This window comes from Rhodovulum sp. P5, from assembly GCF_002079305.1.
GTDB lineage: Bacteria > Pseudomonadota > Alphaproteobacteria > Rhodobacterales > Rhodobacteraceae > Rhodovulum.
In genome coordinates, this window is the sequence record NZ_CP015039.1 from 2,928,906 (window position 1) to 3,044,248 (window position 115,343).

The 115,343-nt window shown below is 66.1% G+C and carries 76 protein-coding genes (2 of these 76 cut by a window edge); 50 read left to right on the forward strand and 26 right to left on the reverse strand.

The genetic code is table 11. From position 1 onward, the window contains the following. From RGUI_RS14195 to RGUI_RS14250, 12 genes are all read left to right on the forward strand, one after another. Positions 1–958, forward strand: partial view of a branched-chain amino acid ABC transporter permease gene (locus RGUI_RS14195; RefSeq protein ID WP_081536100.1) — the 3' portion only. Its footprint begins 311 nt before the window's first position; the window shows 958 of its 1,269 coding nt (coding positions 312–1,269); its start codon lies beyond the left edge, outside the window; the stop codon is at positions 956–958. A gap of 1 nt (position 959) precedes the next feature. Continuing rightward, the gene (locus RGUI_RS14200) at positions 960–2,192 is read left to right on the forward strand and encodes a branched-chain amino acid ABC transporter permease (protein WP_081534043.1); all 1,233 of its coding nucleotides are present in this window, start codon (positions 960–962) and stop codon (positions 2,190–2,192) included. Beyond that, complete coding sequence (locus tag RGUI_RS14205) at positions 2,189–2,923, forward strand: ABC transporter ATP-binding protein (RefSeq protein ID WP_081534046.1); 735 nt, start codon at positions 2,189–2,191, stop codon at positions 2,921–2,923. Before RGUI_RS14200 ends, RGUI_RS14205 begins: the two co-directional genes overlap by 4 nt. Next, positions 2,920–3,642, forward strand: a complete 723-nt coding sequence (locus RGUI_RS14210) for an ABC transporter ATP-binding protein (protein ID WP_081534049.1) — start codon at positions 2,920–2,922, stop codon at positions 3,640–3,642. Before RGUI_RS14205 ends, RGUI_RS14210 begins: the two co-directional genes overlap by 4 nt. After that, on the forward strand, positions 3,642–4,979 hold the full coding sequence (locus RGUI_RS14215) for an aspartate aminotransferase family protein (RefSeq protein WP_081534052.1): 1,338 nt from the start codon (positions 3,642–3,644) through the stop codon (positions 4,977–4,979). Before RGUI_RS14210 ends, RGUI_RS14215 begins: the two co-directional genes overlap by 1 nt. Then, on the forward strand, positions 4,979–5,905 hold the full coding sequence (locus RGUI_RS14220) for a 3-keto-5-aminohexanoate cleavage protein (protein ID WP_081534055.1): 927 nt from the start codon (positions 4,979–4,981) through the stop codon (positions 5,903–5,905). Before RGUI_RS14215 ends, RGUI_RS14220 begins: the two co-directional genes overlap by 1 nt. After that, positions 5,895–6,377, forward strand: a complete 483-nt coding sequence (locus RGUI_RS14225; protein WP_216640075.1) for a GNAT family N-acetyltransferase — start codon at positions 5,895–5,897, stop codon at positions 6,375–6,377. The genes RGUI_RS14220 and RGUI_RS14225 overlap by 11 nt, the downstream gene beginning before the upstream one ends. Then, the gene (locus tag RGUI_RS14230; RefSeq protein WP_081534060.1) at positions 6,374–7,396 is read left to right on the forward strand and encodes a histone deacetylase family protein; all 1,023 of its coding nucleotides are present in this window, start codon (positions 6,374–6,376) and stop codon (positions 7,394–7,396) included. Before RGUI_RS14225 ends, RGUI_RS14230 begins: the two co-directional genes overlap by 4 nt. Before the next feature lie 16 nt (positions 7,397–7,412). Then, positions 7,413–8,453: a dipeptide epimerase gene (locus RGUI_RS14235; protein WP_081534062.1), complete on the forward strand. Its 1,041-nt coding sequence runs from the start codon at positions 7,413–7,415 to the stop codon at positions 8,451–8,453. Further along, positions 8,446–9,483 carry a DUF1611 domain-containing protein gene (locus RGUI_RS14240; RefSeq protein WP_081534065.1) on the forward strand — a complete coding sequence of 346 codons (1,038 nt, stop codon included), beginning with the start codon at positions 8,446–8,448 and terminating at the stop codon, positions 9,481–9,483. Before RGUI_RS14235 ends, RGUI_RS14240 begins: the two co-directional genes overlap by 8 nt. Positions 9,484–9,772: 289 nt before the next feature. Next, positions 9,773–30,889, forward strand: coding sequence for a PA14 domain-containing protein (locus RGUI_RS22435; RefSeq protein WP_081534067.1), 21,117 nt, complete (start codon positions 9,773–9,775; stop codon positions 30,887–30,889). Between the two features lie 175 nt (positions 30,890–31,064). Then, a complete protein-coding gene (locus RGUI_RS14250; RefSeq protein ID WP_081534070.1) occupies positions 31,065–33,434 on the forward strand; it encodes a methyl-accepting chemotaxis protein in 2,370 nt (789 codons plus the stop codon). Between the two features lie 19 nt (positions 33,435–33,453). Here the strand turns inward: RGUI_RS14250 and serB are convergent, their stop codons facing one another. The 4 genes from serB to RGUI_RS14270 all read right to left on the reverse strand — a co-directional run bounded on the left by serB (position 33,454) and on the right by RGUI_RS14270 (position 41,361). Continuing rightward, positions 33,454–34,323 carry a phosphoserine phosphatase SerB gene (serB, locus tag RGUI_RS14255; protein WP_081534073.1) on the reverse strand — a complete coding sequence of 290 codons (870 nt, stop codon included), beginning with the start codon at positions 34,321–34,323 and terminating at the stop codon, positions 33,454–33,456. 147 nt (positions 34,324–34,470) lie between these two features. Further along, positions 34,471–35,232: a VPLPA-CTERM sorting domain-containing protein gene (locus RGUI_RS14260; protein WP_081534076.1), complete on the reverse strand. Its 762-nt coding sequence runs from the start codon at positions 35,230–35,232 to the stop codon at positions 34,471–34,473. A gap of 48 nt (positions 35,233–35,280) precedes the next feature. Then, positions 35,281–39,711 carry an ExeM/NucH family extracellular endonuclease gene (locus RGUI_RS14265; protein ID WP_081534079.1) on the reverse strand — a complete coding sequence of 1,477 codons (4,431 nt, stop codon included), beginning with the start codon at positions 39,709–39,711 and terminating at the stop codon, positions 35,281–35,283. A gap of 480 nt (positions 39,712–40,191) precedes the next feature. Then, positions 40,192–41,361 carry a class I SAM-dependent methyltransferase gene (locus RGUI_RS14270; protein ID WP_172841153.1) on the reverse strand — a complete coding sequence of 390 codons (1,170 nt, stop codon included), beginning with the start codon at positions 41,359–41,361 and terminating at the stop codon, positions 40,192–40,194. 191 nt (positions 41,362–41,552) lie between these two features. On the opposite strand from RGUI_RS14270, the gene tssA reads away from it, so the two are divergent. The 19 genes from tssA to RGUI_RS14365 all read left to right on the forward strand — a co-directional run bounded on the left by tssA (position 41,553) and on the right by RGUI_RS14365 (position 65,526). Then, on the forward strand, positions 41,553–42,572 hold the full coding sequence (gene tssA, locus RGUI_RS14275; RefSeq protein WP_081534085.1) for a type VI secretion system protein TssA: 1,020 nt from the start codon (positions 41,553–41,555) through the stop codon (positions 42,570–42,572). A gap of 57 nt (positions 42,573–42,629) precedes the next feature. Then, positions 42,630–43,139, forward strand: coding sequence for a type VI secretion system contractile sheath small subunit (gene tssB / locus RGUI_RS14280; protein ID WP_081536101.1), 510 nt, complete (start codon positions 42,630–42,632; stop codon positions 43,137–43,139). A 4-nt stretch (positions 43,140–43,143) separates the two neighbouring features. Then, entirely contained in the window at positions 43,144–44,637 is a 1,494-nt protein-coding gene (gene tssC / locus RGUI_RS14285; protein WP_081534088.1) for a type VI secretion system contractile sheath large subunit, read from the forward strand. A gap of 89 nt (positions 44,638–44,726) precedes the next feature. After that, the gene (locus RGUI_RS14290) at positions 44,727–45,212 is read left to right on the forward strand and encodes a type VI secretion system tube protein Hcp (protein ID WP_081534091.1); all 486 of its coding nucleotides are present in this window, start codon (positions 44,727–44,729) and stop codon (positions 45,210–45,212) included. Positions 45,213–45,316: 104 nt separating this feature from the next. Further along, entirely contained in the window at positions 45,317–46,168 is an 852-nt protein-coding gene (locus tag RGUI_RS14295) for a type VI secretion system accessory protein TagJ (protein WP_081534094.1), read from the forward strand. Next, entirely contained in the window at positions 46,161–46,658 is a 498-nt protein-coding gene (tssE, locus tag RGUI_RS14300) for a type VI secretion system baseplate subunit TssE (protein WP_081534097.1), read from the forward strand. The genes RGUI_RS14295 and tssE overlap by 8 nt, the downstream gene beginning before the upstream one ends. A gap of 5 nt (positions 46,659–46,663) precedes the next feature. Next, the gene (gene tssF, locus RGUI_RS14305) at positions 46,664–48,541 is read left to right on the forward strand and encodes a type VI secretion system baseplate subunit TssF (RefSeq protein ID WP_081534100.1); all 1,878 of its coding nucleotides are present in this window, start codon (positions 46,664–46,666) and stop codon (positions 48,539–48,541) included. Continuing rightward, complete coding sequence (tssG, locus tag RGUI_RS14310; protein WP_081534102.1) at positions 48,505–49,557, forward strand: type VI secretion system baseplate subunit TssG; 1,053 nt, start codon at positions 48,505–48,507, stop codon at positions 49,555–49,557. The genes tssF and tssG overlap by 37 nt, the downstream gene beginning before the upstream one ends. A 12-nt stretch (positions 49,558–49,569) precedes the next feature. Continuing rightward, entirely contained in the window at positions 49,570–52,281 is a 2,712-nt protein-coding gene (tssH, locus tag RGUI_RS14315) for a type VI secretion system ATPase TssH (RefSeq protein WP_081534104.1), read from the forward strand. A 63-nt stretch (positions 52,282–52,344) separates the two neighbouring features. After that, positions 52,345–54,453, forward strand: coding sequence for a type VI secretion system Vgr family protein (locus tag RGUI_RS14320; RefSeq protein WP_081534106.1), 2,109 nt, complete (start codon positions 52,345–52,347; stop codon positions 54,451–54,453). Positions 54,454–54,463: 10 nt separating this feature from the next. Continuing rightward, complete coding sequence (locus RGUI_RS14325; protein ID WP_081534108.1) at positions 54,464–55,069, forward strand: hypothetical protein; 606 nt, start codon at positions 54,464–54,466, stop codon at positions 55,067–55,069. 21 nt (positions 55,070–55,090) lie between these two features. After that, positions 55,091–55,366, forward strand: a complete 276-nt coding sequence (locus tag RGUI_RS14330; RefSeq protein ID WP_253798435.1) for a PAAR domain-containing protein — start codon at positions 55,091–55,093, stop codon at positions 55,364–55,366. A gap of 6 nt (positions 55,367–55,372) precedes the next feature. Next, positions 55,373–56,788, forward strand: a complete 1,416-nt coding sequence (gene tagH, locus RGUI_RS14335; protein WP_081534114.1) for a type VI secretion system-associated FHA domain protein TagH — start codon at positions 55,373–55,375, stop codon at positions 56,786–56,788. A 3-nt stretch (positions 56,789–56,791) separates the two neighbouring features. Continuing rightward, entirely contained in the window at positions 56,792–58,132 is a 1,341-nt protein-coding gene (gene tssK / locus RGUI_RS14340; RefSeq protein WP_081534117.1) for a type VI secretion system baseplate subunit TssK, read from the forward strand. 36 nt (positions 58,133–58,168) lie between these two features. Next, on the forward strand, positions 58,169–59,563 hold the full coding sequence (gene icmH, locus RGUI_RS14345) for a type IVB secretion system protein IcmH/DotU (RefSeq protein ID WP_081534120.1): 1,395 nt from the start codon (positions 58,169–58,171) through the stop codon (positions 59,561–59,563). Next, the gene (gene tssM / locus RGUI_RS14350; protein WP_081534123.1) at positions 59,563–63,261 is read left to right on the forward strand and encodes a type VI secretion system membrane subunit TssM; all 3,699 of its coding nucleotides are present in this window, start codon (positions 59,563–59,565) and stop codon (positions 63,259–63,261) included. Before icmH (RGUI_RS14345) ends, tssM (RGUI_RS14350) begins: the two co-directional genes overlap by 1 nt. After that, positions 63,261–63,962 carry a type VI secretion system-associated protein TagF gene (gene tagF, locus RGUI_RS14355; protein WP_081534126.1) on the forward strand — a complete coding sequence of 234 codons (702 nt, stop codon included), beginning with the start codon at positions 63,261–63,263 and terminating at the stop codon, positions 63,960–63,962. Before tssM (RGUI_RS14350) ends, tagF begins: the two co-directional genes overlap by 1 nt. Continuing rightward, positions 63,959–64,672 carry a PP2C family serine/threonine-protein phosphatase gene (locus tag RGUI_RS14360; protein WP_253798438.1) on the forward strand — a complete coding sequence of 238 codons (714 nt, stop codon included), beginning with the start codon at positions 63,959–63,961 and terminating at the stop codon, positions 64,670–64,672. The genes tagF and RGUI_RS14360 overlap by 4 nt, the downstream gene beginning before the upstream one ends. A 5-nt stretch (positions 64,673–64,677) precedes the next feature. Next, on the forward strand, positions 64,678–65,526 hold the full coding sequence (locus RGUI_RS14365) for a M15 family metallopeptidase (protein WP_253798441.1): 849 nt from the start codon (positions 64,678–64,680) through the stop codon (positions 65,524–65,526). Between the two features lie 15 nt (positions 65,527–65,541). Here the strand turns inward: RGUI_RS14365 and RGUI_RS14370 are convergent, their stop codons facing one another. After that, positions 65,542–66,057, reverse strand: a complete 516-nt coding sequence (locus tag RGUI_RS14370; protein WP_081534132.1) for an invasion associated locus B family protein — start codon at positions 66,055–66,057, stop codon at positions 65,542–65,544. 340 nt (positions 66,058–66,397) lie between these two features. On the opposite strand from RGUI_RS14370, the gene RGUI_RS14375 reads away from it, so the two are divergent. From RGUI_RS14375 to RGUI_RS14395, 5 genes are all read left to right on the forward strand, one after another. Then, the gene (locus RGUI_RS14375; protein ID WP_081534135.1) at positions 66,398–75,127 is read left to right on the forward strand and encodes a hypothetical protein; all 8,730 of its coding nucleotides are present in this window, start codon (positions 66,398–66,400) and stop codon (positions 75,125–75,127) included. Between the two features lie 226 nt (positions 75,128–75,353). Continuing rightward, a complete protein-coding gene (icmH, locus tag RGUI_RS14380) occupies positions 75,354–76,913 on the forward strand; it encodes a type IVB secretion system protein IcmH/DotU (protein WP_156882975.1) in 1,560 nt (519 codons plus the stop codon). Between the two features lie 4 nt (positions 76,914–76,917). Further along, positions 76,918–80,355, forward strand: a complete 3,438-nt coding sequence (tssM, locus tag RGUI_RS14385; RefSeq protein ID WP_081534141.1) for a type VI secretion system membrane subunit TssM — start codon at positions 76,918–76,920, stop codon at positions 80,353–80,355. A 68-nt stretch (positions 80,356–80,423) separates the two neighbouring features. Continuing rightward, positions 80,424–81,227 carry a PP2C family serine/threonine-protein phosphatase gene (locus RGUI_RS14390; protein ID WP_081534144.1) on the forward strand — a complete coding sequence of 268 codons (804 nt, stop codon included), beginning with the start codon at positions 80,424–80,426 and terminating at the stop codon, positions 81,225–81,227. Then, on the forward strand, positions 81,224–83,341 hold the full coding sequence (locus RGUI_RS14395; protein ID WP_081534147.1) for a serine/threonine protein kinase: 2,118 nt from the start codon (positions 81,224–81,226) through the stop codon (positions 83,339–83,341). Before RGUI_RS14390 ends, RGUI_RS14395 begins: the two co-directional genes overlap by 4 nt. Positions 83,342–83,354: 13 nt before the next feature. On the opposite strand, the gene RGUI_RS14400 is transcribed toward RGUI_RS14395, so the two are convergent. The 7 genes from RGUI_RS14400 to RGUI_RS14430 all read right to left on the reverse strand — a co-directional run bounded on the left by RGUI_RS14400 (position 83,355) and on the right by RGUI_RS14430 (position 87,835). Next, positions 83,355–84,740: a hypothetical protein gene (locus RGUI_RS14400; RefSeq protein WP_081534150.1), complete on the reverse strand. Its 1,386-nt coding sequence runs from the start codon at positions 84,738–84,740 to the stop codon at positions 83,355–83,357. Beyond that, positions 84,737–85,177, reverse strand: coding sequence for a hypothetical protein (locus RGUI_RS14405; protein WP_081534153.1), 441 nt, complete (start codon positions 85,175–85,177; stop codon positions 84,737–84,739). The genes RGUI_RS14400 and RGUI_RS14405 overlap by 4 nt, the downstream gene beginning before the upstream one ends. Then, on the reverse strand, positions 85,174–85,575 hold the full coding sequence (locus RGUI_RS14410) for a biopolymer transporter ExbD (RefSeq protein ID WP_081534156.1): 402 nt from the start codon (positions 85,573–85,575) through the stop codon (positions 85,174–85,176). The genes RGUI_RS14405 and RGUI_RS14410 overlap by 4 nt, the downstream gene beginning before the upstream one ends. 1 nt (position 85,576) lies before the next feature. Beyond that, positions 85,577–86,044 (reverse strand): biopolymer transporter ExbD, encoded by a 468-nt coding sequence (locus RGUI_RS14415; protein WP_081534159.1) that lies wholly within the window; start codon positions 86,042–86,044, stop codon positions 85,577–85,579. 15 nt (positions 86,045–86,059) lie between these two features. Next, a complete protein-coding gene (locus RGUI_RS14420) occupies positions 86,060–86,698 on the reverse strand; it encodes a MotA/TolQ/ExbB proton channel family protein (protein ID WP_081534162.1) in 639 nt (212 codons plus the stop codon). Positions 86,699–86,755: 57 nt separating this feature from the next. After that, positions 86,756–87,190 (reverse strand): hypothetical protein, encoded by a 435-nt coding sequence (locus RGUI_RS14425; RefSeq protein ID WP_081536103.1) that lies wholly within the window; start codon positions 87,188–87,190, stop codon positions 86,756–86,758. 123 nt (positions 87,191–87,313) lie between these two features. Further along, positions 87,314–87,835 (reverse strand): hypothetical protein, encoded by a 522-nt coding sequence (locus tag RGUI_RS14430; protein WP_081534165.1) that lies wholly within the window; start codon positions 87,833–87,835, stop codon positions 87,314–87,316. 222 nt (positions 87,836–88,057) lie between these two features. Between RGUI_RS14430 and RGUI_RS14435 the strand changes: the two genes are divergently transcribed. The 3 genes from RGUI_RS14435 (at position 88,058) to RGUI_RS14445 (ending at position 91,135) form a co-directional block, all read left to right on the forward strand. Further along, entirely contained in the window at positions 88,058–89,455 is a 1,398-nt protein-coding gene (locus tag RGUI_RS14435) for a hypothetical protein (protein WP_081534168.1), read from the forward strand. 166 nt (positions 89,456–89,621) lie between these two features. Further along, entirely contained in the window at positions 89,622–90,680 is a 1,059-nt protein-coding gene (locus RGUI_RS14440; protein ID WP_081534171.1) for a M35 family metallo-endopeptidase, read from the forward strand. After that, positions 90,680–91,135 (forward strand): hypothetical protein, encoded by a 456-nt coding sequence (locus RGUI_RS14445; protein ID WP_081534174.1) that lies wholly within the window; start codon positions 90,680–90,682, stop codon positions 91,133–91,135. Before RGUI_RS14440 ends, RGUI_RS14445 begins: the two co-directional genes overlap by 1 nt. Positions 91,136–91,181: 46 nt before the next feature. On the opposite strand, the gene tagH (RGUI_RS14450) is transcribed toward RGUI_RS14445, so the two are convergent. Further along, positions 91,182–92,486: a type VI secretion system-associated FHA domain protein TagH gene (gene tagH, locus RGUI_RS14450; RefSeq protein WP_172841154.1), complete on the reverse strand. Its 1,305-nt coding sequence runs from the start codon at positions 92,484–92,486 to the stop codon at positions 91,182–91,184. A 368-nt stretch (positions 92,487–92,854) separates the two neighbouring features. Between tagH (RGUI_RS14450) and RGUI_RS21745 the strand changes: the two genes are divergently transcribed. Genes RGUI_RS21745 through RGUI_RS14465 form a run of 3 tightly spaced genes read left to right on the forward strand, consistent with a single transcriptional unit; the run spans position 92,855 to position 95,903 of the window. Beyond that, the gene (locus RGUI_RS21745) at positions 92,855–93,283 is read left to right on the forward strand and encodes a MarR family winged helix-turn-helix transcriptional regulator (RefSeq protein ID WP_172841155.1); all 429 of its coding nucleotides are present in this window, start codon (positions 92,855–92,857) and stop codon (positions 93,281–93,283) included. Beyond that, a complete protein-coding gene (locus RGUI_RS14460) occupies positions 93,280–94,398 on the forward strand; it encodes an HlyD family secretion protein (RefSeq protein ID WP_081534178.1) in 1,119 nt (372 codons plus the stop codon). The genes RGUI_RS21745 and RGUI_RS14460 overlap by 4 nt, the downstream gene beginning before the upstream one ends. Continuing rightward, positions 94,395–95,903, forward strand: coding sequence for an MDR family MFS transporter (locus RGUI_RS14465; protein ID WP_081534180.1), 1,509 nt, complete (start codon positions 94,395–94,397; stop codon positions 95,901–95,903). Before RGUI_RS14460 ends, RGUI_RS14465 begins: the two co-directional genes overlap by 4 nt. 7 nt (positions 95,904–95,910) lie before the next feature. Here the strand turns inward: RGUI_RS14465 and soxR are convergent, their stop codons facing one another. Further along, entirely contained in the window at positions 95,911–96,384 is a 474-nt protein-coding gene (gene soxR / locus RGUI_RS14470) for a redox-sensitive transcriptional activator SoxR (protein WP_081536105.1), read from the reverse strand. 152 nt (positions 96,385–96,536) lie between these two features. Between soxR and RGUI_RS14475 the strand changes: the two genes are divergently transcribed. Continuing rightward, positions 96,537–97,262, forward strand: a complete 726-nt coding sequence (locus tag RGUI_RS14475; protein WP_081534183.1) for an SDR family NAD(P)-dependent oxidoreductase — start codon at positions 96,537–96,539, stop codon at positions 97,260–97,262. Between the two features lie 59 nt (positions 97,263–97,321). Here the strand turns inward: RGUI_RS14475 and RGUI_RS14480 are convergent, their stop codons facing one another. Both RGUI_RS14480 and RGUI_RS14485 read right to left on the reverse strand, forming a co-directional pair. Beyond that, a complete protein-coding gene (locus tag RGUI_RS14480) occupies positions 97,322–97,675 on the reverse strand; it encodes a cyclophilin-like fold protein (protein WP_081534186.1) in 354 nt (117 codons plus the stop codon). 178 nt (positions 97,676–97,853) lie between these two features. After that, positions 97,854–99,056: an NAD(P)-dependent alcohol dehydrogenase gene (locus RGUI_RS14485; RefSeq protein WP_081534188.1), complete on the reverse strand. Its 1,203-nt coding sequence runs from the start codon at positions 99,054–99,056 to the stop codon at positions 97,854–97,856. A gap of 296 nt (positions 99,057–99,352) precedes the next feature. Between RGUI_RS14485 and RGUI_RS14490 the strand changes: the two genes are divergently transcribed. From RGUI_RS14490 to RGUI_RS14515, 6 genes are all read left to right on the forward strand, one after another. After that, a complete protein-coding gene (locus RGUI_RS14490; protein ID WP_081534191.1) occupies positions 99,353–99,808 on the forward strand; it encodes a cupin domain-containing protein in 456 nt (151 codons plus the stop codon). 118 nt (positions 99,809–99,926) lie between these two features. Continuing rightward, entirely contained in the window at positions 99,927–100,856 is a 930-nt protein-coding gene (locus RGUI_RS14495; protein WP_253798444.1) for a LysR family transcriptional regulator, read from the forward strand. 108 nt (positions 100,857–100,964) lie between these two features. Continuing rightward, positions 100,965–101,726: a carboxymuconolactone decarboxylase family protein gene (locus RGUI_RS14500; protein WP_081534194.1), complete on the forward strand. Its 762-nt coding sequence runs from the start codon at positions 100,965–100,967 to the stop codon at positions 101,724–101,726. 17 nt (positions 101,727–101,743) lie between these two features. Further along, on the forward strand, positions 101,744–102,382 hold the full coding sequence (locus RGUI_RS14505) for an NADPH-dependent F420 reductase (RefSeq protein WP_081534197.1): 639 nt from the start codon (positions 101,744–101,746) through the stop codon (positions 102,380–102,382). A 27-nt stretch (positions 102,383–102,409) separates the two neighbouring features. Then, positions 102,410–102,805 carry a cupin domain-containing protein gene (locus RGUI_RS14510; protein WP_081534200.1) on the forward strand — a complete coding sequence of 132 codons (396 nt, stop codon included), beginning with the start codon at positions 102,410–102,412 and terminating at the stop codon, positions 102,803–102,805. Between the two features lie 176 nt (positions 102,806–102,981). Next, positions 102,982–103,842, forward strand: coding sequence for an aldo/keto reductase (locus RGUI_RS14515; RefSeq protein WP_081534203.1), 861 nt, complete (start codon positions 102,982–102,984; stop codon positions 103,840–103,842). Between the two features lie 252 nt (positions 103,843–104,094). On the opposite strand, the gene RGUI_RS14520 is transcribed toward RGUI_RS14515, so the two are convergent. The 4 genes from RGUI_RS14520 to RGUI_RS14535 all read right to left on the reverse strand — a co-directional run bounded on the left by RGUI_RS14520 (position 104,095) and on the right by RGUI_RS14535 (position 107,479). Next, the gene (locus RGUI_RS14520; RefSeq protein WP_081534206.1) at positions 104,095–105,054 is read right to left on the reverse strand and encodes a glutathione S-transferase family protein; all 960 of its coding nucleotides are present in this window, start codon (positions 105,052–105,054) and stop codon (positions 104,095–104,097) included. A gap of 14 nt (positions 105,055–105,068) precedes the next feature. Next, on the reverse strand, positions 105,069–105,890 hold the full coding sequence (gene ygiD / locus RGUI_RS14525; protein WP_081534208.1) for a 4,5-DOPA dioxygenase extradiol: 822 nt from the start codon (positions 105,888–105,890) through the stop codon (positions 105,069–105,071). 67 nt (positions 105,891–105,957) lie between these two features. Beyond that, positions 105,958–106,992 (reverse strand): MBL fold metallo-hydrolase, encoded by a 1,035-nt coding sequence (locus RGUI_RS14530; RefSeq protein WP_172841156.1) that lies wholly within the window; start codon positions 106,990–106,992, stop codon positions 105,958–105,960. Positions 106,993–107,056: 64 nt separating this feature from the next. Beyond that, positions 107,057–107,479, reverse strand: coding sequence for a DoxX family protein (locus RGUI_RS14535; protein WP_081534214.1), 423 nt, complete (start codon positions 107,477–107,479; stop codon positions 107,057–107,059). Positions 107,480–107,621: 142 nt separating this feature from the next. Between RGUI_RS14535 and RGUI_RS14540 the strand changes: the two genes are divergently transcribed. Continuing rightward, entirely contained in the window at positions 107,622–108,518 is an 897-nt protein-coding gene (locus RGUI_RS14540) for a LysR family transcriptional regulator (RefSeq protein WP_081534217.1), read from the forward strand. A gap of 124 nt (positions 108,519–108,642) precedes the next feature. Here RGUI_RS14540 and RGUI_RS14545 read toward each other — a convergent pair whose 3' ends face one another. The 6 genes in view from RGUI_RS14545 to RGUI_RS14570 are tightly spaced (at most 29 nt apart) and all read right to left on the reverse strand, a layout consistent with a single transcriptional unit that may run on beyond the window. Beyond that, positions 108,643–109,314: a cysteine hydrolase family protein gene (locus RGUI_RS14545; protein WP_081534220.1), complete on the reverse strand. Its 672-nt coding sequence runs from the start codon at positions 109,312–109,314 to the stop codon at positions 108,643–108,645. A gap of 19 nt (positions 109,315–109,333) precedes the next feature. After that, a complete protein-coding gene (locus RGUI_RS14550; RefSeq protein ID WP_081534223.1) occupies positions 109,334–111,124 on the reverse strand; it encodes an ABC transporter ATP-binding protein in 1,791 nt (596 codons plus the stop codon). Beyond that, positions 111,121–112,068, reverse strand: a complete 948-nt coding sequence (locus RGUI_RS14555; protein WP_081534226.1) for an acetamidase/formamidase family protein — start codon at positions 112,066–112,068, stop codon at positions 111,121–111,123. Before RGUI_RS14555 ends, RGUI_RS14550 begins: the two co-directional genes overlap by 4 nt. Next, positions 112,058–113,680, reverse strand: a complete 1,623-nt coding sequence (locus tag RGUI_RS14560) for an ABC transporter substrate-binding protein (RefSeq protein WP_081534228.1) — start codon at positions 113,678–113,680, stop codon at positions 112,058–112,060. The genes RGUI_RS14555 and RGUI_RS14560 overlap by 11 nt, the downstream gene beginning before the upstream one ends. Before the next feature lie 29 nt (positions 113,681–113,709). Continuing rightward, positions 113,710–114,630, reverse strand: coding sequence for an ABC transporter permease (locus RGUI_RS14565; protein ID WP_081534231.1), 921 nt, complete (start codon positions 114,628–114,630; stop codon positions 113,710–113,712). Then, positions 114,630–115,343, reverse strand: partial view of an ABC transporter permease gene (locus tag RGUI_RS14570; protein ID WP_081534233.1) — the 3' portion only. 180 nt of this gene lie beyond the right edge of the window; only the last 714 of its 894 coding nucleotides appear in the window; its start codon lies beyond the right edge, outside the window; its stop codon occupies positions 114,630–114,632. The genes RGUI_RS14565 and RGUI_RS14570 overlap by 1 nt, the downstream gene beginning before the upstream one ends.

Here is a 115,343-nt window from a genome sequence, read left to right on the forward strand (position 1 = left end):
GATCACCAACGGGCTGATCATCGGGATCATCTACGGGTTCATGGCGCTGGGTCTGACGCTGATCTTTTCGATCCTCGGGGTGGTCAGCTTTGCCCATGGCGAGTTTTACATGATCGGCGGGATGCTGGTCTATTACATCACCGTTGTCTGGTTTCCCGGCCTGCCGCCCCTGATGGGCGTGATGGGCGCCTGCGCCATTGCCTTTGCCATCGGGGCCATCTTCGAACGGCTGATGCTGACGCCGATGTATAACGGCAAGGTCGACCGCCCGGTGGAATACGGCATTCTCGCCACCTTCGGGCTGGCCTTTACCCTGCAATATTTCGTGCAGGCGCTGCATGGTGCGAACCCGGTGAAGGTTCAGCGCTATATCGATTTCCCCCGCATCCGCTGGCCCGAGGATGCAGATCCGTTGTGGCTGAAGACCAGCCGGGGCAACCTGACGCTGTTCGAGACGGTCTCGATCTCCAACCCGCGCTTCGTGGCGGCGGTGACCTGTATCCTCGTGCTTCTGGCCCTGCTCTTCCTTCTGCACCGGACATGGACGGGCAAGGCCCTGCGCGCCGTCGCGCAGGACCGGGAGGCCGCGGCGATTGCCGGTATCAACCCCGACCGGATGAACATGCTGGCCTTTGCCTTGGGCGGGATGATCGCGGCCCTGGCCGGTGCGCTTCTGGTCCAGGCGTTTTCGTGGCTGCCGCAGGTGGGCGCGATCCCCGCGATGCGCTCCTTCGTGATCGTTGTTCTTGGCGGCTTGGGCTCCCTGCCCGGCGCGTTCCTTGGCGGCATCATGGTGGGTCTGGTGGAGGCCGCTGGGACGGGCTGTATACCCGATGCGCAGAAGGCTGCATCCTATATCCCGGCCTATGGGATGATCGTTCTCACGCTGACATTGCTTCTGCGTCCCACGGGGATGTTCGGGCGGCGGTTTGCCAGCGGCGCACACGGGTCGTTCTGACATGAAGAAACAGATACCCAACCTTGCGGGCGCCGCGCTCCTGATCTTCTTCCTCGTGTTTCCGTTCGTCTACACGGCCGGGAACTACGACTATGTCATGCATATCCTGATCACGGCCTTCTTCTACGCGATCCTCGCGTCAAGCTGGTCGATGCTGGCGGGCTATGCGGGGCAGTTTTCCTTCGGCCACATGGGGTTCATGGGGATCGGCGCCTATACCACGGCGCTGTTCTGCCATTACTTCTATGTCACCTCCGAACCGACGGGCATCTGTGCCGAGGCGCCGTTCTTCGGCAACTGGTTCGTGGTGGTGAACCCTATCGGCGTGACATCGACCACGCTCACTCAGGATTGCCTGCGGCAGGCGATGGAGGTCTGGGACGGCAGCGTCACGGTCACCCCGATGCCGGTGCTTCTGGGCATCGTTCTGGGCACGATCATGGGGGGGCTGGCCGGTTTCCTGATCGGGCTTCTGGTGCTGCGGTTGCGTGCGGCCTATCTGGCGCTATTCACGCTGGGCTTTTCGGAAATCCTCAAGGCGATCATCTCGGCGGAGATCGAGATCACCCGCGGTCAGGCCGGGCTGGAACTGCCGGCGCTCTTTGAAAACGGGGTGACGGTCTTCGGCCATACCTATGACCGGACCGACAAGATCCCACCCTATTACGCGATGCTGGGGCTCTTGATCCTGTGTCTGTTGATCCTCGCATGGCTGGCCCGGTCCCGCTTCGGCCTGTTCGTCCGCGCGCTGCGGGAGGATCAGGACGCCGCGGCGGCCCTGGGCGTGAACACGACCCGCTACAAGGTGTACGTCTTCACCATCACCACGGCGATGGCGGCGGCGGCGGGCGCGGTGCAGGCGCATTACGTGCAGATCATCACGCCCAACATGCTGTTCCTGTTGCAGATGAGCCTTGTGGTCGCCATGGCGGTGATCGGCGGGGTCGAGAATTTCGTGGCCGCGGCCATCGGTGCGATCTTCCTGCAGGTCATGCTGGAGGCGCTGAGGACCGATATCACCATTGGCGGGCTTGAGATCGACATGACGACATGGCGGCTTGTGGTCTTCGGGGTCCTGCTGATGGTCACGCTGCGGTTTTTCCGCAACGGCCTGATCGCGCCGGTGATCGAGTATTTCCGCCGCACCGGCGTGGCCCGGGAAACCGTGGCCAAGCGCACGGCGACAGTCGACGGGCCCGGCGGCGGCCCCCACAGGGCGGAGGCGCCGGAATGATCCATCTCAAGGTCACCAATCTGCAAAAGTCCTTCGGCGGCAACCATGTGCTGAAGGGCGTCAATTTCGAGATCAACGGCCCGGAACTGATCGGCCTGATCGGCCCCAACGGCGCGGGCAAGACCACGATGACCAATGTGCTGGACGGGGCGATCAAACCGTCCAGCGGCACGGTCTATCTGAACGACCACCGCATCGACCAGTTGGAACCCTATGAGGTCGCCCGCGCCGGTCTGGGCCGCACCTTTCAGGTGACGCGGTCCTTCCGGCGGATGACGGTTCTGGAAAACCTGTATGTCCCCGCGCTGGCGCTGGGCTGTTCCGACGGCAAGGCGGCGCTGCGGGAGAAGGCCGAGGATGTCCTTGAATTCCTCACCATCGACCATCTGCGCAACGAATATGCCCGGGCGCTTTCGGGCGGGCAGCAGAAGCTGCTGGAACTGGGGCGGCTTCTGATGCTGAACCCCGATGTCATCATCCTGGACGAACCCTTTGCCGGCGTGCACCCCAGGCTGATGGAGGTCATCTATGCCTATATCCGCCGGGTGAAGGAGGAGGGGAAGGCGATCATCCTGATCTCTCACCAGATGGACTCGATCTTCTCGCTGTCAGAACGGCTTCTGGTCTTGAACTTCGGCGACCTGATCGCCGATGGCCTGCCCGAGGACGTCAAGAACGACCCCGCCGTGATCGAGGCCTATCTTGGATCGGACGAGGAGGACGCGGCATGACCGACCTGCCCGCCGTTCTGGAACTGCGCGACCTTTCGGTCGGCTATTACCGCGACCTGAACATTCTTGCCGACCTGCATATCAAGGCCCGAAAGGGACAGATCACCACGATCCTGGGCGCCAATGGTGTGGGCAAGTCCACCGCGCTGAAGGCGGCCTTCGGGTTTCTGAAACCCAACAAGGGCGACATCCTGCTGGAGGGCGAAAGCATCCTGCACCTGCCCCCCCATGAAAAGATCCTCGCCGGTCTCGCCTACATCCCGCAGCAGCCGGGGGTGTTCAAGGACATGACGGTGGAGGAGAACCTTCAGCTTGGCGGCTGGACCTTCCGCAAGAACGCGCGAGAGGTCCGGACGAAGATCGAGGAGAACTATGACCGCTTCCCCGTGCTGCGCGACAAGCGCCGGCAGGTGACCGGAGAGCTTTCCGGCGGTCAGCAGCGCATGGTGGAAATCGGCCGGACGCTGATGTCGGAGCCCAGGATGCTATTGGTCGACGAACCGACCGCGGGGTTGTCGAAGATGCTGGCGGAAGAGGTGTACGAGATGCTGTCGGATCTCGCCCGGAAGGACGAACTCACGATCCTTCTGGTCGATCAGGAGATCCGCCACGCGCTGAAGATCGCCGATTACGTCTATGTGCTGGAACTGGGCCGCAACAAGTACGAAGGCCCCGTGTCCGATTTCGACGATCTGGAAAAGGCGTTCTGGGTGGCGTGATGAATACGGATCAAAGCAGGCTCTTCTACCAGTCCCGCCGCCGCAAGCCGGTGCTCGACCGGGCCGAGGGCGTCTATATGTGGGACCGGGACGGCAAGCGCTATCTCGACGGGTCTTCCGGCGCGATGGTCTGCAATATCGGCCATTCCAACCCCCATGTGCTGCAGGCCATGCAAAGCCAGATGCAGACCGCGACCTTCGGCTATCGGCTGCATTTCGAAACCGAACCGGCGGAGCGTCTGGCCCATATGGTGGCCGACCGCGCGCCCGAGGGGCTGGACCGCGTCTTCTTCGTCTCCGGCGGGTCGGAGGCGGTGGAAAGCGCGCTCAAGCTGGCGCGGCAATATGCGCTGGCCATCGGAGAGGCGCAGCGCTGGAAGGTGATCTCGCGCTTTCCGGCCTATCACGGCTCTACCCTCGGGGCGCTGGCGGTGACGGGTTACGCGCCGATGACGGCCCCCTTCGACCCGATGATGCGGCAGATGCCGAAGATCCCCGCACCGCGCGCCTATCTCGACGGGCTCGATCCCGACGATCCGGCCACCGGCGACCACTACGCCCATATGCTGGAAGAGCGGATCACGGCAGAGGGCCCCGAAACCGTGCTGGCCTTCATCGTGGAACCGATCGGGGGCGCGTCGACCGGGGCGCTGGTGCCGCCCGCGGGTTACATGCAGCGCATTCGCGAGATCTGCGACCGCTATGGCGTGCTGTTGATCCATGACGAGGTGATCTCGGCCGGCGGGCGTGTCGGGACCTTTTTCGCCGGCGATCTGTGGGGGGTACGGCCGGATATCCTGACGATCTCCAAGGGGTTCGGCGGGGGCTATGTGCCCCTTGGCGCGGCGGTTGCACGCAATGAGATTGCCGAGGCCGTGCTTGGCGCGGGCGGGTTCATCCACGGGTTCACCTATGCGGGCAACCCGCTGGCCTGTGCCGCCGGGATCGCCGTGATCGAAGAGATCGAACGCCAAGGCATGATGGCGAATGCGGTTCATGTCGGCGGGCTGTTGAAGACCCGGCTGAAGGCCCTGATGAACCGCTATCCGTTCATCGGCGACGTGCGCGGCGAAGGGTTGCTTCTGGCCTTCGAACTGGTGTCGGACCGGGGCACGATGGCGCCCCTGCCGCCCGATCTGCATGCCTATGACGACCTTGTCGAAACCGCCTATGACAACGGGCTGATCATCTATGCGCGCCGGTCTCGCGGGGGCTATTCGGGCGATCATTTCCTTGTCGCGCCCCCGATGATCGCGACCGAGGCGCATGTGGACGAGATCATGGAAAAACTGACCGCAACGCTGGACCGGTTCGAGGCCGCGCACGGGCTGGGCTGATGTCGAAGATCCTCATCACCTGCGCCGTCACCGGGTCGATCCACACGCCGTCGATGTCGCCATACCTGCCGTACAAGCCCCAGGATATCGCGGCGCAGGCCATTGACGCCGCGACGGCCGGGGCCGCGATCCTGCACCTGCACGCCCGCGATCCCGACACCGGGCGCCCGTCGGCAGACGCCGCGCATTTCATGGAGTTCCTGCCCACCATCGGGGCGGGCTGCGATGCGGTGGTGAACCTGTCGACCGGGGGCAGCGCCGTGATGACGCTGGACCAGCGCCTTGCCGGGGCGATGCGGGCGGAACCGGAGATGTGTTCGCTGAACATGGGGTCGATGAATTTCGCGCTCTACCCGATGGCCGCGCGACAGGCCGACTGGCGTTTCGACTGGGAAGAGCCGTTCCTGACCGGCACCGACGATCTGGTGTTCAAGAACACGCCCCGCGACATCGCCCATGTCCTGAGAGAGATGGGCGAAAAGCGCGGCGCAAGGTTCGAATTCGAATGCTACGACACCGGGCATCTGACCATGCTGCGCCATTTTGCCGACCGGGGGCTGGTGAAACCGCCGATCTTCATCCAGTTCGTCTTCGGCGTGCTGGGGGGCATGGCGGCAGAGGCCGAGAACCTGATCCATATGAAACGGCTGGCAGACAGGTATTTCGGCGATGACTACCTGTTTTCGGTCTTGGCCGCGGGGCGGGCGCAGATGCCGATGGCCACGATGGCCGCGGGCATGGGCGGCCATGTGCGGGTGGGTCTGGAAGACAGCCTGTTCATCGCGCGCGGCAAGCTGGCCCGATCCAATGCCGAACAGGTGGAAAAGATCCGCGCGCTGGTGGAAGGTCTGGGGCGCGAGGTCGCAAGCCCGGACGAGGCGCGCGCGATGCTGGGCCTGAAAGGGGTCGACAAGGTTGCCTTCTGACCCGACGATCCGGGAGGCCGGACCGGAAGATATGGACCGGCTGGATACCGCCCTTGCCGCGCTGGCCGCCGATCTGGGGGACGCGTATCGCCCGCAGGCGGCAGCCCTTGCCGCCGCGTGCGATGGTGGCCTGGTGCGGGCGCTTCTGGCAGACCGCAGCGGACAGCTTGCCGGGGCCGTGCTGTTCTGCCCGGTCTATTCCACGATCCGTGCAAGCTGCGGGGCCTTCGTGTCGGACCTGTGGGTCGCAGCACCGATGCGCGGCACCGGGCTGGGGCGCCGGCTGCTGGCCCAGACCGCGCGGATCGCCGCCCGGCGGTGGAACGCGCGCTTCGTCAAACTGTCGGTCTATCACCACACGGCTGACGCCGCGGCATTCTACGACCGGCTGGGTTTCGACTTTCCCGACCGCGAACGAAACGCCATTCTCGAAGGTGCATCCTTGCATGCCCTGACCGGAGACCTTGCATGAAAGCGTTCCTCGACGACCGCCAACGCGCCCATGACCCCAGGCATTTCATGGCCAACGGCACGCGCCTGCCCAACCCGGAGGTCCCCGCCCGCATCGACATCCTGAAAGCGGGGGCAGAGGCCGCGGGATGTGTCTTCGCGGCGCCCGGCGATGCGGGGCTTGCCCCCATCGCCGCGGTGCATACGCCCGAATACCTGACCTTCCTTGAACATATCCACGCCCGGTGGATGCGGATCGACGGTGCGGCGGAGGAGGTCATCCCCAACATCCACCCCGCGAACCGGACCGATGGGTATCCGCTGTCTGCCGTCGGGCAGGCGGGCTATCATCAGGCAGATACCGCCTGCCCGATCTCGGCCGAAACCTGGGGGTCGGCCTACTGGTCGGCGCAAACGGCGATTGCCGCGGCCGATGCGGTGGTCGCAGGCGCGCGCGCCACCTATGCCCTGTCCCGCCCGCCGGGGCACCATGCCTTTGCCGATCTTGCCGGCGGCTTCTGCTTCCTGAACAATTCCGGCATCGCGGCAGAGCGGTTGCGGGTTGCGGGCCTGCGCCCGGCGATCCTTGATATCGACGTGCATCACGGCAATGGCACGCAGGGCATGTTCTACGCCCACGGCGATGTTCTGACCGTCTCGATCCATGCGGACCCGGCGCGGTTCTACCCGTTCTTCTGGGGGCATGCGCAGGAACGCGGGCAGGGGCCGGGCCTTGGCGCGAACCTGAACCTGCCCCTGCCGCGCCGCACCGGGGACGACGGATATATGGGGGCGCTGGACACCGCCTTGACCCGCATTCGCGGTTTCGCCGCTGACGTCATCGTCGTGGCGCTGGGGCTGGACGCCCATATCGACGACCCGTTCCAGGGGCTGGCCGTCACGACCGAGGGCTTTGCCCGGATCGGCGCAGCCATCGCGGGCACCGGCCTGCCCCTCGTCTGCGTGCAGGAGGGCGGCTATGTGTCCGATGCGCTGGGCGCCAATCTGACAAGCTTTCTGACCGGCGTGGCCGACGCATAACCCTGGGGGCTGAGACATGGATTTCGAATTCCGCATCGTTCACCTGCACAAACGCTTTCCGCTGGCGATCAGCCGCGGCGTCATCACCGGGTCGGACAACCTGTTCGTCAGCGTGACCGAGAACGGCGTCACCGGCTGGGGTGAGATGGCACCGGGCGAAAGCGAAGGCGCGGACAGCGCCGAAGTGGGGGAGCGGATGCTGCGCGCCTTCACCCTGCACGGGGTCGATCCGCAGTCGATCCACCGGACCTATGCCAATGCGGTTGCGGCGGACGTCGCCCCCTGTGCGATTGCGGCACTGGACATGGCGCTGTGGGATTTGCGCGCGAAACAGGCCGGCATACCGCTATACAGCCTGTTGGGCCTTGGCCGCCGCGCGGTGCCGACCTCTGTCACCATCGGGATCAACCCGCCAGAGGTCGTGCGCGAGAGGGTGCCGCTCTTGCTGGACGGCACCGGCGTGAAGGCGCTGAAGATCAAGCTCGGCTCGCCCGAGGGGGTGGAGGCCGACAAGGCGATGTTCGCCGCCGTGTCGGAAAGCACCGCGGGGCAGGACGTGGTGCTGCGCGTGGATGCCAATGGCGGCTGGTCGCTGGACGAGGCCCGCCAGATGATGGCATGGCTGGCCGAGCGCGGCGTGGAATATGTCGAACAGCCGCTGGTCAAGGGGACAGAGGACCAGCTGGCCGATCTCTTCAAGGACCGCGCCCTGCCGATCTTCGTCGATGAAAGCTGCCGGATGTCGTCGGACATCCCCGGCTTTGCCGACCGGGTGGACGGCGTGAACCTCAAGCTGATGAAATGCGGCGGCATCACCGAGGCGCTGCGCATCGTCGCCACCGCCCGGGCCTTCGGCTTGAAGACCATGATCGGCTGCATGGGCGAAAGCTCCGTTTCCATCGCCGCGGGGGCGTCACTGGGCGAGTTGTTCGACTATATCGATCTCGATTCCCACCTGAACCTCGACCCCGATCCGGCGACCGGCGCGCCGATGGCGGACGGCATCGTGCTGCCCGATCCGGTGCCGGGCCATGGCGGGTGCCTGACCGATGCTTGATCCGACGCTGAAGATCGCGCTTTACGCCGAGGCCACGATGGGCCTTCTGAACGCCAAGATGACCGAGGGCATCATCCGCTACGGCCAGAACCCCGTGGTTGCCGTGATCGACAGCCACGCCGCAGGGCGGAGCGCGGGCGATTTCTTCGGGGTGGGTCACGATATCCCTGTGCTGGCCACGCTGGACGAGGCCATCGCGAAGGGCGCGCAGGTACTGGTTCTTGGCACGGCCCCGTCCGGCGGGCGCATCCCGCCCGAGTGGATGGCGATGCTGCGTTCGGCGGTGGGCCACGGTCTGAACATCGTCAACGGCCTGCACGACCCCCTGATGGCGCATTTCGGCGACAGCTTGAAACCGGGCCAGTGGATCTGGGACATCCGTACCCCGATGGGCGATCTGCCCCCCATCGCCACCGCCCGTGCCGCGACGCTGAACAACCTGCGCGTCCTGATGGTCGGCACCGACATGGCCGTGGGCAAGATGACCGCGGGGCTGGAGGTCTGGCGCAGCCTGCTGGACATGGGGCAGGACGCGGTGTTTCTCGCCACCGGGCAGATCGGGGTGTCGATCACCGGGGGCGGTATTCCGCTCGATGCCTATCGGGTGGACCATGCCAGCGGCGCGGTCGAACGCATGGTGATGGAGGCCGGGCACCACGCCATCCAGATCATCGAGGGGCAGGGCTCGCTCCTCCATCCCGGCAGCACGGCGACCCTGCCGCTGCTCCGGGGCAGTTGCGCCAACCGGATGATCCTGTGCCACCGGGCGGGGATGGTGCATCTCGACACGATGGAAGAGATCAAGGTTCCGCCGCTGGCCGATGTCATCGCGTTGAACGAGGCGCTGGCCAATGCCGCGGGGGCATTGACGCCGGCCCGCGTTGTCGGTGTCGCGGTCAACACCCGGGCCCTGGCTGCGGCCGAGGCCGAGGCGGAACTTGACCGGCTGAGTGCGGAAACGGGCCTGCCGGTGGTCGATCCGGTCCGCCATGGCGGGCGCAAACTGGCCGAGGCGCTTCTTTCCGACTGATCCCGGGCGCGGCCGAATCGGCCCACCGGCGGGCGCCCAACGCCCCGTTGGCGATGACCGGATTTATATGGCCCTGCCTTCCGCCCCTTTTCCAAACCGGGTCTTTCTTCTGTCCTTGGTCCGGGTTTTCCCCGGGGTTTGGCGATTGGAAAGTGGCTGAATTGCCCTTGTTTTTCCAAATTTCGGCCGGGAAGCGGCGATAGGCTGTGTCAACTCAATCCATCACGTCGCCGTCTGTCGAGGGCTCGATCCCCTTGTGCGCGGAGGTCGGTTTCGCGGGTCAACGAGCATGAAGAACGAGTCCGAGCGTCCCCTGGAAATCGTCGATCGATCCGGCTGGCGGGCGCTGTTGCGGGATATGGAGGCCGATGGCGAGCCGGTTCCGGGGCTGTCGCACAAGGTCGATCTGCGCAGCAGCGGCGAGCATGACATCGCCGCGGGCAAGGCGGCGACCTTTGCGGCGCTGTCGGGCACGGTGCGGTACGACTTTGCGCCGCTGGGCGATCTGCTGGCAGAGGATGACGCGACGGGCCCGTTGCGGGTGGCCGCGCCCGATATCGGCAACGCCACGCTCGAGCTGGTCTCGATGCCCGCCGCGGGGGGCGACGCGGGCGCCCCCGACCGGGTCATCGAGGTCGACTGGACCGATGTGGCAAGCTTTTCCGTCACGGGCGGCACGGCGCTCCCCGACACCGTGACCGTCCTGGCGGAGTCGGGCGACAGCCTGCTGTCGACGCTTTTCCACGGCGACGGGGGCGGATCGACCAGCGGTGGTGGCAGCCTCGCCTATCGGGTGCCGCTGCAGGATGTCGACGGGGTCGCGGGGCCCGGCGGCACGGCGCGCCCGTCCGAGGAGGCGCTGAACCACGCCCCCACCGATATCGCGCTGTCGGCCAGTTCGGTGGCCGAGAATGACGCGGGCGCCACGGTCGGCACCCTGACCGTCACCGATCCCGACAGGTTCGACAGTGTCACCTGGGCGGTGGACGATCCGCGGTTCGAGGTCGTCGGCGATGCCCTGAAGCTGAAACCCGGCGAAAGCCTCGACTACGAGGCCGGCGCCGTGACCGTGACGATCACCGCTACCGACGCCGCGGGGGAGAGTTACGACGAGGCCTTCACCATCACGGTGGAGGACATGGCCGAGGATCTGCGCCTGTCCGACACCGGCACGGTCTTCCGGGACACCGGCGTGGCGGAGAACTCGATCACCGGGGGCAGCGGGGATGACACGATCATCGCCCATGACGACGGCGGCGACCTGGATGGCGGCGCCGGGGCCGACAGCCTCGTGGGCGGGGCGGGCGACGATACGCTGACCGGCGGGGCAGGCGATGATACGCTGATCGGCGCCGGCGGCAGCGACACCGCGATCTTCTCCGGCGACCGGGACCAGTACACCATCACCGACAACGGTGACGGGACCTATACGGTGGACGGACCCGACGGGACCGACATCATCACGGATGTGGAATGGCTCGACTTCGGTGACGGGACACGCGCCCTCGATGACGCGCTCAACCACGCGCCGACCGACATCGCGCTCTCGGCCAGTTCGGTGACCGAGAACGACGCGGGCGCCACGGTGGGTACCCTGACCGTCACCGACCCCGACAGTTGGGACAGCGTCAGCTGGTCGGTCGACGATGCCCGGTTCGAGGTCGTGGGCGACACGCTGAAGCTGAAGGCCGGGGACAGCCTGGATTACGAGGCCGGCAATGTCACCGTCACGGTCACCGCGACGGACAGCGAAGGCGCGACCTATGACGAGGCCTTCACGATCACCGTGGGCGACGTGGCCGAGGATATCACGCTGGCCGATGGCGGGGTCAGCTTCACCGACGCGGGCGTGGCGGAGACCTCGATCACCGGCGGCACCGGCGACGACACGATCACCGCCCATGGCGATGGTGGGGACCTTTCGGGCGGCGCGGGCGTGGACAGCCTGATCGGCGCGGCGGGCGACGATACCCTGACCGGCGGGGCCGGGGACGACACGCTGATCGGCGCGGGCGGGTCCGACACCGCGATCTTCTCGGGCAATCGCGACGCCTACACGATCACCGACAACGGCGACGGGACCTACACGGTCGACGGGCCGGACGGCACGGATCTCATCTCCGGCATCGAGACGCTGGTCTTCGACGATGGCAGCCATGCCTTGGCGGACGCGCTCAACCACGCCCCGACCGACATCGCGCTGTCGGCCAGCAGCGTGACCGAGAACGATGCCGGAGCCAGCATCGGCACCCTGACCGTCACCGATCCCGACAGCTGGGACAGCGTCGCCTGGTCGGTCGACGACGCGCGGTTCGAGGTCGTCGGCGACACGCTGAAGCTGAAGGCCGGGGACAGCCTGGATTACGAGGCCGGCAATGTCACCGTCACGGTCACCGCGACCGATGGCGAGGGCGCAACGTACGACGAGGCCTTCACGATCACCGTGGGGGACGTGGCGGAGGATATCGCGCTGGCCGATGGCGGGGTCAGCTTCACCGACGCGGGCGTGGCGGAGACCTCGATCACCGGCGGCACCGGCGACGACACGATCACCGCCCATGGCGATGGTGGGGACCTTTCGGGCGGCGCGGGCGTGGACAGCCTGATCGGCGCGGCGGGCGACGATACCCTGACCGGCGGGGCCGGGGACGACACGCTGATCGGCGCGGGCGGGTCCGACAGTGCGATCTTCTCGGGCAACAGGGACGCCTACACGATCACCGACAATGGCGACGGGACCTATACCGTCGACGGGCCGGACGGCACGGATCTCATCTCCGGCATCGAGACGCTGGTCTTCGACGATGGCAGCCATGCCTTGGCGGATGCGCTCAACCACGCGCCGACCGATATCGCGCTCTCGGCCAGCAGTGTGACCGAGAACGACGCCGGCGCGACGGTCGGCACGCTCACCGTCACCGATCCCGACAGTTGGGACAGCGTCGCCTGGTCGGTCGACGATGCGCGCTTCGAGGTCGTCGGCGACACGCTGAAGCTGAAGGCCGGGGACAGCCTGGATTACGAGGCTGGCAATGTCACCGTCACGGTCACCGCCACGGACGGCGAGGGCGCGACCTATGACGAGGCCTTCACCATCACCGTGGGGGACGTCGCCGAGGATATCGCGCTCGCCGATGGGGGCGTCAGCTTCACCGATGCGGGGGTGGCGGAGACCTCGATCACCGGCGGCACGGGCGATGACACGATCACGGCCCATGACGATGGCGGCGATCTTGACGGCGGGGCCGGGGCGGACAGTCTGACCGGCGCGGGTGGCGACGATACCCTGACCGGCGGCGCGGGCGATGACACGCTGATCGGCGCCGGCGGCAGCGACAGCGCGATCTTCTCGGGCGACCGGGACCAGTACACCATCACCGACAACGGTGACGGGACCTACACGGTCGACGGCCCCGACGGCACGGATCTCATCTCCGGCATCGAGACGCTCGTCTTCGACGATGGCAGCCACGCGCTCGCCGACGCGCTCAACCACGCGCCGACGGATATCGCGCTCTCGGCCAGCAGCGTCACCGAGAACGACGCGGGCGCGACGGTCGGCACCCTGACCGTCACCGATCCCGACAGTTGGGACAGCGTCAGCTGGTCGGTGGACGATGCCCGGTTCGAGGTCGTGGGCGACACGCTGAAGCTGAAGGCCGGGGACAGCCTCGATTACGAGGCCGGGAACGTCACCGTCACGGTCACCGCGACGGACGGCGAGGGGGCAACGTACGACGAGGCCTTCACGATCACCGTGGGCGACGTGGCGGAGGATATCGCGCTGGCCGATGGCGGGGTGAGCTTCACCGATGCGGGCGTGGCGGAGACCTCCATCACCGGCGGCACCGGCGATGACACGATCACGGCCCATGCGGATGGCGGGGACCTTTCGGGCGGGGCCGGGGCCGACAGCCTTGTGGGGGCCGCGGGCGACGACACCCTCACCGGCGGGGCCGGGGACGACACGCTGATCGGCGCGGGCGGCAGTGACACCGCGATCTTCTCGGGCGACCGGGACGCCTACACCATCACCGACAATGGCGACGGGACCTACACCGTCGACGGGCCGGACGGCACGGATCTCATCTCCGGCATCGAGACGCTGGTCTTCGACGATGGCAGCCACGCCTTGGCCGACGCGCTCAACCACGCGCCGACCGATATCGCGCTCTCGGCCAGTTCGGTGACCGAGAACGACGCGGGTGCCACGGTCGGCACCCTGACCGTCACCGATCCCGACAGTTGGGACAGCGTCAGCTGGTCGGTCGACGACGCGCGCTTCGAGGTCGTGGGCGACACGCTGAAGCTGAAGGCCGGGGACAGCCTGGACTACGAGGCCGGGAACGTCACCGTCACGGTGACCGCGACCGATGGTGAGGGCGCCAGTTATGACGAGGCATTCACGATCACCGTGGGCGATGTTGCCGAGGATATCGCGCTCGCCGATGGGGGCGTGGCTTTCTCCGACGCTGGCGTGGCGGAGACCTCCATCACCGGGGGCACCGGCGCCGACACGATCACCGCCCATGGCGATGGCGGGGACCTTTCGGGCGGCGACGGGGCGGACAGCCTGGTCGGCGCCGCGGGCGACGACACGCTGACGGGCGGGTCGGGCGATGATACGCTGATCGGCGCGGGCGGGACGGACACCGCGATCTTCTCGGGCAACCGGGACGCCTACACCATCACCGACAACGGCGACGGCACCTACACGGTGGACGGGCCGGACGGCACGGATCTCATCTCCGGCATCGAAACGCTGGTCTTCGACGATGGCAGCCATGCGCTCGCCGATGCGCTCAACCACGCCCCGACGGATATCGCGCTCTCGGCCAGCAGCGTGACGGAGAACGACGCCGGCGCCACGGTCGGCACCCTGACCGTCACCGATCCCGACAGCTGGGACAGCGTCGCCTGGTCGGTCGACGACGCGCGGTTCGGGGTCGTCGGCGACACGCTGAAGCTGAAGGCCGGGGACAGCCTGGATTACGAGGCCGGCAATGTCACCGTCACGGTCACCGCGACGGACGGCGAGGGCGCGACCTATGACGAGGCCTTCACGATCACCGTGGGCGATGTGGCCGAAGACCTGACGCTCGCCGATGGGGGCGTCAGCTTCACCGACGCGGGCGTGGCGGAGACGAGCATCACCGGCGGCACCGGCGACGACACGATCACCGCCCATGGCGATGGTGGGGACCTTTCGGGCGGCGCGGGCGTGGACAGCCTGATCGGCGCGGCGGGCGACGATACGCTGACCGGCGGGTCGGGCGATGATACGCTGATCGGCGCGGGCGGCAGTGACACGGCGATCTTCTCGGGCGACCGGGACCAGTACACCATCACCGACAATGGCGACGGGACCTACACCGTCGACGGGCCGGACGGCACCGACCTGATCTCCGGCATTGAGACGCTGGTCTTCGACGATGGCAGCCACGCCTTGGCGGACGCGCTCAACCACGCCCCGACGGATATCGCTCTGTCGGCCAGCAGCGTGACCGAGAACGACGCGGGCGCCACGGTCGGCACGCTCACCGTCACCGATCCCGACAGCTGGGACAGTGTGACCTGGTCGGTCGACGATGCCCGCTTCGAGGTCGTGGGCGACACGCTGAAGCTGAAGGCCGGGGACAGCCTCGATTACGAGGCTGGCAACGTCACCGTCACGGTCACCGCGACCGATGGCGAAGGCGCGACATATGACGAGGCCTTCACGATCACCGTGGGCGACGTCGCCGAAGACCTGACGCTCGCCGATGGGGGTGTCGCCTTCACCGATGCGGGCGTGGCGGAGACCTCCATCACCGGCGGCACCGGCGCCGACACGATCACCGCCCATGACGATGGCGGGGACATCGCGGGCGGGGCCGGGGCGGACAGCCTGATCGGCGCGGCGGGCGACGACACGCTGACGGGTGGCGCGGGCGATGACACCCTGATCGGCGCGGGCGGCAGTGACAGTGCGATCTTCTCGGGCGACCGGGACGCCTACACCATCACCGACAATGGCGACGGCACCTACACCGTCGACGGTCCGGACGGGACCGACCTGGTCTCCGGCATCGAGACGCTGGTCTTCGACGATGGCAGCCACGCGCTGGCGGACGCGCTCAACCATGCCCCGACCGACATCGCGCTCTCGGCCAGCAGCGTGACGGAGAACGACGCCGGCGCGACGGTCGGCACCCTGACCGTCACCGATCCCGACAGTTGGGACAGCGTCGCCTGGTCGGTCGACGATGCCCGGTTCGAGGTCGTGGGCGACACGCTGAAGCTGAAGGCCGGGGACAGCCTGGACTACGAGGCCGGGAACGTCACCGTCACGGTCACCGCGACCGACGGCGAAGGCGTAACCTATGACGAGGCCTTCACGATCACCGTGGGCGACGTGGCCGAAGACCTGGCGCTCGCCGATGGGGGCGTGGTCTTCACCGATGCGGGCGTGGCGGAGACCTCCATCACCGGGGGCACCGGCGACGACACGATCACCGCCCATGCGGATGGCGGGGACATCGACGGCGGGGCGGGCCACGATACCCTGATTGGCGGGGCCGGAAACGATACCCTGCAAGGGGGCGATGACGGGGACGTTCTGAGTGGCGGGGCCGGTGACGATGAGATCGCCGGTGGCACGGGGTTCGATGTCCTCGACGGGGGCGCGGGCGACGATACGCTGCTCGGGGATGCCGGCAAGGACACTTTGACCGGCGGCGATGGCGCCGACAGCCTTTTTGGTGGTGGCTGGGACGATGTCCTGAGCGGTGAAGACGGGGACGACAGCCTGTTCGGTGAGAACGGCAAGGATACGCTGAGCGGTGGCGCGGGCGACGACCTGCTGGATGGCGGGACCTATCACGACGTTCTGGACGGCGGCGCGGACAACGATACGCTGCTGGGCGGGGACGGTATGGATACGCTGCTTGGCGGGGACGGAAACGACAGCCTCGACGGAGGCACCTGGAATGACAGTCTCGACGGCGGAGCGGGGGACGATACCCTGATCGGCGGGCTTGGCGTCGATACGCTGCTGGGCGGGGACGGCGCCGACAGCCTTGAGGGCAACGACTATGGCGATGTCCTGGCCGGGGAGGCCGGGGACGACACGCTGGACGGGGGCGCCGGGGACGACACGCTTGTGGGCGGTACCGGGGATGACACCATCGACGGCGGGGACGACACCGATACCGCGGTCTATTCCGGACCGCTGGCGGACTATGCGATTGTCGATGACGGGGCGGGCACGTTCACGATCACCGACCTGAACGCGGCCGATGGCGATGACGGGAGCGATACGGTCCGGAATGTCGAGAGTTTCGTGTTCGATGGCACGACCTATTCCGAGGCGGAGATTGCGACCGAAGCCGCCCGTCAGGCCAATACCGCGCCGGGGCTTGCCAGCATCGCCAGCGGTGGAACGGTTGTCGAGGATGCCACGGCCGGGACGGTCGCCGCGACCCTGGATGCGACGGATGTCGACGGCGATGCGCTGACCTACACGCTGACCGATGCGGGCGGCACGCCGGTGACGTCCTCTTTCTTTGAGATCGTCGGCAACGAGCTGCGCGTCAAGGCGGGCGCGCCCCTCGATTTCGAGACGGCCGATAGCCTGACGCTCTATGTGACAGCGTCCGACGCGTTCGAGACATCCGCCCCGAACGCCATCACGATCTCGGTCACGGATGCAGCGGAAACGATCCAACTGGCCGATGGCGGCGTGGCGTTCACAGATATCAGTGTCGCCGAAACGGCGATTTCCGGCGGCACCGGGGATGACACGATCACCGCCCATGACGACGGTGGCACCCTGTCCGGGGGCGACGGGGCCGACAGCCTTCTGGGGGCCATGGGGGACGACAGCCTGTCCGGCGATGCGGGCAACGATTTCCTGGACGGGCAGGAGGGGGCGGATACGCTCACCGGCGGTGAGGGCGACGACACCCTCTATGGGCGCGACGGGGCGGACAGCCTTGTCGGTGGCGATGGCGACGATCTCCTCCATGGCGGGGATCAGGACGACACGCTTGCCGGCGATGCCGGGCAGGACACGCTGAGTGGCGGCGACGGGAACGACAGCCTTGTCGGCGGCGGCGACAACGATCTTCTGTCTGGGGGAAGCGGGGACGATACCCTGCTGGGGGAGGCCGGTGACGACGACCTTCAGGGATCCTTCGGTGATGACGTTCTGTCGGGCGGCGACGGTCAGGACACGCTGAGCGGTTGGTCGGACGACGACACCCTGACCGGCGGCGCGGGCGATGATACCATCTCAGGCGGCGATGGGATGGATACCGCGATCTTCTCGGGCGACCGGGACGCCTACACGATCACCGACAACGGCGACGGGACCTATACGGTCGACGGCCCGGATGGCACCGACCTGGTCTCGGGCATCGAAACGCTGGTCTTCGACGATGGCAGCCACGCGCTCGCCGACGCGATCAACCACGCGCCGACGGATATCGCGCTCTCGGCCAGCAGCGTCACCGAGAACGACGCGGGCGCGACGGTGGGCACCCTGACCGTCACCGACCCCGACAGCTGGGACAGCGTGAGCTGGTCGGTCGACGACGCCCGGTTCGAGGTGGTGGGCGACACGCTGAAGCTGAAGGCGGGCGACAGCCTGGATTACGAGGCCGGCAATGTCACCGTCACGGTCACCGCGACGGACAGCGAAGGCGCGACCTATGACGAGGCCTTCACGATCACCGTGGGCGACGTGGCCGAGGATATCACGCTCGCCGATGGGGGCGTCAGCTTCACCGATGCGGGCGTGGCGGAGACCTCGATCACCGGGGGCACCGGGGATGACACGATCACCGCCCATGCGGATGGCGGGGACCTTTCGGGCGGCGCCGGGGCCGACAGCCTTGTGGGCGCCGCGGGCGACGATACGCTCACCGGCGGCGCCGGGGACGACACGCTTGAGGGCGCGGGCGGGTCCGACACCGCGATCTTCTCGGGCAATCGCGACGCCTACACGATCACCGACAACGGCGACGGGACCTACACGGTCGACGGGCCGGACGGCACGGATCTCATCTCCGGCATCGAGACGCTGGTCTTCGACGATGGCAGCCATGCCTTGGCGGACGCGCTCAACCACGCCCCGACCGACATCGCGCTGTCGGCCAGCAGCGTCACCGAGAACGACGCGGGCGCGACGGTCGGCACCCTGACCGTCACCGATCCCGACAGTTGGGACAGCGTCAGCTGGTCGGTGGACGATGCCCGGTTCGAGGTCGTGGGCGACACGCTGAAGCTGAAGGCCGGGGACAGCCTCGATTACGAGGCCGGCAATGTCACCGTGACGGTCACCGCGACCGATGGCGAGGGCGCGACCTATGACGAGGCGTTCACGATCACCGTGGGGGACGTGGCCGAAGACCTGACGCTCGCCGATGGGGGCGTGGCCTTCACCGACATCGGGGTCGCAGAGACGAGCATCACGGGCGGCACCGGGGATGACACGATCACGGCCCATGCCGATGGCGGGGACATCGACGGCGGCGCCGGGGCGGACAGCCTGATCGGCGCGGCGGGCGACGACACGCTGACGGGTGGCGCGGGCGATGACACCCTGATCGGCGCGGGCGGCAGTGACAGTGCGATCTTCTCGGGCGACCGGGACGCCTACACCATCACCGACAATGGCGACGGCACCTACACCGTCGACGGTCCGGACGGGACCGACCTGGTCTCCGGCATCGAGACGCTGGTCTTCGACGATGGCAGCCACGCGCTGGCGGACGCGCTCAACCATGCCCCGACCGACATCGCGCTCTCGGCCAGTTCCGTGACCGAGAACGACGCCGGCGCCCCGGTCGGCGCCCTGACCGTGACCGACCCCGACAGCTGGGACAGCGTGAGCTGGTCGGTCGACGATGCGCGCTTCGAGGTCGTGGGCGACACGCTGAAGCTGAAGGCCGGGGACAGCCTGGATTACGAGGCCGGCAATGTCACCGTCACGGTCACCGCGACCGATGGCGAGGGCGCAACGTACGACGAGGCCTTCACGATCACCGTGGGGGACGTGGCGGAGGATATCGCGCTGGCCGATGGCGGGGTCAGCTTCACCGACGCGGGCGTGGCGGAGACGAGCATCACCGGCGGCACCGGCGACGACACGATCACCGCCCATGCCGATGGCGGGGACATCGACGGCGGCGCCGGGGCGGACAGCCTGGTCGGCGCGGCGGGCGACGATACCCTGACCGGCGGCGCAGGCGACGACACCCTGATCGGCGCGGGCGGCAGTGACAGCGCGATCTTCTCGGGCAATCGCGACGCCTACACGATCACCGACAACGGCGACGGGACCTACACCGTCGACGGGCCGGACGGGACCGACCTGATCTCCGGCATCGAGACGCTGGTCTTCGACGACGGCAGCCATGCGCTGGCCGATGCGCTCAACCACGCGCCGACGGACATCGCGCTCTCGGCCAGCTCCGTGACGGAGAACGATGCGGGCGCCACGGTCGGCACGCTGACCGTGACCGACCCCGACAGCTGGGACAGCGTGAGTTGGTCGGTCGACGATGCGCGGTTCGAGGTCGTGGGCGACACGCTGAAGCTGAAGGCCGGGGACAGCCTCGATTACGAGGCCGGGAACGTCACCGTCACGGTCACCGCGACGGACGGCGAGGGCGCGACATACGACGAGGCCTTCACGATCACCGTGGGCGACGTCGCCGAGGATATCGCGCTGGCCGACGGGGGCGTCAGCTTCACCGATGCGGGCGTGGCGGAGACGAGCATCACCGGCGGCACGGGCGACGACACGATCACCGCCCATGCGGATGGCGGGGACCTTTCGGGCGGCGACGGGGCGGACAGCCTGACCGGGGCGGCGGGCGACGACACGCTGACCGGCGGGGCCGGGGATGACACCCTGATCGGCGCGGGCGGCAGCGACAGCGCGATCTTCTCGGGCAATCGCGACGCCTACACGATCACCGACAATGGTGACGGCACCTATACGGTCGACGGGCCGGATGGCACGGATCTGATCTCCGGCATCGAAACGCTGGTCTTCGACGATGGCAGCCATGCCTTGGCCGACGCGCTCAACCACGCCCCGACCGACATCGCGCTCTCGGCCAGCAGCGTGACGGAGAACGACGCCGGCGCCACGGTCGGCACCCTGACCGTCACCGATCCCGACAGTTGGGACAGCGTCGCCTGGTCGGTCGACGACGCCCGGTTCGAGGTCGTCGGCGACACGCTGAAGCTGAAGGCCGGGGACAGCCTGGACTACGAGGCCGGCAATGTCACCGTCACGGTCACCGCGACGGACGGCGAGGGGGCCAGTTATGACGAGGCCTTCACGATCACCGTCGGGGATGTGGCGGAGGATATCGCGCTCGCCGATGGGGGCGTGGCCTTCACCGATGCGGGCGTGGCGGAGACATCGATCACCGGCGGCACCGGCGACGACACGATCACCGCCCACGGCGACGGCGGGGACCTCGACGGTGGCGCCGGGGCGGACAGCCTGACCGGGGCGGCGGGCGACGACACGCTGACCGGCGGGGCCGGGGATGACACCCTGATCGGCGCGGGCGGCAGCGACAGCGCGATCTTCTCGGGCGACCGGGACGCCTACACGATCACCGACAACGGCGACGGGACCTATACGGTGGACGGCCCGGACGGCACGGATCTCATCTCCGGGATCGAAACGCTGGTCTTCGACGATGGCAGCCATGCCTTGGCCGACGCGCTCAACCACGCCCCGACCGACATCGCGCTCTCGGCCAGCAGCGTGACGGAGAACGACGCCGGCGCCACGGTCGGCACCCTGACCGTCACCGATCCCGACAGCTGGGACAGCGTCGCCTGGTCGGTCGACGACGCGCGGTTCGAGGTCGTCGGCGACACGCTGAAGCTGAAGGCCGGGGACAGCCTGGATTACGAGGCCGGCAATGTCACCGTCACGGTCACCGCGACCGATGGCGAGGGCGCAACGTACGACGAGGCCTTCACGATCACCGTGGGGGACGTGGCGGAGGATATCGCGCTGGCCGATGGCGGGGTCAGCTTCACCGACGCGGGCGTGGCGGAGACCTCGATCACCGGCGGCACCGGCGACGACACGATCACCGCCCATGGCGATGGTGGGGACCTTTCGGGCGGCGCGGGCGTGGACAGCCTGATCGGCGCGGCGGGCGATGACACGCTGACCGGCGGGGCCGGGGACGACACCCTGATCGGCGCGGGCGGCAGTGACACGGCGATCTTCTCGGGCGACCGGGACCAGTACACCATCACGGACAACGGCGACGGCACCTATACCGTCGACGGGCCGGACGGCACGGATCTCATCTCCGGCATCGAGACGCTGGTCTTCGACGATGGCAGCCATGCCTTGGCGGATGCGCTCAACCACGCGCCGACCGATATCGCGCTCTCGGCCAGCAGTGTGACCGAGAACGACGCCGGCGCGACGGTCGGCACGCTCACCGTCACCGATCCCGACAGCTGGGACAGCGTGAGCTGGTCGGTCGACGACGCCCGGTTCGAGGTGGTGGGCGACACGCTGAAGCTGAAGGCGGGCGACAGCCTGGATTACGAGGCCGGCAATGTCACCGTCACGGTCACCGCGACGGACAGCGAAGGCGCGACCTATGACGAGGCCTTCACGATCACCGTGGGCGACGTGGCCGAGGATATCGCGCTCGCCGATGGGGGCGTCAGCTTCACCGATGCAGGCGTGGCGGAGACCTCGATCACCGGGGGCACCGGGGATGACACGATCACCGCCCATGCGGATGGCGGGGACCTCGACGGCGGCGCCGGCGCCGACAGCCTGGTCGGCGCGGCGGGCGACGACACGCTGACCGGCGGCGCCGGGGACGACACCCTGATCGGTGGCGCGGGATCCGACACGTTCCTGATCGCAGATGGCTTTGGCGCCGATACCATCACCGGTGGCGAGGGCGGCAGCGACGACGACGTGATCGACCTCTCGGCGCTCACCGGGCCGGTGACGGTGACCTATACCGGCGACGAGGCCGGGACGATCACCGATGGCAGCGACACCATCACCTTCTCCGAGGTCGAGAGGCTGATCCTGACCGATGGCGGAGATGCGGTCTATGGCGGGGCGGACAGCGTGGGGCTGGATGTCTCGGCGGGCGCGGGCGACGACACGCTGGTTGGCGGGTCCGGGGCCGATACGATCGATGCCGGTGCGGGCGATGACCGTCTGATCGGCGGGGCGGGCGACGACAGCCTTCTGGGCGGGGCGGGCGACGACACGTTCTATACCGGGGCCGGGGCGGACACGATGCTGGGCGGCACCGGCTATGACTCCTTCTATGTGGCCGACGGGTTCGACGGGGACGTGATCGATTTCGGCGGCGATGAGATCGTCCAGGATGGGGGCAGCTATACCGAGTATCTGAGCTTCTTTGCGGTCACGACCGCGGTCGACATCGTCTTTACCTCCGGCACGGGCGGGACTGCGACATCGGCGGGGGGCGAGACGCTGACCTTTGCCAACGTGGATGGGTTCGAGGGGCCCTCTGGCGTGGGCGGAACCTTCGATGCCTCGCTTGCGGACTGGGATGTCTATTTCCTGGATTATGGCGGCATGACATCTGTTGTCGGCTCTGCCTATGACGACATTCTTGGTGCCTACGGCGTGGGCGCGACCGACCGGTATTACGACGGCGGCGCGGGCAACGACACGATCGACACCGGCGATGGCGATGACACGATCCTGGGCGGGGACGGCGATGACAGCATCGTCGCGCGGGGCGGCGCGGATTCGATCGATCTGGGCGCGGGCGACGACACGGTCGATGCGGGCGAGGGCGCTGACACGATTTCCGGCGGGGCGGGGAACGACTCGCTGGTCGGGGGCGACGACGGGGATACGTTCCTTGTCGAGGATGGCTTCGGCGCCGATACCATCACGGGCGGCGAGGGTGTCAGCACCGGCACCGATGACGACACGCTGGACATGTCCGCCCTGACCTCGGGCGTGACGGTGGTGCTGAGCGGCGCAGAGGCCGGGACCGTTACCGATGGTTCCGACACGCTCAGCTTTTCCGAGATCGAAGATTTCGTTCTGACCGATCAGGCCGACGATTTCGATGCAAGCGCCATCGCGGCGGCGGTCGATGTGCAGGGCGGTGGCGGCAACGATACGCTGGCCGGCGGGTCCGGCGACGACACGATTGCCGGTGGCACCGGGGCCGACAGTCTGCTCGGCAATGACGGCGACGATACCTTTGTTGTCGAGGACGGCTATGGCGCCGACACGATCATCGGCGGCGAAAGCGGCGAGACGCTGGGCGACCGGATCGACCTGTCGGCGCTGACCAGCGGGGTCACGGTTCACTACGATGCCAGCGAAGAGGGCACGGTCAACGATGGCAGCGACACCCTGACCTTCCACGAGGTCGAGCGGTTCACCCTGACCGACCAGGCGGATTTCTTTACCTCGGGCTCCGACACCGTCGGTCATGAGGTCGACGCAGGCGCGGGCAATGACACGGTCTGGGCCGGGTTGGCCGCCGACACGATCTATGGGGGCGCAGGCGCGGACGAGATCTATGCCGATGCCGGGGACGACCTGATCTATGGCGGCATCGGCGATGACGAGGTCGGCGGCGACGCGGGCGACGATACCGTTTACGGCGACGCGGGCGACGACCTTGTCGAGGGCGGTAGCGGCGATGACGTGCTTTATGGCGGTGCCGGCGCGGACTCCATCACCGGCAACGCGGATGCCGACACGATCATCATGGAGGACGGCTTCGGCGCCGATACGATCCAGGGCGGTGAGACCGGCAATGACGACGACACGCTGGACCTGTCGGCGCTGACCGCAGGGGTCACCGTCACCTATACCGGCAACGAGAAAGGCACGCTGACCGACGGCAGCGACACGGCCACATTCTCGCAGATCGAGCATGTCACCCTGACCGATCAGGCCGATACCCTGAATGCCGGGGCCGACAGCGTTGGCGTGGATATCGATGCCGGTGCGGGCGACGACGCGATCACCGGGGGGACGGGCGATGACACCCTGACCGGCGGGGAAGGCGATGATACGCTGGACGGCGGCTCTGGCACCGACACGGCGGTCTTCTCGGGCGATCTTGCAGATTACGATCTGGTCGACAATGGCGGTGGCAGTTTCACCATCACCGATACCAATACGGCGGATGGCGACGACGGCACCGACCTGGTTTCGGACATCGAGATCTTCGACTTCAACGGGACGACCTATACCGCGGCCGATATCGCCGACGAAATCGCGCGTCGCGGGAATACCGCGCCGGACGCGCCCAGCGTCGCCTCTGGCGGAACGGTCTATGAGGACGCCGTGGCGGGCGATGTCGTGGTGACGCTGACCGCGACCGATGCCGACGGCGACCCGATCACCTATACGATCACCGATTCCGGCGGCACGCCGGTCGCCAATTCAGAGTTCGAGATCGTGGGCGACGAGATCCGGGTGAAGACCGGCGCGAGCTTCGACTATGAAACCGATGCGGCCACCCGCACGATTTATGTCAAGGCGTCGGATGCTTTCGAAGACTCGTCACCGACACAGATCGACATCGCGATTGTCGACGTGGCCGAAAACCTGACCCTGACGGGGGGGGGAAGCTTTACCGATACCGGCGTGGCGGAAACATCGATCACCACCGACGATTTCGACTATGACATCGAAATCCAGACGACCGGGTCCAGCATTCTGACCGGCGCGGGCACCGACACGGTCACCGGTGGAGCGGGCTATGACAATATTCGCCTCGGCGACGGCGACGACATCGCCTATGGCGGTGACGGGACGGACATTCTGTACGGCCATGCGGGCAATGACACGCTCTATGGCGAAGCTGGCAACGACTACCTCTACGGCAACGACGACAACGACGTGCTCTATGGCGGTCTGGGCGACGACTATCTTGGCGGGTTCGACGGCGACGACACGCTTTACGGCGGGGATGGCACCGACAAGGCCCATTTCGAAGCCGATGTCGAAGACCATATCTTCACGCTGAACGGCGATGGCAGCATCACCGTCGACAACGCGTTTGACCTTTACGTGTTCGATAACGGCACCGACACGCTCTACGATGTCGAGATCGGGCGGTTCCACAATATCGACTATACGTTCAAGCTTGGCACCACGGGCAATGACAGCCTCACCGGGACGGCTGCGAACGACCTGATCCTCGCCAGCAACGGGGACGACACGATCGAGGGCGGCGCCGGGGAAGACTTCATCGAGGGCGGCATCGGGACCGACACGGTCGTCTATTCCGGCAATGTCGGTGACTTCGAGATCGACTTCAACGTCTTCTCAACCTACCTGACGCTGGTCGACACCAATACAGGCGACGGGCTGGACGAAGGCACCGACTTCCTGTCGAATGTCGAATATATCCAGTTCGCCGACGCGACCTATACGGTCACGGTTTCCTCCGGAACGGTGACGGGCGGCGCGGGCCATGACATCATCGCCGGCACGCTGGGCGATGAGGTGTTCGATGGCGGCGACGGCAACGACATCCTCTTTGGCGAAAGCGGCGATGACTCTCTGACCGGCGGCGCGGGCGACGACACGATTCATGCGGGCACCGGCACTGATACGGTGACCGGCGGCGCAGGCGACGACTGGATCGAGGTCGAAACCATCGACACCGTCGTGTTCTCGGGCAACCGGGCCGATTACACGGTTACCGACAATGGCGATGGCACCTATACGGTGACCGACACCAATAGCGGCGACGGCGATGACGGCACCGACCTGATCTCCGGCGCGCCGATTCTTCAGTTCGCCGATGTCACGCTGGATGCGGCCGATGCGATCAACAGCGCGCCGACCGATATTTCGCTGTCCTCCAGCAACGTGGCCGAGAACGACACCGCCGCCAGCATCGGCACCCTGTCGGTGACCGATGCGGATTCCTGGGACACCGTCGACTGGTCGGTTGACGATGCCCGGTTCGAGGTCGTCGGCAATACGCTGAAGCTGAAAGACGGCGAAAGCCTCGACTTCGAAACGGAGACCAGCGTCAGCGTCACCGTGACCGCCACCGATGCGGAAGGCGAAACCTATGACGAGGCGTTCACCATCACCGTGGACGACACGGCAGAGGATCTTACGCTGGCCGATGGCGGGGTCAGCTTTACCGATACAGGTGTCACCGAAACCTCCATCACCGGGGGGGCGGGCGACGACACCATCACCGGGCTGGAGAACAGCACGACAAGCGCGTTCGTCTACGAATTCTACGAACTGGACGATGCCGCGGCGTCCCTGACGAGCCTTGCAGAGGCCGGTTTCAACGACCGGGGCGCCAGTTTGCTGACCCCGGTGGCGACCGGCGTGACGGATGCGATCGACGTCGCGGCGCTGGAAAGCGCGCATGGGACAGATGGTCAGACCTTCGGCGTGAAATACACCACGACCCTGACGGTCACCACCGCCGGGACCTACGAATTCTCGCTGACCTCCGACGATGGGTCGATGCTGTTCATCGACGGAGAGTTGGTCATCGATAATGATGGCAACCACTCGGCCTGGAATATCGTTGACGACCACGTTCTGACGTCCGGCGAGCATGTGATCGAGGTGATCTTCTACGAGGAAACCGGGGTCCATTCCCTCGACCTGACCGTGTCGGGTGCGGATACCGGGAACGTACATACCGCGCTTCAGGACATGGATGTGGCTGCCAGCCTTGGCAGCACGTTCGAGGGCGGGTCGGGCAATGACCTGATCACCGGCAGCGACAGTTTCGAGACGGCCGTATTCGACGCGTCGATTGGCGATTTCAGCTTCTCTCTCGACGGGTCCGGCGATCTTGTGGTGCAGGACGACGTGCCCACGCAGATGGGCACCGACACGCTGAGCGGGATCGAGCGGGTGGCCTTCGCCGATGCGACCGTGACGACCGCCGATGCCCTGTTGGCCTCGGAAGGTGAAAACGGCACCGCGACGGCGGATATCCTGCTGGGCTCGGACGCGGCGGATACGCTGGACGGCGACGATGGCGGCGACCTGATCGCGGCGGGCGCGGGCGATGACAGCATAACCGGCGGGATGGGCGCCGACACGATCTTCGGCGGCATGGGCGACGACGTGATCGAGGGCGGCGTCGTCGGCTCCGTTGGCATCGGCGGCGATGGCACTCAGGGCGAAACCTGGTCGGTGATCTATCTCGGCACGGCGGCAGATGTCGATACGGACGAACATAACGGCCTCAGCGAGAGCCCCAATGACCTGCTGGGCACCTATGGCGGGGTCGGGAGCGAACTCTACACCCAGATCATGGAGGCTTCGGGCGACGACGTCGACGGTGACGGCAAGATCGAAGATGACGACGATGGGACGCCAGAGACCTTCACGGTAGACGGCGTCGACAAGGTCATCGACTCCCTGCAAAGCTATTCCGCCACGGTGACCTTCACCGACGGGACGACGGGGTCGTTTACGGCGGTCGTCGTGCAGACCACGGACGGCAGGCTGTACCTAGCACCGCCCCAGAGCACCGGTGCCGATGCAGACCTGCTGAGCAGCAAACCGATCCAGTCGATTTCGCTCGATTCCTTCATAAGCCCCGGCCCGGTCACCAATGTCTATCTTGCCGATGACCGCGTGGATGTCGATTACAAGATCTTCGCCGATCTCGACGGATCGGACGACGTCCTATCGGGCGGCGCTGGCAACGACACGATCAATTATGGGGACGGGAACAACACCGTCTACGGCGGCGACGGCGACGACCAGATCGACGACATCTATGGCGCCAACGTGTCCGGTGACGATTATGTCGATGCCGGGGCCGGCAATGACCTTGTTTGGACAGGGTATGGCGCCGACACCATCATCGGCGGCACCGGCAACGACATCATGTCGGGCGAGGAAGATGCCGACACCTTTGTCATCGAGGACGACTTCGGCAACGATATCATCATCGGCGGCGGAAACGCCTCGACCGGGATCGACTGGGACGTCGTCGATGCCTCTGCCGTGACCGACGATCTGACCGTGACCTTCAGCAACGATACCGACGGTACGTTCACCGACGGTGTGTACACGGCCACCTTTACCGGGATCGAGGAAGTCAGGCTCGGTTCCGGGGCCGATCTGGTCGATGGCACGGCCAATACCACCGGGATCGACATCTCGGCCGGGGCCGGCGATGACACGATCAACGGGGGGGACGGCGACGACACGATCGAAGGCGGCGAAGGCGATGATGTCATCGACGTCGGCAACGGTACCGATACCGTGGTCTGGGCCGGTGATGTCGCGGATTTCGCCATCGTAGACCTTGGCGGCGGCACCTTCTCGATCACCGACCTGAACACCGCCGATGGCGATGAGGGCACCGATACGGTGACGGATGCCGAGCGGTTCAGCTTTGGCGGGACCGTCTATTCCAGTACGGATATGAGCCTGCTCAGCGGGGAAAGCATCGATTTCACGGGATGGAGCCTGATGGGCGCCACCCCCGGCGTGACGGCCACGGCCGCGACCGCCAGCCTGCACGACACGTCGGGCGACATCACCTATACCATGACCGACGCCTCGGGCCTGTTCACGATGGACAGCGCCACCGGCGAGATCTCTCTGAAGATCGCGGGCGGGATGAGCTGGGGCGCGACCAACACCCCGGCGGACTGGTTCGACGGTGTTTCGTTCACCGATACCAACATCTCGGGCGACTTTGCCGATCTGGACGGCGACGGGGATCTTGATGCGGTCATGGGCGATGCCGATGGCAACATCTATTTCCTTGAGAACGTCGGCACCGCGACCTCGCCCGATTTCGTCAACCGCGGAGAAAGCTATTTCCTGATCGGCGGCCAGACGATGGACGACCTGATCGCGGGCAGCGATCCGGTCTCGGTCCAGCTTGCCGATATCGACAATGACGGCGACATCGACATCCTTGTGCAGGAAGAAGACGATGAGCTGTTCTTCTTCGAAAACACCGGCACCGCAACTTCGGCCAGCTTTGCCGCCCCTGTCGAAGACCCGTTCGCCATCGACGACAACGACGACAACTATCGCGGGGTCTTTGCCGATCTCGATAACGATGGCGATCTGGACTATTTCGTCGGTCAGCTTGACGGTTCGGTCCGCTATTACGAGAACACCGGCACGGCCGAGAGCCCGACCTATGCCGACCCTGTGACCAACCCGTTCGGCCTGTCGGGCCTTACGGTGGCCAATCTCGACCCCGTGCTGATCGATCTGGACGGTGACGGCGACCTGGACCTGGGGCTCGCCAATGCGGATGGCGTGAAGATCTATTACATGAACACCGGCACCGCAGAGGTCGCCGATTTCAGCAGCGGTGGTGTCGCGGTCAGCGGGTTGAGCGCGGGCGACGGGGTGATGTCTGCCGACCTCGACAGCGACGGCGACGAAGATGTCCTGGTGTCCGACAACTCAACCAGTTTCGACTGGTACACGAACAACGCCCCGACGGCGTTCAACGGGTCTGCCGTGCAGACCTATACCGTGACGATCGAGGCCTCCAGCGACACCGGTTACAGCATCAGCGAGGATGTCACCTTCAGCCACGGCACGACGTCGGGCGACGCAATTGGCGCTACCGCGAACGACGACGTGATATACGGGCTCGACGGCGACGATACGATGGCGGGCGGCATCGGCGATGACTGGATCGATGGCGGCGACGGGGCCGACAGGGTCATCTTCGGCGGCGACGCGTCGGATTTCACCTTCGCCTACGATTCCGTCACCGGGACATTGCAGATCACCGACACCGATACCGCCGATGGCCTGGACGAAGGCAGCGACACGATCTCGAATGTCGAAACGCTCCGCTTCAACGGCGTCGACTACGATGTCACAACGCTGAATGACGGTGGCGACACCTTCGCCGGAGTTGGAACCGACAACGATATCGTGCTGGGCGGCGACGGCGCCGACGTGATCAACGGCAATGACGGGGACGATGTGATGTTCTCGGCCGGCGGCGATGACACGGTCATCGGCGGAACCGGCGACGACCAGTTGTATGGCGGCGACGGGGCGGACGATCTGACCGGGAATGCCGGTGACGACTATTTCGTCGGCGGGGCTGGCGATGACACGATGCAGGGCGATGACGGCGACGATACGTTCCTGATCCTGGCCGGACAGGGCGCCGACAGCGTTGTCGGCGGCGGCAACGGCTGGACCGACATCATCGACATGGGCAGCGCGGGCGGCACGATCACCGTTTCGGGGCAGGACATCATCGGCGATGGCTGGGTTGCCACCATCGACGGGGGGGATTCGATCCTCAGCGACGGGGACGGATTCGCGATCCTCAGCGAGGATGCGGCCGGGACAATCGTGTTCGACGCCGGTGGCACCGTGTCGTTCCAGGGGATCGAGCAGCTGAACTGGTAGTCGGTGTGCATTCCCTTGATGAAATAGACGGCATTTTCACGATCCGCGGCCAATTTAACGATTGATCCATGTGCATGGCCCATCACGGAGGGTGCCAGATTCACCGTTCACGGCGGTACTCCTGCGGCGTGTGCCGCGGCGCCCATCGTGACTGCTGCCCGTTCGAGGACCCGACATGCTGAAACGACTCCTGCAGATGCCGATCAGCCGCCGCCTTCCGATGATTACCCTTTTGATGGTGGGGATCATGGCCCTGATGGGCGCGGTCCTGTACCAGCGCGCCTATCACCACGAGATCGAGTCGGTCCGGGAAAACATCGCCTTCGTGGCGCAGGATCAGGCCGCGCGCGTTGAGGAGTGGTACGAGACGACCGCCCGCGATCTGGTGCTGCAGGCGTCAATCCCATCGACGGCCAGCGCGGTGCGGAAGCTTCGCATGGCAGTCAGCAGCGACAAGGGCATGGACAAGGCCAAGCTGGCCTATACCACCGACAATCCCCATCCGCTGGGTGCGCGGCAGAACCTGGACAAGGCCGAGGATGGATCGGTCTATTCGGCCACGCATGAATTGCTGCACCCGCGGTTCCGCAAGGTGTTCGAGCTTTTCGGGTACTACGACATCTTCCTGTTCGATCCCAAGGGCAACCTGCTTTACACCGTCGTGAAGGAGGCCGACTTCGGCGAGAACTTCAAGACCGGCCCCTATGCCGAAACGGGCCTGGGCGTGGTCTTCCGCGGCGCGCTGGATGCAGAGCCCGGCACCGTCGCCACCGCCGATTTCGAACCCTACGCCCCCAGTGCCGGAGTGCCGGCGGCCTTCCTTGCAACGCCGATCTTCGACGAACGCGGCACGCGGGTCGGTGTCATGGCGGTGCAGTTGTCGGTGGAGGCGCTGTCGGCCAATCTGGCGGCGGCTTCGATCCTCGGCAAGAAGGGCGACATGTACCTTGTGGGCGATGACGGGCGGGCGCGCACCCGCTCTCGCTTCGACGGGCGGTTTGCGGAATTCGACAGCCTTTCGGACGTGTCCTATATCGCTGATCTGCGGCGCGGGATCACAGGGCCGCAGTTCGGTGTGGCGGGCGTCACCGGGGCGAAAAGCATCGTCCACACCCAGCCCATCGACTTCGACTGGGGCAAGTGGACGCTTGCCCTTGAACTGGACCAGAAGGAACATCTGGCGGGCCTGATGGCGTTCCGCAACGGTGTGATGGTCTTCGTCGGTATCGGCCTCGTGCTGGGCATGGGGCTGGGCATGTCGTCGTCGCGCAGCATCACCGGGCCGCTGGCCAGTGTCATCGCCTCGATCGAGGAGGTGGCGAAGGGCAACTATCACGCCGATATCGAGGTCGCCGACCGGTTGGATGAAATCGGCCTTCTGGGCCGCTGCATACAGGATTTCCGCGACAAGCTGGCCGCCGCCGAGGAGGGCGAGGCCAAGCGCGAGCGGGACCGGAATGCGCAGGAAATGGTGACGTCGAAACTGGGCGACGCGATGAAGGGGCTGGCCGAGGGCGACCTGACCGTCACGCTGGAAGACAAGTTCCCCTATGGGTTCGAGCCGATCCGGGAAAACTACAACCGGACGATCACGACCGTGCGCGACATGCTGTTGGCGGTCGTCGAGAACGCTACCGAAATTCATGTCCGGGCCGAGGAAATCTCCTCCTCCTCCGACGACCTGTCCCACCGGACCGAGAACCAGGCCGCGACGCTGGAGGAAACCACCGCGGCGCTGGACGAGTTGACCGGATCGGTGAAATCGGCCGCCGAAAATGCGGATGGCGTGGAAAAGGTGGTTCAGCAGGCCCGGCGCGAGGCCGAGGACAGCGGCCGCGTCGTGACCGAGGCCGTGGGCGCGATGGCCGAGATCCAGCAATCCTCCGAAGAGATTTCCCGCGTCACCGGCGTGATCGACGACATCGCCTTCCAGACCAACCTTCTGGCGCTGAATGCCGGGGTGGAGGCCGCGCGCGCAGGCGAGGCCGGCCGAGGCTTTGCCGTCGTGGCATCGGAAGTGCGGTCGCTGGCCCAGCATTCGTCGGACGCGGCCAAGGAGATCAAGCAGTTCATCGACAAAAGCTCGGACCATGTCGAAAAGGGCGTCGACCTTGTCAACCGGGCGGGCGCGGCGCTGCAACATATCGTGGAACGTGTCGCCAACATCTCTGACCTTGTCAGCGAGATCGCTTCGGGCGCGCGGGACCAGTCGATCGGGATCGGCGAGATCAACACAGGCATGACCCAGCTTGACCAGGTCACCCAGCAAAACGCCGCCATGGTCGAGGAAGCCACCGCCGCCAGCCTGACGCTGAAGCAGGAAGTGGAAAGCCTGCGCAATCAGGTCGCCCGGTTCCGGCTCAGCAAGTCGGACGCGGCCTTCGTGCCCAGCCGCGCCACGGCTGCGCCGGTCGCCCCCAAGGCCGCCCCGGCCGCGCCGAAGGCTGCGCCGATGGCCGAGGAGGTCGCACCGCGCCGGGTTGCCGCGGGCGGTGGCGGCGCGGCGCTGGCGGTTTCCGACCCGGCCGGGTGGCAGGATTTCTGATCCTGCCGGCCCTCGGGTCTCAGGCCGCGAAGGCGTCTCGCGGATAGCCCTGAAGATAAAGAAGCGCGGTCAGGTCTCCGTGGTTGATCCGGATATCGCACTGAGCCGCGACCGAGGGCTTGGCGTGCAGCGCCACCCCGGCCCCGGCCAGCCCCAACATGCCAAGATCGTTCGCCCCGTCGCCCACGGCCATCACCTGCGCCATCGTCAGCCCGCGCTCGCCCGCGACGCGCTGCAAGGCCTCGACCTTCGCCTCGCGGCCGAGGATCGGTTCGGACACCTTTCCCGTCAGCTTGCCGTCTGCCACCAACAGCGTGTTGGCCTGATGGGCGTCAAAGCCGAGCGTTTCCGCCACCCGTGCCGCGAAATTCGTGAACCCGCCTGAGACCAGCAGGCAATAGCCGCCGTTGGCCTTCATCGTCGCGATCAGGGCGCGACCGCCGGGCATGAAGGTGATGCGGTTGTCCAGCACCTTGTCGATCACCGCGGCATCCAGCCCTTCCAACAGACCCACGCGTTCGCGCAGGGCGCCCTCGAACCCCAACTCCCCATTCATCGCGCGCGCGGTGATGTCGGCCACGCGGGGGCCGACCCCGGCCTCGTCGGCCAGTTCGTCGATGCATTCCTGCTGAATCATGGTGGAATCCATGTCGGCGATCAGCATCGCCTTGCGCCGCCCCTCGGCCGGTTGCGCGACAAGATCGACGCCAAGGGCCTGCATGTCCTCCCAGACCTGCCAGAAATTGCCCGGCACGGTTTCGACCTCGAATTCGGCGACCTCGTCGGGGGCCAGCCAAAGCGCGGTGCCCCCGCCCCACGCGTTGCGCAGCGATTCGACCAGCGAAGGCTCCACCCGGCCGGGCGGCGCGATAAGGGAAACAACGTGCATCTTGGGGGCTCTCCTGCCGGATGGTGCGGACGCGATGCCTTTAACCACGGGCCGGAACGAAGGGCCAGAGCCGGGACCAGTGCCGTTCAACGAAAACGCCGCGATGCAGGCAAAGGCATCGCGACGCACTCAGGTGTCGTGCAGCACTCAGCGGCGACGGCGCAGCAGCATCAGGCCGCCCATGCCGACGACCATCAGGGGCAGCGTCGTGGGCAGGGGCACGGGGTTGGGTTGAACCGCCGTCACATCGACCACGCTCATGTAGGCGCGCGCATCCGACAGGAAGGTGGAGTCGAAGAGATCGGCATAATCCGCGAACCCTTCTGCCCCCGCTTCCAGTGCGACCGACAGCGTTTCCGCCCCGGCAATGGTGCGCTGGAACTGGACGCTGCCGGTGGCCCCCGGCACGCTGTCCGTGTCATAGGTGACGTCGGCCTCGGTGCCGCCGGCATCGGGGGCAAAGCTGTCGGCGTCGCCGGTGCCGGAGGACACCACGAACCCGGCCGAGGCAAAGCCGTTGCCGGCGACGTCGAAATCGACCAGCCAGCGCGCCTGATACGTCACGACGATGGCCGCCGGGCCGTTATTGGTGATCGACAGCACGCTTGTCGTGGCGGCCGATGCAAAGGCGAAATCGCCGAAGGTGGCGTCGCCCTCGGCGAAGTTCCACGCCTCGAAGATGTCGGGCTCTCCGACGATGTCCGCCAGATCGCCGCTGTCGAGCACCGAGGGGCTCAGCGCCGCCGGGTCGGCGACGGCAAAGGCAAAGGCATCGCCCAGAGAGTCGGTCGTTTCGTCGAAAACCGAGCCCGAAATCGCGTAGGTCGCATCGATGCCGCTGGCTGCGGCGGCCACCGGCAGGGCGGCCAAAAGGGCCACCGCGGCGCCGCGTGTGAGTGCGTTCTTCATTCGCTTGTCCTTTCCAATAGTCAACATGAGAGACAGGTGGCCCGGGTCTCAGGCCATCAGCTCGAACTCGTCCACAAAGGTAATCTGATCGAGATCGCTCACGCCGTGAATGACGATCCGGTCGCCGTCGCCATCCATGGTCAGGTAGACCCCGCTGGAGCCGACCCGCACAAGGGTCTCGTCGAAGGTCCCGCCGTCAAGGAAGATGGCATCCTCGCCCGGCGTGTAATCGAGGATCTGGGCGATCCCGCGGGTGCCGTCGGTGAAGACCGTGGCATCGAAGATGAAGACGTCCGCGTCGTCATAGCCGGTGGCGTATTCGCTGCGCATCTGGTCGCCGAAGCTGATATGATCGACCCCATCGGTGCCCTTCAGGCGGTCGCGGCTGCCCTCGCCGATGATGATGTTCGCCTGCGGTGCGTCGCTTTCGAGGTTCAGCCCCACCAGCACCGGATCGTGATCGGAACTGCGCGCGCCAGAATCTCCGTCGAAGAAGGCCGCATCCTCGTAGTCGAGATTGTAGTCGAGGAAGACCGGCTCATCGCCGTTGATGTGCCATTCCGCGGCCCCGGTGACCTGGCTTGCCAGCGTCTCGCTGGAGAAGGCGTGGTCGAGCGCGCCCTGTTCCCCGTAATAGGTATAGCCATAGTCATCGGCCCCGCCGCCGACCTCGTGGGTGTAGCCCGCATCCACCAGCGCGTCGATGGGCGCCTCTTGTCCGTAGGAGTTCAGGTCGCCAAGGATCAGCACATCGCTGTCGCCGGTGCCGGTCGGGTCGCTCTCCATCCACGCGGCCACTTCGTTCGCGGCATCGGTGCGCGCGGCATTCCAGAAGCCCTGCCCGTCGCCCTGATCGTAGTTGCCATCGGCGATCAGCGCGTCGATATCGGCCTGGGTGATCAACGTGCCGCCGCCGTCGACATAGGCCTGCGCATCCAGCACGACGTCTTCGAGGTTGGAGTCGCCCTTGGACTTGAAGTGGTTGCTGACCACCGTGAAAACCGCCCCGTCCGCGGTTTCAAAGCTGGCCGCGACGGAGGGGCGGTTGCGCTGGTAATCGCCCAGCTTGTCGTCATCGGAGGCCACCTGGTTCAGGACCTCGGCCAGGGCATAGGTTGTCTGGGCCGAGGCTTCCTCGAACACGAGCACATCGTTGCCGATCTCGGTCACCGCGTCGTTGCGGTAGATCATGCCGGTGGTGATGGCGTCGGTGCCGATCAGGCCCTGCGCATCGCCCGAGGCAAGGGTGAAATCGACAAAGCTCCACACCGCGTCGCCCTCGGCGGTATTGAGGGCCGCGACGAGCGTGGCGATGGCCGAGTCCGTGCCGAAGCCGCCGTTTTCAAGCTCCTGAAGCGCGACCACCTCGGCCTCCAGCTCAAGGATGCCGGTGACCAGCTTTTCAAGCTGACGGTCGACCTCTGCCGTGCTGTCGGCGCCGCGCGGGTCGTGCCCGCCAAGCGTCGTGTTGCCGTTTTCGTCGATCGTGGTGAAGAAGTTCAGAACGTTGAAGGACGCCACCTGCAGCGTGCCGCCGACATCGGGCAGGTCGGGGCGGTCGTTGGTGCCCTCGACCGGGGTCAGCGCGCCGCCATCGGGCCCGTCGAAATCGTACTGCACGCGCCAGTCGCCATAGGCGTAATCCAGCGCGCCGGTGATGCTTTCGAATTCGGCACCGATGCGCAGGGTCGGGCCCGCGGCGTCCTCGATGTCATAGGCCCCGTCGACCAGGCCGGTTTCGTCGCCATCGTCGATCAGGACCTTCACGTCGCGGTTCTGAACGTTGGACCCGTCATCGATGGTGATCCGCTCGTCCGCGTTGCGGGCGGCCAGGTCGGCGACGGCATCGGGGTCGGTCTGCGGGTCGATGACCTGCGTGGGGTTCATGTTGACCTCTTGGGCCACCTCGATCTCGCCATAGCGGCCAAGGCCATAGTTCTCGGTCACCGAGATCGTGCCGGTCAGCGGGTCGCTGGCGTCCTCGACAACCGCGACATACATGCCCTCGAAGACTTCCATCTCGGCATCGGTGAAGGTCGGGTCGACAAAGGCCGCGGTGATCGACGTGGCGTCGTTGCCGGTATCGGTGACATAGGTCGCGCTGATCTCGGTATTGCCGTAGTCCTCGATCATCGTGCCGGTCACGGTCACGATGTCATAGACCTGCGGCAACAGGGCGCCGCTCCACCGCACGAAGACACCGTCAGAGGTCGTGTCGTCCCCGTCGCCGGTCTGGTCGGTGCCGTCCTGATCGGCGTAGGCGCCGTCCTGGATGAAGAAACCGCCGATCTCGTCGTCCGCCATGAAGACGGCGGTGACGACCCCGCGGATGGTGAATTCTTCGCCCGTGTCCTCGAACGGCGAGGAGAAGCCAGAGCCCTGAAGCGTGCCGATGGCGGTCACCTCAGGCTCCGGCGCGGTGGCAAAGCCCGGCGTGCCAAGGTCGCCGTCGCCGTAAGGCACGGTCGAGACGGCCCAGTTGGCGCCGATGGCATTGTCGATTTCGGGGTCGATCAGGAACATCGACGCGCCGGTCGGATCGGGGAATTCCGGCCCGCCATCATATTCGACGCGATCGATTTCGGTGCCCGCCGCATCGGTGATGACGATCTCGTCGTCGCCATTGGCCAGGAAGAAGCCCGAATAGACATAGTCGACGTCGACGCCGCCATTGGTCGCCGTGTCGCCGTTGATCCCGAAGACAAGGTAATCGCCCACCTCGACGACCAGCGACCCGCTTACCGTGAAGCTGTCGGCCCCGTTGTCCGAGAAGACATAGCCGTCGAGATCGACCGCCGCCGATCCGGCGTTGAAGATTTCGAACCATTCGCCGGCGGTATCGCTGACGGCGCTGGGGTTCTGCATGATCTCGGTGATCACCAGGTTGGCAACCGTCGCTTGCAGGGTCGGGTTAATATTGCCGAGGCTGTCGACGATGGCGGTCGGGTCGGTGTCGAACGCCGACGGGTCGATTGTGTCACCGGCGGCGTCGAAGACCACTGTGTCGCCGGGCGCGTTCACCGCGTACCAGTCGCCGCGAGAGGCGTCGCGGAACACCAGTTGCGGCTCTGCCCCGGTATAGGCGATGGCGGTGCCGTCAAGGGCGGTATCGTCGGCATAGTTGACATCCGCGTCGGTCACGCTGTCGGAAATGCCGACCGCATCCAGAATGGTGCCGAAGGCGGACAGGTCATCCACCGTGCCGTCATCATCGGTGTCGATGTCTGTGCGGCCGGTCTGACCGGTGAAGCTATCGGTCAGGATGTAGGTGAAGGACGGGTTTTCAAGGTCGGCGACATCGACGGTGGCAAGCCCGTTGGCGTCGAACGTGCCGGTAACGTTCTCGGCGCGGTCGACCAGACCGTTGATCCCGTCATTCTCGACCGAGACAAGCCACAGGTCGAAACTGGCCCCGGCCTCGCCCGACAACTCGACCGTTTGTGTCGACGGGTCGGAGCCGGCGGGGTTGGGGTGGAATTCCGAAAACAGCGCGGCCAGCGGTTGGTTGTCGCCGAGGGTCGGGTTGATCGCGCCGAAGCTGTCGACAATGGCGGTCGGGTCGGTGTTGAATTCCGCCGGGTCGATGGTGTCACCGGCGGCGTCGAAGACCACGGTGTCGCCGGGCGCGTTCACCGCGTACCAGTCGCCGCGAGAGGCGTCGCGGAAGACCAGTTGCGGCTCGGCCCCGGTATAGGCGATGGCGGTGCCGTCAAGGGCGGTATCGTCGGCATAGTTCACGTCCGCATCGGCCACGCTGTCGCAAATGCCGACCGCATCCAGAATGGAGCCGAAGGCGGACAGGTCATCCACCGTGCCGTCATCATCGGTGTCGATGTCGGTGCGGCCGGTCTGGCCGGTGAAGCTATCGGTCAGGATGTAGGTGAAGGACGGGTTTTCAAGGTCGGCGACATCGACGGTGGCAAGCCCGTTGGAGTCGAACGTGCCGGTGACGTTCTCGGCCCGGTCCACCAGACCGTTGATCCCGTCATTCTCGACCGAGACAAGCCACAGGTCGAAACCGGCCCCGGCCTCGCCCGACAGCTCGACCGTTTGCGTCGACGGGTCGGAACCGGCGGGGTTGGGGTGGAATTCCGAAATCAGCGCGGCGAGCGTGTCCGTCGCCTCTGGCGCCGGGATGTCGAGAAACAGATCGCTGAACCACGCAATGCCGTCATCCACGCTGGGGGCGGCCGTATCGCCAAGCGTAAGCGTCAGCAGGGACGTGAACGACGGGGCCGCGGGCGCATCGGTCGATGCAAGGGCCAGCGCGGCAACGCTCGTGTCGCTTTCGGCCCCGTCAGCGTCTGCGGGCGCGGTCTCTTCGGTGTCGGTGCCGGCCGACAGGCTTTCGACGGCCAAGGGTGCAACCGGCGTGCCGGCCACCGCGCCGGTCTCATCGGACACGACGTCGCCGAAGGTCAGGCCCAGGGCGTTGCCGGGCAGGGCCGCGCCGGTGAAAAGGGTCTTTTCAATGCTCATTGCGATGTACTCCTGTTCTTGGAAACCGATGTTGGACAGTGTCCGGATGCGTTCTGGTGGCGGCCCTGTCCGCTAGTTCATGCGCGGCAGGGGGAGATGTCTTTGGGGCGATTGTCTCGAAAGGTTCGGGCGCAAACGGGGGATGGCGGCGGGCAAGGCCCCCGTGCGCCGATCGTCAACGGCGGGGCGGATCGCGGTGCGCGCTGTGCCACCCGGCACGGTGCCCCTGCACCATGTCTGCGTCACGAAGCGGGATTGTCGGGAAAGTCGGTCATGCATGCGGTCGGGGCGGGCGGCCCGCTGCCCGCACAAACACAGCAACGACGCGCCCAAACGGTCCGCGATCCGCAGGTCCACGTTCCCAGCCCCCATTTACCCTGACCCCATGGTTAAGGTCGCATTGTTACAGTTCGACGACAGTTGCCTGTCGCGCCCTGGAATATCAGGCGCGGGATGTCGCCCGGCCCCCGCCCCGTCCGGTCAGACGCTGTCGTCTTCCAGCGGATGGCGCCAGCGCAGTGTCGGCTCGAACCCGCGGCGGCGAGAGGCCTCGATCAGCGGGTCCCAGATCAAGGGCACGTTGGCCCCGGCCTGAAGGGGCACATCGGTGCCGATCAGTTCCGCCGCCCGGCGCAAGCGGGCAGCCCCTGCCGCGTCGCTGCCGGTCAGCCACAGATCGGCGGTGACATTGGCGCAGTTGTTGCGCTCTGCCCGGGCGACGAAGGTGCGGTAGGGGGCGATCAGCAACGTGCCCTCTGGCACGCTGTCGAGAATGTGCTGCTCCATCTGCGCCAGAAGGGCATCGTCGCGGATCGGACGGAAGAAGTAGAGCACGTCGAAATTGTGATAGCCGTCCCATGTCAGCGCATCGCCCGGGATCGCCCGGCAGCGGTCATGGGGCAGCCCGCGAAACAGCTTGGCGGCCAGTTTCGCATAGCCGGGGTCGTATTCCAGCCCGGCGCAGCGGTCGAAATAGGGCGCGGCCGAGATCACCTTCAGCCCCGCGCCGCAGCCGACATCCAGAAACTGCGTCGGCTGACCGGGTTTGAGCACGCACATGCAGCGGCGTGCGGCATGCACCAGCCGCAGAAAGCGGCTTTGCGGCAGGGGGATATCGCGATGGCAGCCATGGGCCCGCGCGTCCTCGTCCTGCTCAAGCGGGTTGAGCAGGGTATGCAGGTCGGCAAACAGCACGTCGCCGACGGTTTCGCGGGTGATCACGGTGCCGGGCAGTTTCTCATAGGTTTCGATCAGCGGCAGCCGGCGCTGCTTGACCTGCGGGCGCAGCATGCTTTCCACATGCGTCCACTTGTTGAGATCCAGCCGCAATTGGTTGATCGGCATGGCCAGCGCCGCCCAGGCCCGGTGCATGGCCGCCTGCGCCTCGGGGATGTTGCCCGCCGCGGCAAGGTCGGCGCTGCGCATCCGGCCGCTTTCGCCTATCAGCCGGTGGCCGGCATGGACGACGTGGTTGGTCTCCAGAAGGATATGGTTCAGGCGCGACCGGTCGGGGATACGTGCTGGCGCCAGAAGGGCCGTCATCTCGGTGACATTGGTCGAAAGCGCGTTGCGGACGCGGTCCATGCGTTCGCGCATCTCGGCCGCCCCGGCCGTGCCTTGCTCAGGCGGCATCACTCCAGCCCCGATCATGCAACTCCCCCGTTCTGGTGGTCGGTCCGGCCCGCATGACGACCCGGCCCCCTGATGGGAGGGCGAACGGTCCTCTTGTGTCAATCGTAAATTTCTATTAACGGAAAAGGTTTTTCCTGTTCGTGCTAGACGCGGGCAAAGCGTAATCCTAAGGTAATTTCAGGGAAGGGATTCGACCTCAGGTTTGCAGAATGTCCATTGTTGACAACCTCAAAGCGTTTTCTGAGAACGCACCTAGCGGTGCCGATCCGGAATACGATCAGGATTTTCAGGCGCTGGAACGGGCGGCCAAGCCCGGCGAGGAAAAGCAGGCGGGGACCGAAATCCTTGCCGCCGAAGACCCCGATTTCCGCGATGTTGCCAAGCGGGCCGAGGAGATCCTCGGCCGCTGTCACGACCTGCGCGTGGCGGTCTATTTCACCCATGCCGCCGGGATGACCCGGGGCTTTCCGGGGCTGGCGGAGGGGACGTCTTACATCCGCGGCGTGCTGGAACAGTTCTGGGACACATGCCACCCCGAACTCGACCCCGACGATCCCGACGACATGGCGCTGTTCCGGGTGAACACGCTGCGCGGGCTGGTCGTCGGCGAAACGGTGATGCGCGCGGTGCGCGAGGCGCCGATGACCCTGTCGAATGCCTTTGGCCGTGTCACCCTGCGCGATATCGAGGTCGCCGATGGGGAGCGCGAGGCGCCCGAGGGCGTGGACCTGATCACCGACCCGGCCGCGATTTCAGCGGCCTTTCAGGACACCGATGCCGATGAACTGTCGGCCATCGCAGCCGCCGCCCGGCAGGCGCTGGAAGATGTGCGCGCGATCGAGGCGGTCTTTGACGAGAAGGTGCCGGGGCAGGGGCCCGACCTCTCGCCGCTGGCCAAGCTGATCTACAAGGCGGTGCACCGTCTGAACGAGGCAACGGGGGGAGATCCAGCCGATATGCCCGAACCGGAGGAGGGAGGGGATGCCGCGCCGGCCGCTGCAAATGCGCCCGCGGCCATTCCCGGCACCATCAACTCGCCCGCGGATGTTCAGAAGGCGCTGGACCGTATTCTCGACTATTACCGCCGGCACGAACCGTCCAGCCCGCTGCCGATCCTGCTGGAACGGGCCAAGCGTCTGGTCGGGGCCGATTTCATCACCATCATGAAGGATCTGGCGCCGCGCGGCGTCGAGAACGTCTACCTCATCGGGGGTATCGAGGACGAATAATCGTCGGGGTGGCTGCAAGCAGCCGTCTGGAAACCCGGGCAATCAGTGGAGAAAACGATGGGAAGCTCACAGAAATTCATCGCGCGCAACCGCGCGCCTAGGGTCCAGATCGAATACGACGTGGAGCTTTACGGCGCCGAGAAGAAGGTTCAGCTGCCCTTTGTGATGGGTGTGATGGCCGATCTGGCCGGAAGTTCGGAAGTGCCGCAGCCCGGCATCGCCGACCGCAAGTTCCTTGAGATCGACGTCGACAACTTCGACGACCGGATGAAGGCGATGAAGCCGCGGGCCAATTTCACCGTGCCGAACACGCTGACCGGCGAGGGCAACCTGGCCGTGGACATCACCTTCGAAAGCATGGACGATTTTTCCCCCGCCGCCATCGCCCGCAAGGTGGAGCCGCTGCGAGAGTTGCTGGAGGCGCGGGAGTCGCTGTCGAACCTCATGTCCTACATGGACGGCAAGCCGGGCGCCGAGGATTTGCTGACGCAGGCCATCAACAACCCCGAACTTCTGAAATCGCTGGCCGCCGCGGCCAAGCCGGACGAGACCGCGAGCGAGGAGTGATCGCATGGCCGAAGAAGCAACCGAAGCCCAAGGCGCCGCCGCCGCGGAACAACTGACGGAATCCGATTTTTCCGCACTGCTGCAAAAGGAATTCCGCCCGCGCACCGACTCCGCCCAGACCGCGATCGAAGGCGCGGTGAAGACGCTGGCGGCGCAGGCGCTGGAAAACGCCGCGCTGATCTCCGACGACTCGCTGAAATCGATCGAAAGCATGATTGCCGAGATCGACCGCAAGCTGAGCGAGCAGATGTCGGCGGTGCTGCACGCCGAGGAATTCCAGAAGATCGAAAGCGCGTGGCGCGGGCTGCATTATCTCGTCAACAACACCGAAACCGACGAGATGCTGAAGATCCGGGTGATGAATATCTCCAAGAAGGATCTTCACAAGACCCTGAAAAAGTTCAAGGGCGCGGCCTGGGACCAGTCCCCGCTGTTCAAGAAGCTCTATGAAGAGGAATACGGCCAGTTCGGGGGCGAACCCTATGGCTGTCTGGTGGGCGACTACCATTTCGACCAGTCGCCCGCGGATGTGGAGCTTCTGGGCGAGATTTCCAAGGTCGCGGCAGCCGCCCATGCGCCGTTCATCGCCGGTGCCGATCCGGCATTGATGAACTTCGACTCCTGGCAGGAAATGGCCAATCCGCGCGATCTGGCCAAGATCATGTCGACGCCGGACTATGCCGGCTGGAATGCCCTGCGCCAGAGCGAGGACAGCAAGTATATCGGTCTTGCGATGCCGCGCTTCCTGGGCCGCCTGCCCTATGGGGCAAAGTCCGAACCGGTCGAGGAATTCGGTTTCGAAGAGGCAACCGGCAACGCCGAGTCCGAGAACTTCACCTGGGTCAACGCCGCCTATGCGATGGCGGTCAACATCAACCGGTCGTTCAAGGAACACGGCTGGTGTTCGCGCATCCGGGGCATCGAATCCGGCGGTTCGGTCGAAGGGTTGCCGACCCACACCTTCCCCACCGACGATGGCGGGGTGGACATGAAATGCCCCACCGAAATCGCGATTTCCGACCGGCGTGAGGCGGAACTGGCCAAGCTGGGCCTGATGCCGCTGGTGCATCGCAAGAACACCAACATGGCCGCCTTCATCGGCGCGCAATCCCTGCACAAGCCAGAGGAGTACGATGACCCCGACGCCACGGCGAACGCCAATCTGGGCGCGCGCCTGCCGTATCTTTTCGCGACCTGCCGCTTTGCGCATTACCTGAAATGCATGGTCCGCGACAAGATCGGGTCGTTCAAGAGCAGGGACGACATGCAGCGCTGGCTGCAGAAATGGATCGAGCAGTATGTGGACTACACCGCCTCGGTGTCATCGGAGCAGGAAAAGGCGCGCAAGCCGCTCGCGGCGGCAGAGGTGGTGGTGCAAGAGGACGAGGCCAACCCGGGATATTACAAGGCCCAGTTCTTCCTGCGCCCGCATTACCAGCTGGAAGGTCTTTCGGTTTCGCTGCGGCTTGTGACCAAGCTGCCTTCCGAGAAGTCCTGACAGGGAACGTCCCGGGCGGGGAGGAGATCGCCCGGATCAAGCAACATCAAAGGTGGCAAGCCCGCCGCCGCATTTGAAGGAGAGGCGTTATGGCCGTAGACATGTTCCTCAATCTTGAGGGTGAGATCGAGGGTGAAGCCCAGGACAAGGAGCACGAGAAGGAGATCGACATCCTTGCATGGTCGTGGGGGGTCAGCCAGTCGGGGACCTTCCACCATGGCGGTGGCGGCGGCTCCGGCAAAGCCAATTTCCAGGACATTTCCTGCACGAAGTGGATCGACAAGTCCTCGGCGAAGCTGCTGGAATATTGCGCCAATGGCGACCACTTCAAGAAGGGCGTCCTGACCGTGCGCAAGGCCGGCAAGAAGCCGCTGGAATACATCATCTACACCCTGCACGATGTTCTGGTGACCTCGGTGTCCACCGGCGGGTCCGGCGGTGAGGACCGCCTGACCGAGAACGTGACCTTCAACTTCCGCGCGGTCGAGGTGAAATACACCGAGCAGAAGTCGGACGGCACCGCCGGCAAGCCGCAAGAATTCAAGTGGGATATCGCGGCGAACGCCCCGCTTTGATGATCTGACCGGGGCGGCGGCGGGCGTTAGCGCCTGCCACCGCCCGACCCGCTTTCCTGTCTGTCCCGACCGGGACCAATCCCGCATGCCGCCGGAGCTTTCCCGTGACCGCAGCCACCGCCGATGCCGAAGCCCTCGTCCGTACCGGAGACCTCGATGCGGGGCTTGCCGCCTTGCAGGATGCGGTGCGGGGCAATTCCTCCGACCCGAAGCTGCGGATCTTCCTGTTCCAACTGCTCTGCGTGAAGGGCGACTGGAACCGCGCCGTCACACAGTTGAAACTGTGTGCCCAGCTTGATGCCGCCGCCCTGCCCATGGCGCAGACCTATCGCGAGGGGATCATCTGCGAGGTGTTCCGCGAAAAGGTGTTCGCGGGGGAAAAACAACCGCTGGTTTTCGGGGAACCGCAGGACTGGATCGCGCTGATGATCCAGGCGCTGAGCCTTCAGGCCGCCGGCAACACCGCCGAGGCCGCCGCCCTTCGTGCGCGCGCCTTCGAGGATGCGCCCGCCAGCCGCGGCACGCTGAACGGCCACCCGTTCGAATGGATTGCCGATGCCGACATGCGGCTTGGCCCCGTGTTGGAGGCGGTGATCAACGGCAAGTATTACTGGCTGCCGTTCAACGCCATTCACCGCCTGCTGGCAGAACCGCCCACCGATCTGCGCGACACGGTCTGGACGCCCTGCAACCTGACGCTCCGCAACGGGGGGGAGTTCGTGGCGCTGATCCCGACCCGGTATGCGGGCACCGCATCCATTGGCACCGATGCCGAGAAGCTGTCGCGCGCAACCAACTGGGAGGACGCGGGGGCCGAGACCTTTATCGGGCGCGGTCAGCGTCTTCTGGCCACCGATGCGGGCGACACGCCGGTGATGGAACTGCGCGAATTGTTGATCGACGGCGACGGTGAACCCGCCGCAGAGACGACGCCCGAGGCGGCTGCCAATGGCTGACCGCCGTCTGCAGGAACGCTTGCAGCCATCGCTTCTGGACCGGCTGACCGACGATGCGCCGGGGGACCTGAAGGAAAAACGCGATGACCGCGTGATCGATGCGCGCCGCCTGCGCGACATCCTGCAACGGGATCTGAGCTGGCTGCTGAACACCTCCAACCTGCAAAGCGAGATCGACCCGGAGTTGTTCCCGCAGGCCTCTGTCTCCGTTGTCAATTACGGGATCGAGGAAGTGGCCGGGACCTATTCGACCGAACGTCGGGCGGTTCTGCTGCAGGACGCGATCGAGCAGGCGATCCAGGTTTATGAGCCGCGGATCCGGCGGGGCACCCTGTCGGTGCTTCTGCACAGCGAAGAGAACGCCCGCGAAACGCTGGTCACCTTCGATATCCGTGCCGACATGTGGGCCCAGCCGCTGCCGCAAAGCGTTTATCTGCGGTCCGAGGTGGACCTGACCACCGGGGCCGTGACGCTTGAGAGCACGGGGTAGGCGCGATGGATACCCGCCTTCTGCGCCACTACGAAGCCGAACTGACCTATCTGCGCGAGATGGGGGCAGAGTTCGCCGCAAGCTACCCCAAGATCGCGGCCCGCCTGGGGATGGAGGGGACCGACGTCCTTGACCCCTATGTCGAACGGTTGCTGGAGGGGGCGGCGTTCCTGGCGGCGCGGGTTCAGCTTGAGATGGACCTGCAATACCCCGCCTTCGCCAGCCATCTGTTCGAGATCGTCTATCCGCAATTCCTGGCCCCGATCCCGTCGACCATGATCACCCGGTTCACCCCGGACATGGCCAATGCCGCGCTGGCCGACGGGCATCTGCTGGCCCGCGGCACGCGGCTGAACGCCTTGCCGGTGGAAGGGTCCAGCACCCGCTGCGAATACCGGACCGCCCATGACGTCACGCTGTGGCCGGTGACCGTGACCGAGGTCGAATATATCGACGGGCGCGGTGCGCTGGTGGCCGCGGGTGTGGCCGGCGACAAGCCGGCGCGCGCGGGGCTACGGCTTCGGCTGCAACGTCATGGCGGCGCGCCGCTGTCGGAACTCAGCCTCGACACGCTGTCGCTGTTTCTCGCAGGGACCGAGAACACCGCCTGGGCGCTCTACGAGCTTTTGTGCAACGAAACCGTCGCGGTCGTCGGACGGTCGACCGACCGGCGCGCCGACTGGGTGCAGCCGCTGTCGGGGGCGGCCGCCGTGCCGCGCGGCTTTGATCGGGAGGAGGCGTTGCTGCCGACGCCGGAGCAGAGCTTTGACGGCTATCGGCTGTTGCAGGAATATTTCGCGCTGCCGCAACGCTATCGCTTTGTCGATCTGACGGGCCTTGCCCCCGCGCTTGGCCGGGCGGAAGGTGACACGGTCGATCTTTATGTCCTGCTGCGCGACGGCAATGCTTCGATCCGCGACTCGATCCAGCCGGAGAATTTCGCACTGCATTGCACGCCCGCGATCAACCTGTACGACCGCCGCTGCGACCGGGTTCCGATCTCTGTCCGGGATGTGGAACAGCATGTCATCGTCGACCGCACCGCGCCGCTGGACTATGAAATCTACGCGATCACCTCGGTCACCGGGATCAGCGCCGAGGGCGAGGACGACATCGATTTCCTGCCCTTCTTCGCAGAGCGGGAATTCACCCCGCTCGCCCGCTCGGGGCCAGCCTATTACACGCAGCGCCGCCGGATGCGCCAGCGCACCCAGAAGGAAAAGCAGCGCGGGCCGCGGGCGGATTACCTGGGGGCGGAACTCTATCTCGACCTTGTCGATGCGGCGCAGGCCCCCTATCCGGCGGGGCTGGTGCAGTTGGCGGTGCGCGCGCTGGTGACCAATCGCGACCTGCCGCTGTTGCTGTCGACCGGCGGTGTCGGGGTGTTTCAGCTTGCCGATGGCGGGCCGGTGTCGCAGATCGCGACGCCCATTCCGCCGACCAAGCCGCGCCCGGGCGTGGCCGATGGCGACACGGCTTGGCGGCTGATCTCGCAACTCAGCCTGAACTATCTGTCGCTGGTCGATACCGCGGGCGGGCAGGCGGCCGATGCCCTGCGCGAGTTGATCGGGGTTCACGCACCCGCGGGCGACCGGACCATCGAAAAGCAGCTTGAGGGCATCACCAGCGTGAAGGCGCATCCCAAGGTCCGCAGGCTGGCCGACGAGGTGCTGTCGACCGCCGTGCGCGGGCTGGAAATCGAGGTGACCTGCGACGAGGCGTTCTTCGAAGGCTCCAGCGTGTATCTGCTGGGCGCCGTGCTGGAACGGTTCTTCGCGAAATATGTCACCATGAACAGTTTCACCGAAACGGTGTTGTGTACCGAAACAAGGGGAGAAGTGGCCCGATGGCGTCCGAGGGCGGGGAAAGCGCGCCTGATCTGACGCATTACGCGCGATTCAGGGCCTCCCCGGAGAGTTATCACATCCTGTTTGCGCTCAGGCTTCTGGAGGCGGAACTGCAAAAGGGCCGGGCGCTCGGGCGGACAAGGCTGCCGGCGCAGGACCGCGTGCGCCTGGGCCAGGACCCCGAACTTGCGTTTCCGCGCACGACCATTTCGGGCTTTACCCCCGAAAAGGACGGCAAGCCGGCCGAGTTGCGGAACCTGTTCTTCGGGTTCTGGGGGCCGCACGGGCCCATGCCCCTGCACCTGACCGAATATGCCCGCGACCGGGCCAAGAACCACCGCGACAAGACGCTGGTGGCCTTCACCGACATGATCACCCACCGGATGCTGAGCCTGTTCTACCGGGCCTGGGCCGATGTGCAGCCCGCACCGGGGCTCGACCGTGGGCGGGGGCGGAGTTTCGAGCGGCGGGTGGCCGCGATCGCCGGGGTGGCCGAGCGGCGGATGCAGGATCGCGACGCGATGCCCGATCTGGCCAAGCGCTATTTCGCGGGGCTGATGGCGCAGGGCCCAAAGAATGCCGAGGGGCTGACACAGGTGCTGTCGGCGTTCTTCTCTGCCCCCGTGGCGGTGGAGGAGTTCGTCGGTTGCTGGCTGCCGCTGGAGCCTGACGACCGCTGGCAACTGGGTGAGGCGGCGCTGGGCCAGCGCACCGTTGTGGGCCGCCGGGTGTGGTCGCGCAGTTCCAAGATACGGATCAGGATCGGACCGCTGAGCCGCGCGGCGTATGAGCGCCTTCTGCCGGGCAGTGCCGCCCTTGATCGGCTGACCGCGCTGGTGCGCAACTATGCTGGCCCGGTTCTGGATTTCGACGTCAATCTCGTGCTGCGCGGGGACGAGGTTCCCGCGGCCCGCCTTGGCGGACAGACGCGGCTGGGCCAGACAAGCTGGCTTGGGCGGCGCCATGATAAAGGGGATGCCGGGGATCTGATCCTGACACCGCCCGAAGACCAGCGGCTGGCGGCGCATCACGGCGCCGCGGCCTTGACCTAAAGGAGGATCGTCATGTCGGAAATCAGCCGGGTCTCGCTTTTCGGCAAGCTCAACAGTCTGGGCTACAAGGCCATCGACGAGGCTACGGTGTTCTGCAAGTTGCGGCAGAACCCTTACGTCGAGTTGGTTCACTGGCTGTTCCAGATCGTGCAGCAGCCGGACAGCGACATGCACCGCATCATGGAGCATTACAAGCTGGACCCCTCGGTGCTGGCGAAAGACATGACCGCCGCGCTGGACAAGCTGCCCCGCGGCGCCACCGCGATCAGCGATCTGTCCGAACATATCGAGGACGCGGTGCAATGGGCGTGGCTTTACGGCTCGCTCCAGTTCAACACCAGCCATGTGCGCACCGGGCATCTGGTCATCGGCATGATGAAGACGCCCGCGCTGCGCAACATCCTGATCGGGATCAGCCGGGAGTTCGCCAAGATCAAGGTCGACGACCTGATCGAGAATTTCGCCGACATCACGGGCGGCTCGCCCGAGGACAGCCTGCGGGCGCAGGACGGCTCTTCCCTCGGGACCGAACCGGGGGCGGACAGCGGGGCGATGCCCTCGGCGCAACTGGGCAAGCAGGAGGCGCTGAAGCAGTTCTGCACCGACATGACCCAGCAGGCCCGCGACGGCAAGATTGACCATATCGTCGGGCGCGACGCGGAAATCCGGCAGATCGTCGATATCCTGATGCGGCGGCGGCAGAACAACCCGATCCTGACCGGGGAGGCCGGGGTCGGCAAGACCGCGGTGGTAGAAGGGTTCGCGATGCGCATCGCGCGCGGCGACGTCCCGCCCTCGCTCAAGGACGCGCGGCTGTTGTCGCTGGATGTCGGTCTTTTGCAGGCTGGCGCGTCGATGAAGGGGGAGTTCGAGAACCGCCTGCGGCAGGTGATCGAGGAGGTGCAGGCCAGCCCCGTGCCCATCGTGATGTTCGTGGATGAGACCCATACGCTGGTGGGGGCCGGTGGCGCGGCGGGCACGGGCGATGCGGCGAACCTGCTGAAACCGGCGCTGGCGCGCGGCACGCTCAGGACCATCGGCGCCACCACCTGGGCCGAATACAAGAAGCATATCGAGAAGGACCCGGCCCTGACCCGCCGCTTCCAGGTGGTGCAGGTGGAGGAACCGGCCCTCGACAAGGCGCTGTTGATGATGCGGGGTATCGCGTCCAGCCTTGAAGGGCACCACAAGGTGCAGGTGCTGGACGAGGGTTTGGAATCGGCGGTGAACCTGTCGGCGCGCTATATCCCCGCGCGGCAGTTGCCGGACAAGTCGGTCAGCGTGCTGGATACCGCCTGCGCGCGCGTTGCCGTCAGCCAGCACGCCGTGCCGGCCGAGGTCGACGATGCCCGCAAACGGATCGACGCGTACAATACCGAACTGGAGATCATCGCCCGCGACGAAAGCGCCGGGCAGGACGTGACCGCGCGGCGGGCAGAGATCGGCGAGGCGCTGGAAAAGGAACAGGCGCGACTGGACGCGTTGGAGGCGCGCTGGGGCCGCGAAAAGGACATCGTCACGGAAATCCTCGACCTGCGCGCCAAGCTGCGCGAGGGCGGCGCCCCGGTGGACAGCGAAGAAGCGGAAGGCGAGGAAGCCGCCGAAGCCTCTCCCATGACGGCGGAGGAGCGGGCCGAGGCCCTGGCCGCCTTGCGCGCCAAGAATGCGGAACTGGCAGAGATTCAGGACGAAGACCCGCTGATCCTGCCCATCGTCGATGCGCAGGCTGTGGCCAGCGTCGTGGGGGACTGGACGGGCATTCCGGTGGGGCGCATGGTCCGCAACGAATTGCAGACCGTGCTGGATCTGGAACAGCATCTGGCCCAGCGGGTGATCGGGCAGGACCATGCCATGCAGATGATCGCCAAGCGGATCCAGACCAGCCGCGCAGGCCTCGACAACCCCAACAAGCCCATCGGGGTGTTCATGCTGGCCGGGACATCCGGCGTGGGCAAGACGGAAACGGCGCTCGCCCTGGCCGAGGTTCTGTATGGGGGCGAACAGAACGTCATCACCATCAATATGAGCGAGTATCAGGAGGCGCACACGGTCAGCAGCCTGAAGGGCGCGCCGCCGGGCTATGTCGGCTATGGCGAGGGCGGTGTGCTGACCGAAGCGGTGCGGCGCAAGCCCTACTCGGTGGTGCTGCTGGACGAGGTGGAAAAGGCGCATCCCGACGTGCACGAGCTGTTCTTCCAGGTGTTCGACAAGGGCACGATGGAAGATGGCGAGGGCCGGGTGATCGACTTCAAGAACACGCTGATCCTGCTGACCTCGAATGTCGGGTCGGACCTGATCATGGACATGTGCGCCGACCCCGACCTGATGCCAGAGCCGGAGGGCATCGCCAAGGCCCTGCGTGAACCTTTGCTTAAGGTCTTTCCCGCGGCCCTGCTTGGCCGGCTTGTCACGATCCCCTACTATCCGCTCAGCCCGGAAATTCTGGGCGCGATCACCAGGTTGCAGCTTGGCAAGATCAAGAAGCGGGTGGAGGCCACGCACAAGGTGCCCTTTGCCTATTCCGACGCGGTGGTGGACACCATCGTGTCGCGCTGTCAGGAATTGGAGTCCGGGGGCCGTATGATCGACGCCATCGTGACCAACACCATGCTGCCCGATATCAGCCGCGAATTCCTGATGCGGATGATCGCGGGCGAGGAGGTGCAGCAAGTGGCCATCGACGTCACGGACGGTACCTTCACCTACGCCTTCGACGCGGCGTAGGGCCGGAAACGACCGCAGGCCCGGCCGCCCGGCCCGGCCTGCGCCCATGACAAGGAGCGGCCCATGCCCGACGTGACGCAACCGATGACCATGACAAGCGCCCTTGGCAAGGATGCGCTGCCTGTGGCGCTGCGGATGGTGGAAGGGTTCAGCACGCTCAGCGCCTTGCAGGTCGATTTCGTGCATCCCGACAAGGCGGTGAAGCTGGAAGACCTTGTCGGGACGGCGATCGGCGTCACGCTGCACCGCTCCGAAGGTCCGGGGAAGCAGTTTTCCGGCCATGTCATCACCGCCGAGGCGCTGGGCAGCCACAAGGGCAACGCGCTTTACACGCTGGAGGTGCGGCCCTGGCTGTGGTTCCTGAGCCGGACGATGGAATGCCGGATCTTCCAGGACAAGACGGCGATGGACATCATCACCGAGATCATCGGCGAATACGGGTTTTCAAGCCAGTTGCGCGACAGCACGAGCGAGAGCTTTCGCACCCGGGTGATCTGCGTGCAGTACCGGGAAACCGATCTCGACTTCGTCAGCCGCCTGATGGAGGAAGAAGGCATCTATTACTTCTTCGAACACGAGGGCAGCACGACGACCATGGTTCTGGCCGACGGGGCCGCGGCGCACAGCCCCATCCCGGCGACGCTGCCGCTGGAATTCAAGGATGTCGGCGTGAACATCCAGTCCGACCACGTCTATGCCTGGCAAGAGATGGAATTCGCCCCCTCGGGCAAGGTCACACTGCGCGACTATGATTTCGAGAAACCCAAGGCCGACCTGACCGCGGCCAAGACACTGCCCAAGGGCAAGCACAGCTTCAAGGACAAGGAAGTCTACGACTATCCCGGTCTTTACCGCGAAACCGGCGATGGTGACCGGTATGCCAAGATCAAGATCGAAGGCCGGGCATGGGAACACCGGACCTTCGTCGGTGCCACCAATGTTGCCACGGTGACCTGCGGCGGTACGCTGAAGATCGACCGCCACGACCGTACCGCGAAAAGTGATGAGTTCATCGTGATCGGCCTGACCCATATGGCCATCGCCTCTCGCGCGGTCGACCCGACCTATGACAGCGCGATCGGAGAGGGCCGCCGCATCCGGCGCGAGGGCATGGACCCCGAGGAAGACTATGTCGACGTGCAGATGAAGGCGCTCCCGAAGGACGTGCAGTATCGCCATCCGCAGACGACGCCGTGCCCGATTATCGCCGGCGTGCAAACCGCCATCGTCACCGGCCCCTCGGGCGAGGAGATCCACACCGACCAGTACGGCCGCATCCGCATCCAGTTCCACTGGGACCGGCTGGGCGGTTCCGACGAGACGTCGACCTGCTGGGTCCGGCACATGACGCCGTGGTCGGGCAAGAACTGGGGCATGATCCACATCCCCCGGATCGGGCAGGAGGTCGTGGTGCAGTTCGAGGAGGGCGATCCGGACCGGCCGCTGGTCGTGGGGATGCTCTACAATGCCGACACGATGCCGCCCTACGGGCTGGACGCCAACAAGACCCAGCAGGGGATCAAGACGAATTCGTCGAAAGGTGGCGGCGGATTCAACGAGTTGATGTTCGAGGACAAGAAGGGCGAGGAGCTTGTCCGCTTTCAGTCGGAAAAGGACTATCAGCAGATCGTCAAGAACGACGCCACCATCACCGTCGGGCTGGAGAAGAAGGACAAGGGCGACATGTCCCTCACCGTCCAGCACAACCTGACCGAACTGGTAAAGACAGGCAATCACCGCCATACGGTGGCGCAGGGCGATCAGACGCTGAAGGTCTCGCAGGGCAAGCAGACCGAGACGATCAAGAGCGACGTGAAATGGACGGTCGAGGAAGGCGATGTGACCCGCAAGGTGTCCATGGGCAGCGTCAAGGAAGATATCGACATGGGCGACCTGACGGTCGTGCTGGGCATGGGCAATGAGACGCGCACAATGAAGATGGGCGATTTCAGCCTGAAGACGAGCCTGGGCAAGATCAACCAGGAGGCGATGCAATCCATCGAGCTGAAATGCATGGGCAACTCGATCAAGATCGACCCGACGGGCATCACTATCAAGGGGATTATGGTCAAGATCGAGGGCACCGCGATGCTGGAAGCCAAGGCACCCATGAGTACGGTCAAGGGCGATGCGCTCCTGATCCTCAAGGGCGGCATGACGCTGATCAACTGAGGCGGGGCATATGTCAGACCGGTTTGCCAATCTCAAGAAGATCCCCGACCAGCCCGCGATGCGGCTGCTTGCAGCGGCCAACACCAAGCTGCAGACCAAGACGGAGCTGCCGGCCAGTGCCGGCGTGCCGGCCGTTCTGGCGGAACTGGAAAAGGCCGGCGCCTTCGTGGAGATGCTACGGCTGATGTCCGTGGCGCTTCCGGGGCGGGAACGGGTCTGGTGGGCCTGTCTGGCCGGGCGCGACATCATCGGCCCCGATGCGGCCGAGGTGCCCCTGACGCTGAGCACCGCCGAACACTGGGTGCGCCGCCCGGGCGATGAAACCCAGGCCGCGGTCAAGCAGGCGCTGGACGCCGCCGATACCGATGACGACCTGACGCTGTGCGCGATGACGGCGCTTTATGCCGATGGCACGCTTGGACCGGGCGAAATGAAAGAGATGTCGGCGCCGCCGGGCGGTGCCGCGGCGGCGGCCTTCGGGATGAATATCATGGCTTTGCAGAAACTCGGGCTGCCGATCCCCGAGGCGGCCGACGTTCTGATCGACCGCGCCCTTGACATTGCGCGTGGCGGCAATGGTAAGCCGAAGGGCGCAACAACGACGGCGGAGGGCTGAGACATGCCACCCCAGGCAAGAATGACCGACCCGCATACCGGCCCCTGTACCAAGGGCGCGCCGATGCCGATCCTGCCGCCATGTGCCGTGACCGTCCTGGTGTGCAATCTGCCGGCCGCGCGTGTGACGGACATGTCGATGTTCGTGCCGCCGCCCCCGCCGCCTTTTCCGCACCCGATCGTCAGGGGCTCCATGACGGTCATGATCCAGAAACTCCCGGCCGCGCGCATGGGCGATATGTGTTCCATGGGGGGCACGATCATCATGGGCGCCCCCACTGTCATTACAGGTGGCTGATACTGAATGTCCGTAGTTGTTAAGTTCCAGTCCACGGGGACCATGCCCGGCGACGCCCGTCCGGTGCCGATGGTCGGTAAATCGATGACCATCGGGCGAGGAGAAGACAACGATCTTGTCCTGCCCGACCCCGACAAGGTCGTGTCCAAGAACCACTGCACCATCGAGGACCAGAACGGCAATGTCGTGGTCATCGACTTTTCCACCAACGGAACCTTCCTGAACTATGGCAAGGTGCCTCTTGGCCTGACGCCGACACCGCTGAACGACGGGGATATCCTGTGCATCGGCAGCTATGAACTGGTGGTCGATCTGGCGTCCGAGGCTGCGCCCGGCCCGGGCGACCTGCCCCCGCTTGGCGAAACCCAGGTGTCCCCGGGCAAGGTCGATCCCTTCGGGGGCATCGCGGGGCCGAGCGACACCCAGGACAATGGCGATTTCCTTGACGATCTGCTGGGCGAAAGCCGGTCGCCGAAAGGCCATGGCAGCGTCACGCGCCCCGGTCTGGACGACGCGGGTGCCGGTGCTGACGGCCTGTTGCCGCCGCTTGATGCCGATGACCTGCTGGGCCCGTCGGCGATGCCGGACGGCCCGGCGATGTCGCAGCACAACCCCGCCACCAGCGATGCCTTCCGCCCGCCACAGCCGCAGGCGCCGCAAATCCCCGATGACTGGGACAATCTTCTCGACCCCGGGGCGGTGACGCGGCCGCCGCAGTCGACGCAGCCCCCCACGCCCGGCGACTGGCCCGGCCATGCGGACATGACCGCGCCCGGCTCACACTCCCTGCCGGTGACCGGGGCCACGCAAATGACCGGTGGGTCGTTGATGGAGACGTTCCTTGTTGCCGCCGACATGCCGGAACTGGCGGTCGCGCCCGAGGACGAATCCGTGGTCATGGCCCGTGTCGGCCGTATCTTCCGCATCTTCGTGGAAGGGGTGCGCGACGTGCTGCTGGCGCGCAGCGCCCTGAAATCGGAGTTCCGGATCGAGACGACGATGATCGCGGCGCAGGGCAACAGCCCGCTGAAATTCTCGATGACCCCGGACATGGCGATGGAGGGGATGCTCAAACCCTCCCGCGGGTTCCAGCCGCCCGAGGATGCGGCGAACGAGGCGCTGGACGATATCAAGGCGCACCAGATCGCGATGGTGACGGGGATGGAGGCCGCGCTGAAAGGCGTGCTGGCCCAGCTGTCGCCGGAGCAGCTTGAGACCAAGATCACCGATCCCGGCGGCATCGGCGCGATGTTCAAGGGCCGCAAGGCGCGCTACTGGGAAGCCTATGAACAGCTTTACGCCGATATCGCCCAGCAGGCCGAGACCGATTTCCAGGAGCTGTTCGCAAGGGAATTCGCCCGGGCCTATCAGGCGCAGTTGCAGCGGCTGAAGGCCGAGGCCCGAAACGGAGGCAGGCGCTAGACGATGTCGTGGGACAGCAAGGTACTCTGGACCGAGGGGCTGTTCCTGCAGCCGCAACACTTTCAGCAGCAGGATCGCCATACCGGTGCGCTGGTCGCGGGGCTGGCGCACCGTCTGACGCCCTATGCCTGGGGTGTCAGCGCGTTCGAGATCGACCGCGACGCGCTGAAGATCGGGCAGTTCGCGGTGAAATCCTGCGCCGGGCTCACGCAGGACGGCACCGTGTTCCGCGTCCCCGATGCGGAGGATCACCCGCCCGCGCTGGACGTGCCCGCAACGATCAAGGATTGCGTCGTCTACCTGTCGGTGCCTGCGCGGCGGCAGGGCGCGATGGAGGTCGACCTTTCGGGGGCAGAGTTGTCCGCCGCCCGCCTGCGCCCCGGCGAGCAGGAAGTCACCGACACGATGGGCACCGCGCGTACGCCCGTTACGCTGGCGGTGGGCAAGATGCGGCTGCAATTCGCGCTGGCGGTCGACGATCTGGCCGACCGTCTGGTGATCCCAATCGCCAAGATCATCGAGGTTCGCCCGGACCAGGAAATCGTGCTCGATTCCGGCTTCATCCCCTCGGTGATGGATGTGCGCGCCTCGACCGTTCTGTCGGGGCTGTTGACGGAGCTTGAGGGGCTTTTGACCCACCGGATGACGGCGCTGGCCGGACGGCTGACGCAATCGGGTGCGGTCAAGGGCACGGCCGAGATCCAGGACTTCCTGCTGCTTCAAGTGATCAACCGGGCGCTGCCGATGGTGCGCCATTTCACGCAACTTGAAAACCTGCATCCCGAACGGCTTTATACCGAATTGCTGCGCCTGACCGGGGAGCTGGCCAGCTTCATGGCCGCCGAACGGCACCCGCCGCAATTCCTTGCCTATCAGCATCACGACCTGACCGGTTGTTTCGGCCCCCCGATCCGGGAGCTGCGGACCTATCTGTCGGCGGTTCTGGAAACCGCGGCGGTGTCGATCCCGCTCGACCCGCGGAAATACGGGATCTCGGTGGGGCTGATCGCCGACCGCAAGCTGATCGGCAATGCCAGCTTCGTTCTGTCGGTCAGTGCCGACATGGCCGAGGAAACCGTGCGCCGCCATTTCTCCGGCCATGCCAAGATCGGCCCGGTGGAGGAGATCCGGACATTGGTGAACTCTGCCCTGCCGGGGATCGAACTGACCCCGCTGCCGGTCGCGCCGCGCCAGATCCCCTATGCCGCGGGCAATGTCTATTTCCAGCTTGATGCGAACAGCCCCTATTGGGGGAAGATGACCACCTCGGGCGGGATCGCGGTTCATGTCTCGGGGGAATATCCCGGGCTGAAGATGGAGCTTTGGGCGATCCGTCAGGGCTAGGCCGGGACGGCATGCGCAACACAGGGAGACGGTTCCATGGTTGACGACGATCCGTTCGCCGAACCAGACGACAACGAACGCACGGTGATCCGTCCCAACCCCGCCGGGCGGCGGCCGGTTCTGGCCCCCCAGCCCGGCCCGCCCAAACCGCTGCCGAACACCACCCCGCCGGCCCCGCGGCAGGACGCCAGCACCGGCACCCTGGCCGAACTTGGCGCCGCGATGACCGGCCCGAATGCGTTGAACGCGGCGGCGGCGAACCTGTTTGCGCTGATCGGCCGGGTGCGCAACCGCGCCCAGCATCCCAACCCGGATGAGTTGCGCCGTTCCGTCGTGGCGGAAATCCGGGCGTTCGAAAGCCGCGCCCTGCAGGCGGGCATCGACCAGCAAAAGGCGCGCGTGGCGCGATATGCCCTGTGCGCGACCATCGACGATATCGTGCTGAACACGCCCTGGGCGGCAGAGTCCAGTTGGGCGCAACAAAGCATGGTGGCGACCTTCCACCGCGAAACCGTGGGCGGCGACCGGTTCTACGACCTGCTGGCCCGGCTGGAACAGGACCCGGCGAACAATATCGAACTGCTGGAATTCCTGTATACCTGCCTGTCGCTCGGGTTCGAGGGCCGGTTGAGGGTGGAAGAGGGCGGCCGCGACCGCCATGCCGAGATCCTGCTGGGGCTCTACCGCATCATTTCCGGGCAGCGCGGGCACCCGCCGCAGGATTTGTCCCCCCATTGGGAAGGGGTGAAACGACCCCATCGGCCGCTTTCGGCGTGGAAGCCGGTCTGGATTGCGACGGGCGTGCTCAGCGCCGTGCTGCTGTGCGCGTTCCTGGCGCTCAGCTATATCCTGGGGCTGTCCACGCAAGGGATCGCCGGGCAGCTTGCCGTGCTTGACCCGCCGGGTGTGGCCAAGCTGGACCGGCCGGCCCCGGTGGCCTTGCCGCCCCCCGTGGTCAAGGAAGACACCCGGCAACTGGAACAGGTCACCGGCTTTCTGCAAGAGGCCGTGGAGGCGGGGCTGGTCACCACCTTTCAGGACAGCAATACCATCACGGTCCGGCTGAACGGGGCGAACATGTTCGCGCCCGGGTCCGACCGGTTGCAGCCGCAATTCGAAAAGCCGCTGGAGGCCGTGGCCCGGGCGCTGAACGAAAGCACCACCGGCCCGGTCCTGATCGCGGGGCATTCCGATAGCGACCCGATCCGGACCGCGCGCTATCCCGACAACATGGCGCTGTCGCTGGCCCGTGCCGAACGGGTGCGCAAGAAACTGGCGGGCATGGTGGACGACCCCTCGCGGCTGAGCGCCGAGGGCCGGTCGGACAGCGAACCGATCGCCACCAACGACACGGCGGCGGGCAAGGCCCAGAACCGGCGGATCGAGATCATTCTCCTGCGCGAGGGCGTGCAGCAGGGAGGGCTTGACTGATGAAGGCCGTCTGGAACGCGGTGACCTCGACGATCGGGATCCTGATCATCGTGGCACTGATCTTCTCGCTGGGGATATGGCTGGTCGGCCCGCTCTTGGCGATTGGAGAGGCCCGGCCCTTCGACACCGTGATGGGACGGCTGATCGGGCTGGCGGTGCTGTGGCTGATCACCCTGATCGTGATCCTGATCGTTCTGCTGACCGGGCGCAAGCGCGAGGAGAAGATCGCCGAGGAAATCACCCACGAGGCCGAGGACGCCGCGCTGGACGACGCCCATGTTCAGGAAGAAATCGTGGAGATGCGCGACAAGCTGCGCCGCGCGTTGAAAACCCTGCGCGGGGCCAAGGGCGGGCGCAAGCGGCTGTACGATCTGCCGTGGTACGTGATCATCGGCCCGCCTGGCGCGGGCAAGACCACCGCGATTGCCAATTCAAAGCTGAACTTCCCGCTGGAGGATGAATTCGGCAAGGCCGCGCTGGCCGGTGTCGGCGGTACGCGCAATTGCGACTGGTGGTTCACGGATGAGGCGGTGATCATCGACACCGCCGGGCGCTATACCACGCAGGACAGCGATGCCGAGGCCGACAACGCCGCGTGGCAGGGCTTTTTGAAGATGCTGAAACGCCAGCGCCAGCGCCAGCCGATCAACGGCGCGCTGGTGGCGATCAGCCTGTCGGATCTGTCCAACCAGGACGAGATCACGCGCAAGGCCCATGCTCAGGCCGTGCGCCGCCGCCTGCATGAACTGCGCAGCCAGCTTGGCGTGCGGTTCCCGGTCTATGTGCTGTTCACCAAGGCCGACCTTGTGGCGGGCTTTGCCGAATTTTTCGACCGGCTCGGCAAGGAGGGGCTGGCGCAGGTCTGGGGCGTGACGCTGCCCCTGCCCAAGGGCCGCGACAAGACCCCGGTCTGGCAGGCGCTGGAGCCGGAATTCGACGCGCTGTTGAACCGCCTGAACGAACAGGTCCTGATGCGCATGCAGGAGGAGCAGGACCCCCAGCGCCGGGCGCTGATCGCCTCCTTCCCCTCTCAGGTCGCCTCGCTGAAACCGGTGGCAGAGGAATTCCTGTCAGAGCTGTTCCAGGACAACAGCTATGAACACAAACAGCTTCTGCGCGGAGTCTATTTCACCTCGGGCACGCAGGAAGGCACGCCCATCGACCGGCTTATGATGGGCATGGCGCGCACCTTCGGGATCGGGCGGCAGGCCATCGGTTCGGGGCGGGGCACGGGGCTGTCCTATTTCCTGACGGACCTTTTTACCGATGTCATCTTCGGCGAGGCGGGGCTGGTCAGTGCCGATGACAAGGTCGAACGCCGCTATCGGTGGAGCAAGCGGCTGGCCATTGCCGCCGCGGTTCTGGTGACGCTGGGGCTGGGCGCGATGTGGACGCGCAGCTATCTGGGCAACCGGGCGCTGGCGGCCGAGACGCTGACCCAGATCGCCGCCTATCGCTATTGCATTGAGGGCGTGCCCGCGGTGCGGGGCGCCGGGGCCGCGCAGTCCGATGAATCGCCCGAGGCCGTGCAGCTTGCGACGGCGGCCGGTTGCACCGGCGCGGGCGTGCCGCCCAGCCCGATATCCGACAGCGACATCATTCAGGTGGTGCCAGCGCTGAACATCGCGGCCGGTTTCCCCGGGCAAGACAGCGACTCCGCGCGCCCCACGGGCCTTGGCTGGGGGCTGTATCAAGGGGACCGGATCGGCAACCACGCGCGGCAATCCTATCGCGCGGCGCTGAACCAGCATTTCCTGCCGCGCATCATCCTGCGGCTGGAAGAGCAGATGAGCCGCAGCATAAACGAGCCCGATTTCCTGTACGACGCGCTGAAGACCTATCTGATGCTGGGCCAGTTGGGGCCGATGGACCGCGACTATGTCGCCGCGTGGCTGGCCGATGACTGGCTGACCAGCTTCCCCGGCGCCTCGCTGGAAGGCGAGCGGGAGGCGCTGAACCGTCATCTTGCGGCGCTGCTGGCCCAACCGATGGAGCGGATCGAGTTGAACGCCGACCTTGTGGCGCAGGTGCAGGACGTGCTGACCCGGATGCCGCTGGCAGAGCGTGTCTATAGCGGCATCATCCAAAGCGACGCGGCAAAGGCGCTGCCCGATTTCCGGCTGACCGATATCGGTGGGCCGAAACTGGCCAGCGCGATGACCCGCCCCTCGGGCGCGAAGCTGAACGAGGGGGTCGAGGGCATCTTCACCCGGCGCGGCTTCAACGAGGTTTTCCTGACCGAGGCGGTGAATGTCGCGGCCCGGGTGCAGGGCGAAAGCTGGGTTCTGGGCGCCAGTGTCGAGGACCAGCAGAGCGACCAGACGCTGATCGCGCTCAGCCGCGATGTGCTGGACCTCTACTATACCGACTATGTGCTGGCCTATGACCAGTTGCTGGGCGATATCGACATCATCCCGATCAAGGATCTGTCGCGCGCGGTAGAGGTGACGCAGATCCTTTCCGGACCGGCATCGCCGATCGCCAACATCCTGACGGCGGTACATTTCGAAACCCGGCTGGCCGAACCGCTGGAGGACGGCGACAGCGCGGCCAAGGGCGGCCCGCCGAAAAAGGCGCCGGGCAAGGCCGGCAAGGTCGTCGGGGCCGCGGGCAAGGTTGCGGGGCGCGAGGTGTTTTACCGGCTCGGCACAAACAGCCGTATCTTCCTTGAAGAGGTGCAGAAGACCCGCCCGCCGGGGCCCGATGGCCTGCCGCCGCCCCCGGGCACCTATGTCCAGAACGAATTCAAGTGGCTGGATGAGCTTGTCTCAAGCCAGGATGGTCAGCCCTCCGAACTCGACAGTCTGATTTCGCTTCTGGCCTCGGTCTATGACGATCTCAACCGGATGAGCATCGCGGGCGGCGTGTCGGATCTGGGCGCCAGCAGTGCCGCATTGGTCAATTTCCGCGCCGCTGCCGGGCGGCTGGAAGGGCCGATGAAGCGCTGGGCGGCGCAGATCGCGGTGGGGTCGACCGATGTCACCGTGGGGGGGACCCGCGCGGCGATCAGCGCCAAGTGGCAGGCAGAGGTTCTGCCCACCTGCCTGCAGGTCACCGGCAATACCTATCCGTTCAAGCGCGGCGCGCGGACCGAGGCGCCGATGCAGGATTTCGGGCGGCTCTTTGGCCCGCAGGGGCTGATCGACAGCTTCTTCACCCAGACGCTGGCGCAATATGTCAACACCGCCACCAATCCGTGGTCCTGGAAAGAGGTCAACGGCGGCGATCTGGGGATATCGCAAAACGTGCTGGTGCAGATGCAGCACGCTGCGGCCATCCGCGACGCGTTCTTCACCGGCAGCCAGTTGCCGCAGATCCGGTTTCAGGTGACGCCGCAGGCGCTGGACCCCGATGCCCGCAGCGTGACATGGGAAATCGACGGCCAGAAGGTGGAATTCAGCCAGCGCGCCGATCCGCGTCCCCTTGCGATCACATGGCCCGGCGCGGTCGGTCTGAGCCAGGTGGAGTTCCGGCGGCCCAAGCGCAACTCGGTCAACGAGCTTCGGCGCGATGGGTCATGGGCGCTGTTCCGCATCCTCGACGCGGCGGCGGTGCGGCCCACGAACGCGGCGGACCGCACGCGGGTGACCTTCAATGTCGGCGGGCGGATCGCGATCTTCGAGATTCAGGCGGGGTCGTTGTCCAACCCCTTCGCCCTGCCGAGCCTGACCCGCTTCAGCTGCCCGCAGAGCTTCTGATGACGGTGGAGTTCGGCGCCTATGGCAAGATCCCCGCGATGGGGGATTTTCTTAGGATCGGTCTGGACCCGGGGTTCACCCGGGGCTGGGACGGGTGGCTGCAATCGGCGATGGCCACGGCCCGTGACCGGCTGGGGGAGCGGTGGACGGCGTGCTACATGTCCGCCCCGATCTGGCGCTTCACCCTGCCCGCGGGGCTTCTGGACGACGATCCGTTCCTTGGCGTGACGATGCCCTCGGTCGACCGGGTCGGGCGGCAGTTCCCCCTGACGCTGGCCGCGCGCCTGCCCGCCATGCCGGCGGCCACATCGGTTTCGGTGCACCTTGCCTCTGATGCCTGTTTCACGGCGCTGGAGGAGGCCGCTCTCCATGCGCTTGAAGACAGCACCGACAGCGCCGCACTCGCTGCACGGTTGCAGGTCGTTCCCGCGCCAGAGGTGCCCGGTCACAGTGTTGCAGCAATGTCAGGGTCGGCGATTCTATGTGAGGCGCCCGATGCCGGCGGGCTTGCCCGGGCGCTTGCCGGGACCCTAACCTTGACGCAGGAGGGGGCGCCGCTCAGCCTGTGGTCCTGCATTTTCGGGCCGGGGCGGCGTCTGATGACCATGCCGGGACTGCCCGAAGACGACGACATGGCAGCCCTGTTCGATCCGGAGGACGCGCGATGGACGGTGTCTATGCCTACAGGGAGAACAGCTTGACGATCTTCAGGCACAGCGCGGTCACCCATACGGGACGCGTGCGCAAGATCAACGAGGACAGCATCCTCTCGCTGCCCGACCACCGTATCTGGGTCGTGTCCGACGGAATGGGGGGGCATGAGGCTGGCGATTTCGCCAGCCAGACGGTGACCGCGGCGGTGGCCGCCCTTCCGCCTGATATGGGGCCCAAGGAAATGATGCGGGCCCTGCGCGGGGCGATCCATGACGCCCATGCCCAGATCCTGGCCGAAAGCGAACGCAGTGCCCGCGGCGTGATCGGGGCCACGGTTGTGGCGCTGATCCTGACCGACGATCATTTCGCGGCGTTCTGGGCGGGGGACAGTCGGCTTTACTGTCTGCGCGATGGCGAACTTGACATGCTGACCCACGACCATTCGGTTCTGGCCGATCTGGTCCTGTCCGGCGCGATGACGTGGGAAGAGGCCGAACGGCACCCGGAGTCGAATGTCATCACCCGCGCCGTGGGCGTCGGCGACCCGCTGGAGCTGGACAAGATCCGCGGCGATGTGCGCCCGGGCGACCGGTTCCTTCTGTGCTCGGACGGGCTGACCAAGCATCTGGGCCTTGCCGACCTTGCCGCCGTCTTGCGCGCCGAACCGATGGAGACGGTCGCCGAGAAGCTGGTCTCACGCGCCCTTGAAGGCGGGGGCACCGACAATATATCCGCCATAGTCGTGGATGTCGTTTGAGGGATATGGCCGAAACCGCCCATATGCGGGCCGTCCCGTGGATCATAGGCGCGATCGTTGTGATCGCCGCCACTCTTCTTGCTTTGCTGTTTCTGCCGAAACTGTCGTTGCCCGTGGGCGGCGGCGCAGGTGTGGACAGCGCCGCGCGGATCGAGCTGGAGCGCCTGCGCTTCCAGATCGATGCCCTGCAAGACCGCACCGAAGAGCTTGAAAACCGGCTGCGCAGTCTTGAGGAGAGCCGCGCTTCGCCGCCCGCGTCCGACCGGCCCCGCACCACCTTTCGGCAAGAGGGACCGAACGCGATCCTCGACGCCTATGCCAAGGTGGTGCTGATCGCCGACCGGCAGAACGTCAACCGCGGCATCACCGTCGCCACCCCGGCCTTTCTGGAAGAGATGTTCGGAAAGCCGCGCGAGGCGCTGAGCGACCAGTGCGAGCCGATGACCAACGCCAAGCTGAAGGACTTGCTGAAGCTGGAGGAGGTCGGGCCGATCCGCGTGAACATGCTGCAACCGGCCATCGACAGCCTGCGCCGCGTGTTCCAGCGGATCGAGGACTCCGACCCCGATCTTTACAGCCTGATCGACAGTTCAGGGTCGCTTTGCGTGCGTCAGATCCGCGGCACGGTCGGGCGGGCCTCCACCCACGCGTTCGGGCTTGCGCTGGATGTGAACATTCAGGGGCATCTCGACACCTTCGCCGATGGGCGCACGCAGCTTGGGCTGATCCTGATCGCGGATTACTTCCACGAGGAAGGCTGGGTCTGGGGTGCCGGTTTCTCGCGCGAGGACAGCATGCATTTCGAGGTCAGCAAGCAGCAGCTTCTGGAATGGCGCGACCAGGGCATCCTCTGACCAGCGCCGTCGCACCTATTGCGTCAGGGCGTTCAGACCCGCCGTTACCCCCTTCAGCGACACGTTGAACAGCACCGCCTCCTCCCGGTTCACCGGGCGGTAGCCGATGATCATGCGCACACCCCGGCGCAGCGCGGCGGTTTCGTCCGCTGTCAGCAAGCGCGAGGCCGAGCAGGCCCGGTCGCTGCAGGTGCGCCATTGCAGGGGCAGGGTCCCTTCGGTGCCGTCGATGCGGTAGCCCGGGGTGATGGGCAGGAACATCCCCGTGGGGGTATTCAGCACCATCAGCGTCCGCTGTTCGCCCTCTACCGTCACCTCGCGGAGGACGACCTCGCCCAGCAGGGCGCCGGTTTCGCGGAAGGTCAGCGTCTGCTTGATCGCGCAGACGGTCTGGTTCATGGCTGGCGCCTCGCAGATCACCTGCCAGTCGCCAAAGCTTGCCCCGTTGGCCACCGGCGTTTGCGCCGCGGCCGGAAGCACCGGGACAGCGGCCAGCAATCCGGCGAAAAGAACACGCTTCAAGCTCGTCATGGCAAGTCCCCCTCCGACACTTCTTCGGGGATAGAACCCGCGCCCCCAGTCTGCAACCTCTATCTGTTTCGCGTCAGGATAGAGCCATCGACGGCGCCGCAACCTTCTGCTGTGACAAACGGGTCACAACCCCCGACCGGGGTCGTTCACGATCCCGCGACGCTTCCTTCAAACTTGACTAAATGTCTGCGCTGCGCCGACAGTTGACATGAGCGATGCGCATGCCGGCGGTCGGACCAAGCGAGATGTCGGCGCCATGCCCGGGGGGATGTGAGACCCGTCCGGGCTTGGCGCATGTCCCGGGGTCCCGCCACGTCACACTGGGGAAGGACGAAAATTCATGACACATCTGGTCGGCCTGAAGGTGAACTTGCGTCCTGTCGGCATTCGCCAACGCAGCCTGACCCGCCATTGCCGGCTGGGCCGCGCCACCGAACTGGTGGTGATCCTTGCCACGGGGACGACGCTGGTTCTGGGCGGGGTGGCGCAGGCCGAAGACCTGTTCTGGGATCCGGGCGTGGTCGGCTTCCCCGGCTCCGGTGGGTCGGTTCCCGGCACTTGGGACGTCAACACCACCAGTGACTGGACCAACGCGGCCAATAGTGTCCGCCGGTTCCAGCAAGACGACAACGTGACCTTCGCGCTAACCGGTGGCGTGGTGACCGTCGACGAAAGCTTCGGCGCTGTGCGGGCGACCGATGCCAGCATCGAGGCGGACGGCTACACCATCCAGGGCGACCCGATCGAGATCACCGGGACGCTGACCCTGTTGAACCCCGGCGAAAGCCTTGCGCTCGATTCCGCGATCAACAACAGCCTCGACATCGCCGGGGCCGGCGACATGACCGTAACGGGCGGATCAAGCGGCGGCATCACACAGGGCACGTCGGGCACCGTCACCCTGTCGGGTGGCACCTATGGCGATGGCACCAACGGGTGGTCCCAAAGCAGCGGGGAAACCGTTGTCGCGGTCGACTCCGCGATCACCGGGGCGCTTTTGAATGGCGCTGGCACGGTGACGGTCGATGCCGCGCTGACCATCGATACGACGGCGATCAACTCCGATATCCTGGTGGTCAACGGCTCGATCATCGGCGGTCAGGTCGTCAACAATTCCGGCGGCACCGTCACGCTGAACGGGGATATCACCGGCAGCTATGTGCAGGACGGCGGCGGCGACCTGACTACCGTCACCGGAGCGTCGAGCGTCTCTGGTGGGATGAACATCGACACCGGCACGCTGACGCTGTCGGACACGCTGGCCTCAAACGTCGATCTGGCCGCGGCGACGGTGTTCAACCAGAACGCGGCGCTGACGGGGAACCTCGTGACCGCCTCGGCCGATGCCAATATCGACGCCGACATCAACGGCACCGTGACCCAAAGCGCCGGTCAGGCGAATGTGGGCACGGCGGCGACGATCACCGGGCTGGTCACCGTCAATGGCGGCACCTTCACGGTGGACGCAGCGGGCACGGTGCTGGATGCGGGGGTCACCGTGGCCTCGGGCGGCACGCTGGAACTGAACGCGCAGACCACGCTGAATGCGGATTCCGACAGTGATGGCACCCTGACGATCAACACCACGGTTCTGGGCGGCACAGCGCTGACCAATACCGGGGCGGCGACGTTGGCGGGTTCCCTGTCCGGGGGCTATGTGCAAGACACCGACGGCACCGCGACGACGGAGGTGACCGGCGCGCTGTCCGTCGCGGGCGGCATGAACATCGACACCGGCACGCTGACGCTGTCGGACACGCTGGCCTCCGACGTCGATCTGGCCGCGGCGACGGTGTTCAACCAGAACGCGGCGCTGACGGGGAACCTCGTGACCGCCTCGGCCGATGCCAATATCGACGCCGACATCACCGGCAGCGTGACCCAAAGCGCGGGTCAGACGAATGTGGGCACGGCGGCGTCGATCACCGGGCTGGTCACCGTCAATGGCGGTACCTTCACGGTGGACGCGGCGGGGGCGGTGCTGGATGCGGGGGTCACCGTGGCCTCTGGCGGCACGCTGGAACTGAACGCGCAGACCACGCTGAATGCGGATTCCGACAGCGACGGGATCCTGACGGTCAACACCACGGTTCTGGGCGGCACAGCGCTGACCAATACCGGGGCGGCGACGCTGGCGGGCTCTCTGTCCGGGGGCTATGTGCAGGACACAGACGGCACCGCGACGACCGAGGTGACCGGCGCGCTGTCTGTCGCGGGTGGCATGAACATCGACACCGGCACGCTGACGCTGTCGGACACGCTGGCCTCCGACGTCGATCTGGCCGCGGCGACGGTGTTGAACCAGAACGCGGCGCTGACCGGGAACCTCGTGACCGCCTCGGCCGATGCCAATATCGACGCCGATATCACCGGCACCGTGACCCAAAGCGCCGGTCAGGCGAATGTGGGCACGGCGGCGACGATCACCGGTCTGATCACCGTCAACGGCGGTACCTTCACGGTGGACGCGGCGGGGACGGTGCTGGATGCGGGGGTCACCGTGGCCTCGGGCGGCACGCTGGAACTGAACGCGCAGACCACGCTGAATGCGGATTCCGACAGTGACGGGATCCTGACGGTCAACACCACGGTGCTGGGCGGCACTGCGCTGACCAATACCGGGGCGGCGACGCTGGCGGGTTCCCTGTCCGGTGGCTATGTGCAGGACACCGACGGCACCGCGACGACGGAGGTGACCGGCGCGCTGTCCGTGGCGGGCGGCATGAACATCGACACCGGCACGCTGACCATCACCGCGGCCACGCAGGCCGATATCGATCTTGCCACGGCGGCGACCTATGTGCAGAACGCCACGCTGACCGGGGCGCTGAGCACGGCCTCCAGCAATGCCGATATCGCCGCCGATGTGACCGGCGCGATCACCCAGACCGGCGGGCAGGTCAATGTCACGGGCGCCGCAACCATCGGCGGGCTGGCCGACATCAACGCCGGTACGTTCGAGATCGACGCCGCAACGGTGCTGAGTTCGGGGTTCGACGTGGCCGCGGGCGCGCGCTTGCAGGCCGACGCCCAGACGACGCTGGGGGCGGATTCGATCAACGCCGGCACGCTGGACATCAACGCCGATATCCTTGGCGGCCGGACCATCGCCAACAGCGGCACGGCGACGCTGGCCGCCGACATCACCGGCGTCTACAGCCAGACCGCGGGCACCACGAATGTGGATGGCACCGCAAGCGTGTCGGGCGCGACCTCTGTCTCGGGCGGCAGTTTCACGGTCGATGCCGGACAGATATTCACCGCAGGCGGCGGTATCGCGATTTCCGGCACGGGCGCGTTGCACAACAGCGGCACGATCACCGGAAGCGTGTCCAACACCGGCACCGGGGCCAGCACGCTGGCGGGGACGGTGACCGGGGACTTCACCCAGAACAACGCCGGCGCGACCACCACCATCGCCGGCGCGACGGATATTGACGGAAGCATCGTCAACACCGCCGGCACGATCGACCTGAATGCCGATCTGACCGTCGGGGGCGACCTGACCAATGGCGGCAGCATCACCAATATCAGCGGCGGCACCTTTGCGCTGACGCTGGACAGCGGATCGGGCGTGTTCACCTCTACCGGGATCATCAATGCCGGCGCGGGCGAGATCACCATTTCGGCCTTCGAGGTCGTGCTGACCGGGGGGCACACGGAAACCGGCAACGTGGTCTTCCTGACCTCGATCATCGATTACGGGTCGGACCAGAGCCTGACGGGCATTCAGAACTACAACATGTCCGTCCAGTCCGGCGTGGTGATCACCATCACGGGCGACACGACGATCGGGGCGAGCGATGCCATCGACGACATCGAGAATGCCGGCACGATCAACATCAACGCCGGCCAGACGCTGAGCGCGGGGACGATCAGCAACACCGCGACCGGCACGATCGACCTTGCGGCCAATGCCACGCTGCAGGGCACCGACAACACGCTGAACAATGCCGGGGCCATCGTGGTGGCCGATGGCGGCACGGTGGAGGATGCCGGGGCGATCAACAACCTGGCCGGCGGCACGATCACCTTCAACGGCAATGCCGATTTCGATGCGGACTCCGACAATTCGGGCGGCGAGATCATCACCAATGACGGGACGATCACGGTGCAGGCGGGCGGTGGCACCGTTGTCGTGGGCAATGACGATCTGACCAACCAGGGCGTCGGCACCGTCGCCGTGGACACGGGCACGATGAACGGCATCGCAACGCTGACCAACACCTCGACCAGTGCCACGGCGATCACGGTGGCCAGCGGCGCGACGCTTGGCTTTACCGACCTGAATTCCTCGGCGGGGATGATCGTGGCGGCGGGAACGCTGGACGGGGACGTCACGCTGACCGGCGTGGCCGATCTGGACCTCAACGCCGGTTCGATCACGGGGGCGCTGACCAACCGGTCGGCCACCGAGATCACGTTGGCCGGCGCGCTTGGCAGCTTCGTGCAAGACACCAATGCCAGCGCCGCCACGGTTGTGGACGGTGCGACGACGGTAACCGGCGGCATGAACATCGATACCGGCACGCTGACCGTCAATGCCACGCTGGCATCGGATGTCGATGTCGCGGCGGGCACGACCTATGACCAGAACGCGGCGCTGACCGGCAACCTGACGACGGCCTCGTCCGCGGCGACCATCGGCGCGGACATTACCGGGACCGTGACCCAGACCGCCGGGCAGACGAATGTGGATGGCGCCACCACGATTTCGGGGCTTGTCGATGTCGATGGCGGCATTTTCGAAATCGATGCGGCCACGACGCTGACATCGGGCTTCAACGTCGCCTCGGGGGCCGAGGTGCAGATCGATGCCGATACCACGCTGGGTGCGGCATCGACCAATGACGGCACGCTGGACATCAACGGGAACGTCCTTGGCGGGCAGACCGTCACCAATACCGGCGCGGCGACGCTGGCGGGCGATATCACCGGCGACTTTGTACAAAATGCCGACGCCACGGCCGAAACGACCGTCGATGGTGCAACCAGCGTGTCGGGCGGGATGAACATCGACACCGGCACGCTGACCGTGAACGCGGCGCTGACGTCTGACGTCGATCTGGCCGCAGGCACGACCTATGACCAGAACGCGGCGCTGACCGGCGACCTGACGACGGCCGCGTCCGCGGCAACCATCGGCGCTGACATCACGGGGACCGTGACCCAGACCGCCGGGCAGACGAATGTGGATGGCGCGGCCACGATCTCGGGTCTGGTCACCGTCAGCGGCGGCAGTTTCGAAATCGACGCGGCGGCGACGCTGACATCGGGCTTTGACGTCGCTGCGGGGGCAGAGCTTCAGATCGATGCCGATACGACGCTTGGCGCGGCGTCGGTCAATGCCGGCACGCTGGATATCAACGCCAATATCCTGGGCAACCAGACGATCACCAACACCGGCACGGCGACTCTGGCCGCCGATATCACCGGCAGTTATGACCAGACGGCGGGCACCACGACAATCGATGGCGATACCGGCATTTCCGGGACCACCACGGTTTCGGCGGGCGATTTCGTGGTTCTGACCGGCCAGACCTTCAATGCCATCGGTGGGCTGACCCTTTCGGGCACCGCGGTCTTGACCAACAGCGGCACCATCACCGGCACTGTGACCAACAACAGCACCGGCGTTTACACGCTGTCGGGCGACATTACCGACACCTTCACCCAGGACAATGCGGCGGCGGTGACGGTTGTTGCCGCAGCGTCGAACATGGCGGGCGGCTTCGTCATCAATGCCGGCGACCTGACCGTGAATGCCGACCTTACGCTGGGGGCGGATTCGTCGAACGATGGCACGCTGGACGTCAATGGCACCATCCTTGGCGGGCGGACGATCACCAACACCGGCACGGCCGAACTGGCCGGGGACATCACCGGCAGCTTCGTTCAGAACACCGACGCCACGGCCACGACAACGGTGGACGGGATTTCCAGCGTGTCGGGCGGGATGACCATCGATACGGGCACGCTGACCGTGAATGCCGCGCTGACCTCTGACGTCGACCTGGCCGCGGGCACGACCTATGACCAGAACGCCGCGCTGACCGGGGACCTGACCACCGCATCCTCGGCCGCGACCATCGGCGCGGACATCACCGGCACCGTGACGCAGACGGCGGGGCAGACCAATGTCGATGGCGCGGCCACCATTTCGGGGCTCGTCAATATCGACGGCGGTCTCTTCGAGATCGACGCCCCGACGACGCTGACATCGGGCTTCGACGTGGCGTCGGGGGCCGAAGTGCAGGTCGACGCGGCCACGACGCTTGGGGCCGACTCGGTCAATGCCGGCACGCTGGACGTGAACGCCAATGTCCTTGGCGGGCAGACGATCACCAACACGGGCACCGCCGAACTGGCTGCCGATATCACGGGCGCCTATACGCAGACGGCGGGCACCACCACGGTGGACGGGGCCTCCGCCGTTTCGGGGGCGACCACGGTGTCGGGCGGGACCTTCACGGTCGAGGCCGGCAATACCTTCACCGCGACTGGCGGGCTTGACGTGACGGGGACCGGCGCGCTTGACCTGAACGACACGGTCGACGGCGACGTGACGCGCGCGGGCACCGGCACCAGCCTGCTGGCCGGAACGATCACCGGCGACTACGACCAGACCGCAGGCGCCACGACCGTCGACGGCGACAGCACGATCCAGGGCGATCTGAGCGTGACCGGCGGCACCCTGACCGTCGCCGCGGCGCAGACGCTGAACGCGCAGACCATCGACAACAGCGCAGCCATCGTGCTGCAGGATGATGCCACGCTGCACGGCACCGGCAACACGCTGGTCAATTCCGGCACGATCACCGTGGCCGATGGTGGCGCGCTGACCGATGTGGGCGAGATCAACAACCTGGCCGCCGCCACGATCACCTTCGATGGCAACGCGACCTTCGATTCCGACACGGATGCGTCGGGCGGAGAGATCATCACCAATGGGGGCGCCATCGTCGTGCAGGCGGGCACCGGGACCGTGGCCGTGGGCAATGACGACCTGAGCAACCAGGGCGCCGGCACGCTGACCGTGACCTCGGGCACGATGAACGGCATCGCGACGCTGACCAATACCTCGATCAGTGCGGCGGCGATCGACGTGGCCAGCGGGGCGGAACTGGGCTTTGACGCGCTCGCCTCCTCGGCCGGGACGATCACGTCGGCGGGGACGCTGACGGGGGATGTGATCCTGACGGGGGCGGCGGCGCTTGACCTGACCAACGGCACCATCGACGGCGACCTGACGAACCAGGCGACCGATCTTGCCCTGTCGGGGGCGACCATCACGGGTGACTATAGCCAGACTGCCGCGCTGACAACGACGGTGACGGGCGCGACCAGCATCGGCGGCACGGTCACCAACCCGGGCACCTTCGACGTGGCGGCCAATTTCACCTTCGGGGCCTTCACCAACTCTGCCGGTGACGATCCGGACGTGGTGGACGATGGCGGTGTTGCCGAGCGTTTGACCAATGGCGGCGGCGTGATCGTGCGCAGCGGCGGGTCGATGACCGGCACGACACTGACCAACACTGGCGTCATCGGGCTGGAGACCGGGTCGACGCTGGGGGCCACCTCCTTCACCAACAGCGGGCGGCTGGAAGCGAATGGCAGCGTCACCGTTCAGGGGTCTCTGACCAATACCGGCATCATCGACATGCTTGACGGCGACACCGGCGATGTCATCACGATCAATGGCGATGCGGTGCTGGATGGCGATCTGTTTTATGACGTCAACGTTTCGGGCATCGATATTGCCGGGGGCGCTGCGGATACAAGCGACCTGATCGCGGTCAATGGCGATATCTCCGGGACGCCGACCTTCCACTTCACGAATATCAACGGCACCGTTTTCGCGGGTATCGGTGGCAGCATCGACCTTGTGACCTATACCGGCGACAACAACCTGTCCGGCACCGTGTCAACGACCGGGCTGCCGACGAACGGCCCCTTCCTCTACCAGATCAACACGGACACCGACGGCACGATCCAGCTTGAATCCATCGCCAACTCTGCATTCGGTGGTCTGGCCAGTGGCGTGGCCGCCACGCAGGGCATGATCGCGACCGTGATCAACCGGCCGTCCGCCGCACTTGTCACGCCGCTTGTCGATCCCGGCGACGATCCCTGTGCCCGCGGCGCATGGATCCGGATGACGGGCGGTGAATCGAATGCCAGCCTCAAGACCCAGAATGTCGGCGCCGGGAATTCGGCAACCAACGATATCAGCCTGTCCTATTCGGGCTTCCAGCTCGGCCTCGACCGGTCCTGCTCGGGCGGTTTCCACAACGGATGGGACATTGCGGTCGGGCCGATGCTTGGGTTCAACAGCGGCAGTTCCTCGCTTCCCGTCGATACGACGCTGACCGTCAACAACAAGATCAATACCGATTTCGAGCAGTATTTCGGGGGCGTCTATCTGAACTTCGCGCGCGGCAACTTCTTCGGTGACATCATGTTCCGCGCCGACACGACGTCCTACGATCTGCGTGAAACCGTGGATTTCGCAAATGGCGGTCTGGGTATCGCAAGCCAGAGCTACACCAGCTCCGGTATGGCCATCAGTGGATCGCTCAGCTATTCGCATCTTCTCAACCAGGACCTGAACCTGCGCATCGTGCCCACGGTTGGTTTTGCGCTGACCCGGATTTCCGTCGACGATATCGAGATCGAGGGGGATCCGAACTCCACCGCCGATGACAGCGTTCTGCAGATCGACACCATCAACCAGAAGATCGCCCTGGTCGGGGCAACCCTTGTGCGGACGCAGGTTCTGCCGGGCGACCGCTCGGCCCTGACCTATTTCGGCACGGCGACCTACTTCAACGACTTCGGCAGCGATATCTCCAGTTCGGTGGACGCGACCAACAACAGCACCGCGTTCCTGAGTGAGAACCTCGGCGGGTTCGGCGAGATCAGTGTCGGGATGAACCTCACGCGGCTGTTCGGGGCGGGCTCTGCCCTGCCGCTGCGCCAGCTTGATGCCAGTATCCGCGCCGACTCTCGCTTCAGCAACAAGATGGACAGCTGGGGTGTCACGCTTCAGGCGCGTCTGCAGTTCTAGGCAAGGCTGTCGCCGGGGCGCTTGACGGCGCCCCGGCGTGGCCGCAGGGTTGAGGAGTGCTGCATCTGCACAAGTCTTACGGGCCAAGGCGCCGGCGTTCGGTGTCGGAAAGCTGCCCCTGGGCACATCCGCACCCGTATGCGGCGCGAAAGCCCGGACGGCGCGAAAGATGCGGCATCGGTTCGGGCCCGCCCGTCGCGGCCCGCTAGGTGTCACGGCAAAGGCAATGGCGAGGGACGACGACAAGACGGTGATCCGGCATCCGCGCGCCCCGCGACCGCAAGGGGCGGAGGGGACGGGAGGTCCGTTCGCCCGGCGCGATCCCGGTGACGCAGCCGCGGACCGGACCGTCATCGGCATGCCGATCATGCCCGACCATGTGCCCTCTGCCCCGCCATCGCAGGGGGAGGAGCGGCAGACACCGGCCCGCCTGCAACGACCGCCCCATCTGCAAGGGGCCGCCCCCGCCCCGCCCCGCGGCCCCGTGGCACGGCCGACGCCCACCGGCCGGCCCGGCGCCGTCCCGCGCCCGCCCGCGCAGCGCCCCGATTTCGACGGGCGGGGCGACCAGCAGATCGCGGTGGAGGACGCGATGCGCGCCACCGGTCTTGGCCCGGCCGGGCCGAGCAATCCGCTGCTGGCGGCGGCTGTCAGCCTGTTGTCGCTGCTGGGGCGGCTGCGCACCGGGCGGGTGGAGTTGCGCTCCACCCGGCTGGAAGGGCACCTTGCCCTTGAAATCGACCGGTTCGAGCAGGTCGCCGCGGGGGCGGGGCTGTCCGCCGATGAGGTGAACGAGGCGAAATACATCCTTGCCGCCTGCGTCGACGACATCCTACAGAACCTGCCCGTGCCCGATCCGTCGCGGTGGCGGAACGGGGGCATGGGGATGCGCTATTTCGGCGATCCCGACGCGCCGCTCGGGGCGTTTCGCTGTCTCGACGCGGCGCTGCGCGACCCGGCGCGCCGAACGCGGTTCATCGAACTGATGCTGGCCTGTCTGTCGCTGGGCCTTGAAGGGCCCTATCGCAATCTGCCCGGCGGGCAGGTGCAACTGGCCCATATCCGCCATGAACTGCGCGAATTGCTGGGCCGGCTGGCCCCCCGCGACGATGGCCATCTGTCGCCGCGCTGGCGCCCGGTGATCCCCGGCGGGCCGCGGCGTCTGGGGGTGCCGGTCTGGGCTGCGGCCGGCATCGGCGCGCTGATGGTGCTGAGCCTTTTCTCCACGCTCGCGACGATGCTCTCAGACAGGGCCGGGGCCGCGGAGGGGCGGATCGCGACGATGCATCAGGGGCTGCCGCCCGTGGTGCTGGCCCGGACGACCCCGGTGCAGCGGGCGCCCGAACCTGCGCCGACAACGCAGATGGAACGCCTGCAGGAGGGGGTGGCGGGGCTGGATATCGCCGTCTCGCTGCGCAACGACTGGGTGCTCTTGCGCCCCGCTGCTGGGTTCAGCTTCGTCTCGGGCAGCGCCGATCTGGAAGGGGAGGCAGGCCCCCTTGTCGATGCGCTGGCGCGGGTTCTGAACGCCGAGACCGGGGCGATCCGGGTGGTGGGCCATTCCGACAGCCAGCCGCTGTCGGGCACCGGGCCGTTCCGCACCAACCAGCAATTGTCAGAGGCCCGCGCGCAGACCGTGGCCGATCTGCTTGCCGCGCGGCTGGCCGATCCCGGCCGCATCGTGGCCGAGGGCAAGGGCCCGGTGGAGCCCATCGCCGACAATGCCACGCCAGAGGGGCGTGCCCTGAACCGGCGGGTCGAAATCCTGATCCGCCGGGGGGATTGAGCCGTTGCGCCGGGGGCTTTTCACCACAGTCGGACATGCGACGCGCCGCCTTGGCGCCGGGGTGGTGGGCCATCTGTGGGGCGTGATCGGCACGGTCAGCCTGTCGCTTGTCATCCTTTACGGTCTGCCGGCCACCGGTATTGCCGCGCTGGCCGATCTGCCGCTGCGCCTGTCGCTGCTGGCGGCGTTGCTGGTCGTGATCGGCGGGTCTGCCGTGATCGGTACGATCCTGAAACGCCGCCGTGCGCGCGCGTTCGAGGCCCGGCTGATGCCCGCGCTTGGGGACCGGGATATCCTTGCCGACCGGATGGACGCCGCCCTTGCCCGGCTGAAACGGGCGGGGGGGCGGAATTACCTGTATGCGCTGCCGTGGTATGTCATCGTCGGCCCGCCCGGGGCGGGCAAGACCACCGCGCTGCGCTATTCCGGGGTGGAGTTTCCGGGGCAGGACCTGTTGCCCGATCATGCGCAGGGCTTTGGCGGCACCCGCAACTGTGACTGGTGGTTCGCACGGCAGGCGGTGCTGATCGACACGGCCGGCCGCTATATGACGCGCGAAACCGACAGGGCGGCGGATACGGCAAGCTGGGCGGCGTTTCTGGACCTTTTGCACACGCACCGGCCCCACCAGCCGATCAATGGCGTGATCCTCGCCTTCTCGATCGAGGACCTGATGCGCGGGACGCCCGAATTCCTGAACTGGCACGCCGCGACCATGCGCGAGCGTCTGGCGGAAATGCACGCCACGCTGGGCATCGACATCCCCGTGCATGTGCTGTTCACAAAGGCCGACCTGATCTCGGGTTTTCGCGAGTGTTTCGGCGGCTTCTCGAAGATGCAGCGGCGGGATGTCTGGGGCTGCACCTTCCAGGGCGGGACCGGCAAGGACCCCACCTATCAGCGGGTGGGAGAGGAATTCGACGCGCTGGTCCGGCGGTTGTCGGACCTCGTCGTCGGCTGGATGGCCAGAGAGCCCGACAGCGCCACCCGCATCGCGGCCTTTGGCCTGCCCGAGCAGATGGCGTTGCTGCGCCCGCGGGTCGAGGATTTCCTGCAACAGGTCTTTGCGCCGCCGCGGCAGGGCCGAAAGGCGATCCTGCGCGGTTTCTATTTCACCTCCGGCACGCAGGAGGGCACGCCGGTCGATCAGATCCTTGGCCTGATGTCGCGCGAAAGCGGCAAGGCCCAAGGCCCGCTGCCGGCCTTCATGTCCGGCACGGGAAAGAGCTTTTTCCTGCACGACCTGATGACCAAGGTCATCTTCGCCGAACGCGACTGGGTCATCTTCGACCGCCGTGCGGGGCGCCGGGCCCGGTTCTGGCGCCGGATCGGTCTGGGACTGACGGGCATGGTTACGGCGGGCACGATGGCGGGGCTTGGGCTCAGCTATTGGCAGAACGCCTCGCTCGTCCGGGATGCAGAGGCCGGGGCGGCGGTCTATCTGGGGGCGGCACGGGCGGCGCTGGTCCAATCCGTCATCGAGGATCCGGACCCGCTGAAGGTGTTGCCCCATCTCGACGCGCTGCGGCAGTTGCCGGGGGGCTATGGGGCGGGGCCGGCGGGCCCGTTCCGCCTGGGCTTCGGCCTGTCGCGTCAGCGGGAGATCGGCCGCGCCGCCCGGCAGGCCTATTGTGACGGGCTGGAACGGCTGCTGCGGCCGCGGCTGATGCTGCATCTGGAAAACGAACTGCCGCGGCTGGTCATCGCGGGCGATGCCGCGGCTCTTTACCGGGCACTGAGGGTCTACATGCTGCTGGCCCATGATCCGGAGGCACGCGGCAACGGCGATGCCGCCATTCGCAGCTATTTCGCGCAAGCCTGGCGGGGGGCGATGCCCGCGGCGGAGGCCGCGGCGCTGGAGGCGCATCTGGCCGTGATGCTGTCGCTTGATGGTGACCGTGCCCCGTCGTTGCGCCCCGATGAGGGGCTGAAGGCCGCGGCACGGGCGGGCTTTGCGGGCCTGCCGCTGACCGACCGGGTTCTGACCGTGCTGGAGGAACGGGCCTTCGCCGCGGGGGTTCCGGACCTCGTCTTGCCCGACCGGATCGGGGCGGATTCGGCCGCCGTATTCCGCACCACCGACACCACTGCGCTTGGGGCGCTGGCCGTGCCCGGGCTTTACACCGCGGCGGGGTTTGCGCAGGTCCTTGGCCCCGATCTGGGCGCGGCGGCGGAACTCTGGCGGTCGGAACAATGGGTCCGCGGCGACACCCCTGCGCCGCCTGACACCGCGCGGCAACTGGCCGTCCTGCGCGCGGCCGTGGCCGAGCGCTACCGGCAGCGCTTCGATACCGCATGGCGGGACCTGTTCGACCGGCTCGCGCTGAAACAGCCCTCCGCCGATCCGCCGGACTATGCGCGGTTGGGGCTGATCGCGTCCCCGGAGCGTTCCCCGCTGCTGCAACTGATGGCCACCGTCGCGGCCGAAACGCGCCTGACCGACACGACGGTCGGGGCGGACGATATTGCCATGCTGGCCCAGGCGATCAGCGCCGATTTCGCGGACTGGCACGCGCTGACGAACGGCGCGCCGGGCCAACGGCCGGCCGATGCGGTGATCGATGGCTTCGGTGCCTTGCACAGCGTTTTGGCCACGGCGGCCCGGGCGCCGTCCCCGGCCGATGATGACCGGTTGAGCCGGACGCTGGCGGCCCTGTCGGCGCAGGCTGGGGATATGCCGGCCCCGATCGCGCGGATGATCGCGGCCACCGTGGCCGATATCCGCACCGATGACCCCGCCTCTGCGCTGTCGGCCATGAACGCGGCGCTTGCCCATGACATCACCGCCCCCTGCCGGGCCGGGCTGGCGCGGCGCTTTCCCTTCGCGGACGGGCCCGAACAGGTCGGCCCCGGTGACTTTGCGGCAGGCTTCGCACCGGGGGGGCGGATGGACCGCTTCGTTGCCGATCACCTGCGCCCCTATGTGATCGAACGTGCCGAGGGCCTGCGGCCCGATCTTGGCACCGCCATCGGGCAGCGGCTGCGAGCCGAAACGCTGGCGCGTTTCGATGCCGCCAAGCGCATACAGCGCGCCTATTTCCCCGATGGCATGACAACCCCGCGGGTGGCAATGTCGATCCGGCTGGAGGCGGCCAGCCCGGCGGTGGCGCGCGCCGATCTGACGCTTCAAGGGGCGGCAATTGCCCTGGTTCCGGGCGGCCCGGCCGCAGATGTTGTCTGGACGGGGGCGGGCACCGGTGTGAAGATTGCGTTGTACGGTGCACAGTCCGAACCGCTTGGCACATTCGACTTCGCCGAAGGCAACTGGGATGTGGCAAGGTGGCTGCGCAGGGCTGCACCGCATGTGCAGGGCAATACCGTCGCCCTGCGGCAGGACATAAACGGCCACTCGGTCGGGTTTCGGCTCCGCTTTGCAGGGGACACGGTGCCCTTCCTGATGCCGGAGCTTGGGGCGTTCCGATGCCCCGAAACGCTGGACTGACGGGGCCGTCGGCCCAGAAGACCACCGGGCAGCACAGACCCGGACCGAAAAACGGGCAGGAGACCACGATGAAGCAGGACAGCGGTTTCACCTTTCAGACCGGGCAGGCGACGGATGTGGGCAAACGGCGCAAGATCAACGAGGACAGCCTGCTTGCCCGGCCCGAGCGCGGCCTTTGGGTGGTGGCCGACGGAATGGGCGGGCATTCGGCGGGGGATTTCGCCTCGCAGACGGTGGTGGCGGCGCTCGACCGTGTCGATGGCGCCGACACGGGCGCGGCGCTGCTGGCGCAGGTCAGCGACAGCATAGCGGCGGCGAACCGGCGCATCCATCAAGAGGCGCGTGATTTGCAGACCGATACCATCGGCGCGACGGTCGTGGTGCTGATGGCGCATGGGTCCGAGTTTACCTGCCTGTGGTCCGGCGACAGCCGCGTTTACCAGTTGCGCGGGGGCAAGCTGACACAGACGACACGGGATCATACAGAGGTGCAGATGCTGCTGGATGCCGGGGCGATTTCCCCCGAACAGGCGGCGAACTGGCCGCGCCGGAACGTGATCACCCATGCCATCGGGGTGGACGAGACGCCGGAATTCGATGTGGTCACCGGCACGCTGGAGGCAGACGATACATTTATCCTGTGTTCCGACGGATTGACCGAGCATCTGTCGGACTACGAGATCGCGATTTATGCCGACACGCTGCCCCCGCAGGACGCCTGCGATGCGATGGTGGCCCTGACGCTGGACCGGGGCGCGAAAGACAATGTGACGGTGGTCGTGATGCGCTGTCTGCCGGGTGAGGAGTTGGAACCGGTCACCATGGATGACATGCTGGGACTGCAAAGCGATATCCGCGAGGACGAGGGATGAGCGGCACTGACAACGACCTGCCGGACGATGACGATGACCGCACCCGTGTCGTTCACCCGCATGGCGGGACGGACCGGCCAAAAACCGATGCCGGGTCGGCCCCGCCGCCGGACGACTCGCTTGCGCCGACGCAATACGCCCCGCGGGCGGGGGACGATTCGGTCGCGCCGACCCAGATTGCACCGCGCGCGCAGGATTCCGACATCGAACGCACGGTGGTCGCCACCCCGGCCCCGAACCGTAATAGCGGCAAGCTGCCCATTGGCACGCTGATCAACAACAACTACCGGATCGACCAGGTTCTGAAATCCGGCGGCATGGGCGAGGTCTATCGCGGGATCGAGATCCATACCGGCGACCCGGTGGCGATCAAGGCGATCCTGAAGGAACGCGCCGACGATGCCGAGGCGGGGCTGATGTTCAAGCGCGAGGCGCGCACGCTGCGCCAGCTCTCGGACGAGACCATCGTCAGGTACTACAACTACGTCCCCGATCCGCATCTTCAGCGCTATTTCCTGGTGATGGAGTTCATCGAGGGCGTGCCGCTGAAGGACTACATCGCCGAACATGGCGCGCTGTCGGTGGAGGAGGTTCTGACCCTGCTGGCGCGACTGGCCAAGGGGCTGGCCGCCGCACATGCCAAGGAGGTCATCCACCGCGATCTGTCGCCCGACAACGTGATGCTGGCCCGCGGGCGCGTGGAAGAGGCCCGGCTGATCGATTTCGGCATCGCCAAGTCGACGGTGGTGAAAGAGGGCACCATCGACGGGCGTTTCGCGGGCAAGATCAAATATGCCGCGCCGGAACAGCTTGGCCATTTCGACGGCAAGGTCACGCAGGTCACCGACATCTACGGGCTGGGCCTGCTGATCGCGGCGGCGGCCATCGGCAAACCGCTGGATATGGGCACGACCTTTGTCGAGGCGGTGCAGACGCGCCAGTCGGTTCCCGACCTGTCCGAGGCCCCGCCGGAGCTGCGCCCGATCCTGTCCTACATGCTTGAGCCCGATCCGGCGGCGCGCCCACCCTCGATGCTGGACGTCAAGGCGATGGCCGAGGATCCCACGAAGATCCCGCAGCAATATCTTGGCGGCTGGGTGCCTCCCGCGCCTGCATGGTCTGATCCGACGCGGGTGGTCTCTTCCGCCGGGGGGCCGACGATGGGCAGCATGGCACCGGGCCTGCAGGTGCCCGGCATGACGCAATCGGGCACATGGACATCGTCCTCTCGCAGTTCCGTCGGCACGATGACGGGCATGGGCAGCGCCGCGCCGGGATCGCTTCCGCCCCTGCCTGCGTCGCAGAAATCGGGCGGCGGCCTGGTGCCGGCCCTTTTGACGCTGCTGCTCTTGGGGGCGTTGGGCGGCGGCGGATACTATGCGTGGTCCACCGGTCTGATCGGTGGCCAACCGACGGACCAGGCGGAGGGGGAGGGGGCCAACGCGCCGCCAAGGACCCAGACGAGCGGCATCCCCGCGCCCTTGACCGACACGCGCGAGGGCTTTCTTGCCGGGTTCGAGACCGGCCCCTGCACCTTTGTCAGCCGCGTGGCCCAGGGGCCCAATGCCGGCGTGATCGAGGGATATTCTGCGTCGGGCGATGCCTTTGCCGGGCTGCCCACGGCCTATGAGGAGAAATTCGGCGCCCGGCCCGAGGTGCTGCCGCGGCAGGTGACCTCTGACCAATGCGCGGTGCTGGCCTTTGCCCGCGCGCTTCAGGGCCGGGGCCGCAACGGGGTAGAACTGTTCCTGTCCGCCGAAAAGGTGCCCAGCCAGACACCGGTGACCGCGCAACTGACCGTGCCGTCGACGCAGTCGGTGTGGCTGGTGCTGATCAGCCCGCGCGGCAATGTCTATAACCTGTCAAGCCGCCTGTCGCAGCCCGTGGGCAACCAGCGCAGCGCAAGCTTTGCCCTGACGCTGGGACAAGGGGTGGAGGAGGCGCCGCAGCTTTTGCTGGCGGTCGAAAGCGACGAACCCCTGACCAGTGCCGCCCTGATCCGGGATCGCGAAAACGCTGCCGCCATCCTGCCGCGGATCCTGCGCGAGATCGAAGGCCGCAACGGGGCCTCAAGCGCCAGCCTTGCCTATCTGAAGCTGACCGCCGCGGAATAGCCCGCGCGTCCGGTCAGCGCACGTCGAAGGCCAGAATGGCAAGGGCTGCGTCCCGCGCGACCGCGGCGTCGAGATCGCGGAATACCGTCTCCGACCGCTGTCCGCTGCGCGCCGTCAGCCGGTCCAGCGGTTCGGGCGAGGCAACGGCCAGCAACAGTTGCTTGGTATCCCGCCGCGGGCCGACGCGGGTCACCGGCACGTCGAACCGGATCTCGTTGCCCTGCCGGGCAATGAACCGGCCGAGGGTCTGCACCACGCCGTTGTTGTCAACCAGCAGCAGGGTCAGGTTGCGGTCGCCGACCCCCCGCAGAACCCCCGACAGGCGGTTGCCGCTGGGCACCTCTGACCGTTCCAGTCGGATGCCGATGCGGGTCGCCGGATAGTCCCGGTTGCGCACGACGAAACGCAGCGCTTCGCATTGGCGCCCGTCGATCAGCGTGCGGGTCTGGCGGATATCGGCATCGTCCTGCCGCACCAGAAGGTTTTCGGCAAAGCGCCCCATCGCGCCATCCTCTGCCGCGATCAGCGACAAGCCGATACCCGTGTCGCCCACGCGGCGGGGCAGGGCGATCAGGCAATCCTCTCGCCCGGCATCGCGGATGCGCCGGATCAGGTCGCCCACGGCAATGTCGCGGGCAGAGGGCGGCGTGCGCGGTATGCGGCGGACACGGGGGGCCGCGGGCGCGGACGGTATGGCCTCGATCGCCTCCGGGCCCGTTTGCGGCAGCGCGGGGATGACCTCTTCGGGCTCGACGAGCGGGGCGACAGGGTCGGGTGGTTGTACCGCGGGCGCGATCTCATCGGGCCGACGCGGCACGGGCACGGGGTCGGCCGATGGGGGCAGCGCGGCCAGTTCCAACTCCTGGGATTCGGCGATTTCGGGGGCGGGCGCCACGGCCTCGGGGGGCTCTGCGGTGATGGCCGGAATACCAAGGGGCACGACGGGTTGCAGCGCCTCGCCCCCCTGCGGCGCGGTTTCGTCGAACACCGCCGCCGGGCCAAGGCCGTCCTCGGCAATCAGCGGGCTTGTCGCCACGGGGGCGGCTGAAATCCCTTCCTCCGGCACCAGCGCTGACAGGTCGTCGATGGTGGGCAGCGTCTGCCCGACGGCGTCCAGGGGGGCGGGCGCGACCTCGGCCAATTCGGGTGTCGCGGTTTCCGCGGTCAGGGCCTCGGCTTGGGGCGTCTCGGGACCTGCCTCCACCGGCAGGGCCTCTACCGGTTCAAGCGTCTCGGCCGCAAGCGTGTCCTCGGGCGTGACGGCGGCAAGGGTATCGGCGACAAGCGCTTCGGCCTCCGGGGCAAGGGGGGCGGCTTCGACCGCCGGTGCCTCTGCCACCGCCTGGGGGGCGAGCGTTTCGGGCTCGGGGGCCGCCGCATCCATCGCTTCGGGCGTCACGTTAGCGGGGCCTCGGGTGACAGCCCCTCTGCCGCGTCCGCAGTGCCGGGGGCGATGGCGTCGGCCAGCGGCTGAAGCGGCTCTGCCGCTTCGGGCTCCACCCGGTCGGGCGCGGTAAAGTCCTGCGGGGCAAGGGCGTCAGGCTCCGTCTGGGCCAGATCCTCGCCCGCCTGATCGAAGGGGAACCCGTCAAGCCCGGCAGAGTCCGGCAGATCGGCGCTGTCCAGACGCTCCATCAGACCGGCAAGCATGTCGGTCTCAAGCTGTTCCAGCGAAATCTGGAAATCGGGGCGCTGCGTTCGGGCCTGCCGGTCTTGCACCACGTCCAAGAGGTTCGACATCATCAACGCGATCACCGCCCCGTGCATCGCGACCGACCCCAGACCGGACAGGGCCCAGGCACCCGGCGTGTTGCTGCCATAGGGAAGATAGCTCATGGCGGCGTGTTTCTGTGGATGGTGACGAGGCGAAGTTCGAGATGCGAAAACTCCGGCTTTGCGAGCAGTTCCAGCAGGATTTGTGCGCTTTCGTTCCGGTCGATCAGAAGATGCAGGATGCTGGCGTCGGCAAGGGCGATGCCCAGTGCCTCTGGCTCTATCGGGTCGCCGTTCAGCGAAATCTCGTTTTCGCTGCCCCAGATCAGGATGGGCTTGGGCAGGTTCTCGATCGGCAGTTCCGCGGTTTCCGACAACTCCACCGCGATCCCCGGGGCATTGGCCAACTGCCCGGTGACGAGAAAGAAGAAGATCAGCAGCAGCACGATGTTGACGATGGTCAGCGATACGTCGGTGCGCATCCCGACATTGGTCTTGGGGATCAGGCGGCGCATCGTCATCCTAGACCGACCCTTCGGCGATGCGCACCGACAGGACATTCGCCTTGGCCAGCCCGGCGAGCACGGTCGCCACGTCCTGCACCCGTGCGGTATCGCGCACAAGGATGATGACCTCGGCCGGGGCCTCCTCGCTGCCAAGGGCCGCAGCCAGACCTTCGAGGGCATCGAAACCGAATTCCTGCCCGCCGACGATGATCGTTTCGCTTTCCAGCGTCCAGATCGCGACCTGGGCCGAGGGCGGCGCCGGTAACGCCGCGGCCGGGGCCTGCGTGCCGGTGCCGCTGCCCGAGGACACGGACGGCGCCTTGGGCGGTGGCGCGGCGGTCTGCACGGTCAACAGCGAGTAGGGCGTCAGGCTGGAGGTCAGCATGAAGAAGATCAGAAGCTGGAACATCGCGTCTGCCAGCGGCGTCATCGCAAAGCGATAGCTGCGGGGCCGTTCCGGCAGTTTCGTCCTCAACGCCGACATCGCGCGACGCCCCGTCTACTTCTGGGTCGGGTCGAGACGCCCGTGAATGGCGGCGGACATCACCGTCTCGATCAGGTTGCGCTCCCGCTCGATCCGCGATTCCAGCGCGGTGGCCACGAAGAACGCCACCAGCGCGATGGCCAGACCGGCGGCGGTGGTGGTCAGCGCGCTGTAGATGCCGCCGGCCAGAACCGTCGGGTCAACCGCGCCCTCGGAAATCGCGAGGGCCGAGAAGGCGTCGATCATGCCGAAGACGGTGCCCAGAAGCCCCAGCATCGGTGCGGCCTGCACGACCATTTCCAGCGTGCGCATCCGGTCGGTCATCGTCGCAAGCTCGATGATCGCGGTCTGGCGCCCCAGTTCCTCGGCATAGGTGGCATCGCCCGGCTTTGCCTGGATGCCGGAAAACACCGCCTGCAGGATCCGCGCAAGCACCGAGCGGCGCTGCATCGCCATCTGCATCGCCAGATCGGCGCGCCCCGACAGCCAGTTGTCGAGGATTTCCTCGGCCTGCTTGCGGTGCCCGACGCCGAGGCGCAGGAACTGGATATACTTGAAGATCGCGACCGAGATCGCCAGCAGCGACAACAGCATCAGCGCCCCGAAGACGATCATCGACGGAAGGCTCAGATACTGGGAGAGGCTGAAGCCCATGGGTTACTCCTGCAGCGCGGCCCGGTACGGTCGGGCCGCGGGCCCGAAGCCGGGCACTCAGATGCCGAATTGAATTGCGGTGCGGGAACTCGCGCTCAGCCCCGTCATGCAGACGTCGATGTCGCCAGCCGTGTCGGCATCCACGCAGGCCGCGGAATCGTTGATGACGATGCGCGAGATGTTCGCGCAGCTTGTTCCCGGAAGTTCGAATTGCAGGATGCGGGTCTTGCCCGGCACGAGGGACCCGAATTTCAGCACCAGAAGGCGTGATACGGTGCCGTCTGCGTCGAAAATCGCCACCTCGTACTCGGTCTGGCTCAGCGACACGGGCGTTCCGTTCTTGGCGACATAGGTCAGCCGGCAGTTGCCCTGCGCCGTTTCGGCGGCCGCGTTCAGTTCAAGAGACAGGATATCGCCGTCGGCCTGGGCAAGTGCGGCGGTGGGCAGGACGAGGGTCGCAACGAGGCAAGCGATCCTGAAATGCTTCGACATGAGAACCCCCGAAAGTCCGGACATCGACCGACCGAATTGGCAGGCCCTTGTCGTTATTGGCCCTTTCGGGTGGCGTCCTGTCAACCGCAAAGCGACCGGCGGATCGGTCGCCTGCCGGTTGTTTCAGCGAAAGACGCCGTGCATGTAGGGCGGCGCGACGTCGGCGGAATAGGAACTCGACGACATGCCTTGCATGATCAGCGCCTGCGCGATTTCTTCGCTGGCCGAACTGTTCGGCGCGAAGGCCGCATCGGCCGTCATGGCAGGTGCAAGGTCAAGCGCGATGCGGTCAGAGGTCACCTGCGCCTGTTCGGCCGGAGCTGGATCGGTGGGGGCGATCCGCGCGGCAAGTCGGGCGATCCCTTCGTCGCGGGGCATCGGGCGCAAGGACTGCCCCAGACCGGCCATGTGCGGTGCAACGGCCGCGTCGGTGGCGGCTTCCGGTGCCAAGGCGGCGGTACGGAGCTGCGCAGGGGCCGGCGCCACCCGATGGACCACGGCCACGGGTTCGGCCGGTGCAATCACGGCAAAGCCCGGTTCGGGCAGGATCGGCGCGGTCGACAGCGCCGCATGACCTGCAACGATCGAAAGGCCAAGTGCGCCGGACAGGCCCGACAGGGCGACGGAGGTAAGAAGCAGTTTCATGACATAACGATAACACAGGTTGTTAACGAGCGGTTCAACGCTTTCCTTTCTGCCTCAGGAATAGGCGGCATGTTGCCGGGGAATCACAGTTTTTCGTGCCCCGGCGACCGCTTCGGCGGGCAGAGCCGTGCGCTTGAATGCGCTTGAATGCGCTTGGGGGTCGTCTTTTCGTGCATCCCGGGTATAGTCTGGCCCAACGACACGCTGTCTGGAACGGGATCGATGCGCATCTTGGCGGGTCTTCTGGCGGGGATCGGGCTGTCCCTTGCGGCGGCTGGCACGGCCTCGGCCGACTGGAAGACGCTTGTCATCGGTCAGCCCGGCCCCGCGGCGGAGACGTCTTTTGCCGATGCCTTCTATGCCGCGCAGGCGTTCGAGGCGGGCGGCCTGCCCGTGCTGGACGTGTTGCGCGACCAGCCTGCGATAGAGGTCCTGAACGCGCTTTCCGGCCTTCGCGACACACCGCAACTGATCCTGTTCTATTCCGGTCGGGTGCAGGCCGACGCGCTCGCCCTGCAGGACGGTGCGGTGCCGCTGGACGATATCCTGACCCGGATTGCCGCCGCCGGGGTGCGCGAGGTGATCCTGATGGTCGAGGATTGCGTGACCGGCCAGCCCGGCCCGCCGCAACCGGTGCGCCTGCCCGGGGCGCAAGCTGGGCTTCAGATCATGCTGGTGACCAGCGCGGCGGGGGGAACCTGTTCGCCGGGCACACGGCTGAGTGACGTGTTGAAGACCCTCGGCCAGTCCGGGCCGCTGACCGGCGACCTGCTGGTTGAACTGGGCGGGTTGCCGATGCAGGGGCGCGTGACCGGGCAGGTGGTGATGACGGGCGCGGCCCCGGCCGCCACCGATGCGGCGGAAGAGGTGGTGGAGTATCTGCCCGACGATGTGATCCTGCTGGACGCGCCCGCCCCGGCCGCCGGGGCCGACACGCCCGCGCCGGTGGTCGAGGTTCTGTTGCCCGCGCAGACGCCGGATTTCCCGGCGCGCCGCACCGATCTTGCCGAACCGGTGATCACGCTTGCCGCGCTGCCCGCGGCGCAGGTCGCGGCGCTGCCCCTGGTCCCCGGCCTGCCCGAACCGTCGATCATCGTCGGCCTGATCGAAGGCATCACGGACGCCGCGCTGGACACCGACGCACCGGAAGACGGCGCACCCGGGATGGCGCTGGCCTATAACGATCTGAATGCGCGACGTGCGCTGAAGACGAACAACCCCCAGCTTTTCGACACGCTCTTGTCCTCGGGCGCGCTCGACCCGCCCGAAGGCTTGCTGGAGGTGGCGCTGCAGACCGAATTGCAGCGCATGAACTGCTACACGATGCGGGTCGATGGCGACTGGGGCCCCGGCTCTCGCCGGTCGGCGCAGAACTACTTCCGGCAACTCGACAACGTGCCGGCGCCCGCCGATGCCGCGACGATGGAGCTGTTTCGCCTGATGTTGCGCTATGACGATGTGACCTGCCCCACGCCGCAGGCGGTTGCGCCGCGCACGAACACGAACCCGCGCCAAGCGACGCCTGCACGGCCCGCAGCCCCGGCACCGCAGCCCGCCCAGCCCGCAACGGGCGGGGGCGGCGGCTTCGGCGGCGGGAACTTTGGCGGCGTCTTCCGATAGGCGGGGCGCAAGGCCCGGGCGTCTGCCATCTGCAAATAAACCAAAAGTTGTGTTTGGCGCACATGTAACAATCCAGAATCGTTGCGGCCTGCCACTGGGGCGCGCATAGTGTCGGCGGGTGGATGCGAGATCGGTTTTATGACCTGCCCCATGACAGGAGGCTGCCTTGGCACATTGGAAGTTCACCGACGAATACGAGGCAACACAATCTGCCCTGAAGGCGGCGGCACAATCCTTCGCTGGCAGCAATTCGACCGACGGTCAGGTGACGGGCCGCATGCTGCAACGGATGCGCCTGTTGCTGGAGCAGGACGGGCCCGCCCCGGCCCATGCCGCGATCCTCGAAAGCATCCGCTATGTCTGCAAGGATATCGAGGCGACGGGCATTCTTTCGTTCACCAAAGCCGGGCAGGCGCAGGGCAAACAGGCCGGCGCGCTGAAGAACCTGCGCCATCTTTACCTGATGTCGAAATTCGGCGGGTGCGACACCTGGGTTCTGTCGCTGCCGAAGGCGTACCGGCAATGGCCGACGGACGAGATGAAGGGCCTGCAGGGGGATGCACTTCGGGCCAAGCTTGGCATGATCGACGAGTATCACAGCAAGTCCCAGCGGAAGGACCTGCAGGACGCCACGCAAAAGGCGCTCAGCTGGGCGATGAAATGTTCCACGCTCTGCGGCTCCAGCGACTCCAGCCCGCTGACCGGCGGGGCCAAGACCCTGATCAAGCGCTGGTTCGCGGATGAGGACCATCAGTCCGACACCGAAGTGGTGAAGCTGGCCAAGACACTGGCCACGGGATTTGGAAAGATCTCGGCGGCGATCTCCTCGGGCCGCCTGGTCCTGACGGACAACCCCAAGCACCGCGGGACAGCCGCAGAAGCCAGCGAGGCTTATGTCTTCACCACCCCGGACAGGCTGAATGTCGTCTATATCGAGAAGGGGTTCTTCGGCAGCAACAACACGCTCAAGGGCGTGAAGAACTGGGCGCGCATCCTTGTTCACGAGCTGTCCCATTCGAAACTGGCGACCAAGGACATCAAGCTGCCCGGCGATGCGCATCCGCGCTATTCGTGGCATCCGGAGGGCATTCATCCGCGCAAGGCCAACTTCACGACCGCCCATGCCATCGACAACGCCGACAACTGGGCCTTTTTTGCCGCCGACGCCGCGGGTGAGTTGACGACGAGCGAGCGTGACACGGCCCTGAAACCCAACAAGACCTGATGCGGTTTCTGGCCCTTTACTGCTTCGGCGTCCTTGCCCTTGGCAGCGCGATCGCCGCCGGTGGCCCGTCAAAGGAGGACATGACGATGAGCACGAACGATCCCGCTGGCGCAGCCGTCGCGATGGGCGCCAGCATGGCCCCGCCGCCGGTGGTGGACCCCGTCGCGGTCGATGGCATCCGGATCGAACTTGCGGTCACGGGCCTGCCGCTGGATGCCGCCGACACCAATGGCTGGTTGCGGGCTTTCGATACGGCCAGCGGTGAAGAGCTATGGACGGCGCAGGCCTTTACCGCCCCGCCGCGCGACCCCGACGAGCCGATGACGACCGAGGACCCCGCGCGGGTCGACGTCGTGACGATGCAGGCAGACGGCGCCGCCGTGCTGATCGAGGACAGCCTTGGCCGCCGGTTCCGCGTCGATCCGAAGACCGGTGCCAGCACACCGGTCAACTGACCGCGGACATGCCGGCCTTGGGGGCGGTTGTGCCCCCCAAGTGAGTTCAGTGGGAAGCGATCGCCTGACCGTAGGCCTTGGCAAAGGCTATCAGGAACGCGTCCAGCATGCCATGTTCGCCCGCCTGCGCCTTGGCATTCCACCGGTCGAGATAGGTCTGCCAGCAGTCCTCGGCGGGCGCGCCATCCGGGCCTGTTGCGGCTTCGATCTCTTCCGGGGACAGCCCGGCCACGACATCGGCCAAGGCGGTCTGCAACGCCTCGAACACGGCCTCCTGGTGGTGGCGGATGTCCGACAGCGCCTCGGCGAAACTGTCGGCGCCGGTCAGGAACCCTTCGCGCGGTGCCGTGAACATCAGCGTCAAGGCCTGCTGGCTGTCGGGCATGAACTTCATCGGATTGTTGTCCGTGGCGCCCAGCATGGTCTGTTCCCCGCTATGGGTGAAGACCTTCACGCCGGCCCGTTCCTTCAGCATCAGCATGATTTCGTCGGTCGCGACCTTCACGCTGCGCCCAAGCATGCGCATCAACGGGGCCACATCGTCGGGACCGATGCCTGACGGGTCGAGCCCCGCGGCCTCGCAAAAGGCACTCAGCGCCGCGCTGCATTCCGCCGAGGCAGGCGCGGCACCGTTGGCGTCCGGCAGATGTGCGGCGTGCTGCGTGGCCTCTGCCCCGTGGCCGCGTTTGACGGGAGGGGCGGAGGGCACCCAGTCGGTCTCCCGCAGGCCGGGCTTGCTGAGGACGGTGTTGTTGTCGTCGAAATGACTGTCGGGCAGCTTCTGGGGGTCCACAGAGGCCCAGCCGGGCCGTTGCAGCCGCCCGCCGCTCCCTTCGCCGGGGATGTTCTGGGGTTCCACGCTGACCCCCGGATAGCTGGCATGGGAGGGCATCTGGATGGAGGCATGTCCGGACCATCCGGCGCTGGCCGCCGGCCCCGGGCGAAGCGGGCTTTTGCCGGCGCCCGGATCCGCGAAACCGGGCGCCGGCGTGTCGCGCGGATATCCCGGTTCGCCCGTGCCCGCGGCATGGACTTCGGGGCGTAACTCCACCCCGATGATGTAGTGGCCGACGACCAGCCGCTCTCCGCCGCGCAACATCAGATCGCCGCCGATGCGGCTGCGATTGCCGACCAGATAGGTGCCGTTCATCGACATGTCGGTCAGGTAATAGGCGCCGTTGCGGTACGAGATATCGAAATGATGCCCCGAAATGACGCGGTTGGGGTCGGGCAATGTCCAGTCCATCGTGGACCGCCGGCCGACGCTTGCCCCCGATCTGTTCAACTGGATCCAGCTTGGGCTGCCGTTATCCAGATGATCGACATTTTCGATTCTCAACACCAGCATCATGCGCTCAAGGTAGGGACGTCCTGACCTTTTTGCCAGAATTTCCGGGCAATGGCCCCGCGACATCGCGTTAAGTGCGTTTTTCGCGCCGCATGGGCGGGGCGCGATCAAAAGGCTGCCTGCGGAACCGGCTGATCTTCGGTCAAGCGAAAAATGGCGGTCGTGTGCATGGCGTGCGGAAACGGCCGGCGGGTGTCGCGCAGCAATCACCGGATATGAGCGCCGAGCGAAGACTACAGGGCGCCTTTGCACGTCAATTGGCATGGCGAGGCCCCTTCCGACGGCTGCGACTTGCATTGCTACGAAGGCATACTATATGGGTCCGTATGTTTATTCGAGGATGGCCGGTCAGCATGCAGAGTCTTGGTTTGATGCTTCACGATGCCGCCCGCCTGCTGAAGGCGGATTTCGAGCGGCGGGCGCGCGGCTACGGGCTGACGCTGCTGCAATGGCGTGTGCTCCGGCAGCTTGCCTTCAGCGAGACCGGGCTGCGGCAGACCGAGATCGCCCGGCGCGTCGAATCCAGCCCGATGACGGTCAGCGACGTGCTCGACCGGCTGGAAGGGTTCGGCCTTGTGCAGCGTGAGGTCGACCCCGACGACAGCCGGGCCAAGCGGGCGCGGATCACTGCAAAGGCAGAGGCCCTGCTGCACGAGGTGAAAGGCATCGTGGCCGAGGCCTACGACCAGGCGCTGGCCGGGATCGACCCGGCAGAGCGCGAGGTTCTGGAACGCTGCCTGCAGCAGATCGTGGCCAATCTCGAAACCACGGATGAAGACGGGAAGGAAGACGAAAGATGAACGGGGATCCGGGACAATTCGAGGCCGACCCGACGCAGTCGGCGCCAATTCAGGCAGAGCCGCGCCACGCCGAGGATACGGATCGCCAGGCGCGCGCGCGCCGGTGGCAGCGCCGACTTCTCATGATGTCGCTGCCGGTGGCGCTGGTGCTGGGCGGCGGTGGCATCTGGCTGACCGGCGGGCGCTATGTCGACACCGACAATGCCTATGTCCATCAACCCATCGTGCCGGTGTCGGCCGACGTGGCCGGCCGGGTGGTAGAGGTCGACGTGGCCGAGAACCAGGCCGTGAAGGCCGGGGATCCGGTGTTCCGCATCGACCCGGAGCCCTATCAGATCGCGGTCGACAAGGCCGAGGCCGCGCTGGCCGCCGCGCGCCTGCAATTCGGCGAACTTCAGAGCGCCTATCAGAGCGCCGAGACACAGTTGGCCGCGGCCGAGGATATCCGCGATGTCCGCAAGCATGAATACGACCGTCAGCAGGCCCTGACCGGCCGCGGCGTGACCTCTTCGGCGGCACTGGATGAGGCGACGCTGGCCTGGCGGCAGGCCGAGAACGACGTGCAGGTCGCCCGGCAGGGGGTGGCCGACGCGGCCGCCGCTCTTGGTGGTAACCCCGGGATCGCGCCCGAGGACTTCCCCGCCGTGCGGGAGGCGCAGGCCGAGTTGGCCGCCGCGCGGCGCGATCTGGACAAGGCCCTTGTGCGGGCGCCGGTCGCGGGCGTCATTGCCCAGATCGAAAGCCTGAATGTCGGCCAGTACCTTGCGCCCGGGACGGCCACCGCCAGCGTTGTCGAAGATGGCCGGACATGGATCGAGGCGAATTTCAAGGAAACGCAACTGGGCGGGATCGAGGTCGGGCAACCCGTGTCGGTGACGGTCGATGCCTATCCAGGCGTCACGCTGACCGGCCATGTGGAAAGCATCGGCCCCGCGACGGGGTCGCAATACGCGCTGATCCCGGCGCAGAACGCCACGGGCAACTGGGTCAAGGTGGTGCAGCGGCTGTCGGTCCGCATTCACGTGGACACTGACACCGCCCACCCCTTGCGCGACGGGATGAGCGTCAAGGTCACGGTCGATACCGGAACATCCCGGCTGGACGCCCTGCTATGAGCGAGCCGTCCGCCCCGCATTTGCAGGTGGCCCATCGGGGCTGGCTGACTGCGGCCATCATGCTGGCCACCGTCATGCAGGTGCTGGACACAACGATTGCCAACGTGGCCCTGCCGCATATGGCCGCCAGCCTGAGTGCGAGCCAGGAGGAAATCACCTGGGTGCTGACCTCCTATATCGTGGCCGCGGCCGTGGCGACGCCGCTGACCGGCTGGATGGCGGCAACGCTGGGTCGGCGCGCGGTGTTCGTGACGGCCATTGCCGGGTTCACCGGGGCCTCGCTTCTCTGCGGGATGGCGACGTCCCTGCCCGAGATGGTGGCGTTCCGCATCGTGCAGGGCATCTTTGGCGCGGTTCTTGTGCCCTTGGCGCAATCGGTCATTCTGGACATCAACCCCAAGGAAAAGATCGGGCAAGCCATGGCGATCTATGGGGCGGGGATCATGGTCGGGCCGATCGCCGGGCCGACGCTGGGCGGCTGGCTGACCGAGAGCTTCAACTGGCGCTTCGTCTTCCTCGTCAACCTGCCCATCGGGATCCTCGCCCTTCTGGGCGTTCTGATCTTCATGCCGCGGGATGAAACGCGCCGCCGCCCGTTCGACTTTTTCGGGTTTGCCATGCTGGCCATCGCGTTGGCCGCGCTGCAACTGATGCTGGACCGCGGGCAGCAGGCCGACTGGTTCGCCTCGCTGGAGATCTGGACCTATCTCGTCCTGATGCTCAGCGGGTTCTGGGTCTTCCTGATCCATTGCTGGACGGCAGAGCATCCGTTCATCGACCTGCGCATGTTCCGCGACCGGAACCTGTCGCTGGGGCTGGTGTTCATCTTCATGATCGGTCTGACGCTGTTCTCGGGCCTTGCGCTGCTGCCGCCGCTTTTGCAGCACATCATGGGCTATCCGGTCGTGACCACGGGGCTTGTGATGGCGCCGCGGGGCGTGGGCACCATGATCTCGATGATCCTGGCGGGGCGGCTGGTCAACCGGGTCGGGGCGCAACGGCTGATCCTTGTGGGCCTTGCCCTTTCGATCTGGTCGCTCTGGATGATGGCGGGGTTCGAAACGTCGATGGACAGCCGCCCGGTCATCGTCTCGGGCTTCATTCAGGGGCTGGGGCTTGGCCTTGTCTTCGTGCCGCTCTCGACGCTGACATTCGCCACCATCGCGCAGGACTATCGCGGCGATGCCACCGCGATGTTCAGCCTTCTGCGGAATGTCGGCTCCGGCGTCGGAATCTCCATCGTCACGACAACCCTGTCGCGGATGATCTCGGTCAACCACGAGGAACTGGCCGGGCGGCTGACGATGGATGCGCCGCAGGTCTTGCGGGATGTGCCGGGGCTGGTTGGGCACAATCCGACAGTGGCCGCGCAGGTGGAGACACTGGTGACGCAACAGGCCTCGATGATCGCCTATGCGGACAATTTCGTTTTGATGCTGATCTTCACGGCCTGCGTGATCCCCATCGCCTTGCTGCTCCGGGCGCCGAAGGCCGCGCCTGTGTGAGCGTCGGTCAGGGGCGCGACCGCCCTCGGCCGGCCGTCAGCAGGGCCGGCCCGCTGGCTGCGGCGCCCAGCCGGTCGTCGGGGTTGCGCAAGGGGCAGTCCTCTTTCGACAGGCAGCCGCAGCCGATGCAGCCCTCCATCTTGTCGCGCAACTCGGTCAGGCCGTCGATGCGCGCCTGAATGGCGTCTTTCCACCCGGCCACCATGGCGCTGACATCGGCGGCGCTGGGTTGTTTGCCGGGCGGGATCGGTTTCAGCAATTCGGCGATCTCGGCCAATGAGAACCCCAGATCCTGCGCCACCTTTATGATCGCGATCCGGCGCAGGATATCGCGGGAATAGCGGCGCTGGTTGCCATCGCTCCGCTCGGCCCCGATCAGCCCTTTCTTCTCGTAGAAATGGAGTGTCGAGACGGGCACGCCGCTGCGCTCTGCCACCTGGCCGACCGACAGGATTCCGGGCGGTTTTGTCGCTTTCTGCATCTGCATAATCCGCTTGACCTCAACTTAGGTTGAGGTCCTATACGAGGTGTCGGCTTGCCGGTGCAAGCCCCCCGGCCAAGTGGTCGGGGTGGGTTCGGGGCCGACGCGCGCATTGCCCGCGCGGCTCCGGTCGGAACGGAGCAGACGGAAGAATGACGGAAACCAACAAGATCGCGCTGGTCAGCGGCGCGAACCGCGGTATCGGAGAGGCGGTTGCCGCCGGTCTGGCGCGCGCAGGCGTGCATGTGTTGATGGGCTGCCGCGATCTGCACAAAGGCGCGGCCGCCGCGGCGCCGCTGATCGCCGAAGGGTTGCAGGTGACGCCCGTGTCGCTGGACGTGACCGATGGGGCCAGCGTTGCGGCGCTGGCAAGCCAGATCGAGCAGACCCACGGGCGGCTGGACATTCTGGTGAACAATGCCGGTGTGGGGCTGGACTATGTCCCCGACCTTTCCCCGGTCGAGAAGATCGAGCAGACGCTGGCGATCAACGTGGTCGGCGGCCTGCGCCTGACCGAGGCGATGGTGCCATTGCTTGGCAAGAGCGCCCATCCGCGGATCGTGAACGTGTCGTCGGAACTGGCGTCCTTCGGTCTGCGCCATGATCCGGACTGGGAGCATGGCGACAAGATCATGCCCACCTATGCCGCGTCCAAGGCTGCGGTGAATGCGCTGACCGTCAGCTATGCCGCGGCGCTGGCCGGGCAGGGCATCAAGGTCAACGCGATCTGCCCGGGCTATACGGCGACGGCGGCCACGAACTTCATGCCCGACCGGACGCCGGAGCAGGCGGCGGTGATCGTGCTGCGCATGGCGCTGCTTGAGGATGACGGGCCCACGGGCGGGTTCTTCAACGATCAGGGCGCGTTGCCGTGGTAATCGGGGCGTCGTGACGAACAGCGGTATGGGCCGGTCTGGCCCATACCGAAAACCGGCGATCACTCGGCCCGTTCGATCCTGACCGGGATGTCGCCCTTGCGGGCCAGCGCATCCATCGGCCCATCGAACGCCCCCAGCCTCACAAGCCCGCGGGAGGACGGGAACGGTTTGAGGAAGATCGCCAGATTGCCCCAAGGCGCGTAAAGCGTGATATCGCCCGTTTCCGGTTTGTAGCTGGCCGGCGCGTCCGTGGTGTCGAGCTTTCGCGGCAGGTCCGCGATTTTCTCGATGCCGTGATAGTCGCTAAGGGTCAGGTCGAGCGGCAGCAGCGCGGCAAAGTCGTGCCCCACGGTCGTGTCATCAAGGGTGGCGGGCAGAACCTTGTCGCCAACGATAACGTTGATCCGGGTCATGGCAGGTCCCTCTCTGGGGTCGGTTGCGTGGGCGGGCCAGGTTGCGCCGAAGAAAACCACCGCCGCGGCCACTGACAGGCGACCAGTTTTCATCCGGGGTCCCTCCCATTGCTTCGGGGCGTCTCTGGCAAGTTTCGCCGCGCCGGAGGCTTCCCCCCCCGGCGCGGCACCGTCATTCTTATGCCTGCGTCATGTCGATGACATAGCGATAGCGCGCCTGTTTCTTGACCACCTTCGGGTAGGCGTCAGTGATCTGGTCGGGCGTGATCATCTCATACTCTGCCCCGATCCCGTGATGGGCGGCAAAGTCGATCACGGCCTGGGTTTCCGCGATGCCCCCGATCATCGAGCCTGCAAGGCTCTGCCGGCCAAAGCCCATCAGCATGCCTTGCGCGCCTTCGACCGGGAACAGCGCGCCGACATTGACCAGCGTCTTGTCGAGCTTCAGCAGGTTCAGGAATTGCTGCATCGGATAGGCCACCGGCACGGTCGACAGCATCAGGTCGAACGACCCCATGTTCCTCGCCATCGCGGCCTCGTCCGACCACAGATAGGCCTCCGCCGCGCCAAAGCGCTTGGCATCGGCGATCTTGTCCTCGGTTGTGGTGAAGACGACGACCTCGGCCCCCTTGGCCGCGGCCAGCTTTACCGCCATGTGGCCCAGCCCGCCCATGCCGATCACGCCGAAGCGCTCACCGGGCTGCAGGTCCCAGTGGTTGATCGGCGAAAACGTGGTGATGCCCGCGCACAGAAGCGGCGCGAAACCGGGCAGGTCCACCCCCGGCGGGATGCGCAGGGCGAAGTCTTCCTTCACGACGATCTTCTTCGAATAGCCGCCATAGGTGACCCCGCCCGAGATCTTGTCCTCGGAGCCATAGGTGAAGGTGGTGCCGTTCAGGCAGTTCTGTTCGCGGTCGGCCCGGCAGTTGGCGCATTCCCCGCAACTGTCGACCATGCAGCCGACGCCGGCATAGTCGCCCTCGCGGAACTTGATGACCTCCGCGCCCACGCCGACGACGCGGCCGACCATCTCATGCCCCGGTACGCAGGGGTAAACCGGCGCGCCCCAGTCGCCATGCACGGTGTGGATGTCGGAATGGCAGATCGAAGAATACATGATCTCGATCACCACATCCTTCGGCCCTGCCGCGCGGCGGGTGATGGTGTGGGGCGTGAAGTCGCCGCTGGCGTCAAACGCGGCCCAGGCCTGTACCTGCGATTGCGCCTTGGGGTCGGCTTCGGATTGCGCGCGGGCCTCGCCAGCCAAGGCGGCGCCAGCCAGCGGCGCGGCGGCCAGGGCGGCGCCGGAGCGCAGGAATCTGCGGCGGCTTTCGCCCCCGCGGGTCAGGAATTCAGCGGTTGTCTTGCAGGCATCGCACATCTTGTCAGTCCTCGATCCGGGTAAACTTGCTTTCCGGTCAGGTCGTACCCGCCGGGTCTCCCTGAAGATGGACCGGACCGGGTCGCAGGATAATCGCGGCTGAGTTCACCTCACCCATGAAGTGCGATCATGAATGAGGCGCCGGCCGACAGCTGTTTTCGTGAGCGCGCCTCATGACCGGTATCGGGCGGCAGGGGATTATCCGCAGGCTGCGAGCGCCTAGCTCTTGCCCATCGGCCGGGACTGTCCCCGGCCCTTGGCCGCAAGGCCGCCTCACATCGAAAGGAGACGACCTGATGACCCGGACACTTGCATCCCTTGCGCTGATCCTTGCCGCCCCCGCGGCGCTGGCGCAATCCATGGACGTTACCAAAGCGGAGGACCTCGCCGGGCGGATCGGCGGCGCCGAGACCTTTACCGGCACCGTTTACGTCGCGCCGGTCTTCGGGCCAGACATGGCGTCGGTCAACGCGGGAGAGGTGACCTTCCTGCCCGGCGCACGCTCGGCATGGCATACCCATCCCGGCGGGCAGAAACTGATCGTGACCGCGGGCACCGGCTGGGTGCAGGAGCGCGGCCAGCCCAGGCAGGTCATGCAGACCGGCGATGTCGTCTGGTGCCCGCCGGGCGTCGAACACTGGCACGGCGCAACCGATACGACGGCCGTGACCCATTATGCCATTCAGGAGGTGGTCGATGGATCGGCCGTGACCTGGGGCGCCTTGGTCACCGATGCCGAATACGCCGAGTGACCGGGTTCCGGGCCGCGGACATTATCCTGCGGCCCGGCGTTTCGGCCCTGCGCTGCGCAACCCGAAAAGGCCGATGGCTTTGATGATCCAAGCGCATATATACTGAAAGCCCCCCGTCATGATCTTGCCCCCTCAGATCGAGGCGACCCTTATGCTGCGTGAGAACATCAACGACCTGATCGCACTGGCCGCCGTGGCCGAGGAGCGCAGTTTCACCCGCGCCGCCGCGCGGCTGAACGTGTCGCAATCGGCGCTGAGCCACACGATCAAGGGGCTGGAGGCGCGGCTTGGTCTGCGCCTGCTCACCCGCACCACGCGATCCGTCGCGCCGACGCTGGAGGCAGAGGATCTGCTGGCAACGCTCAACCCCTGTTTCGAGAAGATCGAGGCACGGCTGAAGGCGCTGAACGAGGCCCGCGACCAGCCCACCGGCACAGTGCGCATCGTGGCCGTGGAATATGCCATTGAATCTCTTCTCTGGCCCAAGCTCTCGCCGGTGCTGAAGCGATACCCTTCGGTGAATGTCGAGTTCGTGATGGATTACGGCTTTACCGATCTGGCGCAGTCGCAATGCGATGCGGGCGTGCGCTATGGCGATCAGGTCAGCGACGGCATGATCTCGATGCGGATCGGCCCAGACGAACGCATGATCTGCGTCGGCGCGCCGGAGTATTTCGCGGCGGCGGGTGTGCCCGAGACCCCGCAGGCTCTGGCCGATCACCGCTGCATCAACCTGCGCCTGTCCACCCATGGTGCTCTCTATGCCTGGGAGTTCGAGGATGCCGAGGGGAACGAGATGAAGGTCAAGGTGCAGGGGCAGGTCTGTTTCAACACGGTCAATCCGGTGATGCGGGCCGCTGTCGACGGGCACGGGCTGGCGCTGATCCCCGAACGGCTGGCTGCCGATCATCTGGCCTCGGGCGCGCTTGCGACCTGTCTCGACGCCTACTGCCCGTCCTTTCCGGGCTTCCACCTCTACTATCCCAGCCGCCAGCGCCCGTCCTCGGCCTTCGAGGTGGTGCTGGAGGCGCTGCGCGAACGGGCGTGATCCATTCATGAACAGCGGTCATGGGTGGCGTGATCATCTGGGCCATTAAGCCCGGCGCGATTTGCGCCACATCTGTCGGCAAGACACGCCATGCTGACAGGAGTTCCCATGAAAACGCAGATCGCCGCCGCCTCCCTCGCCCTGATCTCCACCGGTGCTGCCGCACAGGAAGTTGCCCGCACCCTGCCCGAGGCCGTGGGCCGCGTCGCCCCGGCGCTGGAAGCCTATACCACCGATGACCTTTTTGGGTCTGTCTGGACGGGCGAAGACCTCTCCGCCCGTGACCGGGCGCTGGTCACCTTCGCCGCGCTGATGACCCGGCACGAGATCGATACGCTCGGGGCGCACGTGGTGCTGGCGCTCGACGCGGGCGTGACACCGGCGGAGTTGTCGGAAACCATCACCCATCTGGCCTTCTACACCGGCTGGGGCAATGCCACCGCCGCGGCCGAGGCCGCCGCGCCCGTCTTTGCCGATCGCGGGATCACCGCCGCGAACCTGCCCGGCGCCGATCCCGAGTTGCTGCCGCTGAATGAAGAGGCCGAGGCCGCGCGCGAAAGCTTCGTCAAGGGCACCTATGGCGCGGTCAGCATGGGCGTTGTCGATACCACGCGGGAGCTGTTGTTCCGCGACCTCTGGTTGCGCCCCGACCTTGCGCCGCGCGACCGCAGCCTTGTGACCGTCGCGGCCCTGATCGCCGCGGGCCAGCCCGAGCAGATGACCTTTCACCTCAACCGCGCGATGGACAACGGGCTGACGCAAGGAGAGGCCGGCGCGATGCTGTCGCACCTCGCGTTCTACGCCGGCTGGCCCAAGGTCTTTTCCGCGCTGCCCGTGGCCAAGGACGTGTTCGAAAGCCGCAGCGAGTAACCCGAAAGGAGGCGCAGATGAAGATCGGCATTCTGGGATCGGGCCTGATGGGCGGCAAGCTGGGTACGCTTTGGGCGGCCTCTGGCCATGACGTGACCTTTGCCTATGCCCGCAACCGGGCCAAGCTGGAGCGGCTGGCCCGCGACAGCGGCGCGGCCCACGGCACGGTGGCGGAGGCCGTCGCAGGCGCCGACGCGCTTTTGCTGTCCGTCCACTGGTCGCGCATCGGCGACGTGCTGGATCAGGCGGGCGATCTGGCCGGCCAAGTCGTGCTGAACTGCTGCGTGCCGCTTGACGACGCGAACCGCGATCTGGTGGTCGGCACGACCTCCTCCGGCGCGGAAGAACTGGCGCGTATGCGGCCCCGGGCGCGCTGGGTGTCCTGTTTCAACACCACGCCCTCGGAAAGCTTCGGCCCCGTCTTTGCGCAGAAGGGCGCGATCACACCGCCCCATGTCTTCACCTATGGCGACGATGAAGGGGCGAAAGAGATCGCTGGCGGCCTGATCCGCGACATCGGATTTGAACCGCTCGACACCGGCGGCCTGCGCAATGGCCGCTTTGTCGAACCCTTCGCCATGGCCACGGTGGAGCTGGCCTATGTCCAGCCCGGCGGCCCGGCGCTGACCTACCGTTTCGAAAAACTGCGCGGCTGAGGCTGCGCACAGAACAAGGAGAAAACCATGAAGATCATCCGTTCCGGCACCACCCCCTCGATGAAAGGCCCCGAGGACTGGTTCACCGGCACCGTCCGCGTGGACATGCTGTTTCAGGCCGAGGAGCCGGGCCGCACCGGCGGCAGCCATGTGACGTTTGAGCCCGGCGCGCGCACCGCCTGGCACACCCACCCCGCGGGCCAGACCATCCTGATCACCTTCGGCCGCGGCTGGGTGCAGCGTGAGGGTGGCCCGGTCGAAGAGGTCACCCAAGGCGATGTCGTCTGGTTCCCCGCCGGCGAAAAACACTGGCACGGCGCCAGCCCTGAAACGGCAATGAGCCATATCGCCATCCAGGAAAGCATCGACGGCAGCCCGGTGACATGGATGGAGAAGGTCGCAGACGAAGACTACAACGGCTGATCCGCAAAAGCCGGGATGCGGGTTGGATCGGCATCCATGAAATCCGCTCATGAGTGCTTGCAAAATCAGCCCGATTATCCCGCCGTATTCGTTTGACTAAATCAATTCCAGACGGGCGGCCAACGCCGCCCTAACGGGTGTTGCTCTTCGGAGCGACAAGAGAAAGGGAACCAAAGATGATACTTCAAGACACGCAAACCCTGCCGAATGGCGTGGCGATCCCCAAGCTCGCCCTTGGCACATGGATGATCGACGACGACAAGGTGGTCGAGGCCGTCAAGGCCGCGGTCGAGATCGGCTATCGCCATATCGACACCGCGCAGGCCTATGGCAACGAACGCGGCGTGGGCGAGGGCGTGCGCACCTGTGGTGTGCCGCGCGAAGACCTGTTCGTGCAGACCAAGCTGGCCGCCGAGGTGAAGGACTATGACGGCGCCAAGGCCGCCATCGAGGGTTCGCTTGAAACGCTGGGCCTCGACTACATCGACCTGATGATCATCCACAGTCCGAAGCCCTGGGCGGACTGGGCCGGCGAGGACCGCTTTTTCGAGGGCAACCTTGCGGCGTGGAAAGCGCTGGAAGAGGCACTGGAGGCGGGCAAGATCCGCGCCATCGGCGTGTCGAACTTTCAGAAGGCAGACCTCGACAACCTGCTGGAGAACGCCACCGTCAAGCCGATGATCAACCAGGTGCTGGCCCATATCGGCAACACGCCGTTCGAGCTGATCGACTATGCCAAGAGCAAGGGGATGCTGGTCGAGGCCTATTCGCCCATCGCCCATGGCAAGATCCTCGACAATGCCGAAATCGGTGCGATGGCCGCGAAATACGGCGTCAGCATCCCGCAGCTTTGCATCCGCTACATCCTGCAGCTTGACCTGCTGGCGCTGCCCAAGACGGCGAACCCGGATCACATGAAGACAAACGCCGATGTGGATTTCGAGATCTCGGCGGAGGACATGGAGGTGCTGAAGGCGATTACCGACAAGGATTATGGCGACGCCAGCGTCTTCCCGGTCTATAGCGGAACGGCCTGAGTCGTTTCGGCCGTCCGCGGCGCGGATGGCGGGCGAAATCTGGATGCCGAAGTCGGGCTGGACCTGCTTCGGGAGCCTCGCTCGCTCTCCATCCCGGCGGCGTCGCGGCCGCATTGGGCCACAAGACGCCAGAGCAGATGTACGAAACCTTCGATGGCGCCGCGGGCGGACGCGCGCAGCGTGTTGGTCTTTTCGGACAGTGTGCCCGGGCAAGGCTGCAAAATCGCATCACGGGCGGGCGCGTCGCGTCATTCACACCCCAAGGAGCCTGTCGATATGCTCCGGCCCTGCGGGGCGGATGCCTGTGGGGTTCAGTGCCTTGATCGCGTAGTAGCCGCGCGTGATGTGGTCCATGTTCACCGTTTCCCGCACCCCCGGCAGGGTCAGGACGCGTTCCATATGGGCCGAAAGGCGGGGGTAGTCGGCGATCCGGCGGCGGTTGGTTTTGAAGAGGCCGTGATAGGCGGCATCGAACCGGATCAGGGTGACGAAGACCCGGATGTCTGTCTCGGTCAACCGGTCGCCGAACAGGTAGTCACCGGTCAGACGCGCCTCCAGCATGTCCAGGGTTTCGAAAACGCCTGCCACGGCCTCGTCATATGCGGCTTGTGTGCTGGCAAACCCGGCCTTGTAGACGCCGTTGTTCAATCGGTCGTAGACCTCGGCATTCAGCGCGTCGATCTCTGGCGCCAGATCCTGCGGGTACAGGCGCAGGTCTGAGGGGGCGAGAGGATCGAATGCGGTGTCGAACATGCGCAGGATGTCGGCGCTTTCGTTGTTCACCATCACGCCCTGTTTCATGTCCCACAGGACCGGCACGGTCGCGCGACCGGTGAAGTGGGGATCGGCACGAGTGTAGATCTGGTGCAGGTATTCCGCACCGAAGAGCGGGTCCTCGCCCGCGCCGGGATAGCCGCCGAACCGCCAGCCCTGATCGGACATCACCGGGTTGACCACAGTGATAGGGATCAGGTCGTCCAGCCCCTTGAGCTTTCGCGCGATCAGCGTGCGCGAGGCCCAGGGGCAGATCAGTGCCACGTAAAGACGATAGCGGCCCGCTTCGGCCTTGAACCCGCCGTCACCGGTCGGTCCGGCGCTGCCATCGGGCGTGATCCAGTTGCGAAAGCTCGATACCTGCCGCACGAACCGGCCCTTGTCGTCGGCCTGCTGCACGGGTTGCCAGGTCTCGGCCCATTTTCCGTCTACGAGCATCGGATGTCTCCTTGTCAGGCGTGGAACACGAAGGAGCGCATCGAGACCGAGGCAAGGTCGATGGCGTCCGTCATGAAGGTCAGGTCGTCGCGTGCGTCGGACGCACCGGCGATGGTCAGCGCGGGCAGGTAGTGATCGACCGTCGGATGCGCCCTTGTCAGCAGAGAGCCCAGCCCGTTGCGATCCGTCAGCGCCGCGAAGTCGCGGTCCGTCAGTCGGTCGGCAAAGAGCGCGTCGAATTCCAGCGCGAAATCATGGGGCTTTCCGCCCATCCGCATGGCGCCAAGGTTGTGCACCACGTTGCCAGAGCCGAGGATCAGCACCCCGCGATCGCGCAGATCTGACAGCGTGCGGCCGATCTCGATCTGATGGTCCAGCCCGCGTGACATGTCGATGGACACCTGAAAGACCGGCACATCGGCCCCGGGATAGAGGTATTTCAGAACGGACCACGCCCCGTGGTCGAGCCCCCAGCGGTCATCCTCTGCGCCATGGTGGCTGGCGAGGATCGAGGCCACTTCGCGGGCCAGGTCCGGGGCGCCGGGCGCGGGGTATTGCTGCGCATAGAGCGCCTGCGGGAAGCCGTAGAAATCGTGGATCGTCTTTGGCATCGCCGAGATGTCGACCAGCGTCGTCCCATGGGTCATCCAGTGGGCCGAGACGACGAGGATCGCCTTGGGCCGCGGCAGGCTCTGGCCGAGGTCGGTCCAGGCGCGGCTATAGGCGGTGTCTTCGATGGCGTTCATCGGGCTGCCGTGGCCAAGGAAGACAAGCGGCATCCGGTCGGAGGGGGAGAGCCTGTCCTTGAGGCTAGAAAGCGTGTGCGTGACAGACATGGCAGGTCCTTTCATGGGGCGGTGGCGTTTGGGGGGTGGCGCACCGGGGGGGCGGTGCGCCAGGGCGTCAGCGGTAGGAGAAGAGGTACATGCCCACCAGTTCCGCGTTCTTCGGCGTGGCATATTCGAACCCGTAGTAGTCGCCGTATTCCGGGCGAAGCTTGTCGGTGGCATAGGTGCCGACCTCGGCAATCCAGTTCGACAGATAGGCGGTATGCGCGTTCAGGCGGGCCGGGTCGTCGATCCCCGCGCCCCAGGGCACATTGCCAAGCGCCTCTCCCACGGCGGCCTCAAGATCGTTCAGGAACTGGCGGTAGAAGGCGATGTCCGCCCGAGCGCCGACATTGCCGTGCCCACCGGAGAGATAGTCCCAGTCGAGCGCATCGATCTGGTCGATCAGGTCGCGATAGCCCAGGTAACCTTCGGCCCCGGCAAAGGACCAGAACGGCGGCTGGTCGGGGTTGATGACGTCGGGTGCATGCACCACGCCTGTACCCTCCAGCACATAGGCCGCGTGGTCATGGGCATGGGCGTCTGCGCTGAACGGCACGACACGTACCGTCAGCCCTTCGAAGTCAACGCTGTTCGCGTCTGCAGGGATCACCTCGGTCGGCCGCGGCAGGTGGGAGCCCAACCGATCCATCAATTCCGCGGTCGCCTCGGTCGCGATGACGCGCACGCCCGGGTTCGCCTCGATCAATGCGGCGGCATCGGCGATGTGGTCCGCGTGGTCGTGACTGTAAAGGATCGCGGTGATCGGCAGATCCGTGACCTCATCCACCGCGGCCTCAAGCGCCGCGGCGCGTCCCTCCAGCGCGTCGAACATCAGAACGCCGGTGTCGCCAACATAGAAGACGGTGCCGTAAAACTGGCTCTGGAAGAAATACACCCGGTCGGAGAGACGTTGCAGGATGTAGTCCTGCGTGACGTTCTTGGTGTAGAGGTTTTCGATTTTCTCGCCGGGGGCCAGCGCCTCGGTCACGGATTCGGCAACATAGGTGGCGTCAACGGTCGAGGGGCTTTCCTTGACGCCTTGGGCCATCGCGGGAGTGCCAAGTGCCAGCCCGAGTGCAAGGGCAGAGGTCAGGGTAATGCGATACATGGGGTCGATCCTTGTGGGCATGCGGATGTGAGGGGGATGGGCGCCCGTTGGCGCCGACGGCCGGTCAGGCGAACCGGCCCAGACGTTTTTCCAGCGCGGGGATGTTCAGCGCATAGGCACCGGCGCCCAGAAGCGCGATGCTCAGTTGCGCGACGATCCAGAAGACCGGGAATTCCCAGCCGCCGCCTTCGCCCGAGAACACCCAGCCATTGCCCGAATGCACCCAGGTCGCGCCCAGCAGAACCGGGATCAGCGCCAGCGCCACCGGCCGCGTGGCCACGCCTAGGATCAGTGCAAGCCCGCCGATCAACTCTGCGGCGATGGTCAGGTAGGCCAGTCCACCGGGCAGGCCGAGGCTTTCGAAATAGCCGACGGTGCCTGCAACGGTGAAGACGTTCACCTTGAGCAGGCCGTGGGCCAGGAACAGGACGCCGCTGGAAACGCGCAGGAGCGTGGCGGCATGGGCGGTTTGGGAGGCTGTGGTCATCTCTTGTCTCCGGTCAGGCGCCCTTCCGGCCGTTTGGGCGAAGGCGCGGTTTCTCTGACACGGAACCTAAGGCTTGCCATTAAGCCGCAAAATGGCGTTAGTATTGAATGACTATCTTCATTTTGTTCTCAGTTGGCGTTCAGTGGACATCGTCGATGAACTCAGGGCTTTCGTGGCCACGGCCAAGACAGGGTCCTTCACGGCGGCCGCCGACCAGCTTGGCGTGTCGAACCGGCTGACCTCGAAATACGTGGCGGAACTGGAACGGCGGCTTGGTGTCCGGCTGTTCCAGCGCACCACCCGGAAGGTTGGGCTTACCTCGGCCGGCGATGACCTGCTGGCCCGCGCCCCGGCCCTTCTGGATGAGTTGGACGATCTGCTGGCCGAGGTTTCGGAAGGATCCCGCGGTTTCACCGGGCTGATCCGGATTTCCGCCCCTGTCACCTTCGGCGAGGTCTACGTGGCCGGGATGCTGGCCCGGTTCGCGGCGATGAACCCGGCGCTGACCTTCGATCTGCGCCTGCATGACGGGTTCGTCGATCTGGCTAGCGACGGGATCGACCTTGCCTTTCGGATCGGTCAGTCGGACATGCTGTCCCTCAAGACCCGGAAACTGGGCGAGATGCGCTCGATCGCCGTGGCAAGCCCGGACTACATCGCCCAACACGGGGCCCCGGCCACGCCCGAGGATCTGCAAAGCCACATCTGCATCCTCGACACCAACCGGCGCGCGCCGCGCCGCTGGGTGTTTCGGCAGAATGGTGAGGAGCGGATTGTGCTGGTCGACGGCCGTTTTCAGGTCAACTCGGCCCGGGCCGCCGTCGACCTTGCGGCCAGCGGCGCCGGTATCTGCTACGCGCCCCATTTCGCGCTTTACGAGGCGCTGGAGGCCGGGCGGCTCGTCCCGGTGATGGACGGGATCGACGGGGTCTCCGCCCCTCTCAGCGCTGTATACCTTGAGGGTCGCGTGCTGCCGCGCAAGGTCCGCGCCCTGATCGATTTCGCCGTGGAGGACATCCGGGCGGCAGGGGTGTTGTGACCCGGCGGCAGGAATGCGTGCGTTCCACGCGTTCCCACGCACGGGCAGACGCGCCCGGCCTATCCTCAAGTCCAGGCGGGTAGATCGGGCGCCGAACCGGATCGTTTGCCGCGCCGCGGGCCGGTCAGGCGCTCGGGAACGCCTTGACCTCCGCGCTGCTGACCACATGGCAGTAGATCATGTTGATCACTTCCAGTTCGTGACGGTGCAGCGCCTCTGTCGCGGCCGCGCAGCAATCCTCGACCACCACCACGTTGAAGCTTTCATCCGCCAGGCTGCGCACGCTGGACGAGATGCACTGATCGGTGAAGATACCGGCCACGATGACGTTCTTGATACCCATATTGTGCAGGATCATCCGCAGGTTCGTTCCCGTCAGCGCGCTGTCCGTGGTTTTCGTCACGACGATCTCATCGGCCGTGGGGGCGACGGCATCGACGATCTGGCTGTCGGCGCGGTCCTTGGGCAGAAGCAGGTAGTTGAAGCCAGGCTTTTTTTGGCTGAGCGACCGGTCCCGCCCATCCTCTTTCAGGCAGGCGATGCGGGCATGGATCACCTCGATCCCCTGCGCGCGCGCCCAATCCTGCAGATCGCGGGTATTGGGGATGACGATTCGGTTCATCCGCTCGAAGAAGGGCTGCCAGCGGGCATTTTCCTCGGGTGTGCCCTTGGGCTCCAGATAGGTGTTCTGGATGTCGATCACCAACAGGGCCGTCTCGGCGGGCGGCAGGGCAAAATCGTCCGGCTCGGGCGCGGTTTCATAGTAGAAAGAGCGATAGGAGGTCTTCCAGGTCATCGGTATCTCCGTTCCTGACTCATGCGGCCCGGGCGGGCGTTTCCTTTGCCGCCCAATGTCCGGGCGCGATCTCGACCATCTGCAGGCGCGGCGGCTCCTGCCCCAGGGGCCGGACGGGTGAGCCGGCCTCGCCCGCACGTGGCAGGACTGCGCTTCGCCTGTGTTCGGGGTCGGGAACCGGCACCGCAGAGAGCAACCGGCGCGTATAGGAATGGGCCGGCGCACGCAGCACCTGATCGCGTGTCCCGGTTTCGACGATCTGGCCCAGGTTCATGACGGCCACCCGGTCGGCAACCTGATCGATCACGGCCATGTCGTGACTGATGAACAGATAGGCCAGCCCCCGTTCTTCCTGCAATTCACGCAGCAGGTCCAGAACCTGTGCCTGCACGGATACGTCGAGTGCCGAGACGCTTTCATCGGCGACAATGATCCTGGGCTCCAGCGCCAGCGCCCGGGCGATGCAGATCCGTTGACGCTGACCGCCCGAGAATTCATGCGGGTAGCGTGCCATTTGCTCGGGCGTCAGACCCACGCGGCGGAACAGCATCTCCACCCGATCCTGTAGCGCGCTGCCTGCGGCGAGGCCGTGAATGACAAGGGGTTCGGCGACCTGACGCCCCACGGTCATACGCGCGTCGAGCGAGGCGCCGGGGTCCTGGAACACCATCTGGATGTTGCGCCGGATCGGTTTCAGCCCCTGCGGGCTGAGCCCCGCCATGTGCTGCCCGTCGACCCGGATATGCCCCTGCCACGGCACCAGCCCCAGAAGCGCCTTGCCGATCGTCGACTTGCCGCAGCCCGATTCCCCCACCAGGGCCAGCGTTTCGCCGGGGCTGATCCGCAGGCTGACCCCTTCGACGGCATGGACCTGCGCCTTCACCCGGTTCAGCACGCCGCCGCGCATCGGAAAGCGGACGGTCAGGTCGGTCACCTCGACCACGTCGCGGCGCCGGTCGGGGCTGGGGCGCGCGGGGGCCTGACCCAGCCGCGGCACGGCATCCAGCAACTGGCGTGCATAGGCTGTCTGCGGGGCTGCGAAAAGCCGACGCACCGGCGCGGCCTCTTCCTGACGGCCATTGCGCATCACCACCACCCGGCTGGCCATTTCGGCCACGACGCCCATGTCATGCGTGATCATCAGAACCGTCGTGCCGTGTTCGCGCTGAAGCGCCCGGATCAATTCCAGAACCTCGGCCTGAACGGTGACGTCAAGCGCGGTGGTGGGCTCATCGGCGATCAGGATTTCGGGCTTGCAGGCCAGCGCGATGGCAATCATCACCCGCTGCCGCATGCCCCCCGACAATTCATGGGGATATTGCTTCAGCCGTCTTTCGGCATCGGTGATCTGAACGTCGCGCAGCAGCTCCAGCGCCCGTGCGGCCGCCTCGGACGCCGCACAGGCGCGGTGTTCCAGAAGAACCTCGGTAATCTGCCGTCCGATGGTCATTACCGGGTTCAGCGAGGTCATCGGTTCCTGGAAGATCATGGAAACCCGATTGGCCCGGATGTCGCGCATCCGGGCATCGCTGCGCCCGGCAAGCTCTGTGCCGTCGGCCAGACGGATCGACCCCGTCGCAATCCGCGCCATGCGCGGCAAGAGGCCCATGATCGCCAGCGCGGTCATCGACTTGCCAGAGCCGCTTTCGCCGGCAAGGCACAGCGTTTCGCCCCGGTGCAGCGTAAAGCCCAGGTCCTCGACCACGGGCCTGGCGCCGTCGGGGGTGGCGACCTCGATGGTCAGCCCGTCCACGGTCAGAACCGGGCGCGGCATGTCCCCGCGCCCGGTGGTTTCGGCCGTGGCCGTCATTCGAAGACGACCCGCGGCAGGTAGAACGAGACGACCCAGTTGGGCATGTCCACGATCTCGGATATCCTGAGGTCGCCGCAGACCGAACACAGCATGTAGGCCTGCACCGGGTCCATCTTGTGGGTCGTGCAGATCAGGTCGATCATCGCCGACAGCGCATCGCGGGCACCCGTCATCAGGTCGGGGCCGATGCCCGTCGTCACCTCGTACCCCTTTCTGTCGATGTGGCGCGTGACCGGCCCCTCTGTCGTGAAGCGCGGGAACGCCAACGGCTGGTCCTTGATCAGGTCCAGCGTCAGCGCGACGTTCATCGGGCTTTCGATGGCCGTGCCGCACACCTCCCCATCGCCCTGCGCGGCATGGGTGTCGCCGATCGAGAAAAGCGCCCCCTCGACCTCGACCGGCAGGTAGAGAGTGGTGCCCGCGCTCAGGTCGCGGATATCCATGTTCCCGCCCATGCGCCGCGGCGGCACGACCGAATGCGTTCCCGCCTCTGCCGGGGCCAGACCGATGGTGCCGGCGAAGGGTTTCAACGGCACGCGGGCCACATCGCCGTAAAGCGCGGGCGCGGTGACATGGGGGTCGTAGTCCCAGATATGCAGCGCGCCGTCCGGGAACTGGTCGGCAAGTAGCCCGAAGCCGGGTATGTTCGCCGTCCAGCCCCAGCCCGAGGGGGTGAACGCCTCGATCGTGATCTTCAGCACGTCCCCAGGCTGGGCGCCGTCCACATAGACGGGCCCGGTGACCGGGTTGATCTTGTCGAAGGACAGCGTCGCCAGATCGGCCGAGGTGCTGTCCCGGTTCAGTTGCCCGCCCGAGGCATCGATGCATTCGAAATGCATATGCCCCCCCGGGGCCACGGTGGCGACGGGCGGGATCGCGTGATCCCACCCGAAGTGATGGTGCCGGCCGTGGATCGTGTGGCCGCCGCAGTTACTGCACATCGGTCGAATACACGTAGTCGTAGTTGACCGGCACATGCACCGGGTCGACGAAGATCGCGTCCGGGCCGCCCAGCTTGGCGGAGCGCATGGTGAAGCGCTGCTCGTTGAAGACCGGCACCCAAGGCGCGTCTTCCATGATGGCGAGGTAGATTTCGCGCCATTTCTCTTCACGCTCCGCGGCCATGGCGGGGTCGACCATTGCGTCGGCCTCCACCGCCTTGGCGTCGAGGTCCTTGTTGCAGTACCACGACCAGTTCCAGCCACCCTGCACCGCGCCGTCGCAGCCGAGGATCGGTCCGTAGAAGTTCGACGGATCGGGGAAATCGGCGATCCAGGCCATGCCGCCCGACCAGATCATCGGTGCCTGATCCGGCTCGCCGCCCGCGGCGATCACGTTGGCCTGGGCGAGGCTGCGGATTTCCGCCTTGATGCCGATGGCCGCCAGATCCTGCTGAAAGCTTTGCGCGATCCTTGGATTTGGGTCGGTGTTGTAGACGTAAAGCTCGGTCTCGAACCCGTCGGGGAAGCCCGCCTCGGCCAGAAGCGCCTTGGCCGCCGCAGGGTCATAGGCGTACCCTTCGTAGTCCGGCGCATAGCCCGGCATGGTCGGCGGCAGCGGCTGATTGGCGGGCACCGCGCGGCCGTTGATGATCCGAACGGCGCGGTCCTTGTTGATCGCCATGTTCACGGCCTGCCGGACCTTCACGTTGTCGAAGGGGGCCATGTTGACGTTCATCGTGATGTAGCCGGTGTGAAGCTGCCCGCCCTCGATCACGAAATCCTTGTAGGCGGGGTCCTGCGTGACCTCCAGGAACTTGGCGGGCGGGATGCCGTCGCCGGGAATGTCGGCCTGCCCCTGCTGCAGGCGCAATAGCGCCACGATGGGCTCCAGCCCGATTTCGAAGGTGATCTGGTCAAGCTTCGGCACGCCCGCGTTCCAGTAATCGGTGTTGCGCGCGAAGGTCAGGCTCTGGCCCAGCGTCCAGTCCTCCAGATAGAAGGCGCCGGTGCCGACCGGGTGTTTGCCGAAATCCTGCCCGTATTCTTCCACCACCTCTTTCGGCACGACGGAAGAGAAGTTGATCGCCATCACATGCAGGAAGGTGGCATCGGGGCGCGACAGCTTGATCTCGATGGTGTAGGGGTCGATCACGGTCACGCCTGACAGGCTTTCGGCCTCGCCCGCGGCCATCGCGTCATAGCCCGCGATCGAGCCGAAGAAACCGGCGCCGGGGCTTAGCGTCTTGGGGTTCGTCACCCGGTCGAGCGAGTATTTCACGTCCTCGGCCGTCATCTCGCGGCCATTGTGGAATGTCACGCCCTTGTGCAGCGTGAAGGTGTAGGTCATCCCGTCGTCCGAAATCGTGTAGTCCTCGGCCAGGTCCTTTTTCAGTTCGGTCGTGCCGGGCTGGTAGTCCATCAGCCCGTCGAACAGCGACTTGATCATCGACCAGTTCTGCCAGTCATAGCCGATGGCCGGGTCGAGCGTGGAGACGTCGTCCTTGTAGGTGACGATCATCGACCCGCCCTGCTTGGCGTCGGTGAAGTCCTGTGCCAGCGCCGGGGCGGCCACCGCCAGCGCCAGCAGGCTTGTTGCAAGCGTCTTTCCCATTGGTCTTTACCCTCTCCTGTTGGTCTTGGTCATTTGAGCTTGATCCGCGGGTCCACCAGCGGCGCGATGAGGTCCGCAATCAGGTTTCCGAGAACGATGAAACAGGCCGACACCAGCGTGACCCCCATGATGATGGGGATGTCCACGCGCTGGATCGCCTGCCAGGCCAGTTGCCCGATACCGGGCCAGCCGAAGACGGATTCCACCACCACGATGCCCGACATGAACAGCCCGATATCGATGCCGATCATGGCGATGATGGGCAGAATGGCGTTGGGGGCGACATGGCGCAGGATGATGCGCAGCTTTCCCAGCCCCTTGGCCCGCGCGGTGCGGACATAGTCCTGGGCCAGCACGTCGATCATCGACGACCGCATCATCCGGCTGTACCACCCCGTGCCCAAAAGCCCGATGGTCACCGCGGGCAAAACGAGATGGGCAAAGGTGCCGTAGCCGCCGATGGGGAACCAACTGAGTTTCACAGCGAAAACATAGAGCAGCAGGATCCCGACGACGAATTGCGGCGCCGAGATCGTGACGAAGGAGAAGACCATCAGTGTCTGGTCCACCGCGCTGTTGCGCTTCAGCGCCGCGATGGCGCCGATGGTCAGCCCGAGGATCAGCTCCACCACGATGGCCGCCAGCATCAGAAGAAGCGTGGCCGGCATCCGGGCCGCGATCAGTTCCGAAACTTCTGTCCGCTGCAGGTAGGACCGGCCCAGATCGCCCTGCAAGAGGTTCCCCAGATAGCGGACGTATTGAACGTGGAACGGCTGATCGAGGCCAAGCTGGGCGCGGATATTGGCCACCGTTTCTGCCGTGGCCGACCGCCCGGCAATCTGGCGCGCGGGATCGGCGGGCACGAGATAAAGCAGCGCGAAGGTTACGACGCTGATACCCAGAAGGATCAGAAGCGACTCCCCCAGGCGGCGCAGGACATACCCCCACATCAGAGCCGCCCCTTCAGTTGCGGGTCGAGCGTGTCGCGCAGGGCGTCCCCGAGAAGGTTGAAGGACAGCGCCAGAAGGACGATGGCAAGCCCGGGAAAGAACACCAGCCAAGGCGCATTCGCGAAATAGGTCTGGTTCTCGAAAATAATGTTGCCCCAGGATGGCGTGGGCGGCTGGACCCCGACGCCAAGGTAGCTCAGCGTCGCCTCAAGCAGGACGGTGGTCGAGATACCCAAGGTGCCGAAGACAATGATCGAGTAGACCAGGTGCGGCAGGATATGACGCCCCAGAATCCGCAGCGTCGACGCCCCCATGGCACGCTGCACGTCGATGAAGTCTCTCTGTGCAAGGCTGCGTGTCTCGGTATAGATCACGCGGGCCATCTGCACCCAGTTCACCATGGCGATCACCAGCGCCACGATCAGAAGCGAGGGCTTGAAGATCGCGGCCAGCACGATCGCCAGAAGAAGCGCCGGGAAGGCCATCATCAGGTCGGTAAAGCGCATCAGAACGCCCCCCAGCCATCCGCCGAAATAGCCCGCCGTGATGCCGACGGTCGCGCCCAGCAAGACCGCGATACCGTTGGCAAGCACCCCGATCACCAGAGAGGTCTGCGTGCCGAGGATCAGGCGCGAGAACAGGTCCCGTCCCAGCAGGTCGGTGCCCAGCCAGAACGTCGAAGACGGCGGCAGCGGCGCGCCCTCAAGGCTGAG

Coding starts and splice junctions, on each gene's coding strand:
- RGUI_RS14200 (WP_081534043.1), top strand. CDS start 960: ATGAAGAAACAGATACCCAACCTTGCGGGCGCCGCGCTCCTGATCTTC.
- RGUI_RS14205 (WP_081534046.1), top strand. CDS start 2,189: ATGATCCATCTCAAGGTCACCAATCTGCAAAAGTCCTTCGGCGGCAAC.
- RGUI_RS14210 (WP_081534049.1), top strand. CDS start 2,920: ATGACCGACCTGCCCGCCGTTCTGGAACTGCGCGACCTTTCGGTCGGC.
- RGUI_RS14215 (WP_081534052.1), top strand. CDS start 3,642: ATGAATACGGATCAAAGCAGGCTCTTCTACCAGTCCCGCCGCCGCAAG.
- RGUI_RS14220 (WP_081534055.1), top strand. CDS start 4,979: ATGTCGAAGATCCTCATCACCTGCGCCGTCACCGGGTCGATCCACACG.
- RGUI_RS14230 (WP_081534060.1), top strand. CDS start 6,374: ATGAAAGCGTTCCTCGACGACCGCCAACGCGCCCATGACCCCAGGCAT.
- RGUI_RS14235 (WP_081534062.1), top strand. CDS start 7,413: ATGGATTTCGAATTCCGCATCGTTCACCTGCACAAACGCTTTCCGCTG.
- RGUI_RS14240 (WP_081534065.1), top strand. CDS start 8,446: ATGCTTGATCCGACGCTGAAGATCGCGCTTTACGCCGAGGCCACGATG.
- RGUI_RS22435 (WP_081534067.1), top strand. CDS start 9,773: ATGAAGAACGAGTCCGAGCGTCCCCTGGAAATCGTCGATCGATCCGGC.
- RGUI_RS14250 (WP_081534070.1), top strand. CDS start 31,065: ATGCTGAAACGACTCCTGCAGATGCCGATCAGCCGCCGCCTTCCGATG.
- serB (WP_081534073.1), bottom strand. CDS start 34,323: ATGCACGTTGTTTCCCTTATCGCGCCGCCCGGCCGGGTGGAGCCTTCG.
- RGUI_RS14260 (WP_081534076.1), bottom strand. CDS start 35,232: ATGAAGAACGCACTCACACGCGGCGCCGCGGTGGCCCTTTTGGCCGCC.
- RGUI_RS14265 (WP_081534079.1), bottom strand. CDS start 39,711: ATGAGCATTGAAAAGACCCTTTTCACCGGCGCGGCCCTGCCCGGCAAC.
- RGUI_RS14270 (WP_172841153.1), bottom strand. CDS start 41,361: ATGATCGGGGCTGGAGTGATGCCGCCTGAGCAAGGCACGGCCGGGGCG.
- tssA (WP_081534085.1), top strand. CDS start 41,553: ATGTCCATTGTTGACAACCTCAAAGCGTTTTCTGAGAACGCACCTAGC.
- tssB (WP_081536101.1), top strand. CDS start 42,630: ATGGGAAGCTCACAGAAATTCATCGCGCGCAACCGCGCGCCTAGGGTC.
- tssC (WP_081534088.1), top strand. CDS start 43,144: ATGGCCGAAGAAGCAACCGAAGCCCAAGGCGCCGCCGCCGCGGAACAA.
- RGUI_RS14290 (WP_081534091.1), top strand. CDS start 44,727: ATGGCCGTAGACATGTTCCTCAATCTTGAGGGTGAGATCGAGGGTGAA.
- tssE (WP_081534097.1), top strand. CDS start 46,161: ATGGCTGACCGCCGTCTGCAGGAACGCTTGCAGCCATCGCTTCTGGAC.
- tssF (WP_081534100.1), top strand. CDS start 46,664: ATGGATACCCGCCTTCTGCGCCACTACGAAGCCGAACTGACCTATCTG.
- tssG (WP_081534102.1), top strand. CDS start 48,505: ATGGCGTCCGAGGGCGGGGAAAGCGCGCCTGATCTGACGCATTACGCG.
- tssH (WP_081534104.1), top strand. CDS start 49,570: ATGTCGGAAATCAGCCGGGTCTCGCTTTTCGGCAAGCTCAACAGTCTG.
- RGUI_RS14320 (WP_081534106.1), top strand. CDS start 52,345: ATGCCCGACGTGACGCAACCGATGACCATGACAAGCGCCCTTGGCAAG.
- RGUI_RS14325 (WP_081534108.1), top strand. CDS start 54,464: ATGTCAGACCGGTTTGCCAATCTCAAGAAGATCCCCGACCAGCCCGCG.
- RGUI_RS14330 (WP_253798435.1), top strand. CDS start 55,091: ATGACCGACCCGCATACCGGCCCCTGTACCAAGGGCGCGCCGATGCCG.
- tagH (WP_081534114.1), top strand. CDS start 55,373: ATGTCCGTAGTTGTTAAGTTCCAGTCCACGGGGACCATGCCCGGCGAC.
- tssK (WP_081534117.1), top strand. CDS start 56,792: ATGTCGTGGGACAGCAAGGTACTCTGGACCGAGGGGCTGTTCCTGCAG.
- icmH (WP_081534120.1), top strand. CDS start 58,169: ATGGTTGACGACGATCCGTTCGCCGAACCAGACGACAACGAACGCACG.
- tssM (WP_081534123.1), top strand. CDS start 59,563: ATGAAGGCCGTCTGGAACGCGGTGACCTCGACGATCGGGATCCTGATC.
- tagF (WP_081534126.1), top strand. CDS start 63,261: ATGACGGTGGAGTTCGGCGCCTATGGCAAGATCCCCGCGATGGGGGAT.
- RGUI_RS14365 (WP_253798441.1), top strand. CDS start 64,678: ATGGCCGAAACCGCCCATATGCGGGCCGTCCCGTGGATCATAGGCGCG.
- RGUI_RS14370 (WP_081534132.1), bottom strand. CDS start 66,057: ATGACGAGCTTGAAGCGTGTTCTTTTCGCCGGATTGCTGGCCGCTGTC.
- RGUI_RS14375 (WP_081534135.1), top strand. CDS start 66,398: ATGACACATCTGGTCGGCCTGAAGGTGAACTTGCGTCCTGTCGGCATT.
- icmH (WP_156882975.1), top strand. CDS start 75,354: ATGGCGAGGGACGACGACAAGACGGTGATCCGGCATCCGCGCGCCCCG.
- RGUI_RS14390 (WP_081534144.1), top strand. CDS start 80,424: ATGAAGCAGGACAGCGGTTTCACCTTTCAGACCGGGCAGGCGACGGAT.
- RGUI_RS14395 (WP_081534147.1), top strand. CDS start 81,224: ATGAGCGGCACTGACAACGACCTGCCGGACGATGACGATGACCGCACC.
- RGUI_RS14405 (WP_081534153.1), bottom strand. CDS start 85,177: ATGAGCTATCTTCCCTATGGCAGCAACACGCCGGGTGCCTGGGCCCTG.
- RGUI_RS14410 (WP_081534156.1), bottom strand. CDS start 85,575: ATGACGATGCGCCGCCTGATCCCCAAGACCAATGTCGGGATGCGCACC.
- RGUI_RS14415 (WP_081534159.1), bottom strand. CDS start 86,044: ATGTCGGCGTTGAGGACGAAACTGCCGGAACGGCCCCGCAGCTATCGC.
- RGUI_RS14420 (WP_081534162.1), bottom strand. CDS start 86,698: ATGGGCTTCAGCCTCTCCCAGTATCTGAGCCTTCCGTCGATGATCGTC.
- RGUI_RS14425 (WP_081536103.1), bottom strand. CDS start 87,190: ATGTCGAAGCATTTCAGGATCGCTTGCCTCGTTGCGACCCTCGTCCTG.
- RGUI_RS14430 (WP_081534165.1), bottom strand. CDS start 87,835: ATGAAACTGCTTCTTACCTCCGTCGCCCTGTCGGGCCTGTCCGGCGCA.
- RGUI_RS14435 (WP_081534168.1), top strand. CDS start 88,058: ATGCGCATCTTGGCGGGTCTTCTGGCGGGGATCGGGCTGTCCCTTGCG.
- RGUI_RS14445 (WP_081534174.1), top strand. CDS start 90,680: ATGCGGTTTCTGGCCCTTTACTGCTTCGGCGTCCTTGCCCTTGGCAGC.
- tagH (WP_172841154.1), bottom strand. CDS start 92,486: ATGATGCTGGTGTTGAGAATCGAAAATGTCGATCATCTGGATAACGGC.
- RGUI_RS21745 (WP_172841155.1), top strand. CDS start 92,855: ATGCTTCACGATGCCGCCCGCCTGCTGAAGGCGGATTTCGAGCGGCGG.
- RGUI_RS14460 (WP_081534178.1), top strand. CDS start 93,280: ATGAACGGGGATCCGGGACAATTCGAGGCCGACCCGACGCAGTCGGCG.
- RGUI_RS14465 (WP_081534180.1), top strand. CDS start 94,395: ATGAGCGAGCCGTCCGCCCCGCATTTGCAGGTGGCCCATCGGGGCTGG.
- soxR (WP_081536105.1), bottom strand. CDS start 96,384: ATGCAGAAAGCGACAAAACCGCCCGGAATCCTGTCGGTCGGCCAGGTG.
- RGUI_RS14475 (WP_081534183.1), top strand. CDS start 96,537: ATGACGGAAACCAACAAGATCGCGCTGGTCAGCGGCGCGAACCGCGGT.
- RGUI_RS14480 (WP_081534186.1), bottom strand. CDS start 97,675: ATGACCCGGATCAACGTTATCGTTGGCGACAAGGTTCTGCCCGCCACC.
- RGUI_RS14485 (WP_081534188.1), bottom strand. CDS start 99,056: ATGTGCGATGCCTGCAAGACAACCGCTGAATTCCTGACCCGCGGGGGC.
- RGUI_RS14490 (WP_081534191.1), top strand. CDS start 99,353: ATGACCCGGACACTTGCATCCCTTGCGCTGATCCTTGCCGCCCCCGCG.
- RGUI_RS14495 (WP_253798444.1), top strand. CDS start 99,927: ATGATCTTGCCCCCTCAGATCGAGGCGACCCTTATGCTGCGTGAGAAC.
- RGUI_RS14500 (WP_081534194.1), top strand. CDS start 100,965: ATGAAAACGCAGATCGCCGCCGCCTCCCTCGCCCTGATCTCCACCGGT.
- RGUI_RS14505 (WP_081534197.1), top strand. CDS start 101,744: ATGAAGATCGGCATTCTGGGATCGGGCCTGATGGGCGGCAAGCTGGGT.
- RGUI_RS14510 (WP_081534200.1), top strand. CDS start 102,410: ATGAAGATCATCCGTTCCGGCACCACCCCCTCGATGAAAGGCCCCGAG.
- RGUI_RS14515 (WP_081534203.1), top strand. CDS start 102,982: ATGATACTTCAAGACACGCAAACCCTGCCGAATGGCGTGGCGATCCCC.
- RGUI_RS14520 (WP_081534206.1), bottom strand. CDS start 105,054: ATGCTCGTAGACGGAAAATGGGCCGAGACCTGGCAACCCGTGCAGCAG.
- ygiD (WP_081534208.1), bottom strand. CDS start 105,890: ATGTCTGTCACGCACACGCTTTCTAGCCTCAAGGACAGGCTCTCCCCC.
- RGUI_RS14530 (WP_172841156.1), bottom strand. CDS start 106,992: ATGTATCGCATTACCCTGACCTCTGCCCTTGCACTCGGGCTGGCACTT.
- RGUI_RS14535 (WP_081534214.1), bottom strand. CDS start 107,479: ATGACCACAGCCTCCCAAACCGCCCATGCCGCCACGCTCCTGCGCGTT.
- RGUI_RS14545 (WP_081534220.1), bottom strand. CDS start 109,314: ATGACCTGGAAGACCTCCTATCGCTCTTTCTACTATGAAACCGCGCCC.
- RGUI_RS14550 (WP_081534223.1), bottom strand. CDS start 111,124: ATGACGGCCACGGCCGAAACCACCGGGCGCGGGGACATGCCGCGCCCG.
- RGUI_RS14555 (WP_081534226.1), bottom strand. CDS start 112,068: ATGTGCAGTAACTGCGGCGGCCACACGATCCACGGCCGGCACCATCAC.
- RGUI_RS14560 (WP_081534228.1), bottom strand. CDS start 113,680: ATGGGAAAGACGCTTGCAACAAGCCTGCTGGCGCTGGCGGTGGCCGCC.
- RGUI_RS14565 (WP_081534231.1), bottom strand. CDS start 114,630: ATGTGGGGGTATGTCCTGCGCCGCCTGGGGGAGTCGCTTCTGATCCTT.